At 40.0% G+C, this 113,657-nt stretch carries 126 protein-coding genes, 1 other RNA gene and 3 pseudogenes (1 of these 130 running past the window's edge); 119 read left to right on the top strand and 11 right to left on the bottom strand.

Annotated features, from left to right (window positions below; all coding sequences use genetic code 11):
* Together tadA and ffs are read left to right on the top strand one after the other, a co-directional pair.
* A protein-coding gene (gene tadA / locus QM917_RS04940; protein ID WP_414285130.1) for a tRNA adenosine(34) deaminase TadA crosses the window boundary here: on the top strand, positions 1 to 330 show its 3' portion. Its footprint begins 138 nt before the window's first position; 330 of the gene's 468 nt are visible here — the last part of the coding sequence; its start codon lies beyond the left edge, outside the window; the stop codon is at positions 328 to 330.
* A gap of 32 nt (positions 331 to 362) precedes the next feature.
* Positions 363 to 460, top strand: an RNA gene (gene ffs, locus QM917_RS04935) — signal recognition particle sRNA small type.
* A 78-nt stretch (positions 461 to 538) separates the two neighbouring features.
* On the opposite strand, the gene QM917_RS04930 is transcribed toward ffs, so the two are convergent.
* From QM917_RS04930 to QM917_RS04920, 3 genes are all read right to left on the bottom strand, one after another.
* Positions 539 to 1,675, bottom strand: coding sequence for a tyrosine-type recombinase/integrase (locus QM917_RS04930; RefSeq protein ID WP_414285121.1), 1,137 nt, complete (start codon positions 1,673 to 1,675; stop codon positions 539 to 541).
* A gap of 127 nt (positions 1,676 to 1,802) precedes the next feature.
* Positions 1,803 to 2,267 carry a hypothetical protein gene (locus QM917_RS04925; RefSeq protein ID WP_414285119.1) on the bottom strand — a complete coding sequence of 155 codons (465 nt, stop codon included), beginning with the start codon at positions 2,265 to 2,267 and terminating at the stop codon, positions 1,803 to 1,805.
* Positions 2,268 to 2,283: 16 nt separating this feature from the next.
* On the bottom strand, positions 2,284 to 3,033 hold the full coding sequence (locus QM917_RS04920) for a S24 family peptidase (protein WP_414285129.1): 750 nt from the start codon (positions 3,031 to 3,033) through the stop codon (positions 2,284 to 2,286).
* A 190-nt stretch (positions 3,034 to 3,223) separates the two neighbouring features.
* Between QM917_RS04920 and QM917_RS04915 the strand changes: the two genes are divergently transcribed.
* Positions 3,224 to 3,349, top strand: a complete 126-nt coding sequence (locus QM917_RS04915; RefSeq protein WP_414285117.1) for a hypothetical protein — start codon at positions 3,224 to 3,226, stop codon at positions 3,347 to 3,349.
* 171 nt (positions 3,350 to 3,520) lie between these two features.
* The gene (locus QM917_RS04910; protein WP_414285116.1) at positions 3,521 to 3,682 is read left to right on the top strand and encodes a hypothetical protein; all 162 of its coding nucleotides are present in this window, start codon (positions 3,521 to 3,523) and stop codon (positions 3,680 to 3,682) included.
* 133 nt (positions 3,683 to 3,815) lie between these two features.
* Here the strand turns inward: QM917_RS04910 and QM917_RS04905 are convergent, their stop codons facing one another.
* Positions 3,816 to 4,160, bottom strand: a complete 345-nt coding sequence (locus tag QM917_RS04905; protein ID WP_414285114.1) for a hypothetical protein — start codon at positions 4,158 to 4,160, stop codon at positions 3,816 to 3,818.
* A 201-nt stretch (positions 4,161 to 4,361) separates the two neighbouring features.
* Between QM917_RS04905 and QM917_RS04900 the strand changes: the two genes are divergently transcribed.
* Genes QM917_RS04900 through QM917_RS04890 form a run of 3 tightly spaced genes read left to right on the top strand, consistent with a single transcriptional unit; the run spans position 4,362 to position 5,053 of the window.
* Entirely contained in the window at positions 4,362 to 4,550 is a 189-nt protein-coding gene (locus tag QM917_RS04900) for a helix-turn-helix domain-containing protein (protein ID WP_085819935.1), read from the top strand.
* A gap of 12 nt (positions 4,551 to 4,562) precedes the next feature.
* A complete protein-coding gene (locus QM917_RS04895) occupies positions 4,563 to 4,778 on the top strand; it encodes a helix-turn-helix transcriptional regulator (RefSeq protein WP_414285113.1) in 216 nt (71 codons plus the stop codon).
* A gap of 32 nt (positions 4,779 to 4,810) precedes the next feature.
* Positions 4,811 to 5,053, top strand: a complete 243-nt coding sequence (locus QM917_RS04890) for a hypothetical protein (RefSeq protein WP_414285112.1) — start codon at positions 4,811 to 4,813, stop codon at positions 5,051 to 5,053.
* Between the two features lie 132 nt (positions 5,054 to 5,185).
* On the opposite strand, the gene QM917_RS04885 is transcribed toward QM917_RS04890, so the two are convergent.
* Complete coding sequence (locus QM917_RS04885) at positions 5,186 to 5,425, bottom strand: hypothetical protein (protein WP_414285110.1); 240 nt, start codon at positions 5,423 to 5,425, stop codon at positions 5,186 to 5,188.
* 109 nt (positions 5,426 to 5,534) lie between these two features.
* Between QM917_RS04885 and QM917_RS04880 the strand changes: the two genes are divergently transcribed.
* The 46 genes from QM917_RS04880 (at position 5,535) to QM917_RS04655 (ending at position 39,021) form a co-directional block, all read left to right on the top strand.
* Positions 5,535 to 5,807 (top strand): hypothetical protein, encoded by a 273-nt coding sequence (locus tag QM917_RS04880; protein ID WP_414285109.1) that lies wholly within the window; start codon positions 5,535 to 5,537, stop codon positions 5,805 to 5,807.
* A complete protein-coding gene (locus QM917_RS04875; protein ID WP_125409058.1) occupies positions 5,804 to 5,989 on the top strand; it encodes a hypothetical protein in 186 nt (61 codons plus the stop codon). Before QM917_RS04880 ends, QM917_RS04875 begins: the two co-directional genes overlap by 4 nt.
* Positions 5,986 to 6,183, top strand: a complete 198-nt coding sequence (locus QM917_RS04870) for a hypothetical protein (RefSeq protein WP_414285108.1) — start codon at positions 5,986 to 5,988, stop codon at positions 6,181 to 6,183. Before QM917_RS04875 ends, QM917_RS04870 begins: the two co-directional genes overlap by 4 nt.
* A 4-nt stretch (positions 6,184 to 6,187) precedes the next feature.
* Positions 6,188 to 6,529: a hypothetical protein gene (locus QM917_RS04865; protein ID WP_414285106.1), complete on the top strand. Its 342-nt coding sequence runs from the start codon at positions 6,188 to 6,190 to the stop codon at positions 6,527 to 6,529.
* Entirely contained in the window at positions 6,530 to 6,760 is a 231-nt protein-coding gene (locus tag QM917_RS04860) for a hypothetical protein (RefSeq protein WP_414285104.1), read from the top strand.
* Between the two features lie 13 nt (positions 6,761 to 6,773).
* Entirely contained in the window at positions 6,774 to 7,496 is a 723-nt protein-coding gene (locus QM917_RS04855) for an HNH endonuclease signature motif containing protein (protein ID WP_414285128.1), read from the top strand.
* On the top strand, positions 7,489 to 7,971 hold the full coding sequence (locus tag QM917_RS04850) for a siphovirus Gp157 family protein (protein ID WP_414285103.1): 483 nt from the start codon (positions 7,489 to 7,491) through the stop codon (positions 7,969 to 7,971). The genes QM917_RS04855 and QM917_RS04850 overlap by 8 nt, the downstream gene beginning before the upstream one ends.
* Entirely contained in the window at positions 7,971 to 8,330 is a 360-nt protein-coding gene (locus QM917_RS04845) for a hypothetical protein (protein ID WP_414285101.1), read from the top strand. Before QM917_RS04850 ends, QM917_RS04845 begins: the two co-directional genes overlap by 1 nt.
* Complete coding sequence (locus QM917_RS04840) at positions 8,330 to 8,794, top strand: hypothetical protein (protein WP_414285100.1); 465 nt, start codon at positions 8,330 to 8,332, stop codon at positions 8,792 to 8,794. The genes QM917_RS04845 and QM917_RS04840 overlap by 1 nt, the downstream gene beginning before the upstream one ends.
* Positions 8,763 to 9,938 carry a DEAD/DEAH box helicase family protein gene (locus tag QM917_RS04835; RefSeq protein ID WP_414285098.1) on the top strand — a complete coding sequence of 392 codons (1,176 nt, stop codon included), beginning with the start codon at positions 8,763 to 8,765 and terminating at the stop codon, positions 9,936 to 9,938. The genes QM917_RS04840 and QM917_RS04835 overlap by 32 nt, the downstream gene beginning before the upstream one ends.
* Positions 9,939 to 9,949: 11 nt before the next feature.
* Positions 9,950 to 10,264, top strand: a complete 315-nt coding sequence (locus QM917_RS04830; protein ID WP_414285096.1) for a hypothetical protein — start codon at positions 9,950 to 9,952, stop codon at positions 10,262 to 10,264.
* An 11-nt stretch (positions 10,265 to 10,275) separates the two neighbouring features.
* Positions 10,276 to 10,974, top strand: coding sequence for an ERF family protein (locus QM917_RS04825; RefSeq protein ID WP_414285095.1), 699 nt, complete (start codon positions 10,276 to 10,278; stop codon positions 10,972 to 10,974).
* Positions 10,974 to 11,267 carry a hypothetical protein gene (locus QM917_RS04820; RefSeq protein WP_414285093.1) on the top strand — a complete coding sequence of 98 codons (294 nt, stop codon included), beginning with the start codon at positions 10,974 to 10,976 and terminating at the stop codon, positions 11,265 to 11,267. Before QM917_RS04825 ends, QM917_RS04820 begins: the two co-directional genes overlap by 1 nt.
* Positions 11,264 to 11,656, top strand: a complete 393-nt coding sequence (gene ssb, locus QM917_RS04815; RefSeq protein ID WP_261184783.1) for a single-stranded DNA-binding protein — start codon at positions 11,264 to 11,266, stop codon at positions 11,654 to 11,656. Before QM917_RS04820 ends, ssb begins: the two co-directional genes overlap by 4 nt.
* 11 nt (positions 11,657 to 11,667) lie before the next feature.
* A complete protein-coding gene (locus QM917_RS04810) occupies positions 11,668 to 12,495 on the top strand; it encodes a bifunctional DNA primase/polymerase (RefSeq protein WP_414285091.1) in 828 nt (275 codons plus the stop codon).
* Between the two features lie 4 nt (positions 12,496 to 12,499).
* Entirely contained in the window at positions 12,500 to 13,879 is a 1,380-nt protein-coding gene (locus tag QM917_RS04805; RefSeq protein ID WP_414285090.1) for a VapE domain-containing protein, read from the top strand.
* 377 nt (positions 13,880 to 14,256) lie between these two features.
* The gene (locus tag QM917_RS04800; protein ID WP_414285088.1) at positions 14,257 to 14,412 is read left to right on the top strand and encodes a hypothetical protein; all 156 of its coding nucleotides are present in this window, start codon (positions 14,257 to 14,259) and stop codon (positions 14,410 to 14,412) included.
* Positions 14,409 to 15,083 (top strand): DNA methyltransferase, encoded by a 675-nt coding sequence (locus tag QM917_RS04795; protein ID WP_414285086.1) that lies wholly within the window; start codon positions 14,409 to 14,411, stop codon positions 15,081 to 15,083. The genes QM917_RS04800 and QM917_RS04795 overlap by 4 nt, the downstream gene beginning before the upstream one ends.
* A 22-nt stretch (positions 15,084 to 15,105) precedes the next feature.
* Complete coding sequence (locus QM917_RS04790) at positions 15,106 to 15,507, top strand: YopX family protein (RefSeq protein ID WP_414285085.1); 402 nt, start codon at positions 15,106 to 15,108, stop codon at positions 15,505 to 15,507.
* Positions 15,491 to 15,802: a hypothetical protein gene (locus QM917_RS04785; RefSeq protein ID WP_414285084.1), complete on the top strand. Its 312-nt coding sequence runs from the start codon at positions 15,491 to 15,493 to the stop codon at positions 15,800 to 15,802. The genes QM917_RS04790 and QM917_RS04785 overlap by 17 nt, the downstream gene beginning before the upstream one ends.
* Positions 15,803 to 15,919: 117 nt before the next feature.
* The gene (locus QM917_RS04780; RefSeq protein ID WP_414285083.1) at positions 15,920 to 16,279 is read left to right on the top strand and encodes a DUF1492 domain-containing protein; all 360 of its coding nucleotides are present in this window, start codon (positions 15,920 to 15,922) and stop codon (positions 16,277 to 16,279) included.
* Positions 16,280 to 16,429: 150 nt separating this feature from the next.
* Entirely contained in the window at positions 16,430 to 16,885 is a 456-nt protein-coding gene (locus QM917_RS04775) for a terminase small subunit (protein ID WP_414285082.1), read from the top strand.
* Entirely contained in the window at positions 16,869 to 18,209 is a 1,341-nt protein-coding gene (locus QM917_RS04770; RefSeq protein ID WP_414285080.1) for a terminase, read from the top strand. The genes QM917_RS04775 and QM917_RS04770 overlap by 17 nt, the downstream gene beginning before the upstream one ends.
* A gap of 31 nt (positions 18,210 to 18,240) precedes the next feature.
* Positions 18,241 to 19,779 (top strand): capsid protein, encoded by a 1,539-nt coding sequence (locus QM917_RS04765; protein WP_414285078.1) that lies wholly within the window; start codon positions 18,241 to 18,243, stop codon positions 19,777 to 19,779.
* A 134-nt stretch (positions 19,780 to 19,913) separates the two neighbouring features.
* Positions 19,914 to 21,683, top strand: coding sequence for a phage minor capsid protein (locus QM917_RS04760; RefSeq protein WP_414285076.1), 1,770 nt, complete (start codon positions 19,914 to 19,916; stop codon positions 21,681 to 21,683).
* Between the two features lie 2 nt (positions 21,684 to 21,685).
* A complete protein-coding gene (locus QM917_RS04755) occupies positions 21,686 to 21,943 on the top strand; it encodes a peptidase (protein ID WP_414285075.1) in 258 nt (85 codons plus the stop codon).
* A gap of 62 nt (positions 21,944 to 22,005) precedes the next feature.
* On the top strand, positions 22,006 to 22,257 hold the full coding sequence (locus QM917_RS04750) for a DUF6275 family protein (RefSeq protein ID WP_049493561.1): 252 nt from the start codon (positions 22,006 to 22,008) through the stop codon (positions 22,255 to 22,257).
* A 214-nt stretch (positions 22,258 to 22,471) separates the two neighbouring features.
* Positions 22,472 to 23,056 (top strand): hypothetical protein, encoded by a 585-nt coding sequence (locus QM917_RS04745; RefSeq protein ID WP_414276214.1) that lies wholly within the window; start codon positions 22,472 to 22,474, stop codon positions 23,054 to 23,056.
* A 19-nt stretch (positions 23,057 to 23,075) separates the two neighbouring features.
* On the top strand, positions 23,076 to 23,975 hold the full coding sequence (locus tag QM917_RS04740) for a hypothetical protein (RefSeq protein ID WP_007518769.1): 900 nt from the start codon (positions 23,076 to 23,078) through the stop codon (positions 23,973 to 23,975).
* A gap of 18 nt (positions 23,976 to 23,993) precedes the next feature.
* On the top strand, positions 23,994 to 24,209 hold the full coding sequence (locus QM917_RS04735; protein ID WP_414285073.1) for a hypothetical protein: 216 nt from the start codon (positions 23,994 to 23,996) through the stop codon (positions 24,207 to 24,209).
* Between the two features lie 5 nt (positions 24,210 to 24,214).
* Entirely contained in the window at positions 24,215 to 24,589 is a 375-nt protein-coding gene (locus QM917_RS04730) for a hypothetical protein (RefSeq protein ID WP_049493565.1), read from the top strand.
* Positions 24,589 to 24,927, top strand: coding sequence for a hypothetical protein (locus QM917_RS04725; protein ID WP_049479258.1), 339 nt, complete (start codon positions 24,589 to 24,591; stop codon positions 24,925 to 24,927). The genes QM917_RS04730 and QM917_RS04725 overlap by 1 nt, the downstream gene beginning before the upstream one ends.
* Positions 24,890 to 25,312 (top strand): hypothetical protein, encoded by a 423-nt coding sequence (locus tag QM917_RS04720; RefSeq protein WP_414285071.1) that lies wholly within the window; start codon positions 24,890 to 24,892, stop codon positions 25,310 to 25,312. The genes QM917_RS04725 and QM917_RS04720 overlap by 38 nt, the downstream gene beginning before the upstream one ends.
* Positions 25,313 to 25,314: 2 nt before the next feature.
* Complete coding sequence (locus QM917_RS04715) at positions 25,315 to 25,719, top strand: minor capsid protein (protein WP_049479256.1); 405 nt, start codon at positions 25,315 to 25,317, stop codon at positions 25,717 to 25,719.
* Positions 25,719 to 26,162, top strand: coding sequence for a phage tail tube protein (locus QM917_RS04710; protein WP_007518781.1), 444 nt, complete (start codon positions 25,719 to 25,721; stop codon positions 26,160 to 26,162). The genes QM917_RS04715 and QM917_RS04710 overlap by 1 nt, the downstream gene beginning before the upstream one ends.
* Before the next feature lie 41 nt (positions 26,163 to 26,203).
* Positions 26,204 to 26,401: a hypothetical protein gene (locus tag QM917_RS04705; protein ID WP_414285069.1), complete on the top strand. Its 198-nt coding sequence runs from the start codon at positions 26,204 to 26,206 to the stop codon at positions 26,399 to 26,401.
* Positions 26,401 to 26,703, top strand: coding sequence for a hypothetical protein (locus QM917_RS04700; RefSeq protein WP_414285068.1), 303 nt, complete (start codon positions 26,401 to 26,403; stop codon positions 26,701 to 26,703). Before QM917_RS04705 ends, QM917_RS04700 begins: the two co-directional genes overlap by 1 nt.
* Positions 26,704 to 26,737: 34 nt before the next feature.
* Positions 26,738 to 27,031: a Gp15 family bacteriophage protein gene (locus QM917_RS04695; protein WP_324250050.1), complete on the top strand. Its 294-nt coding sequence runs from the start codon at positions 26,738 to 26,740 to the stop codon at positions 27,029 to 27,031.
* 13 nt (positions 27,032 to 27,044) lie between these two features.
* Positions 27,045 to 30,440 (top strand): phage tail protein, encoded by a 3,396-nt coding sequence (locus tag QM917_RS04690; RefSeq protein WP_414285067.1) that lies wholly within the window; start codon positions 27,045 to 27,047, stop codon positions 30,438 to 30,440.
* Between the two features lie 9 nt (positions 30,441 to 30,449).
* Positions 30,450 to 30,791 (top strand): hypothetical protein, encoded by a 342-nt coding sequence (locus QM917_RS04685; protein ID WP_049479251.1) that lies wholly within the window; start codon positions 30,450 to 30,452, stop codon positions 30,789 to 30,791.
* 8 nt (positions 30,792 to 30,799) lie between these two features.
* Positions 30,800 to 34,639: a hypothetical protein gene (locus QM917_RS04680; RefSeq protein WP_414285065.1), complete on the top strand. Its 3,840-nt coding sequence runs from the start codon at positions 30,800 to 30,802 to the stop codon at positions 34,637 to 34,639.
* 10 nt (positions 34,640 to 34,649) lie between these two features.
* Positions 34,650 to 36,686, top strand: coding sequence for a DUF859 family phage minor structural protein (locus QM917_RS04675; RefSeq protein WP_414285064.1), 2,037 nt, complete (start codon positions 34,650 to 34,652; stop codon positions 36,684 to 36,686).
* Positions 36,687 to 36,696: 10 nt separating this feature from the next.
* Positions 36,697 to 37,302 carry a DUF1366 domain-containing protein gene (locus QM917_RS04670; RefSeq protein ID WP_414285062.1) on the top strand — a complete coding sequence of 202 codons (606 nt, stop codon included), beginning with the start codon at positions 36,697 to 36,699 and terminating at the stop codon, positions 37,300 to 37,302.
* A gap of 9 nt (positions 37,303 to 37,311) precedes the next feature.
* Positions 37,312 to 37,728: a phage holin family protein gene (locus QM917_RS04665; protein WP_414285060.1), complete on the top strand. Its 417-nt coding sequence runs from the start codon at positions 37,312 to 37,314 to the stop codon at positions 37,726 to 37,728.
* A 3-nt stretch (positions 37,729 to 37,731) separates the two neighbouring features.
* The gene (locus QM917_RS04660) at positions 37,732 to 38,010 is read left to right on the top strand and encodes a phage holin (RefSeq protein WP_414285058.1); all 279 of its coding nucleotides are present in this window, start codon (positions 37,732 to 37,734) and stop codon (positions 38,008 to 38,010) included.
* Positions 38,011 to 38,019: 9 nt separating this feature from the next.
* Positions 38,020 to 39,021 (top strand): GH25 family lysozyme, encoded by a 1,002-nt coding sequence (locus tag QM917_RS04655; protein ID WP_414285056.1) that lies wholly within the window; start codon positions 38,020 to 38,022, stop codon positions 39,019 to 39,021.
* 616 nt (positions 39,022 to 39,637) lie between these two features.
* On the opposite strand, the gene QM917_RS04650 is transcribed toward QM917_RS04655, so the two are convergent.
* Positions 39,638 to 40,804 carry an IS30 family transposase gene (locus QM917_RS04650; protein ID WP_315640232.1) on the bottom strand — a complete coding sequence of 389 codons (1,167 nt, stop codon included), beginning with the start codon at positions 40,802 to 40,804 and terminating at the stop codon, positions 39,638 to 39,640.
* Positions 40,805 to 41,013: 209 nt separating this feature from the next.
* Here QM917_RS04650 and QM917_RS04645 point away from each other — a divergent pair, with 209 nt between their 5' ends.
* The 8 genes from QM917_RS04645 to QM917_RS04610 all read left to right on the top strand — a co-directional run bounded on the left by QM917_RS04645 (position 41,014) and on the right by QM917_RS04610 (position 47,052).
* On the top strand, positions 41,014 to 41,457 hold the full coding sequence (locus QM917_RS04645; protein WP_000701995.1) for a dUTP diphosphatase: 444 nt from the start codon (positions 41,014 to 41,016) through the stop codon (positions 41,455 to 41,457).
* Positions 41,417 to 41,974 carry a histidine phosphatase family protein gene (locus tag QM917_RS04640; RefSeq protein WP_414285126.1) on the top strand — a complete coding sequence of 186 codons (558 nt, stop codon included), beginning with the start codon at positions 41,417 to 41,419 and terminating at the stop codon, positions 41,972 to 41,974. Before QM917_RS04645 ends, QM917_RS04640 begins: the two co-directional genes overlap by 41 nt.
* Before the next feature lie 16 nt (positions 41,975 to 41,990).
* Entirely contained in the window at positions 41,991 to 42,482 is a 492-nt protein-coding gene (locus QM917_RS04635) for a hypothetical protein (RefSeq protein WP_311522400.1), read from the top strand.
* 41 nt (positions 42,483 to 42,523) lie between these two features.
* Positions 42,524 to 43,888, top strand: a complete 1,365-nt coding sequence (gene radA, locus QM917_RS04630; protein WP_414285125.1) for a DNA repair protein RadA — start codon at positions 42,524 to 42,526, stop codon at positions 43,886 to 43,888.
* 70 nt (positions 43,889 to 43,958) lie between these two features.
* The gene (locus QM917_RS04625) at positions 43,959 to 44,654 is read left to right on the top strand and encodes a TIGR00266 family protein (protein WP_153225591.1); all 696 of its coding nucleotides are present in this window, start codon (positions 43,959 to 43,961) and stop codon (positions 44,652 to 44,654) included.
* Positions 44,655 to 44,814: 160 nt separating this feature from the next.
* On the top strand, positions 44,815 to 45,309 hold the full coding sequence (locus QM917_RS04620; protein WP_153225592.1) for a beta-class carbonic anhydrase: 495 nt from the start codon (positions 44,815 to 44,817) through the stop codon (positions 45,307 to 45,309).
* 215 nt (positions 45,310 to 45,524) lie between these two features.
* Positions 45,525 to 46,493: a ribose-phosphate diphosphokinase gene (locus QM917_RS04615; RefSeq protein ID WP_000010179.1), complete on the top strand. Its 969-nt coding sequence runs from the start codon at positions 45,525 to 45,527 to the stop codon at positions 46,491 to 46,493.
* Between the two features lie 121 nt (positions 46,494 to 46,614).
* A complete protein-coding gene (locus QM917_RS04610) occupies positions 46,615 to 47,052 on the top strand; it encodes a CoA-binding protein (protein ID WP_414285053.1) in 438 nt (145 codons plus the stop codon).
* A gap of 134 nt (positions 47,053 to 47,186) precedes the next feature.
* Here the strand turns inward: QM917_RS04610 and QM917_RS04605 are convergent, their stop codons facing one another.
* A complete protein-coding gene (locus tag QM917_RS04605) occupies positions 47,187 to 48,197 on the bottom strand; it encodes a YeiH family protein (RefSeq protein ID WP_414285051.1) in 1,011 nt (336 codons plus the stop codon).
* A 148-nt stretch (positions 48,198 to 48,345) separates the two neighbouring features.
* On the opposite strand from QM917_RS04605, the gene QM917_RS04600 reads away from it, so the two are divergent.
* From QM917_RS04600 to purB, 28 genes and pseudogenes are all read left to right on the top strand, one after another.
* Complete coding sequence (locus QM917_RS04600; RefSeq protein ID WP_173277358.1) at positions 48,346 to 49,515, top strand: pyridoxal phosphate-dependent aminotransferase; 1,170 nt, start codon at positions 48,346 to 48,348, stop codon at positions 49,513 to 49,515.
* Positions 49,512 to 50,282, top strand: coding sequence for a DNA repair protein RecO (gene recO, locus QM917_RS04595; protein ID WP_049533903.1), 771 nt, complete (start codon positions 49,512 to 49,514; stop codon positions 50,280 to 50,282). Before QM917_RS04600 ends, recO begins: the two co-directional genes overlap by 4 nt.
* The gene (gene plsX / locus QM917_RS04590; RefSeq protein ID WP_049533905.1) at positions 50,279 to 51,271 is read left to right on the top strand and encodes a phosphate acyltransferase PlsX; all 993 of its coding nucleotides are present in this window, start codon (positions 50,279 to 50,281) and stop codon (positions 51,269 to 51,271) included. The genes recO and plsX overlap by 4 nt, the downstream gene beginning before the upstream one ends.
* A gap of 5 nt (positions 51,272 to 51,276) precedes the next feature.
* The gene (locus QM917_RS04585; RefSeq protein WP_311522409.1) at positions 51,277 to 51,513 is read left to right on the top strand and encodes an acyl carrier protein; all 237 of its coding nucleotides are present in this window, start codon (positions 51,277 to 51,279) and stop codon (positions 51,511 to 51,513) included.
* Between the two features lie 447 nt (positions 51,514 to 51,960).
* Complete coding sequence (locus QM917_RS04580; RefSeq protein WP_075229712.1) at positions 51,961 to 52,104, top strand: class IIb bacteriocin, lactobin A/cerein 7B family; 144 nt, start codon at positions 51,961 to 51,963, stop codon at positions 52,102 to 52,104.
* Between the two features lie 17 nt (positions 52,105 to 52,121).
* Positions 52,122 to 52,271 carry a class IIb bacteriocin, lactobin A/cerein 7B family gene (locus tag QM917_RS04575; protein ID WP_311522410.1) on the top strand — a complete coding sequence of 50 codons (150 nt, stop codon included), beginning with the start codon at positions 52,122 to 52,124 and terminating at the stop codon, positions 52,269 to 52,271.
* 12 nt (positions 52,272 to 52,283) lie between these two features.
* Complete coding sequence (locus tag QM917_RS04570) at positions 52,284 to 52,460, top strand: hypothetical protein (RefSeq protein ID WP_000793176.1); 177 nt, start codon at positions 52,284 to 52,286, stop codon at positions 52,458 to 52,460.
* Positions 52,461 to 52,668: 208 nt separating this feature from the next.
* Entirely contained in the window at positions 52,669 to 52,824 is a 156-nt protein-coding gene (locus tag QM917_RS04565) for a hypothetical protein (RefSeq protein WP_162837517.1), read from the top strand.
* A gap of 317 nt (positions 52,825 to 53,141) precedes the next feature.
* A pseudogene (locus QM917_RS04560) lies at positions 53,142 to 53,330 on the top strand (hypothetical protein).
* A 24-nt stretch (positions 53,331 to 53,354) separates the two neighbouring features.
* Complete coding sequence (locus QM917_RS04555) at positions 53,355 to 53,564, top strand: bacteriocin immunity protein (protein WP_315640242.1); 210 nt, start codon at positions 53,355 to 53,357, stop codon at positions 53,562 to 53,564.
* Between the two features lie 106 nt (positions 53,565 to 53,670).
* A complete protein-coding gene (locus tag QM917_RS04550; protein WP_315640244.1) occupies positions 53,671 to 53,907 on the top strand; it encodes a hypothetical protein in 237 nt (78 codons plus the stop codon).
* Positions 53,908 to 54,248: 341 nt separating this feature from the next.
* Positions 54,249 to 56,402 (top strand): peptide cleavage/export ABC transporter ComA, encoded by a 2,154-nt coding sequence (gene comA, locus QM917_RS04545; protein WP_371607958.1) that lies wholly within the window; start codon positions 54,249 to 54,251, stop codon positions 56,400 to 56,402.
* Positions 56,403 to 56,414: 12 nt separating this feature from the next.
* Complete coding sequence (locus QM917_RS04540; RefSeq protein WP_414273059.1) at positions 56,415 to 57,764, top strand: bacteriocin secretion accessory protein; 1,350 nt, start codon at positions 56,415 to 56,417, stop codon at positions 57,762 to 57,764.
* 167 nt (positions 57,765 to 57,931) lie between these two features.
* Positions 57,932 to 58,639 (top strand): phosphoribosylaminoimidazolesuccinocarboxamide synthase, encoded by a 708-nt coding sequence (gene purC / locus QM917_RS04535; RefSeq protein ID WP_371607956.1) that lies wholly within the window; start codon positions 57,932 to 57,934, stop codon positions 58,637 to 58,639.
* Positions 58,640 to 58,847: 208 nt separating this feature from the next.
* Positions 58,848 to 62,573, top strand: coding sequence for a phosphoribosylformylglycinamidine synthase (locus QM917_RS04530; RefSeq protein WP_414285047.1), 3,726 nt, complete (start codon positions 58,848 to 58,850; stop codon positions 62,571 to 62,573).
* A 168-nt stretch (positions 62,574 to 62,741) separates the two neighbouring features.
* Positions 62,742 to 64,184, top strand: coding sequence for an amidophosphoribosyltransferase (gene purF / locus QM917_RS04525; RefSeq protein ID WP_414285045.1), 1,443 nt, complete (start codon positions 62,742 to 62,744; stop codon positions 64,182 to 64,184).
* A 217-nt stretch (positions 64,185 to 64,401) separates the two neighbouring features.
* Positions 64,402 to 65,424 carry a phosphoribosylformylglycinamidine cyclo-ligase gene (purM, locus tag QM917_RS04520; protein WP_371607953.1) on the top strand — a complete coding sequence of 341 codons (1,023 nt, stop codon included), beginning with the start codon at positions 64,402 to 64,404 and terminating at the stop codon, positions 65,422 to 65,424.
* Entirely contained in the window at positions 65,424 to 65,978 is a 555-nt protein-coding gene (purN, locus tag QM917_RS04515) for a phosphoribosylglycinamide formyltransferase (RefSeq protein WP_281335551.1), read from the top strand. Before purM ends, purN begins: the two co-directional genes overlap by 1 nt.
* Positions 65,979 to 66,022: 44 nt before the next feature.
* Positions 66,023 to 66,487, top strand: coding sequence for a GNAT family N-acetyltransferase (locus QM917_RS04510; RefSeq protein ID WP_281335550.1), 465 nt, complete (start codon positions 66,023 to 66,025; stop codon positions 66,485 to 66,487).
* Between the two features lies 1 nt (position 66,488).
* Positions 66,489 to 68,036, top strand: coding sequence for a bifunctional phosphoribosylaminoimidazolecarboxamide formyltransferase/IMP cyclohydrolase (gene purH, locus QM917_RS04505; RefSeq protein WP_414285042.1), 1,548 nt, complete (start codon positions 66,489 to 66,491; stop codon positions 68,034 to 68,036).
* Between the two features lie 121 nt (positions 68,037 to 68,157).
* Positions 68,158 to 69,420, top strand: a complete 1,263-nt coding sequence (purD, locus tag QM917_RS04500) for a phosphoribosylamine--glycine ligase (RefSeq protein ID WP_414285040.1) — start codon at positions 68,158 to 68,160, stop codon at positions 69,418 to 69,420.
* A gap of 188 nt (positions 69,421 to 69,608) precedes the next feature.
* Complete coding sequence (purE, locus tag QM917_RS04495; protein WP_414285038.1) at positions 69,609 to 70,100, top strand: 5-(carboxyamino)imidazole ribonucleotide mutase; 492 nt, start codon at positions 69,609 to 69,611, stop codon at positions 70,098 to 70,100.
* On the top strand, positions 70,087 to 71,178 hold the full coding sequence (purK, locus tag QM917_RS04490; RefSeq protein WP_414285036.1) for a 5-(carboxyamino)imidazole ribonucleotide synthase: 1,092 nt from the start codon (positions 70,087 to 70,089) through the stop codon (positions 71,176 to 71,178). The genes purE and purK overlap by 14 nt, the downstream gene beginning before the upstream one ends.
* 15 nt (positions 71,179 to 71,193) lie before the next feature.
* On the top strand, positions 71,194 to 72,672 hold the full coding sequence (locus QM917_RS04485; RefSeq protein WP_414285034.1) for an HAD family hydrolase: 1,479 nt from the start codon (positions 71,194 to 71,196) through the stop codon (positions 72,670 to 72,672).
* A gap of 21 nt (positions 72,673 to 72,693) precedes the next feature.
* Positions 72,694 to 73,746 carry a DNA-processing protein DprA gene (locus QM917_RS04480; protein ID WP_414285033.1) on the top strand — a complete coding sequence of 351 codons (1,053 nt, stop codon included), beginning with the start codon at positions 72,694 to 72,696 and terminating at the stop codon, positions 73,744 to 73,746.
* 190 nt (positions 73,747 to 73,936) lie between these two features.
* A complete protein-coding gene (locus tag QM917_RS04475; RefSeq protein WP_414285032.1) occupies positions 73,937 to 74,164 on the top strand; it encodes a phosphoribosylaminoimidazole carboxylase in 228 nt (75 codons plus the stop codon).
* Positions 74,165 to 74,399: 235 nt separating this feature from the next.
* Positions 74,400 to 77,111, top strand: a complete 2,712-nt coding sequence (locus QM917_RS04470; RefSeq protein WP_414285030.1) for an ATP-dependent DNA helicase — start codon at positions 74,400 to 74,402, stop codon at positions 77,109 to 77,111.
* 33 nt (positions 77,112 to 77,144) lie between these two features.
* Entirely contained in the window at positions 77,145 to 78,443 is a 1,299-nt protein-coding gene (gene purB, locus QM917_RS04465; protein ID WP_414285029.1) for an adenylosuccinate lyase, read from the top strand.
* A gap of 46 nt (positions 78,444 to 78,489) precedes the next feature.
* Here purB and QM917_RS04460 read toward each other — a convergent pair whose 3' ends face one another.
* Positions 78,490 to 82,872, bottom strand: a complete 4,383-nt coding sequence (locus QM917_RS04460) for a G5 domain-containing protein (RefSeq protein WP_414285027.1) — start codon at positions 82,870 to 82,872, stop codon at positions 78,490 to 78,492.
* Between the two features lie 268 nt (positions 82,873 to 83,140).
* Entirely contained in the window at positions 83,141 to 83,857 is a 717-nt protein-coding gene (locus QM917_RS04455) for a GntR family transcriptional regulator (RefSeq protein WP_414285025.1), read from the bottom strand.
* 324 nt (positions 83,858 to 84,181) lie between these two features.
* Here QM917_RS04455 and QM917_RS04450 point away from each other — a divergent pair, with 324 nt between their 5' ends.
* The 13 genes and pseudogenes from QM917_RS04450 (at position 84,182) to QM917_RS04390 (ending at position 98,072) form a co-directional block, all read left to right on the top strand.
* The gene (locus tag QM917_RS04450; RefSeq protein ID WP_414285024.1) at positions 84,182 to 85,969 is read left to right on the top strand and encodes a glycoside hydrolase family 35 protein; all 1,788 of its coding nucleotides are present in this window, start codon (positions 84,182 to 84,184) and stop codon (positions 85,967 to 85,969) included.
* A complete protein-coding gene (locus QM917_RS04445) occupies positions 85,966 to 86,442 on the top strand; it encodes a PTS system mannose/fructose/N-acetylgalactosamine-transporter subunit IIB (RefSeq protein ID WP_414285022.1) in 477 nt (158 codons plus the stop codon). Before QM917_RS04450 ends, QM917_RS04445 begins: the two co-directional genes overlap by 4 nt.
* A gap of 26 nt (positions 86,443 to 86,468) precedes the next feature.
* The gene (locus tag QM917_RS04440; protein ID WP_373094634.1) at positions 86,469 to 87,374 is read left to right on the top strand and encodes a PTS mannose/fructose/sorbose/N-acetylgalactosamine transporter subunit IIC; all 906 of its coding nucleotides are present in this window, start codon (positions 86,469 to 86,471) and stop codon (positions 87,372 to 87,374) included.
* Positions 87,361 to 88,182, top strand: coding sequence for a PTS system mannose/fructose/sorbose family transporter subunit IID (locus tag QM917_RS04435; RefSeq protein WP_045762521.1), 822 nt, complete (start codon positions 87,361 to 87,363; stop codon positions 88,180 to 88,182). Before QM917_RS04440 ends, QM917_RS04435 begins: the two co-directional genes overlap by 14 nt.
* A gap of 3 nt (positions 88,183 to 88,185) precedes the next feature.
* Positions 88,186 to 88,593: a PTS sugar transporter subunit IIA gene (locus QM917_RS04430; RefSeq protein WP_414285020.1), complete on the top strand. Its 408-nt coding sequence runs from the start codon at positions 88,186 to 88,188 to the stop codon at positions 88,591 to 88,593.
* Positions 88,594 to 88,711: 118 nt separating this feature from the next.
* Entirely contained in the window at positions 88,712 to 89,878 is a 1,167-nt protein-coding gene (locus QM917_RS04425; RefSeq protein ID WP_414285019.1) for an SIS domain-containing protein, read from the top strand.
* A gap of 10 nt (positions 89,879 to 89,888) precedes the next feature.
* Positions 89,889 to 90,884, top strand: a complete 996-nt coding sequence (gene lacD, locus QM917_RS04420) for a tagatose-bisphosphate aldolase (protein WP_414285017.1) — start codon at positions 89,889 to 89,891, stop codon at positions 90,882 to 90,884.
* Between the two features lie 146 nt (positions 90,885 to 91,030).
* Positions 91,031 to 92,068 (top strand): aldose epimerase family protein, encoded by a 1,038-nt coding sequence (locus QM917_RS04415; RefSeq protein WP_414285015.1) that lies wholly within the window; start codon positions 91,031 to 91,033, stop codon positions 92,066 to 92,068.
* 604 nt (positions 92,069 to 92,672) lie between these two features.
* Complete coding sequence (locus QM917_RS04410; RefSeq protein WP_371607937.1) at positions 92,673 to 92,852, top strand: glycosyltransferase; 180 nt, start codon at positions 92,673 to 92,675, stop codon at positions 92,850 to 92,852.
* 105 nt (positions 92,853 to 92,957) lie between these two features.
* Positions 92,958 to 94,166, top strand: a complete 1,209-nt coding sequence (locus QM917_RS04405; RefSeq protein WP_414276240.1) for a glycosyltransferase family 8 protein — start codon at positions 92,958 to 92,960, stop codon at positions 94,164 to 94,166.
* Positions 94,167 to 94,264: 98 nt separating this feature from the next.
* Complete coding sequence (locus tag QM917_RS04400; protein ID WP_371607935.1) at positions 94,265 to 95,752, top strand: glycosyltransferase; 1,488 nt, start codon at positions 94,265 to 94,267, stop codon at positions 95,750 to 95,752.
* A 7-nt stretch (positions 95,753 to 95,759) separates the two neighbouring features.
* On the top strand, positions 95,760 to 96,980 hold the full coding sequence (locus QM917_RS04395) for a hypothetical protein (protein WP_414276242.1): 1,221 nt from the start codon (positions 95,760 to 95,762) through the stop codon (positions 96,978 to 96,980).
* Between the two features lie 214 nt (positions 96,981 to 97,194).
* Positions 97,195 to 98,072: pseudogene (locus QM917_RS04390) on the top strand (glycosyltransferase family 2 protein).
* Between the two features lie 105 nt (positions 98,073 to 98,177).
* On the opposite strand, the gene rnjA reads toward QM917_RS04390, so the two are convergent.
* Together rnjA and QM917_RS04380 are read right to left on the bottom strand one after the other, a co-directional pair.
* Positions 98,178 to 99,857: a ribonuclease J1 gene (rnjA, locus tag QM917_RS04385; RefSeq protein ID WP_045762525.1), complete on the bottom strand. Its 1,680-nt coding sequence runs from the start codon at positions 99,855 to 99,857 to the stop codon at positions 98,178 to 98,180.
* 1 nt (position 99,858) lies between these two features.
* Positions 99,859 to 100,092 carry a DNA-dependent RNA polymerase subunit epsilon gene (locus tag QM917_RS04380; protein ID WP_000639587.1) on the bottom strand — a complete coding sequence of 78 codons (234 nt, stop codon included), beginning with the start codon at positions 100,090 to 100,092 and terminating at the stop codon, positions 99,859 to 99,861.
* Between the two features lie 418 nt (positions 100,093 to 100,510).
* On the opposite strand from QM917_RS04380, the gene QM917_RS04375 reads away from it, so the two are divergent.
* From QM917_RS04375 to QM917_RS04295, 17 genes and pseudogenes are all read left to right on the top strand, one after another.
* Positions 100,511 to 100,717, top strand: a complete 207-nt coding sequence (locus QM917_RS04375) for a hypothetical protein (protein ID WP_414285013.1) — start codon at positions 100,511 to 100,513, stop codon at positions 100,715 to 100,717.
* A gap of 110 nt (positions 100,718 to 100,827) precedes the next feature.
* Entirely contained in the window at positions 100,828 to 101,511 is a 684-nt protein-coding gene (tsaB, locus tag QM917_RS04370; protein WP_414285011.1) for a tRNA (adenosine(37)-N6)-threonylcarbamoyltransferase complex dimerization subunit type 1 TsaB, read from the top strand.
* On the top strand, positions 101,508 to 101,945 hold the full coding sequence (gene rimI, locus QM917_RS04365) for a ribosomal protein S18-alanine N-acetyltransferase (RefSeq protein WP_414285010.1): 438 nt from the start codon (positions 101,508 to 101,510) through the stop codon (positions 101,943 to 101,945). The genes tsaB and rimI overlap by 4 nt, the downstream gene beginning before the upstream one ends.
* Positions 101,935 to 102,945, top strand: coding sequence for a tRNA (adenosine(37)-N6)-threonylcarbamoyltransferase complex transferase subunit TsaD (gene tsaD, locus QM917_RS04360; protein WP_375555428.1), 1,011 nt, complete (start codon positions 101,935 to 101,937; stop codon positions 102,943 to 102,945). The genes rimI and tsaD overlap by 11 nt, the downstream gene beginning before the upstream one ends.
* A 111-nt stretch (positions 102,946 to 103,056) precedes the next feature.
* Positions 103,057 to 103,920, top strand: coding sequence for an XRE/MutR family transcriptional regulator (locus QM917_RS04355; RefSeq protein ID WP_414276245.1), 864 nt, complete (start codon positions 103,057 to 103,059; stop codon positions 103,918 to 103,920).
* 237 nt (positions 103,921 to 104,157) lie between these two features.
* A complete protein-coding gene (locus QM917_RS04350) occupies positions 104,158 to 104,826 on the top strand; it encodes a lysostaphin resistance A-like protein (RefSeq protein WP_414276246.1) in 669 nt (222 codons plus the stop codon).
* A 120-nt stretch (positions 104,827 to 104,946) separates the two neighbouring features.
* A pseudogene (locus QM917_RS04345) lies at positions 104,947 to 105,620 on the top strand (lysostaphin resistance A-like protein).
* An 11-nt stretch (positions 105,621 to 105,631) separates the two neighbouring features.
* Entirely contained in the window at positions 105,632 to 106,300 is a 669-nt protein-coding gene (locus QM917_RS04340; RefSeq protein ID WP_414276247.1) for a lysostaphin resistance A-like protein, read from the top strand.
* 120 nt (positions 106,301 to 106,420) lie between these two features.
* Positions 106,421 to 107,095 (top strand): lysostaphin resistance A-like protein, encoded by a 675-nt coding sequence (locus tag QM917_RS04335; RefSeq protein ID WP_414285008.1) that lies wholly within the window; start codon positions 106,421 to 106,423, stop codon positions 107,093 to 107,095.
* A 161-nt stretch (positions 107,096 to 107,256) separates the two neighbouring features.
* The gene (locus QM917_RS04330; RefSeq protein ID WP_414285006.1) at positions 107,257 to 107,952 is read left to right on the top strand and encodes an AzlC family ABC transporter permease; all 696 of its coding nucleotides are present in this window, start codon (positions 107,257 to 107,259) and stop codon (positions 107,950 to 107,952) included.
* Positions 107,942 to 108,265, top strand: coding sequence for an AzlD domain-containing protein (locus tag QM917_RS04325; protein ID WP_414285004.1), 324 nt, complete (start codon positions 107,942 to 107,944; stop codon positions 108,263 to 108,265). Before QM917_RS04330 ends, QM917_RS04325 begins: the two co-directional genes overlap by 11 nt.
* A gap of 102 nt (positions 108,266 to 108,367) precedes the next feature.
* Positions 108,368 to 109,210, top strand: coding sequence for an amino acid ABC transporter substrate-binding protein (locus QM917_RS04320; protein ID WP_414285002.1), 843 nt, complete (start codon positions 108,368 to 108,370; stop codon positions 109,208 to 109,210).
* Positions 109,211 to 109,363: 153 nt separating this feature from the next.
* Entirely contained in the window at positions 109,364 to 110,218 is an 855-nt protein-coding gene (locus QM917_RS04315; RefSeq protein ID WP_000694516.1) for a MetQ/NlpA family ABC transporter substrate-binding protein, read from the top strand.
* Between the two features lie 122 nt (positions 110,219 to 110,340).
* On the top strand, positions 110,341 to 111,714 hold the full coding sequence (locus tag QM917_RS04310) for a M20 family metallopeptidase (RefSeq protein ID WP_414285001.1): 1,374 nt from the start codon (positions 110,341 to 110,343) through the stop codon (positions 111,712 to 111,714).
* Positions 111,707 to 112,768 (top strand): methionine ABC transporter ATP-binding protein, encoded by a 1,062-nt coding sequence (locus QM917_RS04305; RefSeq protein ID WP_075232311.1) that lies wholly within the window; start codon positions 111,707 to 111,709, stop codon positions 112,766 to 112,768. The genes QM917_RS04310 and QM917_RS04305 overlap by 8 nt, the downstream gene beginning before the upstream one ends.
* Before the next feature lies 1 nt (position 112,769).
* The gene (locus tag QM917_RS04300) at positions 112,770 to 113,462 is read left to right on the top strand and encodes a methionine ABC transporter permease (protein ID WP_004250431.1); all 693 of its coding nucleotides are present in this window, start codon (positions 112,770 to 112,772) and stop codon (positions 113,460 to 113,462) included.
* Between the two features lie 109 nt (positions 113,463 to 113,571).
* Positions 113,572 to 113,657: IS630 transposase-related protein (locus tag QM917_RS04295; RefSeq protein ID WP_212750421.1), on the top strand; the 86-nt coding region annotated here is incomplete at its 3' end.

Below are 113,657 nucleotides of genomic sequence, written 5' to 3'. Positions count from 1 at the left end.
GCACGTGAGGAGTTGCAACGTGCGGTCATGCATGCGGAAATTATGGCCATCGAGAATGCGAATCTGAGGGAAGAGAGCTGGCGTTTGTTGGACTGCACACTTTTTGTGACCATTGAGCCTTGTGTCATGTGCAGCGGGGCGATTGGGCTTGCCCGTATCCCAAAGGTAGTCTATGGGGCTAAAAATCAGAAATTTGGTGCAGCTGGAAGTCTGTATGATATCTTGACAGATGAGCGTCTTAATCATCGTGTGAATGTTGAGACGGGGATTTTAGAGAGTGAATGTGCAGGTATTATGCAGGAATTTTTTAGAAATCGACGGAAAAAATAATTTCTCTTTTAAAATCTTTGGGAATGTGGTATAATAACTAATGGAGCAACAGTTCTGCGTGAAGCGGGTCAGGGGAGGAATCCAGCAGCCCTAAGCGAAGTGAATTGTGTGCTCTTTTTTCGTACATTCAAAAAGCCCTTTAATATCAACACTTTAAGGGGCTTTTGTTTGTCTTGTGTAAGGAAAAGGGGCAGACGAGGGGCAGAATTTAAAATTTTATCTTGTCTAACTTGCTAGATATGTCTGATACCATTTTTTGAGTGACATGGGAATAAATCTCTAGTGTGGTCTTTGAGTCGCTATGTCCTACTCTATCCATGATAGCAGTCAAGGGGATACCTAATTCAGCAAGTAGGGATATATGGGAGTGTCTGAACATATGTGTAGTGATGTTCTTATCTATGCCGATTTTCTGTCCGTGTCTTTTCAAGGCTGCAATCACCCGGACATTTGTTATCGGCTCTCCTAGAGTGTTGATGAAAATAAAATCTGTATCAAATCCATTTGTTGCATTCTCTATTATCTGCTCTTTGATAATGTCTAACACTTTTTGAGGTGCTGTTATAACCCTATCAGATTTGACTGTCTTTGGTGTAGTTCTCTCTTTTTGTCTGAAATCGTATGTATGCTTGATGTGAATGGTCTTTTTAGAAAAATCTATATCCTCTTTGTAATTTAAGGCAGCAAGCTCTCCATACCGCATGCCGGTAAGAAAAAGAACTTTAGCTATTCGGATATACTTTGTGATTCGATAATCACAAAGGGCCTCTTCTTTTAAGTTTTGGATGAATAACTTAAACTCTTTCTGATCTAAGTATTTTGTATTTTTCTTTCTGAGATCGTCAGTTGTAATTACCTTTCTAGGCATTTCAACAAATAGCATTTCATTTGTATCGATGTAATTCATTCTGACCGCGAATTTCATTATCTGATTAAGCTTGAACTTTATTTTAGAAACATAGTTATGAGACCTTCCATCTTGTAATAGCTGATCTACCACTTTTTGTAATAATCGTCTATCGATATTTCTAACTAAATAGTCGCCCTCTATCTGCTTTAAAATCTCTTTTTTTACATTTTTTGAAGCGTAGACGGTTGAATTTTTAACGCCGTGTTTCCAATTCTCCTCGAATTCCTCATATAGTTTTTCAAAAGTTATATCAGAAACAAAATGTTGTTTTTCTCCTAACTTTTGTTTTATCTTCTCTTGCAACAAGATAGCAGCTTGATTTCTTGCCTGGGGAGTTTTCTTCTCCGTGGTCACTGAAACTTTTTTTAATTTCTCAGTATATGGATCTTTATATCGCTCAAAAAATTTGTATTTTCCGTTGGGAAGTTCTTCCATCCACATTGCGTTTACCTCACTTTTTTGTTAAAATGAGTATAAGAAAACGACCTTTTGAATGGTTGTTTCTTATACGTAAGTTCCTCACACTCAGAGTCGCCAAACTTTGCGAGTGTGGGGATTTTTATTATTCAAATCCTTTGAAGCTATCTAAAATCTTATCTTTTGAGTCAGTCGGGTTAACAATCATAACAACGAAATCACCGTAAATTGTAACAGGCTGATCAAGTAGTTTTTTATCTTTCTTGATTGTTGCAAAATATGGATTATTTTCCTCGTATTGATATACTTCTACTGAGCTTCCGTCTTGTAAAACGAATCCTTTACCATTTTTTGCTTGTACTAGCGAAGATGATTTTTCTTGTTCTCGTTCAATGGTAAAACCATTATCTTCTAGCGCTTTCTTGAAATCATCTAAACTGGTCGCTTTTTTAGAAGCAGGTTTTTCGCTTGCCTTTGTTTCCTTGACCTCGGATTGTTCTGTTTTTGGCTCTTCAGAACTACCTTTTGTAGTGGATTGGTTACTAGAGCAAGCTACTAGAGTAAAAGTAGCAGTAAGCAAGATAGTTGATGTGGTTAGTAATTTTTTCATGGATAATCTCCTTTTTTTATTTCTCTCTATACAAATCCACGACTTCGCCGATAATTCGGAAGTCGGTCTCTGGTGTGATTGGCATATCCTTGTACGCTGGGTTTAAGCTATGTAGGTATGCCTGTTCTTTGTCAATGACAAGCTGCTTGATATAAGCATCGCCGTTGTAGTTGAATACTCCGATAACACCGTTATTTAAGTCCACGCTGGTTTGAATGAATACCAGGTCGCCGTCGTGATAGTCAGGCTCCATGGAGTCCCCTTTGATTGGAATGACGAAGTCGGCATCGATATCTACTGGTAACTCAATCCGCTCCACTCGTACATCGTTCAAATACTGGCCTGTACCTGCAGAAGCTGGGTGGTCGTAGTAGTCGTAACTATAAAGTTGGATGACTTCCGATACTTCGTTTATCTTCGTTTCTTCTTCGTTTTGACTCTCCAGAAGTTCCTCAGATGTCCGTAGCACGATTTTTTTATTCGGGGTAGTTAATTGCACCACCTTATCCGTAATTTGCTGTGTGAGCGAATCTGGAGTGTTTGGGAGGGGCAAAATGGATTCTTCTTTAAAAGTAGTATCTATATCTGATTTTTTTATCTTAAAGTAGTCAGCTAATTTTTGAATAATTCCAAAAGAAGGAGCGCTGCGAAGATTTATATAATCAGATAGAGTACTTGGTTTTATTCCAACAGCTTCGGCTAATTGTTTTTGAGTGATTCCTGCTTCTTTTCTATATTTTGTTATATTTTCAGCAATGAGCTTCATTCTTTCATTATTATCCAAGACAAAAGTCCTCCTTTTCTAATTCTCATTATATATCATTTTAAATAGATAAACAATCAAAAATACGAAAAAATCCTACTTTTTTGATAAAAACTATTGACAATACGAAAAAAACGTATTATAATTAAATCAAGCTTAGAGATAAGCAAATAAAACGAAAGGAAAAAGAGATATGCGGAGACGCAAGAAGCCTGAAAAGGCAACAAAAAAGGAACCGTGGCTAGACGGTCCCAAAGCTCTGGTTATCTCAACGGTTGTTACAGCCAGTGTTGAGTTAATCAAACACTTCTTGAAATAGAAGTGGGATGAGCGGGGCGAAAGCCCCAAGGCTCACCAATAGTATAGCATATCTCAGAGGTTTTGTCATGAAAGACAAGAAGAAATTTTGGAATGTGGTCTGTTGGCTACTCACCGGGTCTATCTGGGTGTACTTCATCTGGAAATGGTTCTTTTAGAAAGGAGGTAAGGAATGAACGAACTAGAATGGTTTTACTTTGCTATCATTGTCAATACTATCATCGGCTTTGCTACGTACTACGCTAGCAAAAGATATAGAAAAAAGCGCATCAACGAGTATAAAAAAACACACGATGATGAGCTTGAAAGAATTAGAAATAAATTTAATTTATGACTTCTCCAATCATTTTATTTTGATTATACAACATTTGAAAGGGGTGAGAAAATGAGGCTAAGACGATATCCGTATAGCGGAAAAAGAAAAAAGCCTACCGATCAAGCGATAGACTTTGTAATAGATCAAAGTGCTATTCTTCAATTGGTTGTTCAAAATTCCCAATTGAAACACCCAGAATCTGATCTAAAAATAGACAAACGTATGGCATTTTGAATGGTCCACCGATTGAATTGGTGCGAACTTCAACATCTACTAAAAAGATTGCTGTTGGATTTTTTTCATCGTATTCAGAAACTCGAAGATTTTTAATCGTTTGAGCAATCGCAGATATGTGAGGATAATCATCATTATCAGGGGTGTAAGGTTTGCCAATATATTGTCCAGCAGCTGTTTGGACTATCAACTTGTGGCCTGTATCCTCAGCAATAATCCCATGTGCGAGTAGAATATCATATTTTGCTAAGTTGTTACTCATATTTTCTCCTCCTTTCTGTTGAATTTTTTGACTAAAACGGGAGAGGTCTTAGTCAATATATATTATATGCTAAAAAACAATGATTGTCAATATATTGTGTGATGATGGGAGTTTATTTCGTTTGTGGCACAATATATAGTGTAATAGCATATATAAGCACAAAAAATATAAAAATAAAGCTAGATAAGGAGAAAAACGGCTATGCTTTGGGAAAAAATATCCGAAAAACTTTCAGAAAGAAATTGGACAGTTTATAAACTTTGTTTAAAAGCAGGTATCGGACCAGCTGGAATCTATCGTTTAAGAGATGGAGAGGTGAAAGATTTATATTTTGACACAGTTAAGAAAATCGCTGATGCGTTGGAAATCAGCATAGATGAATTAAGATAAGGAGGTAGGAACGTGCAGTGGACTTTAGAGGCTATGCGAATCAACAAGGGACTTACTCAAGCAGAGTTAGCAGATAAATTTGAAGTGTCAAGCCAAACAATTGCCCGACTAGAAAAAGATAGCTCGGATATCGGTTATCAACTATTGAAAAAATACATGCTTTTTTTCAATGTAAAGTTCGATGATATTTTTTTGGGAAAAAAATACGAAAATTTCGTAAGAAACTAAAACAAAAACTGAAAAAGGAGAAATTATGACGGATGAAAGAAAATATAAAACATCTTCATGAACGCATAAAGCATTTTCAGTCATTGATTGATTATATGTCTGAGCGTGGGCAAAAGTATTATTTAGAAAAAGATTGGTTCGATAACCCAACTCTAATTTCTATAGAATACGCAAAAAAAGAAGTAGAACAAGCTCAGAAAAAGCTAGAACTACTTCCTAGACGGTCTGTTATGGGATGTATTTTGCGATTACTGCACCGATTATTCCATAAATAAAAAGGAGGAAAGGAATGGAGGATATTATTAGAGTTCTGGAAAAAGAAAGAGACCATCTTGATAAAATTATCAAGTCGATCTCTAATAATGGGAATTTTCTTAGGCCACCATATCAAAGGAGACCTGTTTCGGTCAGTGAGAATCTGAAATTGATTTCTCAAAATCTTGATAAATTAAGCGAGCGAGTTCAACAAACCACGAATCAACATTCATGATTTCAAGATGACGAAAGAAACCTGTTTTGGTTTCCAGTTCGGAATCGTGTGCATAACGTAATATTTCTCTAGCAAAGATGGTTTCAAAATCAAAATCTTTACCATCATCGTAGATGTCGCGTTTGCTTGCCATTGTCAAATATTCTTTAAAAGTCATGACTTATCTCCTTTCTAAGTTGATAAGTCAATTATAACAAAAAGCACCTAACGAAAGTCAGGCGCTTACTAAAATTACTAACTAGATTATATCACAGAAAGGAGCAAAAATGGAAGCAGTTGAAATTGTAAGAATTAAAGATGTGATCATCGAAAAGGTTTCGGCTAATGATGAAGAATTAGAACATATCTTTGGATGCTCAAAACGGCAAGCAGGAGACATGAGACGAGAGATGAAGAAGCTACCTAGTCAACAGAAGCACCTTAGGAATGATGGCCAGCTTGTCACAATCAAAGGTTTTGACGAATATCTGCAATATCGTGGGACTCAAGCTTGGAAAAAAGAAATGTTGAAAAGCAAGAAAATGAGGTCAATAGGATGAACTTTTTAACAAAAATAAAAGACTGGTTGGGAAAAGAAATAAATACTGACTGGAGAATCGTAGCTTTGGATTTAAACAGAGCATTGATTGACCTTCAAGAAAAATACCAACAAGCAAATCAGCGTATAGCAGATCTTGAAAATATTGTGGCGATTTATGAAGAAAAGGAGAAAGCGAGATGATGGAGTACATTTACCTGGTAACAATAGTTGGAATCATCCTGTGGTCACTAGTAAATAAACTAGATGATCACGCTGAAATGAAGCAGAAAGAACGTCAGCTGATGGCAAGTAATGTCGCACGGATGAATCTGAGAAACTCAGACAAGCAATTTACTTATGACGTGGAACCGCCTGTAGGGCTAGTTAAGGAGTAGAAAGATGACTCAAGCTGAACGAATCAGGGAATATTATAGAGAGCACCCTGCTGCCTCATGTGATGAAGTGGCTGAGGTTGTTGGTACAACAAATAGCAACGTAAGGGCGAACCTGGCTAAAGATATCAAGGCAGGCAGATGCGTTCGCTTGGAAGATAAGTCATACGACTATTCGCCTTACTTTAATCACACAACGGAACTCACCGAGTTGGTTGATTGGAAGAATGACAACAGACGTGAGTGGGTGGATATGCTGACAAGAGCAGCAGAGAAAGAAACTGATAGCAACGTTATGCGTTTGCTGATTAAAGAAGCAAATAAACTGATGAAAGAGGTGACTAAGTAGATGGTTCGAAATAAATTGACAGATTTGACAAATACTTTGTTTGCCCAACTAGAAACGTTGGACGACAGGGATCTTACAGCAGATGAATTAAAAGTGGAATTGCAGCGCTCGAAACAAATGGTCGCTATCTCAGGTCAAATCCTACAAGCTGGCCAGTTGGCGCTAGATGCCGAGAAGCTAAAAGATAAGGTAGGTGAAGTTAATGCCCCGATCGCTTTGCTGGAAGGATGAATACACGGAGTACATGCATGAGATATGCCCTGGTCGTTTAACCCCGGAAGTGACCAGGTTGCTGAACGAAAAATTTGGGACGAACTATACCAAGACTCAAATAGGAGAAGTACGCAAACGTTTAGGATTACCAGTTGGAAAAGTCTATCAAGGTCGATTACTGACAAAGGAGCAACACGATTATCTTGTATCGATCCAAGAAAATAAGATTTCTCGTGATGTCGCAAATGAAATGAACCAAAAATTTGGCTTATCGCTAACAGAGAAACAGATTAAGAGTTATCGGAGAAATAATAATCTACATAGTGGTTTGACGGGAAGATTCGAGAAAGGTCAGACTCCCCACAATAAGGGGAAGAAGTACCCCAATATGCCAAAAAACAGCGGGCAGTTCAAAAAAGGTAATAGGCCTCCTAATTATGTTCCTGTCGGTACAATCAACTACACAACAGATGGTTATCCGAAAGAAAAAATCGGTGAACCTAATAAATGGATGTTGAAACATCGTAAGGTTTGGGAAGACCATCACGGTCCGATACCAAAAGGGTACTCAATCGTTTTCCTAGACGGAGATAAAACAAACTATGATATTTCAAACCTAGCTTGTTTATCTAAAAACGAAATTGCTAGAATGAATCAAAATCATCTATTCACGTCCAACGCTGATTTGACTAAATCTGGTATTGGACTAACAAAACTTACAAACAAAATCAGAGAGGTAGAAAAAAATGGCTAGTTTATACGAACTAACAGGTCAGTTCCTGACAATTTACCAATTGGATATCGATGACGAAACAAAAGCAGACACGCTTGAGGCGATCGATTGGCAAGGGCAATTCGAACAGAAAGCGGAAGGATATGCCCATGTTATCAAGAATCTAGAAGCAGACGTGGTCATGTACAAGGCTGAGGAAGAGAGCTTCAAAGCAAAGAAACAGGCAGCGCAAAAAAAGCTGGATTATGTTAAAGATAACATTATGACAGCGATGAAGGTCACAGGTCAAACTGAGGTCAGAAGTGGTGCGCTGACTTTGAAAGTACAGAAAAATCGTGAGTCTGTCCAAGTGGATGAAGGATTACTGCCTAAGAAGTACTTTGCTAAGAAAATTGAATTGAAACCGGACAAAACCACACTCAAAGAATTGTTGAAGGCTGGTAAGAAAATTAAAGGTGCGGAACTTGTCCGGACAGAAAAGTTGGTGATTAAGTAATGGAATTGATGAACAAAACACGAGTAACAGATTCACTAGCAGTCGTGATTGGACCGGAATCAATTGAAGTACTTGTTACTGAAGGTTTTCTATTCGATGTTGCGATTCGTTTTGTGAAAGTGGATGAAGCAAATCTTGATCAAGGAAATGAAAAGCCGGTATTTACTCCGGAGTACAAGCTGGTCACAGTCGCTAAATACAAGGAAAAACCTATCTTTGAATCCGAGGAAGATATTCGAAGATTCGAAAAACAAGCAAAAGAAGTTAAATCGCTATTTGCCTTTGCAAAGGTAAATAAACAAAATTGGTTTAACACAGCCCTTTATCCAGGTGTTCTGACGGAGAAAGTTGGTGTCTGATGAAAATTTTAGCAATTGATCCAAGTAGTAATAAAATCGAAACTAGTACAACAGGAATTGTACTCTTGGATAATGCAAAACTTGTTGACTATTGGGTGGTCCCTTATGGCGCTCAAAACTTCAAATCCTGGTTCAAAGAGATTGGTTGCAGTCTTGAGTTTGATATAGTGGTCGTTGAAAAATTTGAGGTTAGGGACAATGATTATTCCAGAGACAACACAGTAGTTGAGACCATTGCAGCTATCGAACTATGTTATCCGGACTTGGTTCTGCAGCGTAACGCAGGTTATCAGACGGATATACCAAATGACTTGCTGAAAGCTCTTGGGCTATGGTCCTTTGAAAAAAGTCACCACAACGATGTGAGAGCGGCTGCAAGACTTGGGCTCTTCTATGCCCAGAGGAACGATATTGAGGAGGTGATTGTGGACATTGGCAATCGAATTACGCAAATGGCAAGCTGAAGCAGTTAAACGAAGTGACCGTGATTGCCCTGGTATTTTCCTTGAGGCGTATGGAGGGCGTGGCAAAACTATCTGTGCTTTTGAAATAGCAAAGCACAAGAAAGCCAAAAAGGTCCTAGTAATCAATAATCGGTTGGCCATTCTGGAAGGCTGGAGTAGTACTTATCAAAATCTAAGCTACAATACTGATTTTGAATTAGAAACCATGACGGACCGCAGATTGCAGAATAGACTTGCAAGCGGTGAGTCTATTGAGTGCGATGTGTTCATTATTGACGAGTGGCAGAATATGTCCAGCGATGCCAATGTGAAGGCTTATCGCAAGGTCAAACGTGGCTATACTGTAGGTCTGTCAGCGACGCCCATCAGAAAGAAGGGACAAAACTTCTACCCGCTTGAAAAAACATTTTTTGGAATGGCTGATCCTAACCAAAAGGAAAACTGGCAACTAGCCCACGGTAAGATGAAATATTCCAAGTTCAGCTATTCTAAGCAAGAATGGGATGACTTCCGAGACTATGAAAGCTACGTGGCCAATCTGCCAAATTTTTTCCGCTGGGAGGAAGTAGAAGCTATTGAGGAAGCCGAAGAAAACAACGGATTTGAGGTTATCTTTGAGCCCGTCTGGTGCCTAACTGCTAACCCAGAAGAACTGAAACAATTTAGGAGATTAAATATTGTTGGAAAAGATGGCAAGTACGCCATGGCAAAACAGACATTTGGCCGAAAGACTTTCGAGCGATATTTAATCCAGACAGGTTTTGAGGTTGACTTCCCAAAATTGAAAGCAGTGAATGCAGACACTCCAATGTTGCTACAATTGGATCTTCTGCTGGCTAGTAAGACAGAAATGTTGATAGTCAGCAAATCCAAGCAGATTGTAGAGGTTATTCGAGAACGTCATCCAGAAATTGGTATTTGGACTGGAGATAAGAAGGACTCCCTCGAACAGACAAACGTTGTAGCCACAAGCCAGGTGCTTGGTGTAGGTGTGGATGGTCTACAACATAAATTTAAGACTATTGTAATTTTAGATCCTGTTAGTCCGTCTGACGGAGATTATGACGATTATCGCCAACTTTTATGGCGAGTAACAGGCAGCCGTCAACAGCATGACGTGCGTGTCATTGAATTTTATTTCTAAGGAGAATCAAAATGAAACTTTCAAGTGATTATATTGTAATGCGTGACAAACGAAGCGGACATTTTTTAAATGAACTCAAGAACAAACATTCTTCATTAGCTACCAAGGCCGGTTTTGTAGACGATATTCGAGGCGCCCTTACAATGCCATACAATTCTTATCTAGAACAGAAAACGGCGGTAAAAGCATTGGCCAAAGTACACGGAATGGAGATTGTTCGGGTTAAGGCTACATTTGATCTAACTTATCCAAATGGTGGCGATGTTCAAAAAATCGAGCGCGAGAATAAAAATATTGGTTTGTTTGATCTATTGAGAAGTTTATAGAAGGGGGATTTATGGTAACAAAACAACAATCTCCAATCTTTATCACTTTACAGAGCATCCAGCAGAAGTTGGTTGCTCCGAAAGGGCAGTATAACAGTTTTGGGAAGTATAGCTATCGAAGCGCCGAGGACATCCTAGAAGCACTGAAGCCAATCTTGCAGGAACACGATGCAGTATTGATTTTGCAAGATGGAATTGTGCAAATTGGCGACAGGTATTATGTTGAAGCAACTGCGACTTTGTATGCAGTTGGTGAAACTATTGGGACTACAGCGTATGCTAGAGAAGATGATAGCAAAAAAGGGATGGATGGTAGTCAGGTTACAGGGGCGGCTTCAAGTTATGCACGTAAATACGCGCTAAACGGACTCTTTATGATTGATGATAATAAGGATCCTGATACAGATGAATATCACAATCAGAATAACCAGGAATCAAGCAAGCAGCAAAAACCAGCTGGTCAGAAAGAACAAACAGCTAAAGCTTCTTCAAAAAGTAACGGATCAAGAAATATTACTGGAGAAGAAGCAAAAGCACTCCGGACTGAATTAAAAAACATGGCAGAAGCAACAGGGAGTCCTGCTGCAACAATTGGGAGATGGTTTATCGATAAGATGGGTGTTGACAAACCTGAGAACATTCCAGCTTCTCGTTTAAAAGAAGCTCAAAAAATTATCGCAGATGCAAAGAAAGCAAGAGGTATTGAATAATGGGATATACGGAACTGGGGCGCAAACGTCCGATTGAATTACAGAGCGCTTATTATGATAAGATCCTAGTTTATCAGCATCAAGGTGAGATTTGGGGTGTATGTTATAAGCACGGAGAAATTGATTGTGTTTACAACTACACTAAGAACGATTTCTTTTGGCTTGAAATTTCAGATATGTCCTTGAAAGAAATTGTTACTAAAATTATCCAGCCTTTGAAGAGAAATTCCCCAGGATCATACGGATTTGATGAACGTACGTTCAGTAGAATTTTGGAGGTAATAAAACAATGATCAATAATGTTGTACTTGTAGGGCGTATGACTCGTGACGCTGAGTTGCGTTATACCCCATCAAATGTAGCAGTTGCGACTTTTACTCTTGCAGTAAACCGTACATTTAAGAGTCAAAATGGCGAACGTGAGGCTGATTTTATCAATGTCGTTATGTGGCGTCAACAGGCTGAGAATCTTGCTAATTGGGCTAAAAAAGGCTCACTTATCGGGGTGACAGGTCGTATTCAGACTCGTAGTTACGATAACCAGCAAGGACAACGTGTTTACGTGACAGAGGTCGTGGCTGAGAATTTCCAAATGTTGGAAAGTCGTAATCAACAAAGTTCGAATGATACATTTGGGAATGGCAATCCGATGGATATTCAAGACGACGATTTACCGTTCTAAGGAGTTACTAAATGGGAATGAAAGAACATGCCTTGGCTTATCAAAAAAAAGGATTTTCGGTTATTCCTATTAGTCCTTCGAATAAGCAACCGATGATCAAATTTGCTGATAAACCAGCTATGACTGCGCAGGAAATTGAGGATTTTTGGAGTCAGTATCCGGATAGCAACATTGCTGTTCGGACTGATAAATTCTTCGTTATCGATGTGGACTTACACGGTAAGCATAACGGATACGAGAGCTTGGCCAATTGGGAACATCTGAACTTGATAACTCCAACGTTGCAGGCAAGAACTGCAAGTGGTGGCAAACATATCTTTTACTTTAAACATCCTGATGTGTCTATGACTCAAATGATAGGCTTTCTGCCTGGTGTGGATATCAAAGCACATCCAAACAATTACGTACTAGTAGCTCCGTCTAAAACTCCCAAAGGTGTCTATACTTGGGACAAGAAAAAGTCCAAAGAGGGGGGCACGATGGTTACTGCTAGTCGAGCACTTGTCATGGCCATTAAGAAAGAATACAACAAAAAGAATCCGGGTAGCGACCTGGATAATATCTACTACCAAATCAGTAAAGGTGCTGGTAAAAGAAACCGTACCACAGAACTCTTTGAAATGGTTGTCATGGGGTTTGGTGATGAAGGTAGCAGAAATGATACACTTGCAAAATTTGTAGGCGGACTATTGAGCAGGTCAGTAGAACCGAACTGTATACTGCAACTAGCAGAAACAGCCAATAACAATTCGGTAGAGCCTCTTAGTCACAAAGAATTAAGTAGGACTGTTGAATCCATGATCAAGAAACACATGAGGGGAGGTGGCCATAATAGGTGATGTTGTGAATATTTCAATCAAGCAGTTTTCGCGCAGGAAGAAAAAAATATTGAACGAGGAAGGCGAAGAGGTTGAAATTGAATCTATCGTGGCCGACAGTCCCAGAAATGTACTACTTGCAATGAAGAGCGATAACAAGCTCAACGACTTTCTCAGGCACAATGAATTTACTGGAGAACACGAAATTGTAGAGGATGTCAAACTGGATGCCATTCAGTTAAGAAAGGGGCAGCTACCGTCGGCCTTCGAATCCTACTTGAGTGTATACTTGGAAAATCATTTCAAGACAGTTTTCAAGGCTGGAGCACTAAGAGACGGCATTGAAGCATTTTTTGCAGAAAAAACCTACAATCCGGTTAAGGAATATATGGAAAACGCATATGAGTCATGGGATCATAAAGAACGACTTGCCCAGGTATTTCAAACTTGGTTGGGTGCAGAGGATAGCATCTTTGTTCAGAAAATAGCTGTCATGTTCTTTGTTGGTGCGGTTTCTAAGGTTTTTAATCCCTGGGTTAAATTTGACTACACGCTCGACTTGGTCGGTGGCCAAGGTGCTGGTAAGACCACCTTCTTGCAAAAGATAGCTGTTGACTGGTATACGGATTCAGCTAAAGATTTTATGGATAAAGATAACTATGAGATCATGCTGAAATCCCTGATTGTCAATGATGATGAGATGGTCGCGTCCAGAAAGACTACTTTTGATGAGTTGAAAGCGTTTGTAACTAAAACAGAACTTTCTTTCCGTAGGTCGTACGGTCGAAGAGCTGAAAAATTTCCTAAAAACTTTGTTATCGCAAGGACCAGCAATAAAATTGAGTACCTGGGAGACAAGACTGGTGAACGGCGCTTTCTGCCCATACTGGTGGATGCAGGTCAGCAGTTTGTCAAGCCATTTGATATGACAGAGCATGATGTGATCCAGCTTTGGGGTGAAGCAGTAGCTATCTACAAAAAAGGATTTATACTTACCTTTGATGATGAGTTCGAAAATGAGCTTGCGGTCTATAAGGAGCGCTTCACTTATAAAGATGAGGCCGAATCGCAAGTCTACGATTATCTTGAAATGCTAGTCCCAGAAGAATGGGAAGACTTTTCAGTTTCTCAGCAATATCAATATACCTGGTGCTACTTTAATGATGGTAGCTATCGCAATGAGTCCGGCCTGATATATGAAGGTGTGAAGCTTCAATCGAGTGTGTCTGCCAAACAGATATTAAAGAATGTTTTTGACATTGATAGTGCGAGAGGTGAAAAGATTGCTAGGAAAATCAAGTTGATTATGGACAATAATCAGGATTGGGAATACAAAATTAAGAAGGTTAAAGGGAAAACAATACGTGCATATTTTAGAAAAAATATACAAACAGAAGTGATGTAACCTCGGTGAAAGTGATGTAACCTTTTGGGTGAAAAATGGTCAAAAATCATGCTTCGGTTACATCAGGTTACATCATTGATGTAACCGCAAGAAAAACCAGTTATATCAATGGTTTGAGTGCTGTTTTTGATAAAATTTTAAAAAAAGTGATGTAACCCTCCTAAAGCCTTGATACTACTGATGTTTTAGTGTGTCTATTAGTAAGGTTACATCATTTATATAAAATATTTAATAAGTAAAAATAGCAAGAGCTATAAACGTTGATATAACAGCATTCTTGTTTTTTATAAAATATGTTTTTCAAAAAGTGATGTAACCTGTAACCTCGGAAAAAATATTCACAAAATAAGCATATTATTTAATATAAAGGAGAGAAAATGTCATACACAGTAACATTATTTTTTGACAACATGGTAGATGAAACCCACTTTTTCAAAAAGGAGGGAGATGCTGCCAAATGCAAGGCTCAGCTAGAAAGCAAGTATCGAGGGAATCGAATGTATAAAGTTAAGATGGATGAGGTGATGACTTGAAATTATTTCTTAACGAAGATTGTATGGATGTCATGAAACGATATCCTGATGGTTACTTTGACTTAGCTATTGTAGATCCTCCATATTTTTCCGGACCGGAAAAAAGAGAATTTTATGGGAACAAAATCAGTCCTATAGGAGTCCATAGATTGTACGGCAAAACAACTAAATGGGAAGTTCCGGGGAAAGATTATTTTGATGAATTATTTAGAGTTTCAAAAAATCAAATTATTTGGGGCGTGAACTACTTCAACTACTCTTTCGGTTCTGGCCGTATCGTATGGGACAAGGTTAATACTCATTCAAGTTTTTCAGATTGTGAGTTAGCGTACTCCAGTTTACATGATAGCACGCGCTTATTTCGCTATATGTGGAATGGCATGATGCAAGGGAAGTCAATATCCGAAGGTCATATCCAGCAAGGAAACAAGGCTTTGAATGAGGTTAGAATTCATCCAACCCAAAAACCCATCAATCTTTATTTCTGGTTGCTGCAAAACTACGCAAAAGCCGGAGATAAGATTCTTGATACTCATGTCGGTTCAGCAAGTAGCTTGATTGCTTGTCAGGAGTTAGGTTTTGAGTATGTTGGTTGTGAGCTTGACAAAGACATCTTCAACCTTGCTCAACAGAGACTCAATGATTATGAAAAACAAATAAAATTACTTTAAAAGATGAAAAGGAGGATTTGGTATGATACCAAAGTTTAGAGCGTGGGATAAATTTGACAAGGTTATGAGAGATGTGACATTGCTGGATTACAATCAAGATTTTGTTGGTTATAGTTACCCCGTATTTATGAAGAGTACAATGCACATGGAGCTCATGCAATCAACAGGACTTAAAGACAAAAATGGCAAGGAAATCTTTGAGGGGGATATCCTTGCAAATGGTCCAGATGTTATGTGTATGAAGAGGCATAACACGCTAGGTTTTTATGTCGAGAAAAAAGGCGGGGTTGAATTTATTGCAGACGGTGCAGTTTTAGAGGAATTTGAAGAGGATGCTAAAGAGATTGCTGATAGCCTTGAAATCATCGGCAACGTCTATGAAAATAAGGAATTTTTGGAGGTAATAAATGAAAAACGAAAATAAAGACTCCTTACCACAAGTGTTAGGCGGTTGCTTAGGTATGATACTAACCTTATTTATCAGTCTATGGCTCGCAGGAGTAGTCATTCATTACGGTTGGAATAACATCATTGCAGCAACATTTGAAATCCAAAGAATAACATTCTGGCAGGCTGTCGGAATTGATTTACTCATTACTGCGATTACTGGAAGTCCGAAAGGTGATACAGAAAAATCTTGGTTGGAGATCCTGGGTAAAGTTATTTACTGGTATCTTGTTCTTTGGTTTTTGATGTGGATTGTGGTAAGTCTTTTATAAAACAAAAAAAGCCAAGACACTCTCTGCCTCAGCTAAATTCCTATTAAAATTATTATATCACAAAGGAGATAGAGAGTGAAGGCTAAAGAGCTTTTAAGCGAATTGCAAAATCTTGACATGGATATCCAGAGTCGTATCGACGAAATCAACGAGCTTGAGGCTGGTCTGCTCTCGAGTCCGAAGTGGGCCGATGTAAAAGTGAAGAGCAGTCAGACGAAAAAGGTTGATGATGTATATGTTCAACTTATCACGATGAGGAATGAAATCGAAAAGGACACGAATATCATTATCAATCGTAAGCTGGAATTAGGTCGCATGATTAACAAGCTGGCAGATCCAAAGCATAGAACAATCCTGAGAATGACTTATATCAATAAAGGTACGGCTGATAGTATTTGTTATGACTTGAAAATGAGCCGTACAACCTATTACAGATTGAAGAATGAGGCAATTTTAGCCTTGGAAGAAGTCATCTGATGTTATAGGTTAAAAATGGGACTATTTGGGACGGCACGGTTCTAAAAATCTGTTAGAATGGTAGTATCAAGAATTGAAAAGAGAGGTCTTGAAAAGGTCACTCATTGAGTGGCTTTTTTGATTTTGTGAATGGAGGTGATGGAAAATGGGATGACTGAAAAACAAAAGATTTTTGCCGATGAGTACATCATCTGCTTAAATGCAACACAGGCTTATAAAAAAGCATATCCAAATATCAAAAAGGATGAGGTAGCTCGAGCAAATGGAAGTCGATTGCTAGCAAATGCTAACGTCAAATCCTATATAGAAGAGCGATTGGAAGAGTTGAAATCTAAACGTGTCGCTGATCAGCAAGAAGTGCTCGAATTTTTGACTTCTGTTATGCGTGGTGAGGTCACAGAGCCTTTGCTTGTTTTAGATGGTGAAGGCACTCAACGTGTCGTAGAGGCAAAACCTAATGTATCAACTCGTAAGAGTGCTGCTGTTGATTTAGGTAAGCGCTATGGTCTATTTACCGAGAAAGTAGATATCAATGCTACAGTAACCGAGACTAAGAAGTTTGACGATATCGTTAGTCAGTTGGGCGGTGATGGACTTGACGAATAGCTTCCCTTTATCTCAAAAGTACATTGATTTTTGCAATAGCTTTAATAATGTTGATGCTGACTTTTTGGAAGGTACAACGGCTGCTGGAAAAACAACAGTGGGTGTTGGTGTCAAGTTTATGCGAGCAGTCAGCAGAAGTTCGAAGAAGTTCCACATCATTGCAGCAAAGACAGTTGGTGTAGCTGAAAAGAATATCATTAACCAAGACAACGGTATTTTAGATATCCACAAAACGGCAGTCTACTGCGGTAATGGTGATAAAGATTCGAAGATTCCTCACATCAAGTTTGAGGGGAAAATTATTTATGTATTGGGATATGACAACAAGGAAAAATGGAAGCTGGTTCTCGGTGGACAGTATGGATGTGTCTATATTGATGAGGTCAACACAGCTGACATTGAGTTTGTTCGTGAGTTGTCCACACGTAATGATTATTTGATGGCAACGCTCAATCCGGATAATCCTGATTTACCAGTCTACAAAGAGTTCATCAACAAGTCGAGACCATACAAAAAATACGCAGGCGATGTGCCGGAAAAAATTATGCGAGACCTATCAGAACCAGCTAACCCTAAATGGCGTTACTGGTTTTTTACGTTTAATGACAACTTGTCACTAACACCAGAAGCCATCCAGAAGAAAAAGGATGCTGCACCAGTTGGGACTAAGCTCTACAAAAATAAAATACTTGGTCTACGTGGCCGAGCAACAGGAATTGTCTTCGTTAACTTTGATGGTAAAAGACATGTGTTGAGTAAGTCTTTTGTAAAGAATACGGTCACGTTCCAGCGGTTCACAGCTGGACTAGATACAGCTTACTCATCAAGCAGTCCGGATACAATTGCAATGATTTTCCAAGGGATATCAGATGACGGGAAGTTATATACGCTGGATGAGGAAGTTTACAACAACGCTGAGCTTGATGTACCGATTGCACCATCCGATACTGTGGTCAAGTTTATCAATTTCCTAGAGCGCAACCGTGGTGAATGGGGGCTGGCGCGTGATGTATTTGTTGATAGTGCGGATCAGGCGACAATTACAGAATTAAACAAATACAAGCGACAATACGGCTGTCTGTATATCTTTAACAATGCTTATAAGAAAACTAAGATTATTGACCGGATCAACTTCCAAATTGGTTGGTTAGCTCAAGGTTGCTACTATGTGTTGAGTCATTGTACGAATCACATCAAAGAGCTAAACACGTATGCGTGGAAAGAAGGAAAAGATGAGCCGGAAGACGCAAACGATCATACAATCAATGCGAATCAGTATGCGTGGTTGCCATACAGGAAGATAATCGGAAGAAAGGAAAACTAAAGTGGGAATAATGGATATGATCAGAAGGAGTATGAGAAGCTTTCTCAAACTGGAACAGGCACAGCCAAATGTCATCACAATTACAGAGGCAATGACGTTTGAAGATAATGCAGCCAAGAACCAAATATGGTACCGTGGCGACTCATACGAACTGGACCAGCTCTACAAGCAATTACCACACAGCAACATCAACTTTTGGGGAGCGACAAGTACTCCTGGGCAAGAAATTAGAAAGATTCACACAGGAATACCTGGTCTCATCGTTGATAGGTTGGTAGATATCACGCTGCACGATATGAATGATTTAGACTTTGCCGAGGGAACGCAAGGTAAATTGTGGGAAGAGATTGCTGAAGATAGCAACTTCCACGATCAACTGCAGGAGGCGATTAAAGATAGTCTTGTGATAGGTGATGGTGCCTTTCGTATTTCATTTGACCCGGAACTTACAACGTTGCCTATTGTTGAATGGGTTGGTGGAGATAGAATTGAAATCATCTACAACCGTGGAAGATTGAAAGAAGTTATCTTCCGCACGCACTTCACAGAACGCAGACGGAGCTATTTGCTCGAGGAAATCTACGGATATGGCTCATTAACTTATAAGCTCTACAGGGGCGAAACTGAGCTAGATATGAGCGCGACAGAGTACACTGCTAACCTTGTCGATGTGAAGTTCGATAAATCCGTTATCTTGTGCTTGCCGTTTAAGATTTACACGTCACCTAAAGTAAAAGGCCGTGGTCAATCTATCTATGATCGTAAGACTGATGCTTTTGATAGTTTGGATGAGTCTTGGAGTCAGTGGATGGATGCTCTTCGTTCTGGACGATCACGAGAATATATTCCTGAGAACTTACTTCCTAGAGATCCCTACACAGGCGAAATTAGTAAGGGCAATCCTTTTGACCATCGCTTTATCAAGGTCGAGACAGCAATGGGCGAGGATGCAAAGAACACAATCACATTGCAACAAGCTAATATCCCGCATGAAAGTTATTTGAGTACATATGTGACCGCGCTTGATTTAGCTTTACAAGGTATCATTAGCCCATCTACACTTGGTATCGATGTCAAGAAGCTAGATAATGCCGAGGCACAACGTGAGAAAGAAAAGGCAACTCTCTATACTCGCAATGCTATTGTGACAGCTCTGCAAGATTACCTGCCAAAATTAATTAGTATGGTTTTGAATGCTGATAGTGTGCTTAAGAAAAACCCACTACAGAAAGTCAAGGTCGACGTGCCGTTTGGTGAGTATGCTAATCCTAGTTTCGAATCACAAGTTGAAACGGTTTCTAAGGCTAAGACAGGTGGTATCATGTCGATTGAAGCGAGCGTTGAGGAATTATACGGTGACTCAAAAGAACAGAAATGGAAAGACCAGGAAGTAGCAAGAATCAAAGCGGAGCAAGGTGTGACAGAAGTCAACGTGCCATCATTGAATGAAGCTGCTAACGATTTTGAGATAGAGAAGGAGGCTGAAGATGCTGAAGACGGTGACGATAGGACAGAGGATCTATCACATGAGTCAGAAGGAAGCGCAGGGACTTCTACAGATAGCGAGTGATAATGTAGAGTTTGGTATCTATGCTGTTGAGAAGAACAACAAGTTGGAAATGTTGAACCTCAAAATGCCTAGTAAAACAGCTTTGAAACGACAATTGAGAAGTTTTAAGGCGCAAGGTTTTAAGGTGTACTGCAATGGCTTATGATGTATCTAAAGCATTTGAGCGAATTGAAAACGATCTGCTTGATTCCATGATTAGAAATCTAGGAAGGCATAAGGCAGAGGAAACTGCTGAAGGTTTTGAATGGGAACAATGGCAGGTCGCTCAATTGAAGGAGCTTGAACGATTTAAGCGAGCTAATGCCAAAAAATATAGCAAAGAGTTCGCCAATATCAATAGCAAGATTTCCACTGCTATACAAGAAGCCTATAAGCAAGGCATGGATGATGAGGAAATGTCTATCCTGGAAGCTATCAAGAACGGTTTTGAATTTAACAGTGGAAAAGATAACCTAGGGGCTTCATTTTTTGCTATCAACGAACGAAAGTTGAATGCGTTAGTTAACTCAGTCGAGCATGATATGAAGACGGCAGAGCATGCTGTATTGCGGTATACAGACGACCAGTACAGGCGCACAATATTTGATGCTCAGGTAGCAGCTAACACAGGAGCTAAGACTTATGAGCAATCAGTAGATATGGCCACCAAAGATTTTCTAAGTCGGGGAATCACATCCATCCAGTACAGTAACGGCGCCATGGTCAATATTGTATCGTATGCTGACATGGCCATTCGGACAGCAACCAAAAGAGCCTACCTAATGGGTGAGGGAGTCAAGCGCCAGGAGTGGGGGATTCATACTGTTATCTTAAACAAGCGATCGAATGCATGTCCTCTGTGTATGCCTTTTGAAGGTAAAGTATTGATTGATGATGTCTGGTCAGGAGGCAGTGCGGATGATGGTCCATATCCATTGTTAAGTTCTGCAATGGCAGCTGGTTTGTATCACCCTAACTGCAAAGATAAGCATACAACTTATTTCCCTGGGATCAGTAGCGAACCAGAGAAAATATTTACAAATCAGGAATTGGACGACATCAAGGAGAGACAGTTACTGGACAACAAAGTTCAGCATGCTAAGCGACAGGAGAAACGTTTTAGCAGATTGTCACAGTTCAGTCTTGATAAAGACAATATTCAGAAGTACACATTAAGGGCGGAAGAATGGTCTAAACTTAAGTCTAATGCAGAAGAAAATCTGAAATACTTTGAAGCGGAAAAAGGATACAAATTATACCAAGAGCTTTCTCTCGAAAGTGATAGTGATTACAAGAAATTCATCAATCGTCAGAGATTGCCTAGAGATACTAGTGGCGTAGCTTCGAAGAAGATTGCTGCAGAGACACGACACATGTATATAGAGGCGACTCGAAAAAAATTCAAGGATGGTACAGAGCTTGGACAAGCCTTGTTTGCAAGATTGGCCGACCAGGAGGCGATTGCAACTATTGCAGAAACAGGGGTTGTGAGATATGAATCTGGAAAACTCTTCCTGAATATGTATAAGGACGTAGACGACCCTCGCGGACCTGGTACTGGTTATTTCCATGAATTTGGTCATCAAATAGATGATAAGCTGGGTTGGGAATTCACAAAGGATAATAAAATCCTGCAACTTCTGCGTAAAGACTTTATCAATTTATCTGACGAGACTATTTTCGAGGCAATCCATATCAACGATAAAGCCTCTTCGGCATCTGATATATTAGGCGCGTTGAGTGAAGGTAGAATACAAGGTAAGTATTCGCACTCGCTCGTTTACTGGGAGAAAAAAGGAAATATAGAGAGCGAGTTTTTTGCGCATGTCTTCGAGGCACAATTTGATAGTGAACGCCGAAAAATACTTGAAAAAACCTTTCCTGAGAGTTATAATTATGTTATAAATAAACTAAAGGAGAGGTAGTCATGCGGGTTATCGAAAGCTATCTACGTGTAGCAGAAAAAGCAGATACATTTAGCGAAATCTTTGGGTATCGTTTAGTAGCCCCGATTTTTCCTGTAGCGGCTATCTATGGACCACAAGAAGAGAGTGACATCTTTGAAGCAAAATTGGACAAATGTATCAAAGATCAATACGATTATTTTGCAGATGAGTACGGCTATGATTCAGATGAGAAAAGACGTAGACTGCAACGTGAGAAGCATGTATTTTACGATTGTTAATATCACAGAGCGCCGACAAGGTGCTTTTTTTGTACTCAGATATGAAAAAACGGAGGAATGAAATGTTAGAAAAAGCAAAACAATTGGCATCACAAGAATTTTCGCGCTTATCAGATCGTGAAATCAAAGCAGAAGACTGCTTTGTAGTTTGGTTTAGCAAGACCCTGCAAAATTGGAAAGCTCTTGTTAGTACGAACGCAATTACATCAAGCGAACCTTGTGGAAATTATGCAGAAATCACGCATAACGGAGACAAGAATGAGACTTATGTGGATGTTTACGCCAAGGTTTCAAATCGTGCTATTAAAGATTAGGAGGTGATCCGACATCTTGACTTGCAGGAATAAACTGCTATAAATCACTGTAAATTGCTATAAACCGCGTCGAATTCGAGGCGGTTTTTCTTATACTCTAACCGTATGGAATCCCGTACGGTTTTCTTTTTGTCCGAAGACTAAAAACTACGTGGAGACACCAGTGACAATAACTGAAATAGGGAGACACCCTTAAAACTGAAAGGAGAACGCTATGTTCAAACGCAAACTATTTTTCCATAATGCCGATACAGGAACTGGCTCTGCAGGTGGACAAGACACGTCAAGCCAAACTCAACCAGCTAGCACTCCTGAGATTGACTATGACAAAATCGCTAGCATTGTCGAAGGCAAGCAAAAGGTTGCTGAAGACACCGTGCTAAAAAATTACTTTAAGCAGCAAGGATTGAGTGGTGAAGAAATGGCTCAAGCTATTACTGCTTTTAAGTCACAGAAAGCTGATGCAACACCAGACGTCACATCACTACAGCAACAGTTAACGCAGGCACAAGCAAGTGCATTGCAAGCTAATTTAGAGAGAAATCTACAATTAGCAGCAATCGAGGAAGGATTGCCTGTTGGTGTACTGCCTTATGTGATGAAATTGGCTGATATATCAACTCTCACACTTGAATCGAAACCAGAAGATTTCAAAGCTATTGTCGCAAAAGTTTTGGAAGACGTTCCTGCACTGAAGCCAAACAAAGAAGAATCAACTGGGTTTCAACAAATCGGATCTACCGGTAAAACACAACAAACTAACCAAACTGATGCCATTGCTGCAGCGTTTGGTCTTTAAGAAAAAGGAGAATTAAATTATGACAGTTTATAACTACGCAGAACAATTCGAACAAGCTTTGCATCAAAAATATGCAAAAGAGCTTGCGTCTGTAGATTTGTTTAACTCAAATCCGCAAGTGAAATTTATCAACGCTCAAACAATCAAGCTGCCGAACATCACAGTGTCTGGTTACAAAGACCACAATCGTCAAACTATCGGTTTTAATTCTGGAACAATCTCAAACGATTGGGAACCAAAGAAACTCGAACATGATCGCGACATCGAATTTGCAATCGATCCTATGGATGTTGATGAAACAAACCTGGTCGTCTCTATTGCCAATGTCCAAAATACTCTGGAAACTGAACAAGGTATTCCTGAAAAAGATTGCTACGTGTTCTCAAAACTCTACACAGAAGCAGGCAAGTATACTGCTAACGGTGCTACTATCGACACTACAACATTGACTGCAGAAAATATCTTGCAAAAATTTGATGACGCCATGGAAAAAATGGACGAAGCAGGTGTTCCGTCTGAAGGTCGCATTTTGTACGTCACTCCAGCTGTCAACAAGCTCTTCAAACAGGCTAAAGACATCCAACGTGTGCTAGGAGTGAATGGTTCAAATGGCGATGTCAAACGCTCTATCTATAGCCTTGATGACGTTAAAATCAAACAAGTGCAATCAGCTCGCATGAAATCACAATACAACTTTACAAATGGTTGTGTCGCAACAGATGAAGCGAAACAAATGAACTTCATCTTAATCCACCCATCTTGTGAAGTTGCTCGTGAAAAATACTCTTACATCAAAGTATTTACACCAGGGCATGACTCACGTACAGCTGACAACTATTTGCTCCAATCTCGCTTCTACATGGATGCATTCTTGATCAAGAATAAAGCAGCTGGTATCTTTATCAACGCGACAGCGTAAGAAAGGATGGTGTAGTATATGGCATTAAAAGCAATTAAAGGCGCTCGCGTCTATGATATCGATGAGTCAGCGATCAATGATTTTGTTGGTCGTGGCTTTGAAATCTACGAAGATGGTGAATTAAAATATGGTGAATCTGTCGACAAGATTTCAAAAGAGGAGTACGAAAAAGTTTTGGCTGACTTGAAAAATGCTAAGGCTGAAATCAAGAAGCTGAAAGAATCTAAGGAGTAACAGTCATGTATGCTAGTCCAGATTATTACAAAAAGACGTTTGTTGGTGTGATTTCTGCTGATTCAGAAGTTCTGGCTAGCAAACTTAAATCAGCTTCTGACAAGATTGATATACTTACATTCAACCGAATCCGTGGCATTGGATTCGACAATCTGACACCATTTCAGCAGGAAGTTATCCGAAAGGCTTGTTGTCAGATTGTTGATTTTGAGGAGGTTAATGCTGATTTGATAGCTACTACAGTTTCAAACTACAGTATTAATGGTGTGTCAATGCAATTAGGATCAAATTGGAACATTGCCACCGAACAAGGTATTGTTATTTATCGCAAAACCTATGAACTTTTGAAGCAAACAGGATTGACGAGGAGGGTTATTTGATGAAATTTCCACAACTTGTCTTACCTCAATTTTGTCAGACGCCAATCACAGTCACAGTCAACCAAGAGGGAGTTTCTGAAGATGGCGAACCTTTGGAGGCGTTTAGAGAAAATCTAAAATGCAATTATCAGGACGGTGCCAAAACAGTCCTAACCGAACAGAAGAAGCTGGTCCAAATTACTGGGTCAGCTTATTTCGTTGGTGATATTGCACCGTATTTGCCTACATTGAGCGGTGGGACTGCAATTGTATTTGGTATTGTCAGGAGGATTGTGGATAGCCGGAAAGCTAGAAATCCAGATGGGACTGTCAACTATACCTACATCGGATTGGAGTGATGCTATGTTTGTGAATTCTACAGTAAAGCTAGATTTTGGCACTATCCGCAAACTGGAAAGGGCTCAAATCATAGCACTGGAACAGACTGCTGAATACCTGCATACGGAAGTTGTGCAGGCGCAGGTAGTGCCTTTTGATAAAGGTGTGTTGCAAAGCGAAGCAATGGCTCCAGACTACTCACGTTCATCCCAAGGTGTAGTAAGCCTGGTACATTCCACTCCTTACGCAAGACGATTGTACTTTCATCCTGAATATCAATTCCAGACGAAAGAAAATCCTCATGCAAAAGGAAAGTGGTTTGAGGATTGGGCTGATGGTGGCAAGAAGTCACACAAAATAAAACAAGCCTACGGGCGACTTTACAAACAAATCACGGGGGTTTAAGCATGATTACATTAGCTGAAGTCCGTGACTGGATTAAAACATTTAATGCAGCTAACAACTACTACATTGGCAAGATCGATAATAAGCAAGAAAATAGTATAGGCATTTACCAACGAAAGACAATCGATGGTCCTCGGGTAGCAATCGGAGGCAGATCACTGACAAGCTATGATGTCAAATCAATCAGCATCTTAATTCACTGGAACAAGAATGCGAATGAGACTGAGAAGCGTGCTCAGTACCTCTACAATCGTCTATTTGAGGCTGAATCGGTTGTTATCGGTGGAACACCTATTAAGATGATTGCCTTATTACAGAACGAGCCTGTGGACGTAGGAACAGATGATAATAACGTGTATGAGCGTGTTATCGAGCTTGATTTATATTACGAAAGAGAGGGCAACTAATGGCTCAGAAAACTGGGGTATTCCCCGTATATGAAAACCAGTTCCAAGTAAATAAAGGAACTGCAGGAGTTGAATCACTTGTTGATATTGCAGACATGGAATCATTCTCAGTATCATTTGACAATGGTGTTGAAGAATGGAAACCATTTGACCAAAAAGGTTGGACACGTCGTTTGATGACTGCGAAGTCAGTTACAATTTCTGTTTCTGGTAAACGAAACGTAGGTGATGCCGGTAACGACTACATCGCAGGTCTTGCGTTTAAAAATGGTCGCGATTCTGAAGCGGACTTCCAATGGACTTTCCCAGATGGAACTAAAATCAAATTTAAAGACGCGGTTATCAATCTTAAGGACTTTATTTCAGGGGATTCAACTGGTGTTGCACCATTGTCATTTGATGTCATGTCAAATGGTAAACCGGAAGTGGTGCCAGCAGGTTAATTTAGAGGGTTTCGACCCTCTTTTTATTTTAAGGAGGAAATATGGCTGAAGCTGAAGAAACCAACGCAATAGCAACCATGGCTTTTATTGATATCGATACAGGTATCGAATACAAGGCTGGAGATACCGTTGATTTAAGCGGTAAATCCAAAGAGCGAATCGAAGCTATGGCAACCAAAGAAAATCGAACTGGTCAAGCAATGATCAACATTTTATCTGAAGAAAAGGAAATTGAATAATGTCAAAAGTAATTGATATCACAGAAAAACTTAATTTTGAAGAAAATCCAAAATTGAAAATTAAGGATGCTGAAATTGAAGTCAATACAGATGCAACAACTGTACTGACTCTGATGCAGACTATCGGGGATGAAGAAGGCACTCCATCTGCCAAAAAAATGATGGAAATGTTTGAGCTAATCTTCCCTGAGAATAGTCGTAAAACACTTGATGAAATGCATTTGAATTTTGCTGATTTAACTACAGTTATTGAAGCAGCGATGACATTGGTCATGGGAGAAGAAGAAGCGGGAGAACAGTGAGCCATACTATGACCTATTTGAGGATTTCGATTTAATCGTCAGTTCTCTTAGGACACAGTATGGCTTATCTGTATACTCTAATGAATTTAAGAATATGAAGTGGAAAGAGTTCAAGGCTCTCTTAGCTGGTTTGTCCGGAGAAACACCGCTTGGTCGAATCGTCCAAATTCGAAGCGAAGATGACCCTAAAATGCTAGAAGTATTTTCAGAAGGTCAGCACCGTATTCGTAATGAGTGGAGACTTCGACTGGCTAAAGAGAAAACAGAACAAGATTTGACTCAAGTTCTTGAAGAATTAAAACAAGCCTTTATTGAGATGGCTAAGTAGGAGGTGATAGCTATTGGCACAGACAGTTGGCCAGATTGGTCTTGACCTTGTCGTCAACGACAAACAATTTAAAGGGCAGATGAGTGGCTTGCAAGGGATGGCGACGAAAGCTGCCAAGATGCTTGCGGGAGCATTTGCGATCAAGAAACTTGTTGATTTTGGAGCTCAAGCTATCAAACTCGGCTCAGATCTCAACGAAGTACAAAACGTTGTTGACGTTGCTTTCCCACGTATGAGCAAGCAAGTTGATGACTTTGCAAAACAAGCTATGTATACCTCTGGGTTATCAGAGACCATGGCAAAACGATACATCGGTACATTCGGTGCGATGACTAAAGCTTTTGGTTTTAATGAACAAAAAGCTTACGAGATGTCAACAGCCTTAACTAGTTTAGCGGGTGATGTGGCATCTTTTTATAACATTAGTCAAGATGAAGCCTACACAAAGTTGAAATCAGTCTTTACTGGTGAAACAGAGACGCTTAAAGATTTAGGTGTTGTCATGACTCAATCAGCACTTGATGCCTATGCAATGGCTAATGGCTTTGGAAAGACGACACAAGAAATGTCTGAGGCAGAAAAAGTTGCTTTGCGGTTTGCATTTGTAACAGACAAGCTTTCACTGGCTAGTGGCGACTTCGCTAGGACATCTGATAGTTGGGCTAACCAAGTTAGGATTATGAAGCTACAGTTCGAAAGCTTTATGGCAAGCGTCGGAGTTGGCTTGATTAACATTTTTACCCCAGTTATCAAAGTTATTAACTTTTTGCTCAGCAAATTGCTGACAGTAGGTAATGCTTTTAAAGCATTGACGGAGCTATTTACTGGCAAGAAGTCAATGAAAGGCTCCGGTATCCAAGAAACTGCTGATGCAGTTGGTAATTTAGGAGAGGCTTCTGATGGTGCAGCAGGAGGAGCTGGCAACTTAGGAAAAGCCGCCAAAGGAGCTGGAAAGGCAGCGGATGGAGCTGGTAAAGCAGCTAAGAAAGCTGCCCAAGAAATGAAATCTCTCATGGGATTTGACCAAATCAATAAACTATCTGACTCATCCGATAGCGGAGATGGTGGTGGAGATTCCGGAGGCAGTCCTGGTGGTTCAGGCGGCGGAGGTGGTGGAACACCTAAAGGCGCTGAAGTCGATATGGGGAAAATTGCTGAAGGTGGGAATCAATTAGACGGTCTGTTTGATGGATTATTTAAACGATTGCTTGAACTCGTCAAATTATTTCAGGACGGTTTCAATGCTTCATTTAGATTCGATGGTGTTGAACGCCTTCAGAGTGCTTTAAAACGAATCGGTGAATTACTGCAAGAGATTTTTACAGATCCAAAAGTTGTGGCTTCATTCCAAACCATGCTTGATAAGATAGCTTATGCTCTAGGGCAGTTTACTGGATCAATAGGGACTGTTGCTCTCGGGATAGGAGTCTTTATAGCCGAAAGTATAGCTAATGGCTTAGAACGCCAAAAAGAGCATATTAAAGGCGCTTTAGTATCCCTATTTACGAATATAGGTGGCATTGCAGAATCAGCTGGAAATATCGTCCAGATTTTATCAAATGCATTCTATGACGTCATCACATCGTCTGGAGCAGTAAGAATTGGCAGTGCGATTGTATCTGCAATTTTAAGTATCGGTTCAACGATTATTGATGTTGGTAGTAGCTTAGGTCGGGATCTTATGAAAGGATTAGAGATAATCGTTTCGGATAATGCCCCTGGATTAGTTAAGTTTTTAGCTGGTGCATTAGATAAGTTAGCACCATTGTTTGAAACAATTGCAAAAGCTGTTGATGAATTAGGAAATATAATTAAGCGTAACTATGACAATGTTGTTAGTCCGTTTATTATTGGTTTTTCTAAAGGATTATCTAAGCTAATCGGACCTATCACTGCATTTGCTACGGTATGGAAAACAATAGAATTCGCTTCAATGATAGAACAAGCAGGCGGACTTACGGCTGTTTTTGCTAACGTTAAAGCTGCATTCGATAATGTTGGAACAGCAATTCATGCCGTAACAATTGCTAAAGTAAGAGATATTGCAGAAACTGCTATCCTAAACGCAATGTATGCAAAGGATTTTGTGGTTAATACAGCAACATTGATTGCCGAAAAAGGTCGAGAGGTGGTTGCTTGGGGATTGAGTACTGCGGCTAAAGTTGCTGATACTGCAGCTAGTTTTGCAGCAACCGCAGGAGTAACAGCATTGAGCGCTGCAACGTGGGCGCTTAATGGGGCTATTGCAGTCTTGACCAGCCCAATAACTCTGGTTATTGCAGCAATCGCAGCCTTAATCGGTATCGGTGTCTTACTCTACCAAAACTGGGATACTGTTGTTGAGTTTGCTAAAAATGCATGGCAAGGACTATGCGATTTTATCAGTGGTATTTGTAAAGCGATTGGAGAATTTTTCAGCGATCTATGGACGAAACTACAAGAAATCTTTGAGCCAATAGGTCAATGGTTTGGCGAGAAGTTCCAGCAAGCATGGGACGCTATCGTTAATATCTTCACGCCAATCGGCTCATGGTTTGGACAACGTTGGGCCGACGTGACTAGCGTTTTAGCTAATATTGGGGCATGGTTTACTGACATGTTCCAAAAAGCATGGACTGGGCTAACAAACATCTTTAGCAAAATAGGTTCTTGGTTCTCTCAACGCTACAATGAGTTAAAAAGCAATCTTGCTTCGATTCCTGATTGGTTCAAAGAAAAATTCCGCAACGCGTGGACAGGTTTGACAGGTATCTTCAATCCTATTGCAAGTTGGTTTGCAGGGAAGTGGAGTAATATTCAATCTGCTCTTGCTAGTATACCAGGGTGGTTTTCTTCAAAATTCAGCGAAGCATATAACAATGTCAAGAATGCATTTTCGGGCATTATCGGCTTCTTTAGCGGACTTTGGGGGCAAATACGCTCAACGTTTACTCACGTTGGAACCATGGTTGGAAGCGCCATTGGTGGTGCTGTACGTAGCGTTATTAACGGGGTGCTTGGCACGGTAGAAAGCACAATCAATAGTGGTATCAGCTTACTCAATGGTGCTATTAGCGTGATTAATAAATTACCTGGTGTAAACATCGGTGGTTTTAGTTACATTGGACTACCTCGACTTGCTCAAGGTGGCTTTGTTAAGGCCAACACACCACAAATTGCCATGATTGGTGACAACAAGCATTATGGTGAGATTGTTGCCCCGGAAAATAAAATGCTTGAAATGGCACGTCGTGCAGCGGAATTGTCAAATAATGGCGGTGGACCAGAAGTTCTAGCATTACTGACACAGTTGTTGCAAGCGGTTCGTACTCTTGATTTGACAATTGATGGTGATAAAATCACTAAGAAGATTGTAGATAAAATCAATGAAATTGCAATTAAAACAGGGGAATCCCCCCTCATGATTTAGGAGGTATGCATGAGTGAAATATCAGTAGGTGGAGTAGCTCTTGCTTCTCCAGTTGAAATCAGTATCAATAATGAGATTATCTGGTCATCTTCCACAGGGCGTAGCGCTAGTGGATTGATGACGGGTGACGTCATTGCAGAAAAACGTACATTCTCCATCAAATGGGGAATTATCACAGAAGCAGAAAGAAATCTTATCAAGTCTAAATTGGTAGCCGGATTTTTTACTGCAAACATTTTAGGACAGTCTATCACTGGTTATCGCGGAACTATCACAGAGACAGTAATGGGACGTCTGAGTGACGGTGTGACCTATTACAACGGCTTATCTGTATCTATTATCGAGCAGTAGGAGGGATTATGCTAGAAGTAACATCAGATTATATCAAAGCAATAGAGAACCATCTGCGCGTGTTTGAGGCTAACTTTGACTTAAATGGTAAGAGATACACAAAAACCAAAATTGCATCAGCTACTTACGATAGTTCCATCGGTAATAGTAATGATTTTACAATTGGTGGTGGATACATCAACAGCCTAGAAATTGAAATTAAAGAGATCATCGAAGGTCTGCAAGAAATGATGCCGGCAACAATGTCGGTAGCAATTGCGGGTAAAACTGTCCCACTTGGCAAGTTTTTTGTCGCCGAGGTCAAGCTAGACCGTAATGATAAAAAGACCAAAATTAAGCTACAGGACGAGTTTATTAGATTATCTGGTACTTATGATAGTCAGCTTACTTATCCAGCTTATACAAGGGATATTTTAGCCGAAATCGTGAGATTGACAGGTATCACGACAGATACTAATATCCAATTAGTAAATGATCAAGTTGCGAAGAAACTAGAAAAAACAAGTTATCGTGAGGCGTTGGTTTACTTGGCACAATTATCAGGAAGATTCGTCAGATTTAATCGCAATGGGAAGCTTGATTTTATCAAATTAAAGACGACATCGAGACATATTACCAAAGATATGTACAAACCTGGTGGATTAGAACGTGATGAGATACCTTACAGATTGAAAGGTATTGAGTGTAAGTCTGCTGATAAGGTTGTGTATAAATCAGGATTGTCCACAGGTAATATCATGAAGTTAAAAAATCCATGGGTTACACAAGAAATTCTGGATCGTGTCTTCAATGAATACCGAGACTTTAACTTTTATCCATATACATTGTCCTGGCGTGGTGATATGGCTATGGAAGCTGGCGATTGGGTTACAGTACACTGGGATGAAAATATCTATTTTGATATTCCAATGTTGTCCTACAAACTTTCGTTTGATGGTGGTTTATCTGCCCATAGTAGTGGAAATGCTGCTGGAGTTGCACAAGGTACTTATAAATATAAAGGAGCCATACAACGTCAAATAGAGTATTTAGACGAACTTATCACTAAACAAGGTAGTATGTATCTTGATACGTCAAGTCCTACCAACCCCAAAAATGGAGATATATGGTTTAAACCAAATGGTGGCTATGTTGAAATGTGGGAGCGTGTAGAAGGTTCGTGGGTCAAAAAGGCAGATAGCGCTAATGTCGGAGAAATTGTCGATACGATAACCACGGATGAATTGCTAGCAAAAAAAGTCTCCGCAGCAATTGGTAATTACATTACATTAAATGCCAAAAATATAACTGCTGGAGATCTGGATTTAGCACGTTTGCGAATCATGAATGGTTTGCAAGAGATTGTTTCTGTGCGCGACAGTAAAGTTGTGATGAACATTGATAAGCTCACAATAAATTCTAAAGACGTAGCAACGAAAGAAGATCTAAAAAAAATTGAACTGACTCCTGGACCTCAGGGGGAACGTGGGCAACAGGGGGTGCCTGGTATCCAAGGTTTGCGAGGCCCTAAAGGCGACCAAGGTATCCCAGGGCCGAAGGGAGATCCTGGTAGAGATGGTATCGCTGGTAAGGATGGAGTGGGTTTAAAATCTACCGTTATTGCTTACGCATCGTCTACATCAGGGACTAGCGCTCCTAGTTCTGGATGGATAAGCACTGTTCCAGTTATTCCAGCCGGTCAATATCTTTGGACTAAAACAACCTGGAATTACACAGACAACACCTCTGAAACTGGCTACTCAGTAGCTAGGATTGGTAGGGACGGAAATACTGGTAGAGATGGTGTCGCTGGCAAGGATGGCGTGGGGATTAGAGATACTGCAATTTCTTATGCTAGTTCAATTACTGGAGATATCCCCCCATCAGGGCAGGTACTTGTAAATAGTAATCAAGTAATTAGGCCTAATATGAGCGTTCTAGATAATATGTACTATACCAATCTGGTATTTAATGTAATCAGTGGTGCTAAGTATCGTATCTACGCTAAATCTTCCAATGGTGTATTTTCTAACAATCATAATAATCGAGGTGGTAACAATGTTGTCATTTGGGGGGTAAGCCTAGAAACAGGAAATAGACATTTTATTATCTCAGACTCTAATACTGGTACAACTGGTACAGAATTTACCTGGACTGGCATCACTGGTAGAGCAAAAATTCGAGTAAATACTTACAACCCAGACAACTCTACTCAAGTTGAGTATATTCACCTTGAATCAGTTGATGATACTGTTTGGGGTTTGACAATCCCTAGCGTACCAGCTGGCCAATACCTTTGGACAAGAACTACATGGAGCTATACAGATAATACCTCTGAAACAGGTTTTTCTGTGGCAAAAATGGGTGAAACTGGACAAAAAGGAGATAGAGGAGACCCTGGTCCCAAAGGTGACCGAGGAGAAAAAGGAGAAAAGGGAGATCGTGGGGAACGTGGGCTACAAGGACTCCAAGGATTACAAGGTGCTAAGGGTGACCAAGGTATCCCTGGAACTAAAGGAGCTGATGGCCGTACACAGTACACTCACATTGCCTACGCTGATACTATCTCAGGTAGTGGATTTAGCCAAACTGACGCTGACAAGTCCTATATAGGGGTCTATGTTGATTTCAACTCAACTGACAGCGTCAATCCTGCTGATTATCGCTGGACGAGATGGAGAGGTTCAGATGGCTTAAACGGTAAGGACGGCCCTCAAGGCATTCCAGGTAAGCCTGGAGCAGATGGACGGACTCCATATTTTCACCGAGCCTGGGCTAACTCCGCTGACGGTCGTGATGGTTTCAGTACAACTGATAGCACAAATAAGCGCTATCTAGGTACTTTGACGGATTTCACAGAGGCAGACAGTCAGGATCCTGCGCGGTACAAGTGGACAGCTCTCTTTGATAATGTTTCTGGTGGAAATCGTAACTATTTCAAAAACGGCAGAACTCAGCAAATCAACACAGGAAATCGTGAAATGTATGATATGCGGACTTTTATTGTTGATGAATTTTGGAAAAATCCAGATAGGCTTAAACCGAATTATGTTCGTATCTCATTTGAAATCTCCTTATCTCCTGCTTTATCAAAAGATACACAGGTCGCTGTGCATTTTTCGGCTGCCCCTTGGTACAGCAACAGACTCATGCTCAAAGCTGGAGTTACTACTCCGCAAAAATTTGAGTTTATTATCGATTTATCAAAAGCTAATGAAACATATAAGACAAATAATGTTTTTATCAGATTTGGCACAAATTACGGTTTTCCAGCTAATCTTACAGTCACGCTTGAAAATGCCATGTTATCCATAGGCACCAACTTTCTTGGCTATGTTAAAGCCATTGAAGATGTTGAAACTGACATCAATTCCAAAGCTGACCATAAATTGACTAATGACCAATTAAATGCTCTAGCTGAAAAAGCTCAACTTCATGACGTTGAGCTAAGAGCTAAAGCTACAATGGATCAACTTAGTGATTTAGAAAAAGCCTATAATGCTTTGGTAAAATCAAATGCAGACAACCAAAAAAAATCTGAATCTGATTTAATCGAAGCGGGCAGGAGAATTGAGTTTTTATCAATAGAATTTGGTGGTTTGAAAGAGATGAAAAAGTTCATCGATACCTATATGAGTGCTTCAAATGAGGGGCTTATCATTGGAAAGAACGATGCTAGTTCATCAATAAAAGTCAGTCATGATAGGATTTCTATGTTTTCTGCAGGTAAGGAAGTAATGTATATTTCGCAAGGTGTAATCCATATTGACAACGGTATTTTTACCGCGTCAGTTCAAATCGGAAGATTTAGAACAGAACAGTATTATCTTGACAAAGATGTGAATATTGTTCGGTATGTAGGAGGTTAATAAGAGGAAAATGACTAAATTTATCAATTCTAGTGGCCCATTGCACTTGAATATTTATATTGAACAAGTTAGTCAGGACATCGCTAACAACTCCTCTAGAGTTAGTTGGAGAGCTACCGTAGACCGGGATGGAGGTTACCGGACTTGGAATGCTGAAAATGGAAGTGTTTTATCCGTATGGCTAAACGGGACCAGTGTTTACAAAAGTAACCTCAGTTTCGATACTCAGGGACAAGAGACTACTCTTGCTTCTGGAGAAACTACTATTCCTCATGAAAGCGATGGGACAAAGACTTTCTCAGTATGGGCCTCATTTGATCCTAATAATGAAGTTCACGGAAATATTACTATCTCGACTAAGTATACGTTATCCAGCTTGCCTCGTTCTAGTTCAGTAGCTGGTCTAGACGGAGATAGAAATCTAGGCTCTCGTCATACTATACGAATCGACAGAAAAGCAAGTTCATTCACTCATCAGGTTTGGTATAGATTTTTTGGAAGTGACTGGATAGATTTAGGTAAGAACCATGGGACAAGCGTTTCCTTTACTCCAGAACTAGACTTAGCACGATATCTACCTAAATCTAGTTCTGGGGTTATGGACATCTGTGTTCGAACATATAACGGTACTACTCAAATCGGTAGTGACGTGTATTCTAATGGATGGTACTTTAAAATCCCAGATAGTGTAAAGCCTACCTTCACAGGTCTTTCATTAACTGACATGAATACGGTCGCAAGACAGCTTTTGAGTGGAAATGACTTTTTACAAATAATTTCAGATATCCAAGTAAACTTCAACAATGCATCTGGCGCCTATGGATCTACTATTACAGGATATCGAGCTGAAATTGTTAATAAAAAAATGGTCGTAACAAAAAACGGTGGTAGTTTTGGTATCATGAACTTCAGCGGTTTGGCGACCATTCGAGCTTATGTTATCGATAGTCGGGGTAAACAATCAGATACTAAAGATATTACTATCAACGTGATTGAGTATTATGCCCCCTCCTTTAGCTTCTCCGCACTTAGAACTAGAGGTAATCCAAATACATTGCAAGTGTTAAGAAATGCCCGAATAGCCCCTATAATGCAGTCAGGAAAGCAAAGGAATGTAATGTCCTTAACTTTCAAAGTCGCTCAGATAGGTAATGAGAATTTCACGGATGATAATGGTAGTGCATCTGGTAATTTTACAAGTGTTCATACATTGACTAATTCAGCTGCTAACATGGCGGGGAATTATCCATCGAATAAATCCTTTGTGATTATTGGTAAGCTTGAGGACAAGTTTACAAGCGTTGAATTTTCTACAACAGTAGCAACTGAAAGCGTAGTAATGTCCTATGATAAGAACGGGCGTGTAGGCATCGGTAAGGTCGTAGAATTTGGGAAACCAGGATCATTGGATGTTTTAGGTGACATCTACTCAAACAGCAAGTTGATTCAGCAACATCAGCTGACAAAAAATGGAGGAAACTCCTTGAGCGCTGAGATTGATTGGAACAACTACACAGATTCAGGTCAATACATGGGTTATAATCTATCAAACTCTCCTCAAGAGGGCAATGGTTGGAAACATGTGCAGGTCTTTAAACACAATGATAACTGGGTAGTGCAAGTAGCTTATGATTTTGACGCACAAGTAATCGCCGTCAGGGCGAAGAAAAACGGCTCTTGGAACGCTTGGAAGAAACTTGCAATACAGGATGATATTTCAAGGATAACTCAAAATACAGCCTGGCAAAATGCTAATTTACAAAATGGATGGGTTCATCATCCTGAGTATGAAAAAGTCCAATTTTCAAAAAATTTTGACGGGATTGTTTATTTAAGAGGGACTTGTAAAGGAGGAAAGACTACTCGTGAGTCAATTATCTTTACTTTGCCTGAAAATTTCAGACCATCCACAACGCTATTCAAAATCGCTTTAAACAATGACTATGGCTCTGCCGTTGTCGGAGTCTATCCAAGTGGAAACGTGGTTGTGAAAAATAATGTTGATTCAAATTGGCTAAACCTAGATAATATTTCATTCAAAATTTAAAGGAGGTTCTATGAAATTAGAGTACGGGACAAAGTCCCAAGAATTTGATGCAGGCGGAACAGCATCCGCTACAAAGGTCACGTTAGTCAATGCAGACGGAGCTATCGTACCTATCTTGCTACCAGCTGATAAAATCGGTTTGTCAAACACAGAGCTTTTTGAAATGGCCCTGGAGGCTCTCTACCAAGAGAATTTTCCACAACGTGCTGAGAAGGAGAAGTTTAACCAGGTAGAAGCTCAGTTGCAACAAAACAAGGAAATGGCAGCCAAGGTGGAGCAAGCTACCACTGAGAACAAGGAAAATCTTGATACAGTCTCAGCTATCACTGAAGTCTTGGTTGCCTTGGGCATCTCTCAAAATGGAGGCATGCCTACTTATGCTTATTCTAAGGTAGCTGCATTCATTAAGCCACTTGTTAAAACCACTCGCTACTCAAACGGTGACATCGTAGCCATGCCTTATCCGTTTGATACTAATCCAAAATGGCCAAAGGGCACGCTGACCATCTTCAAGTTCCAGATGCAGGCGACAGAGGGCTACACTTGGAGAGAGCAGCCGCTATCTGACATGCTACAACAAGGTGTGCTTACTGTAGTTATGCCACGGATTGATTAAGGAGGATATATGCAAATCGAATTTTTCAATTTTTTAAGAAGCGTCGTCCAGACTGAAGACGGTCTGGTCTTGTACGCCCTAGCACTAATTGTCTCCATGGAAATCATTGATTTTGTGACAGGAACGATTGCGGCTATTGTCAACCCTGACATCGAGTACAAGAGCAAAATCGGCATCAACGGACTTCTTCGCAAAATTTTAGGAGTCCTCTTGCTGATGATCCTCATTCCGATGTCTGTCCTCTTGCCTGAAAAGACAGGTTTCCTCTTCTTGTATTCGATTTACCTCGGGTACATCGCATTTACTTTTCAATCCCTCGTTGAAAATTACCGTAAATTAAAAGGAAATGTTACTCTTTTTCAACCATTTTTAAAAGCATTTCAGCGATTGATTGAGAAAGACGAAGATAAAAATAAAGGAGAATAACACATGATTAACTGGAAAGTACGTTTTAACTTAAAAAACAAAACATTTTTATTGCGAGTGGCATTCGCACTAGCTTTGCCAATTCTCGCATATTTCAATCTTAAACTGGAGGACTTGGTCAGTTGGGGAGTCATTTTAGACTTGCTTGGCAAATTCTTTGCAAACCCTTATCTTGTAGGATTGACGATTGTAAATATTCTAAATATCATTCCAGATCCAACAACTGCAGGGCTTTCTGACAGCAAACGGGCTCTTGACTATCAAGAGCCAAGCGGAAATTAGGAGAAAATAATGAAGAAAAACGACTTATTCATCGATGTATCTAGCCACAATGGATACGATATTACAGGTATTTTGGCTGACATGGGTACACAGAATACCATCATCAAAATCTCAGAAAGCACAAGCTACCTAAATCCGTGCCGACATACCCAAGTAGAACAATCAAATCCTATCGGGTTCTACCATTTTGCGTGGTTCGGCGGAGACATAGAAGAAGCTGAAAGAGAAGCTAAATATTTTCTGGACAACGTGCCTAAAAAAGTTAAATATCTGGTGCTAGATTACGAAGACCACGCTAGCGGAGACAAACAGGCAAATACAGATGCTTGTATTCGTTTCATGGAAATACTCAAAGAAAATGGCTACGAGCCAATCTATTACAGTTACAAGCCATTCACGCTTAATAATGTTTATTATGAGCAGATTCTTGCGGAATTTCCAAATAGCCTTTGGATTGCCGGGTATGGGCTAAATGATGGAAATGCTGATTTTGAGTATTTTCCAAGCTTGGACGGCATTCGCTGGTGGCAATACTCTTCAAATCCGTACGATAAAAACATTGTTTTACTAGATGATGAAGAAGCTAAAGCCAAATGGAAAAAGAATGATACCGGATGGTGGTATGAATACCCTGACGGCTCTTATCCAAAAGAAGAATGGGAAAAGATCGATGGTACCTGGTACTACTTCGACGAGAGAGGTTATTTAATAGCTTCTCGCTGGTTGAAGGATGATGGCAAATGGTACTACCTCAAAGAAAGCGGCGCAATGGCCGTTGGTTGGGTATTTGTGAACGGAAAATGGTATTATCTTGATTCTTCAGGAGCGATGGTCACTGGCTGGGTTCAATACAAGGACAAACTATACCATCTCAAAGAAGAGAATGGCGCAATGTCTTCAAAAGAACTTGTCAAAGTCGAAGGAGGCTGGTACTACGTCAATGAGGATGGCAGTCGTTCAGACAAACCAGCACTCGATGTATTACCTGATGGGCTCATCACGACAAAATAAAACAGAAAGAATAAAAAATTATTACACTAGACCGCAGGCTCACGCTTGCGGTTTTTTGTTTGCTCTGAAATAAAATGTGGTATAATATATCTATAATCTTATTTACCACTTTCTGAAAACACTAGCGGCAACTAGTGTTTTTTGTTCTAAAAGGGGCAAAAAAGGGGCAAAAATGTCGTAAACCTCTGTAAAACGATGTAAAAAATCAACTTTACCCTCGCTTTAAAGCTCTAAATTTCAACGTATTGTGAAACAGTGTAAATTATAGTATCGCCTATAACTGTTGTGTGCTCTTTTTTTGTGCTTTAAAGAAAATAGTTTAAGTGTGGCTAAAAAAGAATGAGTTTGTTAATAGAAGGGAAAATAAGTGACACTTGAAATATCTTTAAATTTTTTTGTATGATTTTATTGTTTGCTTTTTGATAGGACACTTTTCTTGCTAAATTCCCAAACTAAGTTCCACTGGTTTTAATAATGCTTGATTTCATCGTTTTTGTATCCGAAAAGAATCGAAAAAAAGAGCGCACAAAATCCCCACATCTGAAAGCGTTTCAAATTAAGTTCTGCTATGGTGGAAGTTAGTGTGAGACGTTTGAATGGGGTTGAAGGTTAGTTTTTAGATCTTATGTTGGAGTAATTTAGAAGACTGACAGACGTCTTCTGCAGGTATTTTAGAAATGCCGAGAAGCTTAGGAATTTCTTCTCCGTAAGTAAAAGCAAAGAGTTCATAGGCTGATTTTCCATTCAAAGCAGCGCGCTTGACGCTATTGACATGTGAACAAACGAGATTGATGTCCTCTTGAGTTAAATTGTTAAAGGAAGTTCCCTTAGGTAGAATGTCGCGAATCAACGTGTGATTTTTCTCAATTCTCCCTTTCTGGTCAGAGCGATTAGGGTCACAAAAGAAGAGTTTACTCTCTCCTCGGACATCCATTTCGATGCCATCGACCCTGGCAAACTCACCACCATTATCTGTGAGGATGACAGGAAAGAGTTGGAAGAAATCTTTGTCCGCTTGGTGAAGAGTGTTCTTGATTTTATAAAGGTGTTTGGTAACCTCAAGGGCAGTTTTATTCTCCAGAAGCCTAGCGAAGATAAAGTTACAGAAAGACAGGTTGAAGGTAAGTAGGACTTTACCTCCCATTATGCCCATAACTGTGTCCATTTCCAACCAAGAGTCTAGTTGATTAAGTGCTAAATAGTTTTGGAAATCCTCATAGGAACGGCCTTCTTTAGCTTCTTTAGGGATGGAAGGTAGCTTACTTTTTCTTCTTTCTTTAAATTTAACGGCTCTGGCTAGATCAATAGGAGCGATAGACAGGTATCCTTTTCGGATGTGTCTATAGACGGTTGAGGAGCTGACATTAAGGTTATGAGTCTTGAGGATATGATAGATGTGTTGGCCCTTTTTAACCCCATCAGAAATGACTTTGTCCATGTCCCAGAGAGTCTGAGAGTTGAGAGGAGTTCCTTCACGAGCTTCGACAAGAGTTTGTTCGTAGTGCTTTTGAGCTTGTTTAGCGAGGTAGAAGATTTTTTGATAGCCACAGTTTTGTCTTCTTTTAGAGCACCCATTACAGACAAAGGGAGCTTTATCAAGTAGAGGGCAAGGAAGGTTGTTAGAGGTAGAGTCTCTAATTTGTTTGTTTCGTTTGACTTCTTTAGAAACAGTAGTCGGGTCTTTTAGAATAAGTTGCCCAATAGCTTTGAAGGTTTCACTGCGCTCTAAACCTAGTTGGATATCATGACGGTCTGAAAGTGTAAGGTGTTTATGTTTTGTCATAGTGGACCTCATTTCTAACTCAAACGTCTCACACTTAATTCCACCATAAAAATCCGTTTTAGACTGATTTCCACTTTGGTCAGGAAAGTGGAAGTTACTTTGAGAAATTACCGGACGCTTTTCTTTATTTTATATAGAAGATTTTTCGTGCTTTTTTCGAATAAATAAGATAAAATAGCCTAGAATGAAAGATTAAAAAGAGGGAAAATATGAAAATTCGTGGTTTTGAATTAGTTTCTAGTTTTACAGATGAGAGTTTGCTACCGAAGCGTGAGACAGCACATGCAGCTGGTTACGACTTAAAGGTTGCTGTGCGTACGGTCATTGCTCCAGGTGAGATTGTCCTTGTTCCGACAGGGGTCAAGGCTTATATGCAACCGACAGAAGTGCTTTATCTCTATGATCGTTCTTCAAACCCTCGTAAGAAGGGCTTGGTTTTGATTAACTCTGTGGGTGTCATCGATGGGGATTACTATGGTAATCCTGGGAACGAGGGACATATCTTTGCACAGATGAAAAACATTACTGACCAAGAAGTGATTCTTGAAGTTGGGGAACGCGTGGTTCAGGCTGTCTTTGCTCCATTTTTGATTGCGGATGGCGATGCGGCAGATGGTGTTCGGACCGGTGGATTTGGATCAACTGGGCACTAAGATGAAGATTATCTTTGTACGTCACGGGGAGCCAGATTACCGTGAGTTAGAGGAGCGTTCCTATACTGGATTCGGGATGGATTTGGCGCCCTTATCTGAGAAAGGAAGACAACAAGCTCAGGAACTTTGCAAAAATCCTTTGTTTGGCTCAGCTGATATCCTGGTGTCTTCTGCAGTGACGCGAGCTTTAGAAACGGCTTTTTATGTATCCTGTGCTACTAGCCTTCCTTTGAGAGTGGAGCCATTATTGCATGAATGGCAAGTCTATGAAAGTGGCGTAGAGAATTTTGAAAAAGCTCGTACTCTTTTTCTAGAAAATAATGGATCCTTACCTCCTAATTGTCCTATTCAATATGAGACAGCTGAGGAAATGAGGTCTCGGTTGCTAGAATCTATGGGCAAGTATCGAGACTATCAGACAGTCGTTGTTGTCACCCATCGAATGCTCATGCGCCAATTTGTACCAGACGAGAAGATTGATTTTTGCCAAGTGATTGAGTGTGAGATAGAGATATAGAAAGAAGCACAATTAAATGAGCTATAAGGATTTTCAAGCTTTTACCGCAGAAAATTGTCAAGGGTATAAGAAGGTGTATGAGATTAGTATTGGAGGTTTTCTTTACTTGGCTTTTCTTCCAGGAGACTATCAAAAAATCCTTTGCATTTCTTCAGAATATATGTCCATCATCGATAGTGAAAAAAATCAAGTCACTCCAATAGATGGGGATTACGATGAGATAGAGTTAGTAGCTATGTGTGAAGTTTACGACTCTCCTATCCCTATTGCTGGACAATATGGTGGAAACCTTCCTTTGTATAATGGTAAAGACATCCGAGTGACAATGGCTAAAGACCAATCTGAAGAATATCCGATTTTAACCATTTATTGGGAAGAGAATAAAGAAACTAGGACTCAAATTTATCAAGGTTATTTACCCTATATTTTTGGTTTTAGTCCTGATGGGAAGTATTATGTCCATGCGGATGATGGTGGACTGATTGTTCTGAAAAGAAATAGTTACTGATTTGGAAAATTAATAAGAGATTTTAAAATGAAAGGATTAGAATCATCGCAAAGAAAAAAGCGACATTTATATGTCAAAATTGTGGGTATAATTCCCCTAAATATCTAGGACGTTGTCCAAACTGTGGGTCTTGGTCTTCTTTTGTAGAAGAGGTTGAGGTTGCCGAGGTCAAGAATGCGCGTGTGTCCTTGACAGGTGAGAAAACCAAGCCCATGAAACTGGCTGAAGTGACCTCCATCAATGTCAATCGAACCAAGACAGAGATGGAGGAGTTTAACCGAGTTCTTGGTGGAGGTGTGGTACCAGGAAGTCTTGTCCTGATCGGTGGGGATCCAGGGATTGGGAAATCAACTCTGCTCTTACAAGTCTCAACCCAGCTGTCTCAAGTAGGTACTGTTCTCTACGTTAGTGGGGAGGAATCAGCTCAGCAAATCAAACTCCGTGCAGAGCGTTTAGGTGATATTGATAGCGAGTTTTATCTCTATGCAGAGACCAATATGCAGAGCGTACGGGCAGAAATAGAGAGAATTCAGCCAGATTTTCTCATTATCGACTCTATCCAGACTATCATGTCTCCTGAGATTTCTGGAGTTCAGGGTTCTGTTTCCCAGGTGCGTGAGGTGACTGCAGAACTCATGCAGTTGGCTAAGACTAATAACATTGCCATCTTTATTGTCGGGCATGTGACCAAGGAAGGAACCTTGGCTGGGCCTCGGATGTTGGAGCATATGGTGGATACGGTTCTTTACTTTGAAGGGGAACGCCACCATACCTTCCGGATTCTAAGAGCGGTCAAAAACCGTTTTGGATCGACAAATGAGATTGGGATTTTTGAGATGCAATCAGGTGGCTTGGTTGAGGTGCTCAATCCGAGTCAAGTTTTCCTAGAAGAACGTTTAGATGGAGCAACCGGTTCGTCCATCGTGGTGACTATGGAAGGAACCCGTCCTATTCTTGCAGAAGTGCAGGCCTTGGTAACACCGACTATGTTTGGAAATGCCAAGCGGACTACAACAGGCCTTGATTTCAATCGTGCTAGCTTGATTATGGCTGTTTTGGAAAAACGGGCAGGTCTCTTGCTTCAAAATCAGGATGCCTATCTCAAATCAGCTGGCGGTGTCAAATTAGATGAACCTGCTATTGACCTGGCTGTTGCAGTTGCTATTGCTTCAAGCTACAAGGACAAACCAACCAATCCTCAAGAATGTTTTGTGGGAGAGTTGGGCTTAACTGGAGAGATTCGGCGTGTGAATCGTATCGAGCAGCGCATCAATGAAGCTGCGAAACTTGGATTTACAAAAATCTATGTACCGAAAAATTCCTTGACTGGTATCAAGTCCCCTAAGGAAATTCAGGTAATTGGAGTGACGACTATCGGAGAAGTCTTGAAAAAAGTATTCTCCTAATAGTTGTACTCAGGTTTAGATTACTAATTATTTTATTGCTAACATTTATTAAAACAAGGAGGAATTTCTGATGAAATTTTCTATGGACAGTCATATGCAATTTCCTTTGGTAGAGTTGTCACTCAATCAAGGAGAAACCGTCTATATCCAGCGAGGTAGTATGGTTTACCACACGCCTAACGTAAGCCTCAATACCCAGCTCAATGCTAGCGGTTCTGGTTTGGGACGTTTTGTCAAAGCTGTGGGGCGTTCCATGGTTTCTGGCGAAAGTACCTTTATCACGCAAGCTGTTGCTGAGTCTGACAACGGCAACCTTGCTTTAGCACCAGATACTCCTGGTCAAGTGATTGCTCTCGAGCTAGGAGAAAAGCAATATCGATTGAATGATGGAGCCTTTCTAGCTCTTGATGGTACAGCTTTCTATACAATGGAGCGTCAGTCTATTGGGAAGGCTCTGTTCGGAGGGCAAGGCGGTCTCTTTGTGATGACAACCCAAGGTCAGGGAACGCTTTTGGCAAATGCATTTGGTTCGATTAAGAAAATTGAACTCCAAAACCAAGAAGTGACAATTGACAATGCCCATGTGGTGGCTTGGAGCCAGTCTTTGGACTATCATATCCACTTAGAAAATGGTTTCTGGCAATCTATTGGTACAGGTGAAGGAGTGGTGAATACCTTCCGAGGTACTGGTGAGGTTTATGTACAAAGTCTCAATCTTCAAAGCTTTGCAGGCTCTCTCAACAAGTATATCCAAAAAGAATCATAACAATAAAAACTAGGATAGGGACCCAAGCTAGATGCTAGAAGTTTCTGTTCTAGTTTTTTTATATGGAAGTTGAAAACTGATAAGACAAAGAAAAGATGGTAAGATAGAAGATAAATAATTTGGTTTTCAAATTATCTTAAAAGTAAGAAAGTGTGTTGTCATGTCGTATTTTGAACAGTTTATGCAAGCTAACCAGGCTTATGTTGCCCTGCATGGGCAGTTAAATCTGCCAATCAAGCCGAAAACAAGAGTAGCCATTGTGACTTGTATGGACTCACGTCTGCACGTTGCACAAGCTTTGGGGCTAGCACTTGGAGATGCTCACATTTTACGGAATGCGGGCGGTCGAGTGACAGACGATATGATTCGCTCACTCGTGATTTCCCAGCAACAAATGGGAACAAGAGAGATTGTGGTTCTTCATCATACAGACTGTGGTGCTCAAACATTTCAAAACGAAGAGTTTCAAGAACATTTAAAAACAGAATTAGGAGTTGATGTCTCGGGTCAAGATTTTCTCCCTTTTCAAGATGTTGAGGAGAGTGTTCGTGAGGATATGCAGTTACTTCGAGAGTCTCCACTGATTCCAGATGATGTCGTTATTTCAGGGGCTGTTTATGATGTGGATACAGGCAGTATGAGAGAGGTATACTAACTTTTCCTTTGTAAGTTTCATCTTCCCATGAGATAGAATGTCTAAGTTGTCACATTTCAGCTTGAATATAAGGAATATAAATGAGCACAAGGCAAGGGTATAAATGTCTACTCTTGTCTTATTTTTTATTGAAAAATCAAGAAAAAAGCGCTACAATGGTAGTTGGAAAAATGTTGTGAAAAAACACAAGCGATACATAAATACTGGAGGAAATCATGTCTTTTTCTGATTTAAAGCTGTTTGCCCTTTCTTCAAATAGAGAATTGGCAGAGCGTGTGGCGCAAGAGATTGGAATAGAGTTGGGAAAATCGACCGTACGTCAATTTTCAGATGGAGAAATTCAAGTTAATATCGAAGAATCAATCCGTGGAAAACACGTCTTTATCTTACAATCAACTAGCTCACCTGTAAATGACAATCTGCTAGAAATTTTGATTATGGTAGATGCTTTGAAACGTGCCAGTGCAGAATCTGTCAACGTTGTTATGCCTTACTATGGCTATGCACGTCAGGATAGAAAGGCGAGAGCGCGTGAGCCAATCACTTCAAAACTTGTAGCAAATATGCTTGAAGTAGCTGGAGTGGATCGTTTGTTGACGATTGACTTGCACGCTGCGCAGATTCAGGGATTCTTTGATATTCCTGTTGATCACTTGATGGGTGCTCCTTTGATTGCAGATTACTTTGAGCGTCGTGGCATGGTTGGTTCTGACTATGTGGTTGTCAGCCCAGACCATGGTGGGGTGACTCGTGCTCGTAAATTGGCAGAGTTTTTGAAAACTCCAATTGCTATTATTGACAAACGTCGTAGCGTAGACAAGATGAATACCAGTGAAGTGATGAATATCATTGGTAAGGTAGAAGGCAAGACTTGTATCTTGATTGACGATATGATCGATACAGCTGGAACTATTTGCCATGCGGCAGATGCTCTTGCAGAAGCTGGTGCTGTTGAAGTTTACGCAAGCTGTACGCACCCAGTTCTTTCAGGGCCTGCTATGGATAATATCCAAAAATCAGCTATTAAGAAATTGGTTGTTTTGGATACTATCTACCTACCAGAAGAGCGATTGATTGATAAGATTGAGCAAATCTCTATTGCACATCTCTTGGCAGATGCTATCATCCGTATCCACGAAAAACGTCCTCTATCTCCATTATTTAGTATTGAGAAAAAAATCTAACGAATTCGTTGGATCAGACAAAACTCCTAACAAAGTGATAGGCCTTGTTGGGAGTTTTTTGGTAGCAGAATTCTGCAAACCCTTTCAAAATGTGCTATACTGATGAAAAAGGAGGATTTTTATGACTCAAGAATTTATCAATCCGAGTGATGGCGTGATTCGTCAGTATCTAGCAAACAGTAAAACTCTAGCAGTAGTGGGCTTGTCTGACCGTGAGGAGACAACTAGCAATCGAGTGACCACGGAAATGCAGGCTCGTGGCTATAGAATCATACCAGTAAACCCTAAGGCTGCAGGTGGGGAAATCTTGGGAGAGAAGGCTTATGCCAGTCTAGCTGAGATTCCTTTCCCTGTAGATATCGTTAATGTCTATCGTCGTAGTGAGTTTCTGCCTGATGTGGCGCGTGATTTTCTCAAGGCAGATGCTAAGATTTTCTGGGCGCAACTAGGACTTGAAAGTCTAGAAGCGGAAGAAATCTTGCGTGCTGGAGGTTGCGATGATATCGTGATGAATCGTTGCATCAAGAGAGAACATACACGTTTAATTCTTGAACAATAAAAAGGTAGCTTGCGGGCTACCTTTTGTGTTATACTCAATGAAAATCAAAGAGCAAACTAGGAAACTAGCCGCAGGTTGTACTTGAGTACGGCAAGGCGACGTTGACGTGGTTTGAATTTGATTTTCGAAGAGTATTAGAAAATACCGATGAGCGTTTGCATCCCGAGACTAGTCAGGATGATGGCAATCCAGCAGAGGGCACCAAGAAGAATGGATTTACCGCTGGACTTAATCATAGCGATGAGGTTGGTTTTGAGACCAATAGCACTCATAGCCATGATGATGAGGAATTTGGAGAGTTGTTTGAGAGGTGCAAAGAAGTTATTGCTGACACCGAAAGAAGTGAGAATGGTGGTTAGCAGAGAAGCTAGGATGAAGTAGAGAATGAAAACAGGGAAGATTTTTTTAAGTTTTACCCCTTGGTTGTTTCCTTGTTGACGACTTTGCCAGTAAGAGAGGAATAGAGTGATAGGGATAATAGCTAGGGTACGGGTCAATTTGACAATGGTGGCAGCTTCGAGAGTATTGGACTGGTAAAGACTATCCCAAGCGCTGGCAGTGGCTGTTACAGAGGAAGTATCATTGACTGCAGTACCTGCAAAGAGGGAGAAGCCCTCGTTTGATAGGTGAAGCCAGGTTCCTAGGGTTGGGAAAATAAGAGCTGCCAAGACATTGAAGAAAAAGATAACAGAAATGGCTTGTGCCACTTCTTTTTCCTTGGCATGGATGACAGGAGCTGTCGCTGCAATGGCAGAACCTCCACAGATCGAAGATCCAACTCCAACCAAGGTGGCTAGCTTTGTATCAAGGTTAAAAAAGCGTTGGAAAAAGAAAGCTATAATCAAGGCGATAGAAATGGTTGAGAGGATAACAGGGAGGGAAGATTTTCCAACTGCGAAAACTTGTGAGATATTGAGTCCAAACCCAAGCAAGATAACAGCATACTGAAGCAATTTCTTGGAGCTGTAAGTCAAACCAGCATCTAGTTGTTTATAGGAAGTGAGAAATGGGTGGAGAATCATGCCAATAAAGATGGCAAAAACAGGAGCTCCTACAACAGGCAGAAAGCCTCCTAAAACCCAAGAGATGATAGAAATGATCAGACAGGCTAACAGTCCTGCCCAATTTTTTGATAGAAATGACATAAAAACCTCCAAATAGAATCTGTTACCATTATAGACCTGTAAATAGGAAAAGTAAAATAGAAAGTGGAAAGCTATTCTATCATGTATTTTTGCGGTCGGGGGGCTTTTGTAGTATAATAGAGATACGTTTTGAAAGTAGGAGGTATCTATGGACTTAACTAAGCGCTTTAATAAACAGTTAGATAAGATTCAAGTTTCGTTGATTCGTCAGTTTGACCAGGCTATTTCTGAGATTCCTGGGGTCTTGCGTTTGACCTTGGGGGAACCTGATTTTACAACGCCAGACCATGTCAAGGAGGCGGCCAAACGAGCGATTGACCAGAACCAATCCTACTATACAGGGATGAGTGGCCTGCTGACTCTACGTCAGGCAGCCAGTGACTTTGTTAAGGAAAAGTACCAACTGGACTATGCTCCTGAAAATGAAATCTTGGTTACAATTGGGGCGACAGAAGCCTTATCTGCTACTTTGACGGCTATTTTGGAAGAGGGAGACAAGGTGCTCTTGCCAGCTCCTGCTTATCCAGGTTATGAACCGATTGTCAATCTAGTTGGGGCAGAGGTTGTCGAGATTGACACGACTGAAAATGGTTTTGTCTTGACTCCTGAGATGTTGGAGAAGGCTATTTTGGAGCAAGGTGACAAGCTCAAGGCGGTTATTCTCAACTATCCAGCCAATCCGACAGGAATTACCTACAGTCGGGAGCAGTTGGAAGCTTTGGCAGACGTTTTACGCAAGTACGAAATTTTCGTTGTCTGTGATGAGGTCTACTCAGAATTGACCTATACAGGGGAAGCCCATGTGTCTCTAGGAACGATGTTGAGAGACCAGGCTATCATTATCAATGGTTTGTCTAAATCGCATGCTATGACAGGTTGGCGTTTGGGCTTGATTTTTGCTCCTGCGGTCTTCACAGCCCAGTTAATCAAGAGTCACCAGTACTTGGTCACTGCCGCAAATACCATGGCGCAACATGCTGCGGTAGAAGCCTTGACAGCTGGTAAAAACGATGCGGAGCCTATGAAGAAGGAATACATCCAGCGTCGGGACTATATTATCGAGAAAATGACTGCTCTTGGTTTTGAGATTATCAAACCAGACGGTGCCTTCTATATCTTTGCTAAGATTCCAGACGGCTACAATCAAGATTCCTTTGCTTTTCTGAAAGATTTTGCTCAGAAGAAGGCCGTTGCCTTTATTCCTGGAGCAGCCTTTGGGCGTTACGGGGAAGGATATGTTCGTCTGTCTTATGCGGCCAGCATGGGGACTATCACAGAAGCCATGAAACGACTTGAGGAGTACATGAGAGAAGCATGATTCAGTCTATCACGAGTCAAGGATTGGTGCTCTACAATCGCAATTTTCGGGAGGATGACAAGCTCGTCAAGATTTTTACAGAGCAGGCTGGTAAGCGGATGTTTTTCGTCAAACATGCTGGACAGTCCAAACTAGCGCCAGTAATTCAGCCCTTGGTGTTGGCTCGATTTCTCTTGCGAATCAATGATGACGGGCTCAGCTATATCGAGGACTATCATGAGGTGATGATTTTTCCCAAGATTAATAGTGACCTCTTTGTCATGGCCTATGCAACTTATGTGGCAGCTCTTGCCGATGCTAGTTTGCAGGATAATCAGCAAGATGCTTCCTTGTTTGCTTTTTTACAAAAGACTTTGGAGTTGATGGAAGAGGGCTTGGATTATCAAGTTTTGACCAATATTTTTGAAATCCAAATCTTGACTCGATTTGGAATCAGCCTCAATTTTAATGAGTGTGTCTTTTGCCATCGGGTTGGCCAGGCTTTTGACTTTTCTTTCAAATATGGAGCCTGCCTCTGTCCAGATCATTATCATGAGGATGAGAGACGTTGCCATCTCAATCCCAATATCCCCTATCTGCTCAATCAGTTTCAAGCTATTGATTTTGAGACCTTGGAGACCATTTCGCTCAAGCCTGAAATCAAGCAAGAGCTACGCCAATTTATGGATCAACTCTATGAAGAGTACGTTGGGATTCACCTAAAATCAAAGAAATTTATTGATTCCCTAGCAGACTGGGGACAATTACTAAAAGAGGAAAAGAAATGAAAAAAATCGCAGTAGATGCCATGGGAGGCGATTATGCACCTCAGGCCATCGTTGAGGGCGTCAATCAAGCCCTAGCTGACTTTTCAGATATCGAGATTCAACTCTACGGAGATGAAGCTAAAATCAAGCAATATCTGACAGCGACAGAGCGCGTCAGCATTATCCATACGGATGAGAAGATTGATTCAGACGATGAACCTACGAGAGCTATTCGGAAGAAGAAAAATGCCAGTATGGTCTTAGCGGCCAAGGCTGTCAAAGAGGGTGAAGCAGATGCTGTTCTTTCCGCAGGAAATACAGGTGCTTTGTTGGCGGCTGGGTTTTTCATCGTGGGTCGTATCAAGAATATTGACCGTCCTGGACTTATGTCAACCTTACCGACTATAGATGGGAAAGGTTTTGACATGCTGGACCTTGGTGCCAATGCGGAAAATACAGCCCAGCACCTCCATCAATACGCGGTTCTAGGTTCCTTCTATGCTAAAAATGTTCGTGGCATTGTGCAACCACGTGTTGGCTTGCTCAATAACGGAACAGAGAGTAGTAAGGGCGACCCGCTTCGTAAGGAAACTTACGAATTACTAGCAGCTGATGAAAATTTGAACTTTATCGGAAATGTGGAAGCGCGTGATTTGATGAATGGCGTTGCGGATGTTGTCGTGGCAGATGGTTTCACGGGAAACGCTGTGCTCAAATCCATTGAAGGGACAGCCATGGGAATCATGGGCTTGCTCAAGACAGCTATTACAGGTGGTGGTCTTCGAGCGAAACTAGGTGCCCTCCTTCTCAAGGATAGCCTCAGAGGTTTGAAAAAACAGCTCAATTACTCAGATGTTGGTGGAGCAGTCTTGTTTGGTGTCAAGGCACCGGTTGTCAAGACTCATGGCTCAAGCGATGCCAAGGCTGTGTATAGTACAATCCGCCAGATTCGTACTATGCTAGAAACAGACGTAGTTGCCCAGACTGCGCGTGAATTTTCAGGAGAATAATATATATGACAGATAAAGAAATTTTTAACCGTATCGTGACCATCATCCAAGAACGTCAAGGAGAAGACTTTGTAGTCACAGAGGCCTTGAGCTTGAAGGATGATTTGGATGCTGATTCGGTAGATTTGATGGAATTCGTACTAACCATTGAGGATGAATTTGGAATTGAAATCAGTGATGAAGAAATCGACCATCTTCAAAGTGTGGCAGATGTATTAAAAGCCATTAAAGATAAAATCTAACATATAGCAACATGCAAGTCATGTTGTTTTTTTGTTTTTCGAAAAAGATAAGATTTTGAAATTTTATAGTTGAGTTTACGAATAAAGAGATAAGAACAAAAAAGGAGGATTGCTGATGTATGTGACAGGTCTTTATCCGTGGTTGATCAAGTGGTTTTTAAAATAAATTTGATTTAATTGTTTATTTTAAAATGATTTCTCGAATAGACAAGTGAGAAGAAGAGGAAGGAGATTACTTCATGTTTATACCAAGCTTGTATCCATGGTTAATTAAGTGGTTTTTGAAATAAATAAATTTATTTTAAATTATTTTTCGAATAGATAAGTAAGAAGAAAAGGAAGGAGATTAGAAATGATTATTTCAGTTATTTATCCAATTTGGCTTTTAAAATGGTTTAAAGGTTAAAAATTGCAAACAAAAAACTATAAAAATAAAGGAGAAAAAAGATGACAAACTTTGACAAAATGGAACAGAACTTTGTAGCTCTTACAGAAGAAGAGCTAATGGAAGTGGATGGGGGGTCGGTTACCGCCGTAGTTGTAGGAGGTGTCTTACTAATTGGTGGTATTGCTTGGGGCTATTTTATGTAATAATAAGGAGAGAAAAAATGAATTTAAATAAATGGACAGAATTGACAGAAGAAGAATTGATGAATACAGAAGGTGGATCAATTACCATAGCCACGGTTGGTGCAGGATTGGCAATTTTCCTTGGTGGTCGATTAATTGGTCAAGATTTAAAACGTAAATTTGGATAGAAGTGAACTTGTATGAAAAATCTAAAAAATGTAATGGGAGCCTTTTTAATTATTTTTGGAGTGCTTTGTATATTGGGGGATTTACATGTAATCACCTTTAATGTTGAAAAATATTTCCAAACAGAGTTATTTGTTCCGATGCTTATTTTGATGATGAGTTATTTAGATTCAGGTAAAGACAAGGTTTAAAGAGAACTATTATTAGTATGTGGCAAATGCTATAGAATAATCATCTTTTAGTTGTTATCAATGAAATAAGAACTAAAAAAATGGAGAAATAAATGAATATCTCAGAAGAATGTGCGGCTATAATTATATCAGCCTCAGGAATAGTAGGACTTTTGGTTGGAGTAGCTATTGGATTAGCTAGTATTATTTAAAAAGGAGTAGATGAAAGATGAAGAAACTGGATGAAAAATTTGCTATTATGACAGAGGAAGACTTGGCTGTAACTAAGGGAGGTTTCATTGTTACTACTTCTACAGCAGTGGCTTGGGGTGTTTTAGGAGTCGTTACCTATATGTATGGGCGTCATTTGGGAAGTAGACGTTAATTTAAAAATTTGTGGCAAATCGTAAAAGAAAATCAAGTATGAATCGCAACACTGATCTCAATACATTGTTACCATAGTTCCTTTGGTGGCAATGGGTCTCAATCTCGTACTTCATGTAATTCGTACAGGTTCGTTGTTATCCTTTGATTGGAAATGGTATTTAGTTGGATTGATTGCCTCAGGCTATTTTGGGATTTTTTGCAACGATTTGTCAAAAAATAATCCAAACTATAAATGATGAATCTGAATGAAAAGATTTTGTGCGTGTGAATGGCGGAAAAACTCTGCCATTCTTGTCAGATAAATAGGAGTCTGCTATGAAAAAATTTTTATTGGGATTTGCTGAAGGTTATTTTATCGTGTCAGTCATTATCTATATTGTAACGTATTTGATTCTGAAAAAACCGATCAATACCTTGTTTTATCTATAAGCCTATCCAATTCTGCTTGGGTTGGTTTATGTAGGATATAAGTACAAAACAAAAGAAAGTAAGATTGGAAATTGATGGAACATCAGATTGGGGTTTGAGATGAAAGTCGTTCAAGTGTTACAAAAAGCTTGGCTAGAGTTTACTGTATGCTGCAGTTCGATGGTTTATATCATTGTTAGAATAGTCGCTGATGTAAACAAAATAAATCTACCTGAATGGTTTGAAAATTTTGACATACCTACAATTTCACTATTCTTGATGGCATTTATTTTACTTTATAGAAGTGAAGAAAAATATGATAAAGGATGATAAAATGAATCTGAACTTTGTGGCTCCAGTATTAGGGCAATCTTGGGGAATATTGGGGTGTTAAGCTGATGAACTGTTGTCTGATTTTAGTTAGAAAGATATTCGTATGTTTAAAAAAGAAGTGATATTATTAGGGCTGCTTCTGCTAGTACGTATTGTACTTTCTATCATGCAAGTTTTAATGGATTTTAAACTATTGCTAGGAAAGTATAGTGTAAATTTCATGGAACTTTCAGATTTATTCTCTTATCCCCTACTTTTTTTAATCATTTACATAGCGGTAAAATATCATGCTATCCAGAAAATAAGAGGTAAAGAAGATAATCAGGATGGCAATAAATAAGACTTAAAAAATTTTTCTAACATTCCTTTTCTTATTTCTGATGAATCTTTTGCTTTTTAAAGTACTTGCTGGTCTAAGCTTTAAGGTGACAATGAGTGAAAAAACTATCTTGTACCACCCTTGTTTTCATTATATGATTGACAAAAAATTGGAAAAGGTAAGAAATATTAATCATTATATTTTCTAGGTAGGACGTTTGTTCTACCTATTTTTATTTAGGAAAAAGTGCTGTTCAGGTGCAGTTATTGTTTTTTTAGAAATAATTTTCTTTTTGCTTCTTTGTTTGTATAAAATAATCTTACAAAGTTTTCTTTGGAGATTGTTAGGAAAAGGAGTAGGATATGAAATTTGGGAAACGTCATTATCGTCCGCAGGTGGATCAGATGGACTGCGGTGTAGCTTCATTGGCCATGGTCTTTGGTTATTATGGTAGTTATTATTCTCTGGCTCACTTGCGAGAGTTGGCCAAGACGACCATGGATGGGACTACGGCTTTAGGCTTAGTCAAGGTTGCTGAGGAGATTGGTTTTGAGACGCGAGCAATAAAGGCGGACATGACCTTGTTTGATTTGCCGGATGTAACTTTTCCTTTTGTGGCTCATGTGCTTAAGGAAGGGAAAATGCTCCATTATTATGTGGTGACTGGGCAGGACAAGAACAATATTCATATTGCTGATCCAGATCCTAGTGTTAAGCTGACCAAGATTTCTCGTGAGCGCTTTGCTAAGGAGTGGACAGGGATCACTATTTTTATGGCACCATCTCCGACTTATAAGCCTCATAAGGAACAAAAAAATGGCCTTCTCTCCTTTATCCCTATATTAGTGAAACAGCGAGGTTTGATTGTTAATATCGTTTTGGCGACCCTCTTGGTAACCTTGATTAACATTGTGGGTTCTTATTATCTTCAATCAATCATTGACACTTATGTACCAGATCAGATGCGTTCAACCTTGGGCATTATCTCAATAGGGCTAGTCATCGTTTATGTTCTTCAGCAAATCTTATCTTATGCTCAGGAGTATCTCTTGATTGTTTTGGGGCAACGCTTGTCCATTGATGTGATTTTGTCTTATATCAAGCATGTTTTTCATTTGCCCATGTCCTTTTTTGCGACACGACGGACAGGGGAAATCGTGTCTCGTTTCACGGATGCAAATAGTATCATTGATGCGCTGGCTTCGACTATTCTGTCAATCTTTTTGGATGTATCTATTGTCTTGATTATTTCAGTAGTTCTATTTTCGCAGAATAGCAATCTCTTTTTCATGAGTTTACTAGCTCTTCCTATCTACACAGTGATTATCTTTGCTTTTATGAAGCCCTTTGAAAAGATGAATCGGGATACCATGGAAGCCAATGCGGTTCTGTCTTCTTCTATCATTGAGGACATCAATGGCATTGAGACCATCAAGTCTTTGACCAGTGAAAGTCAACGTTACCAAAAGATTGACAAGGAATTTGTGGATTATCTAAAAAAATCTTTTACCTACAGTCGGGCAGAAAGTCAGCAAAAGGCTCTGAAAAAGATTGCCCAGCTCTTGCTCAATGTTGGCATTCTCTGGATGGGGGCTCTCCTAGTTATGGACAATAAGATGAGTTTGGGCCAGTTGATCACCTATAATACCTTGCTTGTTTATTTTACAAATCCTTTGGAGAATATCATCAATCTGCAAACCAAACTTCAGACAGCGCAGGTAGCCAATAACCGTCTGAATGAAGTTTATCTGGTTGCATCTGAGTTTGAGGAAAAGAAAACAGTCTCAGATTTGAGCTTTCTAGAAGGAGATCTGACTTTCAAGCAGGTTCACTACAAATATGGCTATGGTCGAGATGTCTTGTCGGACATCAATCTGACTATTCCACAAGGCTCTAAAGTGGCTTTTGTGGGAATTTCAGGATCAGGTAAGACGACCTTGGCTAAGATGATGGTTAATTTTTACGATCCAAGTCAGGGGGAGATTAGCCTGGGTGGCATCAATCTCAATCAGATTGATAAAAAGGCTCTGCGCCAGTATATCAACTATCTGCCTCAGCAACCCTACGTTTTTAATGGAACGATCTTGGAGAATCTTCTCCTCGGAGCTAAGGAGGGGACGACCCAGGAGGATATCTTGAGAGCAGTGGAGTTGGCAGAGATTCGGGAGGATATTGAGCGCATGCCACTGAATTACCAGACAGAATTGACTTCGGATGGAGCGGGCATTTCAGGTGGGCAACGTCAGAGGATCGCTTTGGCGCGTGCTCTCTTGACCGATGCGCCTGTCTTGATATTGGATGAGGCGACTAGCAGTCTGGATATTTTGACAGAGAAGCGAATCGTGGATAATCTCATGGCTTTAGATAAAACCTTGATTTTCATTGCTCACCGCTTGACCATTGCTGAGCGGACAGAGAAGGTTGTTGTCTTGGATCAGGGCAAGATTGTCGAAGAAGGAAATCATGCCGATTTGCTTGCACAGGGTGGCTTTTATGCCCATTTGGTGAATAGTTAGAGAGGAGAAAAGATGCAATCAGAATTTTTAGAAAGTGCGGAGTTTTATAATCGTCGTTATCATAATTTTTCTAGTTATGTGATTTTTCCGAGTTTTATCTTGTTTTTGTTTCTGCTAGTCTTTTCAATCTTTGCACAAAAGGAGATAAGCTTGACAGCTGGGGCTACTGTCGAACCTAGTCGCATCCTTGCCAATATCCAGTCAACTAGCAACAATCGCATTATTGCCAATCATTTGGAAGAAAATAAGTTGGTCAAGAAGGGAGAACTTCTCGTTCAATACCAAGAGGGAGCAGAAGCAGTGCAGGCTGAGAATTATGCTAGTCAGTTGGAAATGCTCAAGGATCAGAAGGTTCAAATGGAGTATTTAAAAGCAAGCCTTCAAGCAGGAAGTGATCAATTTCCAGAAGCAGACAAATTTGGCTATCAGCATAGTTTTTTAGATTATCTAAATCAAGCTGCTAGTCTGCGGAGTCAGGTTGAGCAACAAAATGCTAGTATATCATCTCAAAATGCAGCAGCCAGTGGTAGTCAGGCAGAATTAGGCAATATCATTGGCGAAACCCAGTCCAAAATTAAAGAATATCAGCAAGCCAAGTCTGCCATTCAGGGTGATGGACACTTAGAGAGTGATCATCCAGCTTATGCTATTTATCAGTCTTATCAGTCAACAAAAGAGCAGGGATCGGAATCCAAACAGCAGGCCCTATCTCAAATAGATGCTCAAATCACTCAGTTGGAGTCAACTCTTGCAGGTTATCGAGTACAGTATGCAGGTTCAGGAGCCCAGCAAGCTTATGCATCTGGATTAGGAAGTCAGTTGGAGTCATTAAAATCTCAGCAACTAGCCAAGGTAGGTCAGGAATTAACGCTCTTGGATCAGAAAATTCTTGAAGCGGAGTCGGGTAAAAAGATTCAAGGAAATCTTTTAGAGAAGGGGAAAATTACAGCAACAGAAGATGGTGTTCTACATTTGAATCCTGAGCATAGTCGATCTACCATCATTCCAGAAGGAACGATCCTCGCTCATCTTTTTCCGCAGTTGGCTAAAGAGAGGAAGGCAAAACTAACAGCTTATATCAGTTCTAAGGAAGTTGCTGGTCTCAAGCATGGAAATGAGGTACGATTTACAACGGTAACGGATGCCAATAAGCAGCTAGTGTTGACATCCAAGATTACCAATATCGATACCAGTGCGACTCAGACAGAAAAGGGTAATTTCTTTAAATTAGAGGCAGAGACGGATTTGAATGCTGAACAAGCAGAAAAACTTCGTTATGGACTTGAAGGTCGTTTGACTATGATTACAGGTAGGAAGAGTTTTTTACGCTACTATCTTGACCGCTTTTTGAAACGAGAATAAGGTTCGCATTCTAATTCAAATCAATCTTAGAAAATCGCAAATGAAAATTCGTTTGCGATTTTTCTGTACTTTTTCAGATATGATATCAAATATAGTTCGTGAAATATTTGATTTTTAGTATCTGTTGTGTTAGAATGATGTAAAGTAATACGAAAGGCGAACAAAAAATGTCCAGTAAACTTATTTATACGGGAAAAGCTAAAGATATCTATACTACAGAAGACGAAAATGTGATTAAGTCGGTCTACAAGGACCAGGCCACCATGCTGAATGGAGCTCGCAAAGAGACTATTGAGGGTAAAGGTATGCTGAATAATCAGATTTCGTCTCTTATTTTTGAAAAATTGAATGCTGCTGGTGTAGCTACTCACTTTATCGAACGTATTTCTGATACCGAACAACTTAACAAGAAAGTTACCATCATTCCTTTGGAGGTTGTCCTTCGTAACGTGACTGCGGGTTCTTTTTCAAAACGTTTTGGTGTGGAAGAAGGTTTGAATCTGGAAACTCCAATCGTTGAATTTTACTACAAGAACGATGATTTGGATGACCCATTCATCAATGATGAGCATGTCAAGTTCTTGAATATTGCCAACGATGAGCAAATTGCTTATATCAAGGAAGAAACGCGTCGTATCAATGAATTGCTGAAAGATTGGTTTGCACAAATTGGTCTTCGCTTGATCGATTTTAAACTGGAATTTGGTTTTGATAAGGATGGCAAGATTATCTTGGCAGATGAATTCTCACCAGATAACTGCCGCCTCTGGGATGCTGAAGGGCACCATATGGACAAGGATGTTTTCCGTAGAGATTTAGGCAGTTTAACGGATGTATATAAGGTTGTGTTGGAGAAATTGCAGGGCTTGAAATAAGTTGTTTGAAACGAAAAACCTTCGTCTTTCAAGTAAAAGGACTCAGGCTGAAAAGGTCTACTAGACCTTTTCACTCCGTAGAGATTTAGGCAGTTTAACGGATGTATATCAGGTTGTGTTAGAGAAGTTGCAAGACTTGAAATAAGTTGGTTGAAGCGGGAAACCTTCGTCTTCAATAGCCTGTTGGAATAGAAATAAAGGAACTAAAATGGATAAACGTATTTTCGTTGAGAAAAAAGCTGATTTTCGTGTGAAATCGGACTCTTTAGTAAAAGAATTACAGCATAATCTTCAGTTGAAAACTTTGAAGGATCTTCGGATTGTTCAGGTTTACGATGTTTTTGGTTTGGCAGAGGACTTGTTTGCGCGTGCGGAAAAACACATCTTCTCTGAGCAAGTGACTGATACTGTTTTGGACGAGGCTGTGGTTAAAGCTGATCTTGAGAAGTATGCTTTCTTTACCATCGAAAGTTTGCCTGGTCAATTTGACCAACGTGCGGCATCTTCACAAGAAGCTTTGCTTTTGCTTGGTAGTTCAAATGATGTAACAGTGAACACAGCGCAACTTTACTTGGTTAACAAGGATATTGATGCAAATGAGTTGGAAGCTGTCAAAAACTACCTTTTGAACCCAGTGGATTCTCGTTTCAAAGATATCACTGTTGGCATTGCGAAACAGAATTTCTCTGAGTCTGACAAGACCATTCCAAACTTGGATTTCTTTGAAAGCTATACGGCAGAAGATTTTGCCAAGTATAAGGCTGAGCAAGGCTTGGCCATGGAAGTAGATGACCTTCTTTTCATTCAAGATTACTTCAAGTCAATTGGACGTGTACCAACTGAGACTGAGTTAAAGGTTTTGGATACTTACTGGTCAGACCACTGCCGTCATACAACTTTCGAGACTGAGTTGAAAAACATCGACTTCTCAGCTTCTAAATTTGAAAAACAATTGCAAGCGACTTATGACAAGTATATTGCCATGCGTGATGAGTTGGGACGTACCGAGAAACCTCAAACCTTGATGGATATGGCCACTATTTTTGGTCGCTATGAGCGTGCCAATGGTCGTTTGGATGACATGGAAGTGTCTGATGAAATCAATGCCTGCTCAGTTGAAATTGAAGTGGATGTTAATGGTGTGAAAGAACCATGGCTTCTCATGTTCAAAAACGAAACTCATAACCACCCAACTGAAATTGAACCATTTGGTGGGGCGGCTACTTGTATCGGTGGTGCCATTCGTGACCCATTGTCAGGACGTTCATACGTTTATCAAGCCATGCGTATCTCAGGTGCTGGTGATATTACAGCGCCGATTTCAGAAACTCGTGCTGGTAAATTGCCACAACAGGTTATTTCTAAAACAGCGGCTCATGGTTATTCTTCATATGGGAACCAAATTGGTCTTGCAACAACTTATGTTCGTGAATACTTCCACCCAGGTTTCGTTGCTAAGCGTATGGAGCTAGGTGCCGTTGTCGGTGCGGCTCCTAAGGAAAATGTGATCCGTGAAAAACCTGAAGCTGGTGACGTGATTATCTTGCTCGGTGGTAAGACTGGACGTGACGGTGTCGGTGGTGCGACAGGTTCTTCTAAAGTTCAAACGGTTGAATCTGTTGAAACAGCTGGTGCTGAGGTTCAAAAAGGGAATGCCATCGAAGAACGTAAGATTCAACGTCTTTTCCGTAATGGGGATGTGACACGTCTGATCAAGAAATCAAATGACTTTGGTGCTGGTGGTGTCTGTGTGGCTATCGGTGAATTGGCTGATGGTCTTGAAATTGACCTAGACAAAGTGCCATTGAAATACCAAGGTTTGAATGGTACAGAAATTGCTATCTCTGAATCTCAGGAACGTATGGCTGTCGTGGTTCGTCCCGAAGATGTAGATGCCTTCGTGGCTGAATGTAACAAAGAAAATATTGATGCTGTTGTGGTGGCGACAGTAACTGAAAAACCAAATCTTGTCATGCACTGGAATGGTGAAACAATCGTGGACTTGGAGCGTCGTTTCCTTGATACAAACGGTGTACGTGTGGTTGTAGATGCTAAGGTGGTTGACAAGGATGTCAAGCTTCCAGAAGAACGTCAAACATCTGCTGAAACCCTTGAAGCTGATACTCTTGAAGTCTTGGCTGACCTTAACCATGCAAGTCAAAAAGGTTTACAAACCATCTTTGATAGCTCAGTTGGTCGTTCAACAGTTAACCACCCACTTGGTGGTCGCTACCAAATCACACCAACTGAAGCTTCTGTACAGAAATTGCCAGTTCAACATGGCGTGACTACAACTGCTTCTGTTATGGCGCAAGGATTCAATCCTTATGTAGCAGAATGGTCTCCATACCATGGTGCTGCTTATGCGGTTATCGAAGCAAGCGCTCGTTTGGTTGCTGCTGGTGCCAACTGGTCTAAGGCTCGTTTCTCTTATCAAGAATACTTCGAGCGTATGGATAAACAAGCAGAGCGTTTTGGTCAACCAGTAGCTGCTCTCCTTGGATCCATTGAAGCTCAGATTCAACTTGGTTTGCCATCTATCGGTGGTAAAGACTCTATGTCTGGTACCTTTGAAGAATTGACCGTACCACCAACCTTGGTTGCTTTTGGGGTAACAACTGCAGATAGCCGTAAGGTTCTTTCTCCAGAATTTAAGGCTGTTGGTGAAAATATTTACTATATTCCAGGTCAAGCTTTGGCACAAGAAATTGATTTTGATCTTATCAAGTCTAACTTTGCTCAATTTGAAGCAATTCAAGCTGACCATAAAGTCACATCTGCATTAGCTGTCAAATATGGTGGTGTGGTTGAAGCTCTTGCCCTTGCAACATTTGGTAACCATATTGGTGCAAACGTCGAATTAGCAGACCTTGACACTAGCTTGACAGCTCAATTGGGTGGATTCGTCTTCACATCGCCTGAAGACATTGCAGGTGTTGCCAAGATTGGACAAACAGTAGCTGACTTTACACTTTCTGTCAATGATGTAACGCTTGATGGACACAAGCTTGACAGTGCCTTCCAAGGTAAATTGGAAGAGGTTTACCCAACGGAATTTGCACAAGCAACTGAGTTGGAAGAAGTACCAGCTGTGGCATCAGATGCTGTGATCAAAGTTAAAGAAACAGTTGAGACACCAGTGGTTTACATCCCAGTATTCCCAGGTACGAACTCTGAGTACGATTCAGCTAAAGCCTTTGAAAAAGAAGGTGCAAAAGTCAACTTGGTACCATTTGTAACACTTAATGAAGAAGCGATTGTCAAGTCTGTTGATACTATGGTTGACAATATCGAAAAAGCTAACATTATCTTCTTTGCAGGTGGTTTCTCAGCAGCGGATGAACCAGATGGATCAGCTAAATTCATCGTCAACATCTTGCTCAATGAAAAAGTACGTGCAACCATTGATAGCTTCATCGAAGGTGGTGGTTTGATCATCGGTATCTGTAACGGATTCCAAGCCCTTGTCAAATCAGGTCTTCTTCCATATGGAAACTTTGAAGATGTAAGTAGCACGAGTCCAACCCTCTTCTACAATGATGCTAACCAACACGTGGCCAAGATGGTTGAGACACGTATTGCCAACACCAACTCACCATGGCTTGCCGGAGTTGAGGTTGGTGATATCCATGCCATCCCAGTATCACATGGTGAAGGTAAATTTGTCGTGACAGCTGAGGAATTCGCAGAGCTTCGTGACAATGGTCAAATCTTTACCCAATACGTTGACTTTGATGGCAAACCAAGCATGGATTCTAAATACAATCCTAACGGATCTGTCAATGCGATTGAAGGTATTACAAGTAAGAATGGTCAAATTATTGGTAAGATGGGGCACTCAGAACGTTTCGAAGACGGTCTCTTCCAAAATATTCCAGGGAATAAAGACCAATATCTCTTTGCATCAGCGGTTAAATATTTTACTGGGAAATAGGTTTTGCAGATTTTCTAATAGATAACCATCAGTAAATGTAAAATCAAGTAGATCTAACTTACGACAATTGCAAATGATTTATTGTTGCGAGTGAAACGAGCTTCTGCCGTATCATTCCGCTCTAGTATCGTTAAGGAATGATACACAAATAAAAATTAGGTATATAAAATGACATACGAAGTAAAATCTCTTAATGAGGAATGTGGTGTTTTTGGTATCTGGGGTCACCCAGACGCTGCCAAATTGACCTATTTTGGACTCCATAGTCTTCAGCACCGTGGTCAGGAGGGGGCAGGAATCCTCTCCAATGACCAAGGGAAATTGAAGCGTCATCGTGATATGGGGCTTTTATCAGAAGTCTTCAAAAATCCTGCGAATTTGGATAAATTGACAGGAACTGGAGCGATTGGACACGTGCGTTATGCGACTGCGGGAGAAGCTTCTGTAGACAATATCCAACCTTTCCTCTTTCGCTTTCACGATATGCAGTTTGGTTTGGCTCATAATGGGAATTTGACCAATGCAGAATCTCTCAAGAAAGAATTGGAACAAAGAGGAGCAATCTTTAGCTCGACTTCTGATTCAGAAATCTTGGCTCACTTGATTCGCCGTAGCCACAATCCAAACCTGATGGGTAAAATTAAGGAAGCCCTCAGTCTTGTTAAAGGTGGTTTTGCTTATCTCTTGATGTTTGAAGATAAGTTAATTGCAGCGCTTGATCCAAACGGGTTCCGTCCTCTGTCAATCGGGAAAATGACGAATGGAGCAGTAGTGGTTTCATCTGAAACCTGTGCCTTTGAAGTCATCGGTGCTGAGTGGATTCGCGATGTGAAACCAGGCGAAATTGTCATCATTGATGACAATGGCATCCAGTATGACAGCTATACAAACGATACTCAGCTGGCAATCTGTTCCATGGAGTATATCTACTTTGCCCGTCCCGACTCTAACATCCACGGAGTCAATGTTCATACGGCACGTAAGCGAATGGGAGCTCAATTGGCACGTGAATTCAAGCATGAAGCTGATATCGTAGTTGGGGTACCAAACTCCTCACTCAGTGCCGCTATGGGTTTTGCGGAAGAATCTGGTCTGCCAAATGAGATGGGTCTCATCAAGAACCAATATACGCAACGGACCTTTATCCAGCCGACTCAAGAATTGCGCGAGCAAGGGGTTCGGATGAAATTGTCTGCCGTTTCTGGTGTCGTTAAAGGCAAACGCGTGGTCATGATTGATGATTCGATTGTACGAGGAACAACATCACGTCGCATTGTCCAACTCTTGAAAGAAGCGGGGGCATCAGAAGTACACGTTGCCATTGGTAGTCCTGCTCTTGCCTATCCATGTTTCTACGGGATTGATATCCAGACACGTCAGGAGCTGATTGCGGCCAATCATACGGTCGAAGAGACTCGCCAAATCATTGGTGCGGATAGTCTGACTTATCTTTCTATTGATGGCTTGATTGATTCTATCGGCATCGAAACAGATGCGCCAAATGGCGGTCTCTGTGTCGCTTACTTTGATGGGAAATATCCAACTCCTCTCTATGATTATGAAGAAGAATATCGTAGAAGTTTAGAAGAAAAAACGAGTTTTTACAAATAAAATTCCCCATTGGAGGAAAGGAAAAGGAATAAACAAATGACAAATAAGAATGCATACGCTCCACGTCTCACTACTGACTAAAAGCTAAAGCATTTGTCAGTAGACGCTTTCTCCTATGGGACCAAAGCTAGAGACCTGACTAGTATTTTTAGATAAAATAATCGTTTATCTAAAAATACGTCGTAGTCTTTCTCAAAAAAGAAAAGGAATGAATAAAATGACAAATAAAAATGCTTATGCGCAATCGGGTGTGGACGTTGAAGCGGGTTATGAAGTTGTTGAACGGATCAAAAAACACGTGGCTCGTACAGAACGCGCAGGTGTTATGGGAGCTCTGGGTGGTTTCGGTGGCATGTTTGATCTTTCAAAGACAGGTGTCAAAGAACCTGTTTTGATCTCAGGGACGGACGGTGTCGGAACCAAACTTATGCTGGCTATCAAGTACGACAAGCATGATACCATTGGTCAGGACTGTGTGGCCATGTGTGTCAACGATATCATCGCTGCAGGTGCAGAGCCTCTTTACTTCTTGGACTATATCGCAACTGGTAAAAATGAACCAGCTAAACTAGAACAAGTTGTTGCTGGTGTGGCTGAAGGTTGTGTGCAAGCTGGTGCAGCCCTTATCGGTGGTGAAACGGCTGAAATGCCTGGTATGTACGGTGAAGATGACTATGACTTGGCTGGTTTTGCTGTTGGTGTTGCAGAAAAATCTCAAATCATCGACGGTTCAAAAGTAGCTGACGGAGATGTGATTCTTGGACTTGCCTCAAGCGGAATACATTCAAATGGTTACTCACTTGTTCGTCGTGTCTTTGCTGATTACACAGGGGAAGAAGTTCTCCCAGAGTTGGAAGGTAGAAAACTTAAGGACGTCCTTTTGGAACCAACTCGTATCTATGTCAAAGCAGCTTTGCCACTCATCAAAGAAGAATTGGTTAACGGTATTGCCCACATCACAGGTGGTGGTTTCATTGAAAATGTACCACGTATGTTCGCGGATGACTTGGCTGCTGAAATTGATGAAAGCAAGGTTCCAGTTCTTCCAATTTTCAAAGCTCTTGAAAAATATGGCCAAATCAAACACGAAGAAATGTTTGAAATCTTCAACATGGGGATTGGTCTCATGCTTGCAGTAAAACCAGAAAATGTGGAACGTGTCAAAGAACTTCTCGACGAACCTGTCTATGAAATCGGTCGGATTGTCAAGAAGACAGATGCAAGTGTGGTGATTAAATAATGGCTAAAAAGATTGCTGTTTTTGCCTCTGGCAACGGCTCAAACTTTCAGGTGATTGCAGAACAATTTCCAGTAGAATTTGTCTTTTCAGATCATCGGGATGCCTATGTACTTGAGCGTGCAGAGAATCTTGGGGTATTATCCTACGCTTTTGAACTCAAGGAGTTTGAAAACAAGGCAGACTATGAAGGAGCCATCGTCGATCTCTTGGATGAACGCCAGATTGACTTGGTTTGTCTTGCAGGCTACATGAAAATCGTCGGTCCAACCTTGCTAGCAGCTTATGAAGGCCGTATCATCAATATTCACCCAGCTTATCTCCCCGAATTTCCAGGTGCTCATGGTATTGAGGATGCTTGGAATGCAGGCGTTGACCAGTCTGGCGTGACTATTCACTGGGTGGACTCTGGTGTTGATACCGGTAAGGTTATCAAACAAGTCCGTGTGCCACGCCTTGAAGGGGATACCCTTGATACTTTCGAGACTCGCATCCACGAAACAGAGTACAAACTTTATCCAGAAGTATTGGAACATTTGGGAGTGGAGAGTAGATAAAAAGTAAATCAAGTTTTGATTATGCAATATTGCTAGGAGAAAAAATGATTGAGATGAAATTAGTAGATGAGAGCAGTTTTCAGGCAGTGCTGGATTTGAAAATATCTGACGCTGATGAACGAGCACGTTTCGTGGCTCCAAATGTACGCTCTTTAGCTGACGCATGGCTCTACCGAGAGAATGGGGATGTGTTTCCAATGGCAATCTATTGGAATAAGCTTGTAGTTGGTTTTCTCCTGTTGGAAATAGATAAGGATGAAGCGGAATACTTTATCTGGAGGATAATGATTGGCCAGCAGTACCAAGGAATAGGTTATGGACGAAAAGCCTTGGAAGTTTTGATCAAAAAGGCTCAGATGGATAGCACTTGCAATCATATTATCGCAGATTATGTGGTTGGAAATGAAAAAATGAAGCACCTACTGACTAGTTTGGGTTTTCAGGAAACAGGATTTATAGAAGAAAATAACGAAGTCGCTATGCGCTTGGATCTAAAGAAAGAGGAATAGAATGACGAAAAAGGCCTTAATCAGCGTCTCAGACAAAGCGGGCATTGTAGAATTTGCCCAAGAACTTAAAAAACTTGGTTGGGATATCATCTCTACAGGTGGGACCAAGATTGCCCTTGACAATGCTGGGGTGGACACCATTGCCATCGACGATGTGACTGGTTTCCCAGAAATGATGGACGGTCGTGTCAAGACTCTCCACCCAAATATCCACGGAGGGCTTCTTGCTCGTCGTGACTTGGATAGCCACTTGGAAGCGGCTAAGGACAATCAGATTGAGCTTATCGATCTTGTTGTAGTTAACCTTTACCCATTTAAGGAAACCATCCTCAAACAAGACGTGACTTATGCTGACGCAGTTGAAAACATCGATATCGGCGGGCCATCCATGCTTCGTTCAGCGGCTAAAAACCATGCTAGCGTAACAGTTGTGGTAGATCCTACTGACTATGCTGTGGTTTTGGACGAATTGGCAGCAAATGGCGAAACAACTTACGAAACTCGCCAACGTCTGGCAGCCAAGGTTTTCCGTCACACAGCGGCTTATGATGCCTTGATTGCAGAGTATTTCACAGCTCAAGTGGGTGAAGTAAAACCTGAAAAACTGACCTTGACCTATGACCTTAAGCAGGCTATGCGCTATGGGGAAAATCCTCAACAAGACGCTGACTTCTATCAAAAAGCTTTGCCAACAGATTACTCAATTGCATCAGCGAAACAGCTTAACGGTAAGGAATTATCCTTTAACAATATCCGCGATGCGGACGCTGCCATTCGTATCATCCGTGATTTCAAAGACCGTCCAACCGTTGTGGCTCTCAAACACATGAATCCATGCGGTATCGGTCAAGCTGATGACATCGAAACTGCTTGGGATTACGCTTATGAGTCTGACCCAGTGTCTATCTTTGGTGGTATTGTCGTTCTCAACCGTGAGGTGGATGCTGCGACTGCTGAGAAGATGCACGGTGTTTTCCTTGAAATCATCATCGCACCAAGCTATACGGATGAAGCGCTAGCCATTTTGACCAACAAAAAGAAAAACTTGCGTATCCTTGCCTTGCCATTTGACGCTCAAGAGGCTAGCGAAGTGGAAGCAGAATACACAGGTGTGGTTGGTGGGCTTCTCGTACAAAACCAAGACGTGGTCAAAGAAAGTCCAGCTGACTGGCAAGTGGTGACCAAACGCCAACCAACTGAGACAGAAGCGACAGCTCTTGAATTCGCTTGGAAGGCTATCAAGTATGTCAAATCAAACGGAATTATCGTGACCAACGACCACATGACACTTGGTGTTGGTCCAGGTCAAACCAACCGTGTGGCCTCTGTTCGTATTGCCATTGACCAAGCTAAAGACCGTCTGGACGGCGCAGTCCTTGCTTCAGATGCCTTCTTCCCATTTGCGGATAACGTGGAAGAAATCGCTAAAGTAGGTATCAAGGCTATCATCCAGCCAGGAGGCTCAGTCCGTGATCAAGAATCTATCGAAGCTGCGGATAAATACGGCTTGACTATGGTCTTCACAGGAGTGAGACATTTTAGACATTAAGAACACTAAAGGGAAGAAAACAGTTTCTTTCCTTTTTTGCTTAAAAATGCGGAGTGAAACAAGATTAAAACGAACGTTTGTGTTATAATATTAGTAAATAATTCGCAAAAGAGGTTGAAAGATGAAGCTATTAGTTGTCGGATCGGGTGGTCGTGAACATGCCATTGCTAAGAAGTTACTTGAGTCAAAAGACGTTGAAAAAGTCTTTGTAGCTCCTGGGAATGACGGGATGACTCTGGATGGTCTGGAATTGGTAAATATCTCTATTTCCGAACATTCTAAATTGATTGAGTTTGCAAAAGCCAACGATATTGCCTGGTCCTTCATTGGTCCAGATGACGCCCTTGCGGCTGGGATTGTGGATGAGTTCAATGCAGCTGGTCTCAAAGCCTTTGGTCCGACAAGATTGGCAGCGGAGTTGGAGTGGTCCAAGGATTTTGCTAAGGAAATCATGGTCAAATACGATGTTCCGACAGCAGCCTATGGGACCTTCTCAGATTTCGAGGAAGCCAAGGCCTATATCGAAGAAAAAGGCGCTCCAATCGTAGTCAAGGCAGACGGTTTGGCCCTTGGGAAAGGTGTTGTCGTTGCGGAGATAGTCGAGCAAGCAGTCGAAGCTGCTCACGAGATGCTTTTGGACAATAAATTCGGTGACTCAGGTGCGCGTGTGGTTATCGAGGAGTTTCTTGAAGGTGAGGAATTCTCTCTCTTTGCCTTTGTTAATGGGGGCAAGTTCTACATCATGCCAACGGCTCAGGATCACAAACGTGCCTATGATGGCGATAAGGGTCCTAACACGGGTGGTATGGGTGCCTATGCGCCAGTTCCTCACTTGCCAGAGAGCGTGGTTGACACAGCGGTTGACACTATTGTCAAGCCAGTCCTTGAGGGGATGATCCAAGAAGGGCGTCCTTATCTGGGTGTTCTTTATGCGGGGCTTATCCTGACAGCTGATGGACCTAAGGTTATCGAGTTCAACGCTCGTTTCGGAGATCCAGAAACGCAAATCATCTTGCCTCGCTTGACATCAGATTTTGCACAAAATATCACGGACATTTTGGATGGCAAAGAGCCAGCAATTACTTGGATGGATAAGGGTGTGACACTAGGCGTTGTTGTAGCCTCAAACGGATACCCACTCGCTTATGAGAAGGGGGTCAAACTTCCAGCCAAGACAGAGGGTGACATCATCACTTACTATGCCGGTGCCAAATTCGCTGAAAATGGACAAGACCTTCTTTCAAACGGCGGACGTGTCTACATGCTGGTCACAACAGCAGACACCGTCAAAGACAGCCAAAACACCATCTACAGCCAACTCGACAAACAAAACACAGAAGGCCTCTTCTATCGAAACGATATCGGAAGCAAGGCAATTCGATAAAGATATAAGAAAAAGCGACGCAGTCGCCAAACACGATAATGGTCTCCGTGGGGAAAAGACCAGAACAGTATCTGTTCTGGTCGGGGAAACTTTGAGACTTTAGGCTCAAAGTTTAGGAATGAAACCGAAGGGTTGCTTCCGTCCCCACCACCTAAGACCATTATCAAAAAAGAAAAAAAGGAAAAATTATGACTAAACCAATTATTTCCATCATCATGGGCTCCAAATCCGACTGGGCAACCATGCAAAAAACAGCAGAAGTCCTCGACAACTTCGGCGTTGTTTACGAAAAGAAAGTTGTTTCCGCCCACCGGACACCTGACCTCATGTTCAAACATGCGGAAGAAGCACGTAGTCGTGGCATTAAAGTCATCATCGCTGGTGCGGGTGGAGCTGCACACTTGCCAGGGATGGTTGCTGCTAAAACAACTCTTCCAGTTATTGGGGTACCCGTCAAGTCACGGGCCCTTAGCGGTGTGGATTCTCTTTATTCTATCGTTCAGATGCCAGGTGGTGTGCCAGTCGCAACCATGGCTATCGGTGAAGCAGGTGCGACTAACGCTGCCCTCTTTGCCCTCCGTCTCTTGTCAGTAGAGGATCAGGCTATCGCGACAGCTTTGGCAGATTTCGCAGAAGAACAAGGAAAAATCGCAGAGGAGTCTACAAATGAGCTCATCTAAAACAATCGGAATTATCGGTGGCGGTCAGCTTGGTCAGATGATGGCCATTTCTGCTATTTACATGGGTCACAAGGTCATTGCACTTGATCCTGCTGCGGATTGCCCGGCCTCTCGCGTGGCGGAAATCATCGTGGCACCTTATAACGATGTGGATGCCCTCCGTCAGTTGGCGGACCGCTGTGATGTTCTCACTTATGAATTTGAAAATGTCGATGCTGACGGTTTGGATGCCGTTATCAAGGATGGGCAACTCCCTCAAGGAACGGACTTGCTCCGCATTTCTCAAAATCGTATTTTTGAAAAGGATTTTCTCTCAAACAAGGCCAAAGTCACCGTTGCACCTTACAAGGTTGTGACCTCAAGCCAAGATTTGGCAGATATTGACCTATCGAAAAACTATGTCCTCAAGACTGCGACAGGTGGCTACGATGGGCATGGACAAAAGGTCATTCGCTCAGCGGAAGATTTAGAAGAAGCCTATGCACTAGCGGATTCAGCTGACTGTGTTTTGGAAGAATTTGTCAACTTTGACCTTGAGATTTCTGTCATCGTGTCAGGGAATGGTAGGGATGTGACGGTTTTTCCAGTTCAGGAAAATATCCACCGCAACAATATCCTGTCTAAGACCATCGTGCCAGCCCGCATTTCGGATCGTTTGGCAGATAAAGCCAAGGCCATGGCGGTGCGAATTGCTGAACAGCTGAACTTGTCTGGAACACTTTGTGTGGAAATGTTTGCGACAGCTGATGACATCATTGTCAACGAAATTGCCCCACGCCCACATAACTCAGGTCACTATTCAATCGAAGCCTGTGATTTCTCTCAGTTTGATACCCATATTCTGGGTGTTCTTGGAGCGCCATTGCCAGAAATAGAATTACATGCTCCAGCTGTCATGCTCAATGTTCTCGGTCAACACGTTGAAGCTGCTGAAAAATATGTCACAGAAAATCCAAGCGCCCACCTCCACTTATATGGTAAAATAGAAGCGAAGCACAACCGCAAAATGGGACATGTGACTTTGTTTAGTGATGAACCGGATAAGGTTGAGGAGTTTGGGAAAGGGATTGATTTTTAGGAGAAACAGCTATATATGACATTTGATAATAAAATATATGAACAGGAATTGATGAAATCATTTAATATTCATCAGTTTGATTTTGTTGAAGAAGGTCTGCCACTACCAATTTTTTATGGTTCTCTATTTAATCGAGAACAAAACATGGAATTTGAGCAGCAGAATAACTTTTATCTGGTAAAAACAAAGTATTCAATTGTTGATAAAACACTTCTTGCTGAACGTAATCAATCAAATGGAGAACAAAAATTTGATTTTAATAATAAGTTTGATTTACAAAAATTAGAAACTAAATTCAATGAATTTGAAAAAAGATTTCAAGAATTTGTAAATTTGGAATATAATAAAATATGCTATTTGGGGATTCCTAGTTCTGAGTGTGGTGTCTATAATATTCCTCAAATTTTAGCCAAGATAATGAATCCTAATCAAGAAATTGAGTTAATAAGAACCATAACAAAGGATAAGACTCATATAGAGAATGGAAAACGTCAAATTTTATTTGATGAGATTACAAAAGGATTAGAATTGCAAGGAGTAGGTGAATTTTGGTGGGAGAAATTTGACTTTGTAGTCGTAATTGACGATGTGACAACTACCGGAAGTTCTTTTAGAATGGTTGACAAATATCTTATCAATAAAGGAGTTCCAAAAGAAAAAATTGTGAATTATTCTCTTTATAAACATCAAAAGGTCGAGAAATGGAATAGTATTGTTGAGAAATATGAGCATTTTGAAAATCCTAGATCAAATTCTCAAATAGATTTAATAATTTGGGACTTTGATGAGACAATTGTTGATTCAAGAAAAAGGAATGTAGAATTTGAAAGCACAATCAACGATAAGATGAAGCTTAAGAAAGGAAACAAATATTTCAAAAATGGGGAAACTTTTTATAGAGCCTCCCCAATATATTCTATTTATCCAGGTTTGGAAGGGATATTTGAGTTTCTTGCTAATGATGGAATGATTTATGAAATTATATCAAATAGATATTATTTAATGGAAAAACTATTTTATCAAGAGAAATTAAGAAAGAAAATTTTTCCTAAGGACGAGGGTGATGGGTGCAAATATGTTAGTTATAAAACTAACGGTGAATATACTAACTATGAAAAATGTTGTTGGCTGGTTCCGACTTTTGAAACAAAAATTGATGATTATACAATCAAATATTTGAAACCATCTCCTGAAACAATTAAAAATGGGGTGGGACTTACTCTAGATACGATAGAGCCTACACGAATTATTGGAATAGGAAATACCAAAAATGATATTATTGCATATAAAGCAGCTGGACTTGAAACAGTCTTAGTTACATGGGGAATCCACTATAGATTTGGTCGAGACTATGGTGCGGATCATGTGTTTCATAATCCAGAACAATTATTAGATTTTCTGAAGAAGAATACTTCAGGGATGTACTCGTTAAAGGATTTTGATAATGCCATTTCTTTAGTTGCAGAACCCCAAATTAATTTCGATGATAACTAATTTTAAAAAAAGTAGAAAAACATGATAGAGAATTATGACTTAAGTACTAAAATTATTGCCTTGAGTGGGCTCAAAGGGATGGGAAGAAAAAGAATTGCTGATTTTTTAGAAGATGTTTTTTCTAAAAGAGGAAGTTATGACTTCACTTTTGAGGATATTTCTGGTAGTAAGATTAGTCAGCTAAAAAATTTAATTAGAACTGATTTGACTAAGTCAAATTGGGATTTTCAATGTAATAAAGCGAAAGAAATTATTGACAATAGTTTAGAAAAGAAAATAGCTACGATTAATTTTAAAGATGCTGAGTATCCTAAAGAGCTAGCTGTTTTACCTAAGAAACCACTAGTATTATTTGTTAAAGGGAATATAAAGTTACTCACAGATACTAAAAAAGTAGCAGTAATTGGCACTAGGCAACCCAGTGTTTTTGCCCAAAAGATGACTTCAAGGATTACAGAGCAGTTATCTAAATTAGATTACACAGTGGTCAGTGGACTAGCTGTAGGGTGTGACTCCTTGGCTCATGAAATGGCAAGTATTACAAATGGTAAAACTATAGCTATTTTAGCTCATGGATTAGATGTTCCAATTTATCCTAAAGTAAACCGTCCACTAGCTGATGACATTTTACGTAATGGTGGAACTCTGGTATCTGAATATCCTATTGGAACAACTTTAAGGCCTAGCTATTTGGTTGAACGTGATGAATGGCAAAGTGGTATGAGTTTAGGAACAATTACTATCGAATCATCAAATAGTGGCGGAAGCAGACATGCAACCTATAAAGCATTAGAACAAGATAGAGCATTAGCCGTTCTTGATCATACTCTCTTTAAGAATGGCAAGGGATGGCAAGTATATTTTTCAAATGATTCCGCTATTTCTTTAAATCAACAATTGTTAGCAGAAAAAAAAGCTTTTCCTCTTTACTCGTTAGATAGCATATTTGAATTTGATAAAAAAATGCAATCAATAAAAGAAAAAGTAAATAAAAAATACAGTCGGATTACAACCAATAAAACTATTGTAACAACTAATAAGCAAGATAACATTATTCAGACTTCTCTTTTTTAGTTGTGGTTTTATCGGTTCATAATATAGATTTTGTTTTATATTTTATAAAACTATTGTGACTAGCAAATAAATAATATTAAGTTCGTAGATTTAACATAGAATGTCAACTATTAATATTATAAAATAGAAAGGAACATGAGTACTCGTATTTTCTAAAACGAAATACAGTATTCGAATTTGATCAATTTTTATGATTCAAATCATCGTAAATGCATTTATTGAAAAGGATAAGACTGGAGCAGTTGTCGAAGTCTTATATGCTAGTAGCAATCACGAAAAGGTCAAAGCTAAGTATGAAGATCTAGTTGCACAATACCCTGAAAACTATTTAGCTATCTATGATCTACCGTTAGATACGGATTTGAATACACTAGATCACTATCCATCTGTGTGGATTGGGAAAGAAGAATTTGAGTAAAAATATGAAAACAAAAAGTGTAGTTGGCAGTATGATCTGGGAAGGGAAGCATAATAGCAAGATAGATAATTTATGTGTCAGTTTTTAGTGATAGAGAAGATATAACTTGTGATTAAAGTTAAATATGTGTGAGATTCAGTATCAAAGAAGAAGTTTTAACTAATAACTAGTTAAGTTTTTCTATATCAAACTCAAATTTTTTATTATGATAATATTTAAGTGAAAGTAGGCTCCTGTGACAGATTTAAATACTGCTATTTTAAATATAGATAACGTCTTATGTCGAAATATTGCTCAAATAGAGGACCGAGGTTTTCTATCCCAGAATATGTTATCTCAACTCAGAAATTTTGTGGAACATATCTCCCTGAAACTTTATTGTGTCGATCAGAATAAGGATGCAGATGTATCTTATCACAATATAGAATCTGGAATAAGACATATTTTTAAAAATTCTAAATATGTTTTTATTAGAGAGTTTCATGAATTATTACAAATTTCTGCTTCTCATTATACTTTAGATGAAAATAATTCAGAAAGACTAATGTTAAAATACTATAGTTACTTATTGCAAATTAAGAATTATTTAAAAGAGAATTTAGATTTTGATGTTTTACATAATTTGGCTAAGTTTCCTATGTATCAAGATTCACAATTAACTGAGTACTATAAATCAATTTCTAAAGTAATAAATGATTCAACAATTGGTTTTGAAAGAGTTTCATATAGTGATAGGTATTATATTCACAAAGTAAAGCCGTTTTTTATAAACAATAGAGTTTACTATGAAGTAACATACTCTATTGCGAATGATCAGTCATCAAAATTAGATAGACTAATTGCGTTTACGGATAAATATATCTTATCTAATTATGCAACATTGTTATGGGTAAAAAAAGTAAATATTGATATTTTAGGAATAACAATGCCCATTCTAATTATAGATAATTGGGAGGTTTCAATTAGACCATGTGAGTTTAATAAACTAAGAGATATATTGAGATTTGATATACCTGACATTCAAACGTCGTATAAAGAATATCAAAATTTAATGAAATTTATACGCCAATATAGGATGAACTTAGTTACTTTGATCGAACTAAGTGATAGTCTTTATATTGCAGCGAAGAAGATAATTTTGAAAGATACTAGGCAACCAAGAATATTTTTACTTTTAGATAGAGTTAGAGAATTAATAAGAAATGAGCAAGGTGGTGCAAATGTCATCAGATATCTATTGTTTTCTATGAATAATAAAATTTTAAAGGAGCAGTATGCTCCTGAAAAGTTTTTGAAAGGCGGGAACCATCAGTTATCTCATTTAAGATTAGATTGGAAATGTATACCGTTTGATAAGATTCCATTTGATTCTAGCTTAAAAAATCATAATCCCAGATTATCAGATCTTTTGGCTTGTATACCGTCAGAGGAAAAAGAGGATGAACTATTTGCTAGATTTATAAAGAACAATTCGGAAATTAGAGGACAGCTTTTTACCCCCATAAAAGAAATCACGGATTTTAAAAATATTTCTGATTTGATACGAATATACAATTCTAAATTGTATCGTACGCACCAACATAGAAAATTACTCTTAGAAAAAGGACATGTGTTCATTAAGGGCTATAAAGATGATGTTGTATATATAATAAATAGATTAAAGAAATTGGCCGCAGGCGGTGTCAAGGGTTATTCGTATTCGGTTCAATCATGGTTGCAAAAAAGACCAGGAACTATTGATGACGATGTTAAAAGAGATTGTTTGATCAAGATGTTTGAAGAATCTAAAGTAGCCTTAATTTATGGTGCTGCAGGGACTGGGAAATCAACGTTAATAAACTATATTTCAAATTACTTCTCAGCAAAAAATAAATTATTTTTAGCTAATACAAACACTGCTGTAGATAACTTAAAAAGAAAAGTTGATGCTCCAAATTCAGAATTTAGTACAGTGGCTAAGATAATAAGGCAGGGAATGTTGAAGTGCGATGTATTGATAGTTGATGAGAGTAGTACAATTAGTAATTCTGATTTTAGAAAAGTTCTGGGAAATATAGAGTTTGAACTTCTAATTGTTGTAGGTGATACTTATCAAATAGAGTCGATTCGGTTTGGTAATTGGTTTGATATTGCACAATACCATATAACAAACAGCAGGTATGAGTTAACTAATACATATAGAACTGATAAAGAAAATTTGTTAATAGTATGGGATAAAATAAGGAATAATGATAGGGATATTTTAGAACATCTATCAAGAAATAATTTTTCTAGTAATCTAGACCCATCCCTATTCTCCTCGACCAATCAAGATGAGGTGGTTCTTTGCTTAAATTATGATGGGCTATATGGAGTAAATAATATAAATACATTTATGCAAGCTCAAAATCCCTCTACAAGTATACCTTGGGGTTCAGCGGGGTATAAAGTCGGTGATCCTATCCTATTTAATGATTCACCGAGATTTTCTCCTCTAATATATAATAATATCAAAGGGACTATTCATGATATAAAAATTGAAGAACATTCTATCACATTTGATATAAAGCTTAAAGATTTGTCGCTCACCTCCCTTGATGTTACTAGTTGTTCAGATATTGACTTTATTGGGAATGACGAAGATGGCAAGACAGTTATTCGATTTTTAGTAAATAAATACAAAAGTACGGATTTTGACTCTAATGATCCTACTACAGTAGTACCGTTTCAAATTGCCTACGCAACTTCAATTCATAAAGCTCAAGGTTTAGAGTATGATTCTGTGAAAGTTGTTATCACAAATGAATCTGAGGAGAATATAACCCACAGTATTTTTTACACGGCAGTTACTAGAGCTAAGGATAAGTTGATAATTTATTGGTCACCTGAGACGGAAAAACATTTGCTTGAGAATATGGAGAAAAGAAATAACTCTAAGGATGGGAATTTCATAAAAATGTTTTTATGACAATATTAGACTTAACAATGTAAGGAGAAAACAATGATCGAACGTTACTCTCGCCCTGAAATGGCGAATATTTGGAGTGAAGAAAATAAATACCGTGCTTGGCTTGAGGTGGAAATCTTGGCTGACGAGGCATGGGCTGAGTTGGGGGAAATCCCTAAGGAAGATGTGGCTTTGATTCGCGAAAAGGCGGACTTTGACATCGACCGTATTTTGGAAATTGAGCAGGAGACGCGTCACGATGTGGTGGCTTTCACGCGTGCGGTTTCTGAGACTCTTGGTGAGGAGCGTAAGTGGGTTCACTATGGTTTGACTTCTACCGACGTGGTGGATACGGCCTATGGTTACCTTTACAAGCAGGCCAACGACATCATCCGTCGTGACCTTGAAAACTTCACCAACATCATCGCTGACAAAGCGAAAGAACACAAGTTCACCATCATGATGGGGCGTACCCACGGTGTGCACGCTGAGCCGACAACTTTTGGTCTTAAATTGGCCACTTGGTACAGCGAAATGAAACGCAACATCGAGCGTTTCGAGCATGCGGCTGCTGGTGTGGAAGCTGGTAAGATTTCTGGTGCGGTTGGTAACTTTGCTAACATCCCACCATTCGTTGAAAAATACGTCTGCGATAAACTTGGTATCCGTGCTCAAGAAATCTCTACACAGGTCCTTCCTCGTGACCTTCACGCTGAGTACTTTGCGGTTCTTGCTAGTATCGCGACTTCAATCGAACGTATGGCGACTGAGATTCGTGGCTTGCAAAAATCTGAACAACGCGAAGTAGAAGAATTCTTTGCCAAAGGGCAAAAAGGTTCATCTGCAATGCCTCACAAACGCAACCCTATCGGTTCTGAAAACATGACTGGTCTTGCGCGTGTTATCCGTGGTCACATGGTCACAGCTTACGAAAATGTGTCCCTTTGGCATGAGCGTGATATCTCTCACTCATCAGCTGAGCGCATCATTGCACCAGATACAACCATCTTGATTGACTACATGCTCAATCGTTTTGGAAATATCGTCAAGAACTTGACGATCTTCCCAGAAAACATGATCCGCAACATGAACTCTACATTTGGTTTGATTTTCAGCCAACGTGCTATGCTTACCTTGATTGAAAAAGGCATGACGCGTGAACAAGCTTACGACCTTGTTCAACCAAAGACAGCTCAATCATGGGATAACCAAGTAGACTTCAAACCACTTCTTGAAGCAGATCCAGAAGTGACTTCACGCCTCACTCAAGAAGAAATCGACGAAATCTTTAACCCAACTTACTATACCAAACGTGTGGATGAGATCTTCGAACGCATCGGTTTGGGTGACTAATAATCACAATAAAAAGCGAGACTTTTGTCCCGCTTTTTATTTGTGCTTAATCTTTTTTCTTGCTAAGTCCGTAAGCTGTGAGAGCTGACATAAGACCAGTAGCAATTAACCATTCTGAGCCTTGAGTTCCTGTTTCAGGTAGTTTTTTCTCTTTTGCTACAGGAGCTGGACCTTGAGGAAGAGCTTTATTTTCCTCAGCAGGAACAGTTGCTGGAGCTGGCTCGCTTGGGATTTCTAGTGTTGGTTTTTCTTCAGCGATAGCTGCTTGCCCTTTTTCATCACCAAGGTGAGTGACAGGATTACCAACTTCTACCACTTGAGTGATAGGTTCTAGGCTTACTTCACTGCTTACTAGAGTCTTAACTTCAGTTCCATCAGTAGCCGTAGTTACAGAGTAGAAGTAGTTGCGACGACCGTTTACACCTTCAGTCACGATACGAGATTGTCCCTTAGGCAACTGATCGGTTTCACGAGTAATAGTTGTAAATGAAATGTCTTCAGTTTGGACATCTAGTTTAGGAAGTTCCTCAGTTGTAGCTGCTTGCCCTTTTTCATCACCAAGGTGAGTGACAGGGTTCCCCACTTCAATCACTTGAGCGACAGGTTCTTGCGCTACGACACTTGTAACCAATGTTTTAACTTCAGTTCCGTCAGCGGCAGTAGTCACAGAGTAGAAATGGCTACGACGACCGTTTACACCTTCAGTCACGATACGAGATTGTCCTTTAGGTAATTGATTAGTTTCACGAGTGATGGTTGTAAATGGAATTTCTTCATTTTGAATGTCAACTCTTGGTTTGTTTTCAGAAATAGCAGCTTGCCCATGTTCATCACCAACATGAGTGACAGGGTTCCCCACTTCTACCACTTGAGTGATAGGTTCTAGGCTTACTTCACTGCTTACTAGAGTCTTAACTTCAGATCCATCCGTCGCCGTAGTTACAGAATAGAAGTAGCTGCGACGACCGTTCACACCTTCAGTCACGATACGAGATTGTCCCTTAGGCAACTGATCAGTTTCACGAGTGATGGTTGTAAATGAAATGTCTTCAGTTTGCACATCTAGTTTAGGAAGTTCCTCAGTTGTAGCTGCTTGCCCTTTTTCATCACCAAGGTGAGTGACAGGGTTCCCCACCTCTACCACTTGAGCGACAGGTTCTACTGTTAACTTAGAATCAAGGAGAGTTTCATGTGCTTCACCATTTTCAGTCACGACAGAAAGGTAATTTGTACGTTCTCCTTTGACACCGACAGTGATGACTTTCTCTTGTCCTGCTTGAAGGTTAGGATTTTCTTTCTTAACAATCTCAAACGGAATTTCTTCTGTCTTAACGAGAAGCTCTGGTCGGTTTTCAACAGCAGCAGGAGTTTCGTTTTCATCAAGACTTCCTGAGTGAGTTGCGGCTGGCTTAAGCCCTAGTCTAGCTGCTTTGAGATTAGCTACAAGGGCATCCAACTCAGCTTGTTTATTACGGTTAAGCTTGTAGTTCAGAGCATCTTTAGCAGCTTTGAGAGCGTCGAGGCTTTCTGTGCTATATCCTTCTAAGTTTTCAGGGATTTGAGCAAGTTCCTCGCGTAGAGCCTTGTAGTCAGCACGGAAGTAGTCTTTGTTGTGATCTGCAAAGGCAGTCATAAGTTCAAAGATTTCTTCTTCCTTGTATTCTGCGCTTGGTCTATCAGCCCAGATAGCTAACATACTACCAACAGTAGGTAGGTCAACTTCAGGATATTTAGTTGAAGCTAACTGGTTAAATGGAGTTTTTTCAGTATTTTCAATAGCTTTCTTGAGGAAGCCACCACCATCTTCTGGTTTTTGACCGAGAATGTAGTACCAATCTCCATTCGTGTTAAGGAATTTATAGCCTTTGCTTGCTAGATATTGAGGAGACGCAAGGTTGTAACCCCACCATCCTTTAGACCAGTAAGAGATGATAACGTCTTTATCAAACTCAACATCATCCTTGTCTTCGTAGTAGAAGCCATCGTTAAAGGCCATTGGTTGCAAGCCTTTTTCTTTAGCCATGGCAGCTAGGCTATTAGAGTATTCAGCAAATTTGCCGTAGAGACCATACCACTTGAGGTAGTACCAACCTTGAGCATTGGTAGCGTCATTAGCATACTCATCTGTACCATAGTTAAAGATCTTAGTCTTGCCTGCAAAGAAGTCCATGTACTTACCGATAAGGGCTTTTGTAAAGTTCATTGCTTCTTCGTTTTCAAGGTCCATAGTTGTTTTTGAAACCTTGTCAAAGTTAGCTTGAGGGTTTGCGATGCCTAATTTTTCCATAGCGACAAGCATAGCATCCATGTGACCTGGGCTATTGATAGCTGGGATCAATCCAATCCCTTTGTCCTTAGCATACTGGATAAGCTCAGTGATTTCAGCTTGGTTCAAAGTAGTTCCGTTAGGATCATCGTAGTAAGATTTTGTTCCTTCGATGATGGCCTTTTTCACATCGTCGCTTGCATAAGTCTTGCCGTTTGCTGAGATACTCATATCGTCAAGTAGGAAGCGAAGTCCATCGTTTCCAAGGAGCAAGTGAAGGTCAGAGTAACCGAGTTCGCTGGCTTTATCTACGATGCGTTTAAGTTGGTCTAGCGTGAAGTATTTACGTCCAGCATCGATAGAGATAACCTTGTTCTTAGCTAGTTTTTCAACTTCGCGTTTAGCATCTTCTTCTTTTTGAGCTTCTGGAGTGAAGGTCAAGTTGCTAACAGCTTCCTGGAGTTTTGCGATCGCTTGATCAATAGTATCTTGTTGAGCACGGCTGAGGTTGCTATCGAGAGCACGGATGGCTTTTTCAGCTTCTTTAACGGCTGCAATACTTTCTTCTGTGTAGCGAGTAAGGTCTGTTGGCACTTCTTTCAAAGCTTGTTCAGCAGACTCGTAATCAGCAGCGAAGTATTCAGCATTTGAGTTTGCGAATTGACGCATGAGTTTGAAGAGACGAGATGGAGAGTAGCGAGCAGATGGAGTATCAGCCCAAGCAGCTACCATACCACCGATAATAGGAACGTCAGCTCCTTCAGTTTTTGGAACAGAAGTAATCGGTGTACTCTTAATACCGTTCAATCCTTGATCGAGGTTGTACCAACCTTGCCCGTCAGCATTACGGCCAAGAACGTAGTACCAAGCATCGTTAGTATTGAGGATTTCGTGTCCTTTTTCAGCTAGTAATTTAGAAGAAGCGACATCGTAACCACCCCAGCCACCAGTCCACATAGAGACGATGATGTCCTTGTCAAAGGTACCAAAACTTGTATCGCTATTATAGTAGATACCGTCGTTGAAGGCCATAGGTTTTAGACCGTGAGATTTGACGATACGAGCTAGGTCATTAGCATAGGCGATGAATTTGTCATAGCCCTTGTCTGGGAATCCATCTTCTGGATACCATTTATAGGCTTGAAGAACGCTCCATCCTTTAGCATCCGTAGCATCGTTAGCGTACTCATCCAAACCGATGTTGAAGATTTCAGATTTACCAGCAAAGTAGCCTGCATACTTATCAATCAAAGCTTTTGTGAAGGCAACTGCTTTTTCATTGTCAAGGTCGACAGTACGTGCTGATTCTTTACCAAAATAGTTAAAGTTAGGCTTTTCAATACCCAGTTCTTTCATGGCATTGAGGATAGCATCCATGTGACCAGGACTGTTAACAGATGGGATAAGGCCGATACCTTTATCCTTAGCATAGTTAATCAAGTCGGTCATTTGGCTTTCAGTTAGATGATTGCCGTTTGGATCGTTGTAGTAGGCGTTTGTTCCGTTTTCAACAGCGCGTTTGACATCGTCGCTCGCATAAGTCTTGTCTCCTACAGTTAGGGACATATCATCTAGCATAAAGCGTAAGCCGTCATTTCCGACTAGGAGATGAAGATCAGTATAGCCATAGTGTTTGGCTTTGTCGATGATTTCTTTCAGTTGTTCAGGAGAGAAGTATTTACGCCCTGCATCGATTGAAACGATTTTCTTTTTAGCTAGTTTTTCATTGACTTGAGCTGCTTTCTCTGTAGCGACTACAGGAGCTTCAACTTTAGCAACTTCTTTGTTTTCTGCCTTTTCTGGTTCTGGCTGCTTAGCTTCTTCAGTTACTTCTGGTTTTGCTGGAGTTTCTTCGGTTGTAACAGTTTTTTCTACGATAGGAGCAGGAGTAGAAAAAACTTTTGGTGCTTCAGTGTTTGTTACAGGTGTCACTGGAGCTGCAGGAGCTACGGCTTCTGGTGTAGGACTAGTTTCAAGTTTTTCTTCGCTGGCCTGTGGAGACGATTCTCCTGCGGCTTGGATAGTAGGTTGATTCTCTGTTGTAGTAGGTACGACTCCATCAGCAGCAACAGCCTGGGCATGAAAGGCAAAGCCGATCAAGACAGAAGCTGCTCCGATTGCGTATTTACGAATAGAGAAACGCTGTTTATTTTCTGGTTTCATTAAATAACCTCCTAATTTATTGTTTTGGTAGCGTTTTCACAAACTGACTCCATTGTATTATCTGAATCTAGCAAAGTCAAGTATTTTAATAAAATACCTATAAAAAATATAAGAAGTTATTTAATTTGAACTGATTTTAATTTTTACTCTGTTTTTAGTAAAATTTCTCCAAATTATAGTTTAAAGTCATTTGATATTTCCTACTAAAAGCTGGCGTGCTATAATGAAAAACAGAAAAGCCTGAAACAATTGTCTCAGACTTTTAAGTTTAGTGATCGCGATCACATGAGATAAATTTAATCTTATAGAAATCAGAACGTTTGTAAGTTTCAATGTATTCCAACACTTGGCCAGTTGACTCAAGTTTAGTTGTCTTGGTTTGGAGAACAGTTGGGAACTGAGAGTCGATTCCTAGGATAGAAGCAGCATGTTCTGGAGTTGGAAATACAATTTCATTGATTTCTTCAAAATGCTCGTCATTCATGTGAATGTGGTAGTCCAATTTGAAACGATTATAGATAGAACTATAGTATTCAAGATTTGGATAGTTTGCATTGATGTATTGTTCAGGGATATAAGATGTGTGGTAGATATAAGTAACACCGTTAGATTCACGGATACGTTCGATTTTGTAATAAAATTGATCGCCACGCAATCCCAATTTTTCTAAGTAGTTAAGCTCGTTACCGCGTTCAATAGAAAGAACAGTGACTTTATCGTCCTTGGTTTCAAAAATTTCTACATCAGAAAATTCTACGAGTTTGTGCTTGCGAGCGCGAGCCACAAAGGTTCCTTTTCCTTGTTGGCGGACAATATAACCGTCTTTAGCAAGGTCGTTTAAGGCGCGAACAACAGTGATTGAACTTACGTCATACATTGCAATCAACTCTGCTTCAGTGTAGAACTTGTCGCCACTTGCAAATTGACCTGAAATGATTTTATTTTTCAATTCATCTTTGATATATTGATACTTTGGAATTGCCATATTTTCACCTCATTTTTTCCTTCTCCATCTTCGATTTTACCATAAATAGTTTGAAAATGATAGTAAATAATGTAAAAAAATAAAATAATATTCTAAGCGATTGACTTACATATTATTTACGGTTAAAAACTCATACATTTATGCTATCTAGATCGAAAATATTTAAGAAAAAAATTTTTTACAAGAATTTTAGAAAACAATTCAGTAAAAAAAAGAAAAATTTTAAATAATTTTCGAAAAATCTATTGACAAGATGGATTCATTAGTTTATCATTTAATATAACAACAAATGAAAGCGCAAACGGAAAAGTATGGGGGGGTAAAATGGCAAGGTTTAAAATTGAGGATGATTTTTACCTAGATGGGGAACCATTCAAAATTTTATCTGGTGCCATTCATTATTTTAGAATTCCTGAAGAAGACTGGTATCATTCATTGTACAATCTCAAGGCTTTAGGTTTTAACACTGTTGAAACCTACGTCGCTTGGAATTTGCATGAGCCAACTGAAGGAAACTTCAATTTTGAAGGCAATCTTGATATTGAAAAATTTCTTCAGACAGCTCAGGACTTAGGCTTGTATGCTATTGTTCGACCATCTCCCTTTATCTGCGCAGAGTGGGAATTCGGTGGTTTACCAGCATGGCTTTTAAATAAAGACATGCGAATCCGTTCTTCTGATCCAGCCTTTGTTGAAATGGTAGGACGTTACTACGATCATTTACTTCCACGTCTTGTTTCAAGATTGTTGGATAATGGTGGTAACATCCTCATGATGCAGGTTGAAAATGAGTACGGTTCATACGGTGAGGACAAAACCTACTTGCGTGAGATTCGCCGATTGATGGAAGAACGTTCAGTGACTTGTCCGCTCTTTACATCTGATGGTCCATGGCGAGCAACTCTGAAAGCTGGTACCTTGATTGAAGATGATCTCTTTGTGACAGGGAACTTTGGTTCAAAAGCAAACTTTAACTTCTCGCAAATGCAAGAGTTCTTTGATGAGTATGGCAAGAAATGGCCACTCATGTGTATGGAATTCTGGGATGGATGGTTTAACCGATGGAAAGAACCAGTCATCACGCGTGAGCCAGAGGAGTTAGCAGAAGCCGTACATGAGGTACTAGAGCAAGGCTCTATCAACCTTTACATGTTCCACGGTGGAACCAACTTTGGTTTTATGAATGGTTGTTCAGCTCGAGGAACTATTGATTTACCACAAGTAACATCTTATGATTATGACGCTCTCCTTAATGAAGCTGGGAATCCAACTGCTAAATACATGGCAGTTAAGGAAATGATGGCAACTTACTATCCTGAGTATCCACAATTAGAACCGCTTTACAAAGAGAGCATGGAAGTTGAAAACATTCCACTGGTTGAGAAAGTTTCTCTGTTCGAAACCTTGGATAGCCTAACAAGTCCAACTAAAAGTCTCTATCCTAAGAAAATGGAAGAGTTGGGACAAAGCTACGGTTATCTACTCTATCGTACAGAAGCTAGTTGGGATGCAGAAGAAGAACGCATCCGTATCATTGACGGTCGAGACAGGGCTCAGCTATTTGTAGATGGTAAATGGGTTACAACTCAGTACCAGACAGAAATTGGTGAGGACATCTTCTATCAAGGAGAAAAGAAAGCGCTCTCTCGTTTTGATGTTCTGGTAGAAAATATGGGGCGTGTCAATTACGGGCATAAGTTCCTAGCAGATACACAACGGAAAGGGATTCGTACAGGTGTCTGCAAAGATCTACACTTCATGCTGAACTGGGAACACTATCCGCTTCCACTAGATAATCCTGAAAAGATTGATTTCTCAAAAGGATGGACAGAAGGACAACCTGCCTTTTACGCCTATGACTTTGAAGTTGAGGCTCCGAAGGACACCTACTTAGAACTATCTGAGTTTGGTAAAGGGATTGCCTATGTCAATGGCCGTAATCTAGGACGTTTCTGGAATGTTGGTCCAACCTTATCGCTTTATATTCCGCACAGCTATCTCAAGGAAGGTGCTAACCGCATCATTATCTTTGAAACTGAAGGGGAGTATAAAGATTACATACACTTAACTCGTAAACCTACACTAAAACATATAAAGGGGGAAAATTTATGACAATTGTAGGATGCCGTATCGATGGACGTTTGATCCACGGACAAGTAGCAAACCTTTGGTCTGCTAAACTTAATGTTTCACGTATCATGGTCGTTGACAATGAAGTTGTTGACAACGATGTTGAAAAGAGCGGATTGAAACTTGCAACACCACCAGGTGTAAAACTTAGTATTTTGCCAGTTGAAAAAGCTGCAGCCAATATCCTTGCTGGTAAATATGATAGCCAACGTCTCTTGATTGTAGCACGCAAACCTGACCGTTTCCTTGGTTTGGTTGAAGCAGGTGTGCCACTTGAAACTGTCAATGTCGGCAACATGTCTCAAACACCAGAAACACGTGCGATCACACGTTCTATTAACGTTGTAGATAAAGACGTAGAAGATTTCCACAAATTGGCGGAAAAAGGTGTTAAACTTACTGCTCAAATGGTTCCAAATGATCCAGTTTCAGACTTTTTGAGCTTATTAAAATAGGAAAAAATTTTTAGGAGGTCATTGTTATGATACAATGGTGGCAAATTTTACTTCTCACTTTGTACTCAGCTTATCAAATCTGTGATGAGTTGACGATCGTTTCTTCTGCAGGTTCCCCTGTATTCGCTGGTTTCATTACTGGTTTGATCATGGGAGATTTGACAACTGGTTTGTTTATCGGTGGTAGCTTGCAGTTATTCGTACTTGGGGTAGGTACCTTCGGTGGTGCTTCTCGTATCGACGCAACTTCTGGTGCGGTTCTTGCGACTGCTTTCTCAGTTTCACAAGGTATTGAGACTGACCTTGCGATCACTACAATCGCTGTACCAGTAGCGGCACTTTTAACTTACTTCGACGTACTTGGTCGTATGACTACTACATTCTTCGCACACCGTATTGATGCTGCGATCGAACGCTTTGACTACAAAGGAATCGAACGTAACTACCTTCTTGGTGCGCTTCCATGGGCTGCTTCTCGTGCCCTTCCAGTATTCTTCGCCCTAGCTTTCGGTGGAGAATTCGTACAAGCAGTTGTAAACTTTGTTAAAGAATTCCAATGGGTTGCAGACGGTTTGACTCTTGCAGGTCGTATGCTTCCAGGTCTTGGATTCGCTATCTTGCTTCGTTACCTTCCAGTTAAACGTAACCTTCACTACCTTGCTATGGGATTCGGTTTGACAGCTATGTTGACTGTACTTTACTCATACGTAACAGGTCTTGGTGGAGCAGTTGCTGGTCTCATTGGCACTCTTCCTGCTGACGTTGCTGAAAAAATTGGCTTTGCCAACAACTTCAAAGGTTTGTCTATGATCGGTGTCTCTATCGTAGGTATCTTCCTTGCAGTTGTTCACTTCAAGAACAGCCAAAAAGTTGCTGTAGCAGCACCTTCTACACCATCAGAAAGTGGGGAAATTGAAGATGACGAATTCTAATTACAAATTAACAAAAGAAGATTTTAATCAAATTAACAAACGTAGCTTGTTCACTTTCCAATTGGGATGGAACTACGAACGTATGCAAGCATCAGGTTACCTTTACATGATCTTGCCACAATTGCGTAAAATGTATGGAGATGGAACTCCTGAGTTGAAAGAAATGATGAAAGTTCATACTCAATTCTTCAACACTTCACCATTCTTCCACACAATCATCGCTGGTTTTGACCTTGCCATGGAAGAAAAAGATGGCGTTGACTCAAAAGATGCGGTTAACGGTATCAAGACAGGTTTGATGGGACCATTCGCTCCTCTTGGAGATACTATCTTTGGTTCACTTGTACCTGCTATCATGGGATCTATCGCTGCAACAATGGCTATCGCTGGTCAACCTTGGGGTATCTTCCTTTGGATCGCAGTTGCAGTAGCCTATGACATCTTCCGTTGGAAACAGTTGGAATTTGCATACAAAGAAGGGGTTAACCTTATCAACAACATGCAAAGCACTTTGACAGCTTTGATTGAAGCTGCATCTGTACTTGGTGTATTCATGATGGGTGCTCTTGTAGCAACAATGATCAACTTTGAAATTTCATACAAATTGCCAATCGGTGAGAAAATGATTGACTTCCAAGATATCTTGAACTCAATCTTCCCACGCTTACTTCCAGCAATCTTTACAGCATTCATCTTCTGGTTGCTTGGTAAGAAAGGTATGAACTCAACTAAAGCAATCGGTATCATCATTGCTCTTGCAGTTGGACTTTCATTCATCGGTAAATTTGTACTTGGAATGGGCGCATAATTTATGACTAAATCATTGATTTTAGTGAGCCATGGACGTTTTTGTGAAGAACTTAAAGGTAGCACAGAAATGATTATGGGTCCACAAGACAACATTCATGCAGTAGCTCTTCTTCCAGAAGATGGACCAGAAGATTTCACTGCGAAATTTGAAGCTGCTGTCGAAGGTTTGGATGATTTCCTAGTCTTTGCTGACCTCCTTGGTGGAACACCATGTAACGTGGTGAGCCGTCTGATTATGGAAGGTCGTGACATCGAACTTTATGCAGGAATGAATCTTCCGATGGTCATTGAATTTATCAATGCGAGCCTAACTGGCGCTGATGCAGATTATAAGAGTCGTGCTTCAGAAAGCATTGTCAAAGTTAATGATTTATTGGCTGGCTTCGACGATGACGATGAAGACGAATAAGGTGTAATAACAGAAATACTGTTTGAACACATTTCATAGAATATAAATGGGAATGGGGCTTACTCCCATTCCCATATTTTAGATAAAAAACAATATAATAATAGATTAGAGGAACTCAATGCTAGATTATACAAAAGAAGAATTGCTTGAGTTGGGGGCAGAAATCACAACACGCGAAATCTACCAACAACCAGATGTTTGGAAAGAAGCTTTTGAAACTTATCAAGCACGACGTGATGAAATTGCAACTTTCTTGCAAGGAATTGCAGATAAGCATGACTATATCAAAGTAATCCTAACTGGTGCTGGAACTTCTGCTTATGTAGGTGATACTCTAGTTCCTTACTTCAAGGAAGTTTATGATGAACGTAAATGGAATTTCAATGCTATTGCGACAACAGATATCGTTGCCAACCCACAAACCTATTTGAAAAAAGACGTGGCAACTGTTTTGGTATCATTTGCACGTAGTGGAAACTCACCTGAGAGTGTAGCAACCGTTGACTTGGCTAAGGCTCTAGTTGACGAGCTTTATCAAGTAACAATCACATGTGCGGCTGAAGGGAAATTAGCACTTCAAGCCCACGGTGATGATCGCAACCTCTTGCTCTTGCAACCGGCAGCTTCTAACGATGCTGGCTTTGCAATGACATCAAGCTTTACTTCAATGATGTTGACCGCACTTTTGGTCTTCGATCCAACTGAATTTGCTCTTAAAGCTGAACGTTTTGAAGTGCTTTCTAGTCTTGCTCGTAAAGTTCTTGACAATGTGGCTGATGTGAAAGAGTTGGTTGACTTGGACTTTAATCGAGTGATTTATCTAGGTGCAGGTCCATTCTTTGGTCTGTCTCATGAAGCCCAGCTTAAAATTTTGGAATTGACTGCTGGTCAAGTCGCGACTATGTATGAAAGTCCAGTTGGCTTCCGTCACGGTCCAAAATCTCTTATCAACGAAGATACAGTCATTTTGGTATTTGGTACTACAACAGATTACACTCGTAAATATGACTTAGACTTGGTTCGTGAAGTTGCAGGCGACCAAATTGCTCGACGTGTTGTTCTCTTGAGCGACCAAGCCTTCGGACTTGAAAATGTTAAGGAAGTCGCGCTTGGGTGCGGTGGGGTTCTGAATGATGTTTACCGTGTCTTCCCTTACATCGTTTATGGTCAGTTATTTGCTCTCTTGACTTCACTTAAAGTTGGTAACAGACCAGATACACCATCACCTACAGGTACAGTGAACCGTGTTGTTCAAGGTGTCATTATTCACGAATTTGAAAAATAAGGAAGAATCTATGAGTAAATTAACATTAAGCCCAAATAAACTTGCTTGCTTGCAAAAACTCTCAGACGAAAATGGGATCATCTCAGCTCTTGCTTTTGACCAACGTGGTGCTTTGAAACGCCTCATGGCTCAATACCAAACAGAAGAGCCAACAGTAACTCAAATGGAAGAACTCAAAGTATTGGTAGCGGATGAATTGACTAAATACGCTTCATCTATGCTTCTTGACCCTGAGTATGGACTTCCAGCTACAAAAGCTCTTGATCCAAAAGCTGGTCTTCTCCTTGCTTATGAGAAAACTGGATACGACACAACAAGTACAAAACGCTTGCCAGACTGCTTGGATGTTTGGTCTGCAAAACGTATCAAAGAACAAGGGGCAGATGCTGTTAAGTTCTTGCTTTACTATGACGTAGATAGCTCTGACGAACTTAATCAACAAAAACAAGCCTACATCGAACGCATTGGTTCTGAGTGTGTGGCTGAAGATATTCCATTCTTCCTTGAAATTCTTGCTTACGATGAAAAGATTGCTGACGCTGGTTCTGCAGAATACGCTAAAGTAAAACCACACAAGGTTATCGGCGCTATGAAAGTCTTCTCAGATCCACGTTTCAACATCGATGTCTTGAAAGTAGAAGTTCCAGTTAACGTGAAATACGTTGAAGGCTTTGGTGATGGAGAAATCGTTCATACACGTGAAGAAGCTGCTACCTTCTTTAAAGCCCAAGACGAAGCTACTAACCTTCCTTACATCTACTTGAGTGCAGGTGTATCCGCTAAACTCTTCCAAGAAACACTTGTCTTTGCCCACGAATCAGGTGCAAACTTCAATGGTGTTCTTTGTGGACGTGCAACATGGGCTGGCTCCGTTGAAGCTTACATCAAAGATGGAGAAGCAGCAGCTCGCGAATGGCTTCGTACAACTGGATTTGAAAACATTGATGAACTTAACAAGGTTCTTCAAACAACAGCTACTTCATGGACTGAACGTGTAGAAGCATAGATCAGAAATAGAAGAAACGACTTTTGTTAATAAAATATCTATGGTTTCTTGACAAAGGTGTTTGTAAATCATACAATAAAACCATAGAGAGTGAATGCGCTTTCTATGGTTTGTTTGCTTAATTGAATTAGAAAAAGGAGAGAAGGATGAAAGCATACACAGAACGTGTATTTGGGAAAGTTGATGGCAAGGATGTCCTCGCTTACCGTTTTGAAACGGAGGCAGGATACCAACTGGAAATCATGACTTATGGAGCAACAATTTTACGCTATGTAACTCCAGATAAGACTGGCAATTTTGCCAATGTTATCCTAGGTTTTGACGATTTCGAAAGCTATGTTGGGAATAGCCCTAAACATGGAGCGAGTGTAGGTCCAGTGGCAGGTCGTATCGCAGGTGCGACTTTCGAACTCAATGGGAAGACCTATGAACTCGAAGTCAACAATGCTAGCAACTGTAACCACAGTGGCTCAACTGGTTGGGATTCTAGCTTGTTTGAACTAGTCGAAGTGAATGATAATGGTTTGACTCTTTACACAGAAAGAGTAGACGGGACAGGAGGTTTCCCTGGAAACCTTAAGATCTGGATTAGCTACAACTTGGAAGAAAGTGGTGCCTACGAAGTTAGTTACAAGGTAACGACAGACCAGGATACCTTGGTCAATCCAACTAACCATAGCTACTTTAACTTATCTGGTGATTTCACGCAGACAGTTGACCGTCATGTTTTCCAATTGAACACAGAAGGTATCTACCCAATCGCTCCTGACGGTGTCCCAGCTAAAACTCCAGATGCTAACCGTGATGTGGTCAAACATATCTATAATGGTGCCTTATTGAAGGATATCTTTGCAGAAGAAGATGAGCAAATCCAACTCGTATCTGGTTTGGACCATCCATTTGCGCTACCTGCAGGACATGACAATGCTGGCTTCCTCTATGACCAAGGTTCAGGTCGCTTCTTGCTCTTCAAGACAGAGGCTCCTTGCTTTGTGGTCTACACAGCAAACTTTGTGGACGAGAGTGTCATCATCGCTGGTCAGCCAATGATTCAGCACAATGGAATTGCTCTAGAAGCGCAAGCTTTACCAGATGCTATTCATAGCGATCTTAAAGATCAAGTCATTCTTAAAGCAGGTGAAACTTTCACCAGCAAAACTCGTTATGAGCTTGTTGTGAAATAATGATTGTTTTCTGAGTAAACCTAGACTTTAACCGTTAGTTATTTACTAGCTGTTAGAATCTAGGTTTTTTGATTCTTGAAAAATAAGGAAATAATCTAAAGTTTAGAAGATAATTCTATATATCAAATATTTTTACTGAATAAAGATGATTGACTTATATTGATAGTTGAATGCTACAATAATATCTAATAGATATATTTATATGATAGCTCTTTTGCTAAAAATAAGGTATAATTAAAATGGAATAAATCTAGGCTTTTGACTAAAAAATACTAGATTTTTATAAAGATTTTTGGGAAAAAAACTCTCTATAGAAGATTCGTGTTCTTGGTCAAAGTTATAAGGGGAAGATTAGCAATGGTATCAGTATCTGGAAAATTCTGTATCTTTTCACATAAAAATAAGCAACATCAGCGCTTTTTTCAACTGTTACCCGATGGTCAAATCAAGGATATTGGTGGAACCGGTCAGAGGAGTTGACTACTGAGAGGCTGGATAAAATCATGAGTAAAGATATTTCAGCTTTCATCAGAGAATTTTTCCGCAAACTATAGAAAGCTAGTAGTGAATTGGGAATCCTACTGAAGAACCGTTTTTCATAACTTTGGAAAAGTATAAAGAGAAATATAAAAATGACAGAAAAATTAGTATAATTGTATCAGTTTACAACGTTGAAAACTACTTACGACAATGTCTAGATAGTATTCTCAATCAAACCTATCAAGATCTAGGGAAAAACTGTGCTGCCCTTAGATATTGTAGCCCATCAAGCAGAACTCTTTGATAAAGTAATCGCCCATGAAGAACCTCAAAAATGGTAGATGAAATTCGACAGATTTTATTAGTTAATAGAAAAAGAAAATAAACGTTAGATAAAAGGGATTGAAAAATGAAGAAAGCAATCGTACTTGGAGCAGATAATGGATATATGGATAAGGTGGAAACTACTATCAAGTCTGTTTGTGCTTATAACGATGATATAAAATTTTATGTTTTTAATGACGATCTACCTTCGGAATGGTTTCGTATTATGAATCAGCGATTGAAAGCTATTCATTCAGAAATTGTAAATGTAAAGATTTCTAATAATCATCTCCGAAAATATCATTTACCAACGGCGCATTTATCATACGCAGCTTATTTTCGCTTTTTTATTCCAGACATACTGAAGGAAGATAAGGTTTTATATCTTGATTCGGATATTATTGTCAATGGAGATTTAACACCCCTTTTTGCAATAGATCTAGGTGATAGCCCAGTCGCAGCAGTTAGAGATGAATTGCAGCAAACAAATTTCAATTCAGGCGTTTTATTGATAAATAATGCCCATTGGAGAGAGCATGCGATTTCAACAAAATTGTTTGAATTAGCAGATCAGTACCATGAAGTTGAGTTTGGTGATCAAGGAATTTTAAACCGATTTTTTGTAGGGCAATGGAAAGAGCTAGACGTCAATTACAATTTTATGGTTGGAATGGATACTATTGCGACACGTTTTCAAAAAGATGAATGGTATGTAAAAGCGAATCAATATGAATCAGAGGTTTCTGTTATTCATTATACAGACGAAAAACCATGGTCAGCTGTATATAATAATCGCTTGGGAGATAAGTGGTGGTTCTTCTATGCTTTAGATTGGTCAGATATTATCTTACGGAAAGAGATTATCAAACATGGTTTAGATGAGCTTACAGAAAAAGAAAAATATCATACTGCAATCTTTACAAATGCTTGCGAGATGGAGCACTTGGAGTTTTTGATAAAAGCACTACCTGAGGTTCATTTTCATATTTTGGCTCATACAACTTTTGCCTCCCAAGTGGTCGATTTACAACGATATTTAAATGTGTCCATTTATCCACAGTTCAATCCTTATAATTTTGAAAATGTTCTTAGCAAAATCGATTTTTATTTGGATATCAATCATTTTAACGAAATTATGAATATCACTCAGGAGATTCATAAATTAGGGAAACCGATCTTTGCTTTTGATAATACCAGTAAGGACCCAACAGGAGGAAGTCAGATTTTTTCTTCACAAACTCCTGAAGTGATGGTAGTGGCGATTAAAGCTTACCTCAATTCGTTAGATAAATGAGAAAGTTTTAGTAGATAATCTAATCATTCGCTAGTTCACTTCTTTTATGGAGTCTATGATTTGATGCTTGTGATTAGAGTTTAGTTTGGAGTTAAAGAATGCTTTACACTTTTAATCTTATGGTGGGTTTAGAACCAAATGGTGTAGATGTTGCTCAAGCATATCGCGGGAAGGTTTTTCGCGACTTGGACCTTCCTGCCAGTTTTGTTTTTACACAGGTCCCTCCTCGCTTTAAATGGGACTATTACCTTTCTTTGGGTCATCTTGAGGAAGAAATCCTATTAGCACATATGTTGTTGACAGATCAGCGTGATATGAGCTTGGGGATCCGTATAGATGATATGAAGCAGCTCTTACACCTGACTGCTGAATATAAGGAAAATAATTGTGAATTGATTTTTCAAGAACAAGATGGTGTGACTACCATTCTACATAAAAACAGTCTAAAACCGGATTATGTGGATTATGTAGATTATTATGTATTTGGTCGTTTACTTCGTAGAGAACATTATGGTAAGAAAAAGCTGTTCACAGAATTTTTTACAGCAGTGGATGCTGGATTTGGTCTAGAAGCTAGAGTTGTTCGCCGACTGTTTCATAATAGAGATGGTTCCATAGCCTTTGAAGAGATTAAGAAAGAACCAGGTGAGGATACTGAAGCAGTTTATCGGTGTGGATCGGAGTGGTTCTATAGTGAGTCTGAATTTTTAGAGCGAGCCTTATCAGAGTTGCAGTTTAGTAAAGAGGATCATGTATTTATTGATCGTCTAGAGAATCTTCCCTTCACATCACCTCTTTTACGTTTAAAAGGAGAAGCAAGATTATCCTGTGTTGTGCACTCTATTCATTATTGGGGAGATCAGATCAATTCTGAATACTATCACCTTTTTCAATATGCCGAGGAATTTGATGATATTTTAGTATCAACGCAATCACAGAAGGATGAATTGGAAAAACATTTAGCATTACTAGGGAAAACTGGTCAAGTTCGCGTTCTTCCAGTAGCTGCCCTAGAACAGTTGCAATTAGCTGATGAACGAAAACCTTATTCTGTGATGATTGCCGTGCGGTTTGAACGCCGAAAACGGTTAGACTTAGCAATCAAAGCCATCGTTGCTTTTCATGAAATTTTTCCAGACGTCAACTTAGATATCTATGGGCAAGGGATGCTATGGCAGGATATTGAAGCAGAGATTGCCAATCTAGAAGCACAAAATTATATCCATCTTAAGGGGCATCAGACAATTTCAAACCGTTTCAAAGAGTATGAACTTTATTTGGCTACCTCGGAATGGGAAACTTTTGGTATAACTTTGTTAGAAGCAATTGGTTCTGGACAAGCTCTTGTTGGTTTAGATGTACCTTATGGAAATCAGACCTTTATTCAAGAGGGTAAAAATGGTTATTTAGTTCCTTTTGATGCTCGTTCGGATGAGGAAATTGTGGTTGATTTAACAAAAGCTTTAGAGAAAGCCTTCAAACAGATCAAACAGCTGAGGGAAGGCTCTTACCGCTTGGCTGAAGAATATTTATCAGACTGCATAACAAAACAATGGTATGAATTTTTGACTAGAGAATGGGAATAAAAAAGCAATGATGTATTATTATCTGACGAGGGAATGGTCTTCAGATGACGATCGCCTAAAAAAAGATTTAGAACTCATGGGGATGGATCTGAAACCATTAACGATTAACAATATTTTTACTAGTTTTTTTTCTAATCATGAAAATTCAAGTCCCTTACACATGACTCAACTTCCCTTACCTCGATTTTGGGAGGTTCTTTCTACAGGTGATATCGTAGCGGAAGGAAATAAAAAAGGGAAGATTTTCTGTTATCCTCAGTGGCCACAAATGGTGGAGTTAGTCGAATGGTATGATAACAAAGGTGTTTGTTGTGCAAGAGATCATTACGATTTATCGGGAACTTGTTTTCATAGAGAAATTTGGAGTGGTGGGAAAAAAGAGATAGACATTTATGGTCAGGAAAGTCAAGAACAACTCTATCTTTTTTCATCTCATAATCGTGCACTTTATCGAGAAGCAAACGGTCGGGAACAGGGCTTTTCTTCAATTGATGAAGCAAGAAAACTGATTTTAGATAAACAATTGTCTACAGGTTATTGTATAGTGTTATCGGATATAAGCTTGCTTAGGGATATGCCTAACCTCTCATCTAATCAGATAATGTTTTACATAAGAGAAGAGTTATCTGTCGAAGATATTTCGTATCTAAAAGATCGTTGTGGGAAACTACTGACTCGAGATTTGAAATTAAAGACAGACAATATGAATCTTCCCCTGATTTATCTACCAACGTTTCTTGGGGCCTTTAGAGAGTTTCGTCCGCATATTTTAATTTTTACAGATACGCAAGAACTAGAGCAAATTGAAGTCCTTGTATCTGCCCTACCGAATTTTGAATTTCATATTGCTGCGCTAACAGTAATGGGAGGGCGTTTATTAGATTTGGATTGTCATGCAAATGTTCATCTCTACCCAGGCCTGTCTAGAGAGATATATGAGAAACTTTTACAAACGTGTAGCATTTATCTGGATATTTCTCATGCGCAGGAAATACTTGATGGTAGCCGTACAGCTCTTGAAAATGGCATGATCCTTTATGCTTTTAAGGACACGTGTCACCAACCAGAGTTTTATGTTACTGACCATGTGTTTCCAAGGGATGGTGTAGCAGAGATGATTGACGAATTATCTCAACTTGTAAATCCAGAAAAATATCAATCTGCTTATGATAAACAAAAGATGAATCCGTACTTAGTGACCAGGGAAGAGTTGAAGTTACTTTTTTAAATGATGGATAAATAAGGGAAGTATCGTGAAAGCTTTAGAATAGATCTTCCTAGATAAAGATAACAATAACTATATAGCGTTTAGCTTAGTATTTCACTTGCTGACAATTTGTGTTTCAATCATCAACTTAGTATGGAGAAATATAATCAAGAGTTTGTGGCTAAGAGAATATGATTGTATCAATCCAGCGATATTTGAAGCACTTAGACTAAAAATTGAAAAAATAAGTGTTATCGTTCCTGTTTATATGTCAGAGACCTATCTTGAAAATGTTTAGATAGCATTCTTCAACAAACTTATCAAAATCTTGAAGTTATTTTAATCAATGATGGCTCAACGGATGGTTCAGCAGCTATTTGTCAACGATATAAGAATCAAGATGCGCGTGTTAAAGTTTTCCATAAGCCAGATGGAGGAGTTGCTTCCAGTCGTAATCGTGCCTTGGAAGCTGTGACAGGTGATTACATTGTCTTTGTTGATAATGATGATTGGCTAGAGTTAGACCATATCCAAAGCCTTTATGATTTATTGGAAAAAACGGATGCAGATATTGCAATTGGTAATTTCACTCAGTTTATTGAAGATCAGGGGAGTTTTTTAATCCATGTAGGTGCAGACAACTATTTTGAACAAGTGTATAGCCCTTTTGATTGGTTCCATCATCAATATGACGGAAAATATAATCTTAGTCAATGTTTTACTGTTCCGTGGGCAAAACTCTATAAAGCGGAGCTTTTCAAGGATATTGTCTATCCAACGTATCAGAAGGTAGAAGACGATTATACGACCTATAAGGTTTATCTTCAAGCAGATAAGATTGCCTATATGAATAAAGCCATTTATATTCATAGAAAACGCTCCACAAGTGTGACTAGAACAGTTAATCTTGCAGATGTTTATCCTTTAAAGAGTATTGAAGAGCGTCTGACTATTTTGAATCTGATTGGGGCACCTCAGGAGTTGTTGGATAAGGAAATTCAGGCTTATAAATGGCGATTATCCATTCATGAAGAAGAATCATTGAAACGCGGAGATATGGAAGCTTATCAACAGATTTTGGTGAAAAAAGCTATTGAGACCAAGCGTCGGTGAGAGCGATAGGATTTATAGACTAGTTGATTAAAGAAAAATAATTAGTACAACTTATTGTAAAATAAAAAAATTCTCTGAAGTCATTCGATTTCAGAGAATTTTTTCTTATTCTTCATCTGGTGTGAGAATCATCGGAATGATGATTGGTTCACGTTCAGTATTTTCGTAAAGGAATGGTCGAATGGCGTTTACGATAGCGCCATTGACAGATTGGACGCTGGCATCTTTGTTTTTCAATGCGATACGAATAGCATTGAAAAGGATACGTTGGCTTTGGCGAATCAAGTCGCCGGACTCTCTCATGTAGACAAATCCACGGCTGAGAATATCTGGTCCAGATAGAATCATCTGAGACTTGAAGTCAACGGTTGCGACAGCCAGTACAACGCCATCTTCAGATAGATCGCGACGATCTTTAAGCACAGCTGCACCGATTTCACCGATACGATTTCCATCGACGTAGATATCTTGAGCATTAAAATGACCAGCGATACGGGCAGAATTTGCAGTAAGGGCAAGCACATCACCATTACTCATGATAAAGATATTGTCCTTCTCAACCCCAGTATCCACCGCTAGCCCAGCGTGAACTTTCTGCATACGGTATTCACCGTGAACAGGCATGAAGTATTTTGGCTTAATCAAGCGGAGCATGAGTTTTTGCTCTTGCTGACCACCGTGTCCAGATGTATGGATATTGTTAATCTTACCATGGATAACTTCAACCCCAGCTTCAGAAATGATGTTAATCAATTTGTTGACGCTAGTGGTGTTTCCTGGAATTGGGCTAGATGAGAAGATAACGGTATCACCAGGTTGGAGTTGCACTTGACGGTGGGTTCCGTTAGCGATACGAGAGAGGGCTGCCATAGGTTCACCCTGACTTCCTGTACAGAGGATAAGAATCTCACCCGCAGGGTAGTCTTTGATTTCATTTGGCTCGATAAAGGTTCCCTTAGGTGCCTTGATGTAGCCAAGTTCAATCCCGTTAACAATGGCCTTTTCCATAGAGCGCCCAAAGACTGCGATCTTACGCCCGGTCTTAACAGCAGCTTCCGTTGCTTGCTGGAGACGGAAGATATTTGAGGCAAAGGATGCAAAGATGATACGTCCTTCGATACCTTGGATAATCTTCATGATCGACTGGCCGACAACCTTTTCAGAGTTTGTAAAGGTTGGAACCTCAGCATTGGTCGAGTCAGAGAGTAAGCAAAGCACTCCGTCTTCACCTAGGGCTGCCATACGGTGCAAGTCTGCAGGTTCACCAACTGGTGTAAAGTCAAACTTGAAGTCACCTGTACAGACGATTTTCCCTTGAGGGGTATGGATGACAATTCCCAATGGTTCTGGAATCGAGTGGGTTGTTCTAAAGAAAGTTGCTTTAAGGTTTTTAAAGGTCAACTCCGTGTTGTGGTTGATTTCGTGAAGTGTAGCATTGCGCAAAAGTCCATGCTCTTCGAGTTTTCCACGGATTAAGGCAAGGGCCAGTGGACCAGCATAGATAGGGATGTTTGCTTGCTTGAGCAAGAAAGGAATCCCTCCGATATGGTCCTCGTGTCCGTGGGTAATCAAGAGAGCCTTGACGCGGTCGATATTTTCGACAATGTAAGAGTAATCAGGAATGACGTAGTCGATACCCAGCAAGTCATCTTCTGGGAATTTAATCCCAGCATCAACGATGATGATTTCGTCTTGGTATTCGATACCATATGTGTTTTTTCCGATTTCTCCTAGACCACCAATGGCAAAAACGCCGACTTCTTCTGGTTTAAGAGTGTAGGCCATATTAGAACTCCGTAATTTCGAATGCGCCAGTTTCTTTTTCGTAGTCTAGCAATTTGTCAGACAAGAGTTCGATATACTCGATATTATACTCTGGACGATTTTCTTCGACAAGTTGGCGAGCAGCGATACGTCCTTCAAGTTCTGAACTAGCATCGATGTCTAAGTATAGTGAGCGTGTTGTTTCACGACGTGGGCTGCGTTCTTTTGTTTCTTGATAAAAAACTTTGTAAATCATATGTTTCCTTTCTGCTTTCAGGTCAGCTATATTCAAAAATGCTCAGTTTGAAGCTGGTTTGATTCCAGTTCATTTTTTGTCTTCATTGACCTTGATTCGTTACAATTATCTCAATTATAACATAAAAAGGGGAATTAGTAAAAGCAGGAAACATGAAAGTAAGGAGCTTGAAATGGGTTTCATTTTACCTTGTATAAGTATTTGAAGACATCCGATGCAAGTGCTATAATAAAGTTAGAAAAGAGGTTTTTCTTGATTAAGGAGGACTAGCTATGCTTGATTTTGTGTTTCACCTATTTGGATGGAAATTCTACATATTGCTACAACTGCTTGGGCTCCTTTTGAGGCTATGTGCTCCTTTTCATTAGATGATGATTTTGAAATATTTGCCTTTAGAATTAGAGAAAGGAGGCTCTCTATGTTTCAACTAGCTATCGCGATTCGTCTCTTGGTATTTGCTGTTTTTGTTGCCTGTGTTTACGGTGGCAATTTAGTATTTGTTCGGCTGGAACATAGAAAAACAGCTTTACACTGGAAAATTCTCTTTGTAACACTGTATTCCATTTTCCTCCTTCTTGTGACCTATGTGGTCTGGCTTGTATTTTACTTTGGTTTGAATGCTTAAGTACTTGTCCTGTCTGTTTGGCAGGACATTTTTGTTTCAAAACAAAGAAAATTCCCATGCGCCTTCTTTTGTAGTATAATAGTAAACAGACAAAAAGATAGGAATGTGTTATGAAAGTATTAGCATTTGATACGTCCAGCAAGGCTCTTTCTCTAGCTATTTTAGAGGACAAGCAAGTTCTTGCCGAGACGACAATCAATATCAAAAAAAATCACAGTATTACCCTTATGCCAGCCATTGATTTTTTGATGGCTAGTCTAGATTTGACGCCTAAAGATTTGGATCGAATCGTTGTAGCAGAGGGGCCAGGTAGCTACACAGGTTTGCGAATCGCGGTAGCAACTGCCAAGACCTTGGCTCATACCCTGAACATTGAGTTAGTGGGGATGTCTAGCCTTTTAGCTCTGGTACCGAGCCAGCAGGAAGGTTTGGTTGTTCCTTTGATGGATGCGCGTCGTAACAATGTTTATGCAGGATTTTATGAAAATACCCAGCCTGTCTTTCCAGAGGCGCATCTGTCCTTTGCAGAAGTTTTGGGGCAAGTCAAAGATGCTGAACAAGTCACTTTTGTCGGTGAAGTAGGAGCCTTTGTGGAGCAAATTCGAGATCAATTACCACAGGCTAATTACCAAGAAACTTTGCCAAATGCAGCTAATCTGGCTCTATGGGCTTGGGACAAGGAAGCAGACTCCTTGCATGACTTTGTGCCAAATTACCTCAAGCGTGTAGAAGCTGAGGAAAATTGGCTCAAGAATCACACTGAATCTGGCGAGTCCTACATTAAACGCCTATGATAGAGGTTAAACGAATCCAACGGCAGCCTGACTTGGATCAAGCCATCTACGCTGTCATGGCAGCTGTTTATTCAGTCAGTCCTTGGACGTTGGAACAAATCCAAGCAGACCTGTCCCAAGACCAGACTTGGTATGCTCTGGCTTACGATGGGGTGGAAGTGATAGGTTTTCTAGCTGTTCAGGAAAATTTATTTGAAGCAGAAGTCCTGCAAATCGCTGTCAAAGGAACCTATCAGGGTCAGGGAATTGCGTCAACCTTATTTGCTCAATTACCGACAGATAAGGAGATTTTCCTCGAAGTCAGAAAGTCAAATCAACGAGCACAGGCATTTTATAAGAAAGAAAGAATGGCAGTCATCGCTGATAGAAAGTCCTACTACCATGATCCAGTCGAGGACGCCATTATCATGAAGAGAGAAATAGATGAAGGATAGATATATTTTAGCATTTGAGACATCTTGCGATGAAACCAGTGTCGCCGTATTGAAAAACGACGACGAGCTCTTATCCAATGTCATTGCTAGTCAAATTGAGAGTCACAAACGTTTTGGTGGTGTAGTGCCAGAAGTGGCTAGTCGTCACCATGTTGAGGTTATTACAGCCTGTATTGAGGAGGCGCTGGCAGAAGCAGGGATTACAGAAGAAGATGTAACAGCTGTTGCGGTTACTTATGGACCAGGCTTGGTCGGAGCCTTGCTTGTTGGTTTGTCAGCTGCCAAGGCATTTGCTTGGGCACATGGACTTCCGCTGATTCCCGTTAACCACATGGCTGGCCACCTCATGGCAGCTCAAAGTGTGGAGCCTTTGGAATTCCCCTTACTAGCTCTATTAGTCAGTGGTGGGCACACAGAGTTGGTCTATGTTTCTGAGGCTGGTGATTATAAGATTGTTGGTGAAACTCGTGATGATGCGGTTGGTGAAGCCTATGATAAGGTCGGACGTGTCATGGGCTTGACCTATCCAGCAGGTCGTGAGATCGATGAACTTGCTCATCAGGGGCAGGATGTGTATGATTTCCCTCGTGCCATGATTAAGGAGGATAATCTGGAGTTCTCATTCTCAGGTTTGAAGTCTGCCTTTATCAATCTTCACCACAATGCCGAGCAAAAGGGAGAAAGCTTATCCAAGGAAGACCTATCTGCTTCTTTCCAAGCTGCAGTTATGGACATTCTCATGGCAAAAACTAAAAAAGCCTTAGAGAAATACCCTGTTAAAACCCTCGTTGTAGCTGGTGGTGTAGCAGCTAACAAAGGATTAAGAGAACGCTTGGCAGCTGAAATCACTGACGTCAAGGTTATCATTCCACCTCTGCGTCTTTGCGGGGACAATGCAGGCATGATTGCCTACGCAAGCGTCAGCGAGTGGAACAAAGAAAACTTTGCAGGATTGGAGCTAAATGCCAAACCTAGCCTCGCTTTTGATACTATAGAATGAAAAGTCAGCTTGAAGCTGGCTTTTTTGCTAAAATATTTTATAATATGTTAAAAAAGTAAAAAGTTTTTACGAATAGAATAGTAAAGGGAATTTTAAAAAGGGAGCTTGCCTATGATTGAAAAACAGGAATTAGGAGAATTTTACAAGGAATTGCGCCTGGCGAGAAAGCTCAAGCAGTCAGATGTGGCTTGTGGTGGACTAACAGCCTCTCAGCTATCCAAGTTCGAACTAGGGCAGTCCATGCTGTCTGCGGATAAGTTGATCCTAGCTATCCAAGGGATAAATGTGACCTTTGATGAGTTTGGTCATAAGCTCAACAACTACCAAGAATCTCCACATATGCGATTTGGTAGAAGGATTGTGGATCGTTTTGCCCATCAAGATATAGCTGGTTTAGAGCAATTGTTGAAAGAAATTGAGCAAGAACAGATGGCGCAGACCTATCGTCGTTTGAACTCTATTGTGATTAAAGATGCTATCCATTCACTAGATAAAAGATATCCGCTAGCAGAGGAGGATAGCGAGTTTTTAACCACCTATCTCTATGCTATCGAGTCTTGGACATGGTTTGAACTCTATATTTTTTGCAATACCATGCCTTTTTTGAGCAATCAAGATTTAATCTTTTTATCAACCTCCTTACTCGAAAAATCCAAGGAATTTAAAGAATTGGCACACAATAGATTATATATGAAAAGTGGCTTTCTAAATATTATCTCAGAGCTTATGGAGCGCAAACTTTTCTCTTACATCCCAATCTTTGAATCTGAGTTGGAGAGTATGCTCCATCCGTATGATGTTTTTGAGAAAGTATCATGGCAATTTTTAAAGAAATTGAGTGTTTTCCTTCAAACCAAGGGAAGCAATCAAAAAGAGATTGAACACTTTATCCAATCTCTGAAAATATTAGAAAATCCACAATTAACAGCTCTTTTTGAACTACGCTTACAGCAATACAAAGCACTTATCGATTAGTTAGAAATGGGGAAATGATAATAATATCAGCAACAATTGTCAATAATGTTATGATTTGTTTCTTCATTTCATGTCCTCATATATAGTGGTAACTATATTATATCAGTGAAAAAGTCAAATCCATAAAAATCGCAAATGTGAAATTTCCATAAGAAAAAATATCAAATATGCGATTTTTTTAAATATGGAATTTTTCGTGTTATACTGTCTTCATTCCATAGTATAGGAGAAAAAAGAATGAAAAAGATCATCTCACGCTACTACTTTTTTGTAGCCATTCTACTTGTCATTGTTTACCAGTACTTCAGTGGTCTGGTTTTAAACAACGATTTTACTGCTGGTCTATCTAAATTTGGCTATTACTTTTCGGATATGATGTTGAACTTTTTGGTGGTTCTGCTTGTTTTTATTTTCATGGTAGGGGCAGGAAAATGGCAACAAATTAACAGTAGAAAATTTAAAGGGTCCTATCTTTTTTATTCCTTTTTAGCTTTTCTTGCTTTATTTATTTGGAATTTTATCAAATTTTTCCTATTCCCACCTACCCAAAATGGACTTGCTTACCAATTCGCTGCTCCGACTTTTACAGGCGCTACGGCATTTTTGATGTATTTTTTCTATCCTGTGATTGCAGGTCCCATTTTTGAAGAGATGATTTATCGTGGATTGGTGATGACCGCTTTGGAAAAAGGGAAAAAATGGGGACTGGACGTGCTTGGTTCTGCTGCTTTATTTGGAATTCTGCATATTAGTGATTATGGTTGGGTCTTGACAGACTTTTTCGTATATATGGGTGGCGGTATCATATTTGCGGTCTTGTTTAGAGTGACAAAGTCTATTTATTGGCCTATTGGACTGCATATAGTCTATAACGGTATCGGGCATATACTTCCTTTGTTATTTTAGAGGATTTTGAGAATCATAAATCAAGTGAAGAGTCCTCATCGTGGTGCTTTTGATTGGGCTGTAGAGCCAACAGGTGAGTGGTTAAGACGTCGTCGATAAAATAGTATAGGAAGTAATTAAATGAAGAAAATGAAAGAAATGAAATTTCACCTAGCAACTGGCTTGTTGCTTTTGACTTATTACCTCATTTTTAATGTCATACCAGACTTAGATTTTACTGTAGCTTTGTCTGATGAGATCTACTATGTGTTTCAGGTTTTATTGGTACTTATCTTGGGAACCGTATCTACAATTATTTTTGTCAAAAGCGAACATTGGAAAGAGTGTGGTCGTTTCCAGTTTCGTTGGTCTTACCTAGGTGTTTTCTTTCTTTTTTCTTATTATTTGTGTGGGCAAATCTAGCAACTCGTATCTTTCCTCGTACGCAAAATGGAAGTACGGTAGTGGAAGTAGCCACCAGTTTGACAGGAATTAGCTATTTTATTACGCGTGTACTTTACGGTAGCCTTATCGCACCTGTAGCAGAAGAAATCGTGTGTCGTGGTTTTTTGATGACAAGCTTGTCTAAATTTAAAAACTACTATATTGATGTTCTTGTTTCTGCTGCCATATTTGGTGCTATGCATGTTTTACAGCATGGTTGGATAACGACAGATTTCATACTCTACTTTGTAATGGGCTTGATATTTTGCATGATGTTTCGATATACACGCTCTATTTATTGGGCCATAGCTTTACATGCTTCATGGAATACCTTCTTGCTCATTGTCAGTTTATTGGTGTTTGGATTTTAGAAGGGTGATATATGAAAAAGATAATCTCACGCTACTACTTGTTTGTAGCTATTCTACTTATCATGGCGGACCAGTTCTTCATCCGTCTGGTTTTACACAGCGACTTGGCTGCTGGTCTATCTGATTTTGGCTATTATTTTTCGGATATGATATTGAATTTTCTTGTGGTTTTGCTTGCTCTTGTTGCCATGATTTGGTCAGGAAAATGGCAACAAATCAATAGCAGAAAATTTAAAGTGTCCTATCTTTTCTATTTCTTTTTAGCTCTTCTAGCTTTTTTTGTTTGGAATTTCGTTACATTTTTTATTTTTCCGTCCACCCAAAATGAAATTTCTTATCAACTGGATCTTCCTACTTTTACAGGTCCTACTGCATTTTTGATGTATTTTTTCTATCCAGTGATTGCAGGTCCCATTTTTGAAGAGATGATCTATCGTGGATTGGTGATGACAGCTCTGGAAAAAGGGAAGAAGTGGGGACTGGATATGCTTGGTTCGGCTGCTTTATTTGGAATCTTGCATATCAGTAGTCATGGTTGGGTCTTGACAGACTTTTTCGTATATATGGGTGGTGGTCTAATAATGGCAGTCTTTTTTAGAGTGACAAAGTCTATTTATTGGCCTATTGGACTGCATATAGTTAATAATGCCATTGCTCAAATTCTGCCTTTGTTATTTTAGTGGATTTTGAGAATTGTAAATAAAGGGATGAGTCCTAATCGTGGTGCTTCTGATTGGATGAAAGGACTCTGGGAAGGTTTGGCTGAAAGACGACGTAAATAAAACTTAAAAGGATCAACGATGAAAAAGAAAGATAAGAAATTCTACTTGTCAACTGTTTTGATAATAATCATCTATTACTTAATTTTCAATTTTGTAGCAAGGTTAGAATTTGTTAACCAATTATCAGATTTTGGATTTTATGGCTTACAAATTTTATTGATAGCTCTTGAGGGGATTGCTGCTACAGTGGTTCTTGTAAAGAGTCAAGGTTGGAAAGAATGCGGTCGCTTCCAGTTCCGTTGGGCTTATCTGGGTGTCTTCTTTCTTTTCTTTATACTGATGTTTGTGTGGGTAAATATAACGACTCTGATTTTTCCTAGCACGCAAAATGGGAGCGAAATGATGAAAGAAGCTGCTAATTTGACAGGAATTAGTTACTTTATTATGCGCATTCTCTATGGCAGTCTCATTGCTCCTATCGTTGAAGAGTTAGTTTTTCGTGGGCTTCTGATGACGGCATTGTCCAAATTTAAAAAGTATTATGTTGATGTCGTCGTTTCCTCCACACTCTTTAGTCTTATCCATGTTTTACAGTATGGCTGGGTGTTAACAGATTTCATCGTTTATGCGGGAGCAGGTCTCTTGTTCGGTATGCTATTTCGTTATACTCGTTCAGTTTATTGGCCAATGGCTCTTCATATCTTGTGGAATACATTTTTAATCGTTGTTAGTTTATTGGTATTTGGGTATTAAATCTAAAATAGTTTATAAGTTGCATCATGAGACTGGCTTCCCAGTCTTTTTCTGTTCTTGTCAGTCAGCAGACTTTTTTCTATTTCACGAATATGTTATAATGATGTTTGCTGTGACTGTTTGGAAAGCAGTTGCTGAAGGAATGATTAGTGAGGAAATCTATGAAAGAAAAAGGATTTTGGGAAGGTGTGCAGGCTGCGGTACCGACGGCTCTGGGCTATGTTAGCATCGGCCTTGCCTGTGGGATTATCGGTTCGCCCTATGTGACACCAGTAGAAATGGGGCTGATGAGTCTCTTTGTTTATGCTGGGAGTGCCCAGTTTGCTATGATAGCCTTGATAGCAGTTCAAGCGCCTGTGGCAGCCATTGCTATGACGGTCTTTTTGATCAATTTGCGTCTATTTTTGTTGAGCTTACATGCGTCGACCTATTTTCGCCATACCAGTCTTTGGCAAAACATCGGTATGTCTAGTCTTTTGACCGATGAGACCTATGGCGTTTTGATGGGTGAGTTGGCTCATACGGATAAGGTTAACCCCATGTGGATGCACGGGAACAACCTTAACAGCTATGTGGCTTGGTTTGTCGGAACTGTTGTCGGAACTGCTCTAGGTGGACTTCTACCAAATCCAGAAATTTTTGGCTTAGATTTTGCCCTAGTGGGGATGTTTATTGGGATTTTTACTTCCCAGTTTCAGATTATGCAAAAACGGATTCCTTTGCGCAATCTCTTCATAATTTTAGCAGTTGTAGCTGTATCTTTCTTCTTGCTCTTGACAGTAGTGTCTCAGTCGCTAGCCGTTCTGTTTGCGACCTTGCTAGGTTGTACCATGGGGGTGGTCTTGGATGGTCAGTAAGTATATTTTATTAGCAATTATCTTTTCTGGCTTGGTGACTTGGATTCCAAGAATGATTCCTTTCATCCTAGCCAAGTACAAGGGTTTGCCGCCTATCGTAGAGCGCTTTTTGAAATTTCTACCAGTTTCTATTATCTTTGCCTTGATTCTTTCAAGTGTGGTGACAGGAAAAGTTGGAAGTCTCCCGCAGATAAAGTGGTTAGATTTTTTAGCAGTCTTTCCAACGGCCTTTGTAGCCTTTCGTTACCGCAATCTGGTTGGGACTGTTCTCTTTGGAGTAGTCTTGATAGCAGTCCTACGTTTGGTCTTTTAATCAGCCATAAAGAAAACCTATCACAAATATAGAAATCATATAATAGCGTAATTTCTTTTTTTCTGTTAAGATAAGATTGTATTCTATTTTGGAGGATTTATCATGAAAAAAATCGTTAAATATTCATCACTTGCTGCTCTAGGGCTTGTAGCCGCAGGTGTATTGGTAGCTTGCTCAGGTGGTGAAAAGAAAGATGCTGCATCTGGTGAAGCAACATCTGGTAAAAAAGAAATCGTTGTAGCAACTAACGCGTCACCAAAACCATTTAACTATGAAGAAAACGGTGAGTTGACTGGTTTTGAGATTGAGGTTGTTCGCGCCATCTTTAAAGACTCTGACAAGTATGATGTCAAGTTTGAAAAGACAGAATGGTCAGGAATCTTTGCAGGCCTTGACGCAGATCGTTACCAAATGGCGGTTAACAACATTAGCTATACAAAAGAACGTGCAGAAAAATATCTTTACGCAGCACCAACTGCTAAAAACCCTAATGTTCTCGTAGTTAAGAAAGATGATAACAGCATCAAATCACTTGATGATATCGGTGGAAAATCTACTGAAGTCGTTCAAGGAACAACATCAGCTAAACAATTGGAAGAATACAACAAACAACACGCAGATAACCCAACTGTCCTTAACTATACAAAAGCTGACTTCCAACAAATCATGGGACGTTTGAGCGATGGACAATTTGACTACAAGATTTTTGATAAAATCGGTGTAGAAACAGTTATCAAAAACCAAGGTTTGGATAACTTGAAAGTCATCGAACTTCCAAGTGACCAACAACCTTACGTTTACCCACTTCTTGCAAAAGGTCAAGATGAATTGAAATCATTTGTTGACAAACGCATCCAAGAACTCTACAAAGACGGAACTCTTGAAAAATTATCTCAACAGTTCTTTGGTGGTTCTTACCTCCCAGCAGAAGCTGACATCAAATAAGTTTGTAAATCATCCATTCTCTCGTAGGTGGATGATTTTGTAACTTTTAGACATATAGTTTAAAACTATATGTCTGCCTATCTAATAACAATTTGCGAAATCAAATAAAGTGTGAGATACTATTACAGTATTATTTTTAAAGGAGAACGAATCATGAAAATTAAAAAATGGTTAGGCGTAGCAGCTATCGCTACAGTAGCAGGCCTTGCACTTGCAGCTTGCGGAAATTCAGACAAGAAAGCAGACAACACAACTACAGTTAAAATCGCGACTGTTAACCGTAGCGGTTCAGAAGAAGCACGCTGGGACAAAGTCCAAGAATTGGTTGAAAAAGACGGAATTAAATTGGAATTCACAGAGTTTACAGACTACTCACAACCAAATAAAGCAACTGCTGATGGTGAAGTAGACTTGAACGCTTTCCAACACTACAACTTCTTGAACAACTGGAACAAAGAAAACGGTAAAGACCTTGTAGCGATTGCAGATACTTATATCTCACCAATCCGCCTTTACTCAGGTAAAAATGGGGAAGAAAACAAGTACACTAAAGTGGAAGAAATCCCAAACAACGGTGAAATTGCTATTCCAAACGATGCTACTAACGAAAGCCGTGCCCTTTACCTTCTTCAATCAGCTGGTTTGATTAAATTGGATGTTTCAGGAACTGAACTTGCTACAATCGCAAACATCAAAGAAAATCCAAAGAACTTGAAAATCACTGAGTTGGACGCTAGCCAAACAGCTCGTTCATTGACTTCAGTTGATGCAGCAGTTGTAAACAACACTTTTGTTACAGAAGCAAAATTGGACTACAAGAAAGCACTCTTTAAAGAGCAAGCTGACGAAAACTCAAAACAATGGTACAACATCATCGTTGCGAAAAAAGATTGGGAATCATCACCTAAAGCTGATGCAATCAAGAAAATTATCGCAGCTTACCATACTGATGAAGTGAAAAAAGTCATCGAAGAAACTTCAGACGGCTTGGATCAACCAGTTTGGTAATAAACATAGGGAGGTGGGAGAGATTTTTTCCACCTCTTGCTTTTATATAGAGACTAAAGAAAAGGAACATCCACTTGTATTGATTCCAAAGGTACAAGTCCTAGTAGAAAGGTAGAGATAAAATGGTTTTCCCTAGCCAAGAAGAACAAATTGAAAAGTTTGAAAAAGATCATGTAGCGCAACATTATTTTGAAGTTTTGCGGACCTTGATTTCTAAAAAATCAGTCTTTGCCCAACAAGTCGGCCTGAAAGAGGTGGCTCGTTATCTAGGCGAAATTTTCAAGCGTGTAGGTGCAGAGGTCGAGATTGATGAGAGTTATACGGCACCCTTTGTCATGGCGCATTTTAAAAGTTCACGCCCAAATGCCAAGACTATCATTTTCTACAACCACTATGACACCGTACCTGCGGATGGCGACCAAGTCTGGACAGAGGATCCATTTACGCTTTCTGTGCGTGATGGCATCATGTATGGACGCGGGGTTGATGATGACAAGGGACATATCACTGCCCGCTTGAGTGCTCTTAGAAAATACATGCAGCATCATGATGATCTACCAGTCAATATCAGTTTCATCATGGAAGGAGCTGAAGAGTCTGCCTCTATGGACTTGGACAAATATTTAGAAAAACATGCGGACAAGCTTCGTGGTGCAGATTTATTGGTCTGGGAACAAGGAACCAAAAATGCCTTGGAACAGCTAGAAATCTCTGGTGGGAACAAGGGGATTGTAACCTTTGATGCCAAGGTCAAGAGTGCTGATGTGGATATCCACTCTAGCTATGGCGGTATTGTAGAGTCGGCGCCTTGGTATCTGATTCAAGCTTTGACCAGTTTGCGAGCTGCAGATGGACGTATTTTAGTTGAGGGCTTGTACGATGAGGTTCAAGAGCCTAACGAACGAGAGTTAGCCTTGGTTGAAACCTATGCCCAACGCAATCCAGAGGAAATCAGCCAGATTTATGGCTTGGAATTGCCACTTTTACAAGAGGAACGTACAGCCTTTCTCAAACGTTTCTTCTTTGAGCCAGCCCTCAATATCGAGGGTATCCAGTCAGGTTATCAAGGGCAAGGTGTTAAAACGATTCTACCAGCAGAGGCTAGTGCCAAGCTAGAAGTTCGTTTGGTTCCTGGCTTGGACCCGCATGATGTTTTGGATAAAATCCGGAAACAACTAGACAAAAACGGCTTTGATAAGGTAGAATTATACTATACCTTGGGTGAGATGAGTTATCGAAGCGATATGAGTGCACCATCTATTCTCAATGTTATTGAGTTGGCCAATAAATTCTATCCACAGGGCGTATCTGTCTTGCCAACAACTGCAGGGACAGGACCTATGCATACGGTCTTTGATGCCTTAGAAGTACCTATGGTTGCCTTTGGTCTAGGAAATGCTAATAGCCGAGACCATGGTGGAGATGAAAATGTGCGAATCGCAGATTATTACACCCATATTGAATTAGTAGAGGAGCTGATTAGAAGCTATGAGTAGAGATATTATCAAGTTAGATCAGATCGACGTGACTTTTCACCAAAAGAAAAGAACCATCACAGCGGTCAAGGATGTGACCATTCACATCCAAGAAGGGGATATCTACGGAATCGTTGGATATTCTGGAGCAGGGAAATCAACCCTAGTTCGTGTGATTAACCTCTTGCAAAAACCATCTGCAGGTCGAATTACTGTAGACAATGATGTAATTTTTGATGGCAAGGTTACCTTAACTGCGGAGCAATTACGTCATAAACGTCAAGATATTGGGATGATTTTCCAACACTTTAACCTGATGAGCCAGAAAACAGCAGAGGAAAATGTAGCCTTTGCCCTCAAACACTCTGGACTCAGCAAGGAAGAAAAGAAGGCTAAAGTAGCTAAGTTGTTGGACTTAGTTGGTCTTGCAGATCGTGCCGAAAACTATCCTTCACAATTATCTGGTGGTCAAAAACAACGTGTGGCTATTGCGCGTGCCTTGGCCAATGATCCAAAAATCTTGATTTCAGACGAGTCAACTTCAGCTCTGGATCCAAAGACAACGAAACAAATCTTGTCACTCTTGCAAGAATTGAACCGTAAACTAGGTTTGACCATTGTTTTGATTACACACGAGATGCAGATTGTCAAAGATATTGCTAACCGTGTAGCAGTGATGCAGGATGGTCGATTGATTGAAGAAGGTAGCGTTCTTGAAATCTTCTCTGATCCTAAGCAACCATTGACTCAGGACTTTATCTCGACTGCGACAGGTATCGATGAAGCTATGGTCAAGATTGAGAAACAGGAAATCGTAGAGCACTTATCTGAAAACAGCATTTTGGTACAACTCAAGTATGCAGGAGCTTCTACAGATGAGCCACTTTTGAATGAATTGTACAAACATTACCAAGTAACAGCCAATATTCTCTATGGGAACATTGAAATTTTGGATGGTACTCCTGTGGGTGAACTTGTGGTTGTCTTGTCAGGGGAAAAAGAAGCCTTGGCAAACGCTCAAGATGCTATCCGTCAAGCTGGTGTGCAACTAAAAGTATTGAAGGGAGGACAGTAAGATGGCAGAATTGATTAAAGCATACTTACCAAACGTCTATAAGATGGGTTGGTCTGGTCAGGCTGGCTGGGGAACAGCAATTTACTTGACCCTTTATATGACGGTTCTTTCCTTCATCATCGGAGGTTTCCTAGGGCTGGTTGCAGGGCTTTTCCTTGTCTTGACAGCTCCAGGTGGTGTCTTGGAAAATAAAGTTGTTTTCTGGATTTTAGACAAGATTACCTCTATCTTCCGTGCGGTGCCATTTATCATTCTCTTGGCAGTCTTGTCACCCTTCTCTCATCTAATCGTAGGGACAAGTATCGGACCAAATGCGGCTATTGTACCCCTATCTTTTGCAGTCTTTGCCTTTTTTGCCCGTCAAGTACAGGTGGTATTGGCAGAGCTAGATGGCGGTGTCATCGAGGCAGCTCAAGCCAGTGGAGCTACTTTCTGGGACATCGTGGGTGTTTACCTATCAGAAGGTCTACCAGACTTGATCCGTGTGACAACTGTAACCTTGATTTCCCTTGTCGGTGAAACAGCTATGGCGGGAGCGGTCGGAGCAGGTGGTATCGGTAACGTAGCTATCGCCTATGGATTTAACCGTTTCAATCATGATGTAACAGTCCTTGCGACACTCATCATTATCCTGATTATCTTTACAATTCAGTTCTTGGGAGACTTTTTGACCAAGAAATTAAGCCATAAATAAAAGAGCCGTGTGGCTCTCAGATTGAAGAAAAAGTCAGTTGTGAACAATTTTCTTCAATCTTTTTCTTTTATAGTCACTTAGTTTATAAAATACATGTTATAATAAAGCCATGGCATATAGTACAGATTTTAAACAACGAGCATTAGATTACATCAAAGAGGGACACAGCCATGTCGAGGCGGCCAAAGTTTTTGA

The sequence above is a fragment of the Streptococcus infantis genome (genome assembly GCF_047460685.1).
Lineage (GTDB): Bacteria > Bacillota > Bacilli > Lactobacillales > Streptococcaceae > Streptococcus > Streptococcus infantis_AD.
Note: the sequence above shows the minus strand (reverse complement) of the source record. Positions and strands in the feature narration are given on the sequence as shown.

Excerpts from the sequence above, each read along its gene's own strand:
- QM917_RS04930 (WP_414285121.1), bottom strand. The coding sequence starts at position 1,675 with ATGGAAGAACTTCCCAACGGAAAATACAAATTTTTTGAGCGATATAAA.
- QM917_RS04925 (WP_414285119.1), bottom strand. The coding sequence starts at position 2,267 with ATGAAAAAATTACTAACCACATCAACTATCTTGCTTACTGCTACTTTT.
- QM917_RS04920 (WP_414285129.1), bottom strand. The coding sequence starts at position 3,033 with ATGAAGCTCATTGCTGAAAATATAACAAAATATAGAAAAGAAGCAGGA.
- QM917_RS04915 (WP_414285117.1), top strand. The coding sequence starts at position 3,224 with ATGCGGAGACGCAAGAAGCCTGAAAAGGCAACAAAAAAGGAACCGTGG.
- QM917_RS04910 (WP_414285116.1), top strand. The coding sequence starts at position 3,521 with ATGAACGAACTAGAATGGTTTTACTTTGCTATCATTGTCAATACTATC.
- QM917_RS04905 (WP_414285114.1), bottom strand. The coding sequence starts at position 4,160 with ATGAGTAACAACTTAGCAAAATATGATATTCTACTCGCACATGGGATT.
- QM917_RS04900 (WP_085819935.1), top strand. The coding sequence starts at position 4,362 with ATGCTTTGGGAAAAAATATCCGAAAAACTTTCAGAAAGAAATTGGACA.
- QM917_RS04890 (WP_414285112.1), top strand. The coding sequence starts at position 4,811 with ATGAAAGAAAATATAAAACATCTTCATGAACGCATAAAGCATTTTCAG.
- QM917_RS04885 (WP_414285110.1), bottom strand. The coding sequence starts at position 5,425 with ATGACTTTTAAAGAATATTTGACAATGGCAAGCAAACGCGACATCTAC.
- QM917_RS04880 (WP_414285109.1), top strand. The coding sequence starts at position 5,535 with ATGGAAGCAGTTGAAATTGTAAGAATTAAAGATGTGATCATCGAAAAG.
- QM917_RS04875 (WP_125409058.1), top strand. The coding sequence starts at position 5,804 with ATGAACTTTTTAACAAAAATAAAAGACTGGTTGGGAAAAGAAATAAAT.
- QM917_RS04870 (WP_414285108.1), top strand. The coding sequence starts at position 5,986 with ATGATGGAGTACATTTACCTGGTAACAATAGTTGGAATCATCCTGTGG.
- QM917_RS04865 (WP_414285106.1), top strand. The coding sequence starts at position 6,188 with ATGACTCAAGCTGAACGAATCAGGGAATATTATAGAGAGCACCCTGCT.
- QM917_RS04860 (WP_414285104.1), top strand. The coding sequence starts at position 6,530 with ATGGTTCGAAATAAATTGACAGATTTGACAAATACTTTGTTTGCCCAA.
- QM917_RS04855 (WP_414285128.1), top strand. The coding sequence starts at position 6,774 with ATGCATGAGATATGCCCTGGTCGTTTAACCCCGGAAGTGACCAGGTTG.
- QM917_RS04850 (WP_414285103.1), top strand. The coding sequence starts at position 7,489 with ATGGCTAGTTTATACGAACTAACAGGTCAGTTCCTGACAATTTACCAA.
- QM917_RS04845 (WP_414285101.1), top strand. The coding sequence starts at position 7,971 with ATGGAATTGATGAACAAAACACGAGTAACAGATTCACTAGCAGTCGTG.
- QM917_RS04840 (WP_414285100.1), top strand. The coding sequence starts at position 8,330 with ATGAAAATTTTAGCAATTGATCCAAGTAGTAATAAAATCGAAACTAGT.
- QM917_RS04830 (WP_414285096.1), top strand. The coding sequence starts at position 9,950 with ATGAAACTTTCAAGTGATTATATTGTAATGCGTGACAAACGAAGCGGA.
- QM917_RS04825 (WP_414285095.1), top strand. The coding sequence starts at position 10,276 with ATGGTAACAAAACAACAATCTCCAATCTTTATCACTTTACAGAGCATC.
- QM917_RS04820 (WP_414285093.1), top strand. The coding sequence starts at position 10,974 with ATGGGATATACGGAACTGGGGCGCAAACGTCCGATTGAATTACAGAGC.
- ssb (WP_261184783.1), top strand. The coding sequence starts at position 11,264 with ATGATCAATAATGTTGTACTTGTAGGGCGTATGACTCGTGACGCTGAG.
- QM917_RS04810 (WP_414285091.1), top strand. The coding sequence starts at position 11,668 with ATGGGAATGAAAGAACATGCCTTGGCTTATCAAAAAAAAGGATTTTCG.
- QM917_RS04800 (WP_414285088.1), top strand. The coding sequence starts at position 14,257 with ATGTCATACACAGTAACATTATTTTTTGACAACATGGTAGATGAAACC.
- QM917_RS04790 (WP_414285085.1), top strand. The coding sequence starts at position 15,106 with ATGATACCAAAGTTTAGAGCGTGGGATAAATTTGACAAGGTTATGAGA.
- QM917_RS04785 (WP_414285084.1), top strand. The coding sequence starts at position 15,491 with ATGAAAAACGAAAATAAAGACTCCTTACCACAAGTGTTAGGCGGTTGC.
- QM917_RS04780 (WP_414285083.1), top strand. The coding sequence starts at position 15,920 with ATGGATATCCAGAGTCGTATCGACGAAATCAACGAGCTTGAGGCTGGT.
- QM917_RS04775 (WP_414285082.1), top strand. The coding sequence starts at position 16,430 with ATGACTGAAAAACAAAAGATTTTTGCCGATGAGTACATCATCTGCTTA.
- QM917_RS04770 (WP_414285080.1), top strand. The coding sequence starts at position 16,869 with ATGGACTTGACGAATAGCTTCCCTTTATCTCAAAAGTACATTGATTTT.
- QM917_RS04765 (WP_414285078.1), top strand. The coding sequence starts at position 18,241 with ATGAGAAGCTTTCTCAAACTGGAACAGGCACAGCCAAATGTCATCACA.
- QM917_RS04760 (WP_414285076.1), top strand. The coding sequence starts at position 19,914 with ATGGCTTATGATGTATCTAAAGCATTTGAGCGAATTGAAAACGATCTG.
- QM917_RS04755 (WP_414285075.1), top strand. The coding sequence starts at position 21,686 with ATGCGGGTTATCGAAAGCTATCTACGTGTAGCAGAAAAAGCAGATACA.
- QM917_RS04750 (WP_049493561.1), top strand. The coding sequence starts at position 22,006 with ATGTTAGAAAAAGCAAAACAATTGGCATCACAAGAATTTTCGCGCTTA.
- QM917_RS04745 (WP_414276214.1), top strand. The coding sequence starts at position 22,472 with ATGTTCAAACGCAAACTATTTTTCCATAATGCCGATACAGGAACTGGC.
- QM917_RS04740 (WP_007518769.1), top strand. The coding sequence starts at position 23,076 with ATGACAGTTTATAACTACGCAGAACAATTCGAACAAGCTTTGCATCAA.
- QM917_RS04735 (WP_414285073.1), top strand. The coding sequence starts at position 23,994 with ATGGCATTAAAAGCAATTAAAGGCGCTCGCGTCTATGATATCGATGAG.
- QM917_RS04730 (WP_049493565.1), top strand. The coding sequence starts at position 24,215 with ATGTATGCTAGTCCAGATTATTACAAAAAGACGTTTGTTGGTGTGATT.
- QM917_RS04725 (WP_049479258.1), top strand. The coding sequence starts at position 24,589 with ATGAAATTTCCACAACTTGTCTTACCTCAATTTTGTCAGACGCCAATC.
- QM917_RS04720 (WP_414285071.1), top strand. The coding sequence starts at position 24,890 with ATGGGACTGTCAACTATACCTACATCGGATTGGAGTGATGCTATGTTT.
- QM917_RS04715 (WP_049479256.1), top strand. The coding sequence starts at position 25,315 with ATGATTACATTAGCTGAAGTCCGTGACTGGATTAAAACATTTAATGCA.
- QM917_RS04710 (WP_007518781.1), top strand. The coding sequence starts at position 25,719 with ATGGCTCAGAAAACTGGGGTATTCCCCGTATATGAAAACCAGTTCCAA.
- QM917_RS04705 (WP_414285069.1), top strand. The coding sequence starts at position 26,204 with ATGGCTGAAGCTGAAGAAACCAACGCAATAGCAACCATGGCTTTTATT.
- QM917_RS04700 (WP_414285068.1), top strand. The coding sequence starts at position 26,401 with ATGTCAAAAGTAATTGATATCACAGAAAAACTTAATTTTGAAGAAAAT.
- QM917_RS04685 (WP_049479251.1), top strand. The coding sequence starts at position 30,450 with ATGAGTGAAATATCAGTAGGTGGAGTAGCTCTTGCTTCTCCAGTTGAA.
- QM917_RS04680 (WP_414285065.1), top strand. The coding sequence starts at position 30,800 with ATGCTAGAAGTAACATCAGATTATATCAAAGCAATAGAGAACCATCTG.
- QM917_RS04675 (WP_414285064.1), top strand. The coding sequence starts at position 34,650 with ATGACTAAATTTATCAATTCTAGTGGCCCATTGCACTTGAATATTTAT.
- QM917_RS04670 (WP_414285062.1), top strand. The coding sequence starts at position 36,697 with ATGAAATTAGAGTACGGGACAAAGTCCCAAGAATTTGATGCAGGCGGA.
- QM917_RS04665 (WP_414285060.1), top strand. The coding sequence starts at position 37,312 with ATGCAAATCGAATTTTTCAATTTTTTAAGAAGCGTCGTCCAGACTGAA.
- QM917_RS04660 (WP_414285058.1), top strand. The coding sequence starts at position 37,732 with ATGATTAACTGGAAAGTACGTTTTAACTTAAAAAACAAAACATTTTTA.
- QM917_RS04655 (WP_414285056.1), top strand. The coding sequence starts at position 38,020 with ATGAAGAAAAACGACTTATTCATCGATGTATCTAGCCACAATGGATAC.
- QM917_RS04650 (WP_315640232.1), bottom strand. The coding sequence starts at position 40,804 with ATGACAAAACATAAACACCTTACACTTTCAGACCGTCATGATATCCAA.
- QM917_RS04645 (WP_000701995.1), top strand. The coding sequence starts at position 41,014 with ATGAAAATTCGTGGTTTTGAATTAGTTTCTAGTTTTACAGATGAGAGT.
- QM917_RS04640 (WP_414285126.1), top strand. The coding sequence starts at position 41,417 with ATGGTGTTCGGACCGGTGGATTTGGATCAACTGGGCACTAAGATGAAG.
- QM917_RS04635 (WP_311522400.1), top strand. The coding sequence starts at position 41,991 with ATGAGCTATAAGGATTTTCAAGCTTTTACCGCAGAAAATTGTCAAGGG.
- QM917_RS04625 (WP_153225591.1), top strand. The coding sequence starts at position 43,959 with ATGAAATTTTCTATGGACAGTCATATGCAATTTCCTTTGGTAGAGTTG.
- QM917_RS04620 (WP_153225592.1), top strand. The coding sequence starts at position 44,815 with ATGTCGTATTTTGAACAGTTTATGCAAGCTAACCAGGCTTATGTTGCC.
- QM917_RS04615 (WP_000010179.1), top strand. The coding sequence starts at position 45,525 with ATGTCTTTTTCTGATTTAAAGCTGTTTGCCCTTTCTTCAAATAGAGAA.
- QM917_RS04610 (WP_414285053.1), top strand. The coding sequence starts at position 46,615 with ATGACTCAAGAATTTATCAATCCGAGTGATGGCGTGATTCGTCAGTAT.
- QM917_RS04605 (WP_414285051.1), bottom strand. The coding sequence starts at position 48,197 with ATGTCATTTCTATCAAAAAATTGGGCAGGACTGTTAGCCTGTCTGATC.
- QM917_RS04600 (WP_173277358.1), top strand. The coding sequence starts at position 48,346 with ATGGACTTAACTAAGCGCTTTAATAAACAGTTAGATAAGATTCAAGTT.
- recO (WP_049533903.1), top strand. The coding sequence starts at position 49,512 with ATGATTCAGTCTATCACGAGTCAAGGATTGGTGCTCTACAATCGCAAT.
- plsX (WP_049533905.1), top strand. The coding sequence starts at position 50,279 with ATGAAAAAAATCGCAGTAGATGCCATGGGAGGCGATTATGCACCTCAG.
- QM917_RS04585 (WP_311522409.1), top strand. The coding sequence starts at position 51,277 with ATGACAGATAAAGAAATTTTTAACCGTATCGTGACCATCATCCAAGAA.
- QM917_RS04580 (WP_075229712.1), top strand. The coding sequence starts at position 51,961 with ATGACAAACTTTGACAAAATGGAACAGAACTTTGTAGCTCTTACAGAA.
- QM917_RS04575 (WP_311522410.1), top strand. The coding sequence starts at position 52,122 with ATGAATTTAAATAAATGGACAGAATTGACAGAAGAAGAATTGATGAAT.
- QM917_RS04570 (WP_000793176.1), top strand. The coding sequence starts at position 52,284 with ATGAAAAATCTAAAAAATGTAATGGGAGCCTTTTTAATTATTTTTGGA.
- QM917_RS04565 (WP_162837517.1), top strand. The coding sequence starts at position 52,669 with ATGAAGAAACTGGATGAAAAATTTGCTATTATGACAGAGGAAGACTTG.
- QM917_RS04555 (WP_315640242.1), top strand. The coding sequence starts at position 53,355 with ATGAAAGTCGTTCAAGTGTTACAAAAAGCTTGGCTAGAGTTTACTGTA.
- QM917_RS04550 (WP_315640244.1), top strand. The coding sequence starts at position 53,671 with ATGTTTAAAAAAGAAGTGATATTATTAGGGCTGCTTCTGCTAGTACGT.
- comA (WP_371607958.1), top strand. The coding sequence starts at position 54,249 with ATGAAATTTGGGAAACGTCATTATCGTCCGCAGGTGGATCAGATGGAC.
- QM917_RS04540 (WP_414273059.1), top strand. The coding sequence starts at position 56,415 with ATGCAATCAGAATTTTTAGAAAGTGCGGAGTTTTATAATCGTCGTTAT.
- purC (WP_371607956.1), top strand. The coding sequence starts at position 57,932 with ATGTCCAGTAAACTTATTTATACGGGAAAAGCTAAAGATATCTATACT.
- QM917_RS04530 (WP_414285047.1), top strand. The coding sequence starts at position 58,848 with ATGGATAAACGTATTTTCGTTGAGAAAAAAGCTGATTTTCGTGTGAAA.
- purF (WP_414285045.1), top strand. The coding sequence starts at position 62,742 with ATGACATACGAAGTAAAATCTCTTAATGAGGAATGTGGTGTTTTTGGT.
- purM (WP_371607953.1), top strand. The coding sequence starts at position 64,402 with ATGACAAATAAAAATGCTTATGCGCAATCGGGTGTGGACGTTGAAGCG.
- purN (WP_281335551.1), top strand. The coding sequence starts at position 65,424 with ATGGCTAAAAAGATTGCTGTTTTTGCCTCTGGCAACGGCTCAAACTTT.
- QM917_RS04510 (WP_281335550.1), top strand. The coding sequence starts at position 66,023 with ATGATTGAGATGAAATTAGTAGATGAGAGCAGTTTTCAGGCAGTGCTG.
- purH (WP_414285042.1), top strand. The coding sequence starts at position 66,489 with ATGACGAAAAAGGCCTTAATCAGCGTCTCAGACAAAGCGGGCATTGTA.
- purD (WP_414285040.1), top strand. The coding sequence starts at position 68,158 with ATGAAGCTATTAGTTGTCGGATCGGGTGGTCGTGAACATGCCATTGCT.
- purE (WP_414285038.1), top strand. The coding sequence starts at position 69,609 with ATGACTAAACCAATTATTTCCATCATCATGGGCTCCAAATCCGACTGG.
- purK (WP_414285036.1), top strand. The coding sequence starts at position 70,087 with ATGAGCTCATCTAAAACAATCGGAATTATCGGTGGCGGTCAGCTTGGT.
- QM917_RS04485 (WP_414285034.1), top strand. The coding sequence starts at position 71,194 with ATGACATTTGATAATAAAATATATGAACAGGAATTGATGAAATCATTT.
- QM917_RS04480 (WP_414285033.1), top strand. The coding sequence starts at position 72,694 with ATGATAGAGAATTATGACTTAAGTACTAAAATTATTGCCTTGAGTGGG.
- QM917_RS04475 (WP_414285032.1), top strand. The coding sequence starts at position 73,937 with ATGATTCAAATCATCGTAAATGCATTTATTGAAAAGGATAAGACTGGA.
- purB (WP_414285029.1), top strand. The coding sequence starts at position 77,145 with ATGATCGAACGTTACTCTCGCCCTGAAATGGCGAATATTTGGAGTGAA.
- QM917_RS04460 (WP_414285027.1), bottom strand. The coding sequence starts at position 82,872 with ATGAAACCAGAAAATAAACAGCGTTTCTCTATTCGTAAATACGCAATC.
- QM917_RS04455 (WP_414285025.1), bottom strand. The coding sequence starts at position 83,857 with ATGGCAATTCCAAAGTATCAATATATCAAAGATGAATTGAAAAATAAA.
- QM917_RS04450 (WP_414285024.1), top strand. The coding sequence starts at position 84,182 with ATGGCAAGGTTTAAAATTGAGGATGATTTTTACCTAGATGGGGAACCA.
- QM917_RS04445 (WP_414285022.1), top strand. The coding sequence starts at position 85,966 with ATGACAATTGTAGGATGCCGTATCGATGGACGTTTGATCCACGGACAA.
- QM917_RS04440 (WP_373094634.1), top strand. The coding sequence starts at position 86,469 with ATGATACAATGGTGGCAAATTTTACTTCTCACTTTGTACTCAGCTTAT.
- QM917_RS04435 (WP_045762521.1), top strand. The coding sequence starts at position 87,361 with ATGACGAATTCTAATTACAAATTAACAAAAGAAGATTTTAATCAAATT.
- QM917_RS04430 (WP_414285020.1), top strand. The coding sequence starts at position 88,186 with ATGACTAAATCATTGATTTTAGTGAGCCATGGACGTTTTTGTGAAGAA.
- QM917_RS04425 (WP_414285019.1), top strand. The coding sequence starts at position 88,712 with ATGCTAGATTATACAAAAGAAGAATTGCTTGAGTTGGGGGCAGAAATC.
- lacD (WP_414285017.1), top strand. The coding sequence starts at position 89,889 with ATGAGTAAATTAACATTAAGCCCAAATAAACTTGCTTGCTTGCAAAAA.
- QM917_RS04415 (WP_414285015.1), top strand. The coding sequence starts at position 91,031 with ATGAAAGCATACACAGAACGTGTATTTGGGAAAGTTGATGGCAAGGAT.
- QM917_RS04405 (WP_414276240.1), top strand. The coding sequence starts at position 92,958 with ATGAAGAAAGCAATCGTACTTGGAGCAGATAATGGATATATGGATAAG.
- QM917_RS04400 (WP_371607935.1), top strand. The coding sequence starts at position 94,265 with ATGCTTTACACTTTTAATCTTATGGTGGGTTTAGAACCAAATGGTGTA.
- QM917_RS04395 (WP_414276242.1), top strand. The coding sequence starts at position 95,760 with ATGATGTATTATTATCTGACGAGGGAATGGTCTTCAGATGACGATCGC.
- rnjA (WP_045762525.1), bottom strand. The coding sequence starts at position 99,857 with ATGGCCTACACTCTTAAACCAGAAGAAGTCGGCGTTTTTGCCATTGGT.
- QM917_RS04380 (WP_000639587.1), bottom strand. The coding sequence starts at position 100,092 with ATGATTTACAAAGTTTTTTATCAAGAAACAAAAGAACGCAGCCCACGT.
- QM917_RS04375 (WP_414285013.1), top strand. The coding sequence starts at position 100,511 with ATGTTTCAACTAGCTATCGCGATTCGTCTCTTGGTATTTGCTGTTTTT.
- tsaB (WP_414285011.1), top strand. The coding sequence starts at position 100,828 with ATGAAAGTATTAGCATTTGATACGTCCAGCAAGGCTCTTTCTCTAGCT.
- rimI (WP_414285010.1), top strand. The coding sequence starts at position 101,508 with ATGATAGAGGTTAAACGAATCCAACGGCAGCCTGACTTGGATCAAGCC.
- tsaD (WP_375555428.1), top strand. The coding sequence starts at position 101,935 with ATGAAGGATAGATATATTTTAGCATTTGAGACATCTTGCGATGAAACC.
- QM917_RS04355 (WP_414276245.1), top strand. The coding sequence starts at position 103,057 with ATGATTGAAAAACAGGAATTAGGAGAATTTTACAAGGAATTGCGCCTG.
- QM917_RS04350 (WP_414276246.1), top strand. The coding sequence starts at position 104,158 with ATGAAAAAGATCATCTCACGCTACTACTTTTTTGTAGCCATTCTACTT.
- QM917_RS04340 (WP_414276247.1), top strand. The coding sequence starts at position 105,632 with ATGAAAAAGATAATCTCACGCTACTACTTGTTTGTAGCTATTCTACTT.
- QM917_RS04335 (WP_414285008.1), top strand. The coding sequence starts at position 106,421 with ATGAAAAAGAAAGATAAGAAATTCTACTTGTCAACTGTTTTGATAATA.
- QM917_RS04330 (WP_414285006.1), top strand. The coding sequence starts at position 107,257 with ATGAAAGAAAAAGGATTTTGGGAAGGTGTGCAGGCTGCGGTACCGACG.
- QM917_RS04325 (WP_414285004.1), top strand. The coding sequence starts at position 107,942 with ATGGTCAGTAAGTATATTTTATTAGCAATTATCTTTTCTGGCTTGGTG.
- QM917_RS04320 (WP_414285002.1), top strand. The coding sequence starts at position 108,368 with ATGAAAAAAATCGTTAAATATTCATCACTTGCTGCTCTAGGGCTTGTA.
- QM917_RS04315 (WP_000694516.1), top strand. The coding sequence starts at position 109,364 with ATGAAAATTAAAAAATGGTTAGGCGTAGCAGCTATCGCTACAGTAGCA.
- QM917_RS04310 (WP_414285001.1), top strand. The coding sequence starts at position 110,341 with ATGGTTTTCCCTAGCCAAGAAGAACAAATTGAAAAGTTTGAAAAAGAT.
- QM917_RS04305 (WP_075232311.1), top strand. The coding sequence starts at position 111,707 with ATGAGTAGAGATATTATCAAGTTAGATCAGATCGACGTGACTTTTCAC.
- QM917_RS04300 (WP_004250431.1), top strand. The coding sequence starts at position 112,770 with ATGGCAGAATTGATTAAAGCATACTTACCAAACGTCTATAAGATGGGT.